Raw genomic sequence first — 115,343 nt, 5'->3', positions numbered from 1 at the left:
ATTGGAACTATTCCAACGCCTTCACCTGGCCGGACGTGGGAACCGGCTGGACCGAAGCCGACGCCTTCAGCTATATCGGCGCGTGGGATGCGGGGACCGGCCAGATTGTCCCCACCTTCAGCCCGACCATCACCTGTGCCAAGAAGGCGGAAGGTGTGTGGGCGTCCGTGGTGGACAGCAATGGCACCTTGTGGGCCGGGGGAGACATAGCCACCGCGGCAACGCGAACTTCGGTGTCGAGGTGGGCTGGAGGCTTCGCGCGATTCCCGCAGACGGACGCGACCGCCCCTACCACCCCAGCCAACGTGACGCCGTCGTCGGACGGATCGACGACGGTGAAGCTGACGTGGGGCGCCGCTACGGACAACAGCGGCAGCGTTTCCTACCAGATTCTCCGTAACGACCGTGTTGTCGCCACCACCACCGGAACGAGCATGACCGTCCCGAAGGGCGGGGAAAACCGCTTCTTCGTGCGGGCGGTGGACGCCGCCGGCAACCTTTCAGCCAGCTCGCCGGCGGTGGTCACCAGCGGTGGAAATCCCTCGCCCGTGGCCGCTTTCACCTCCGCCGCCGACGGCTGGACTGAAACCTTCGACGCCTCGGCTTCAACCGACAACGGGAGCATCGCCGACTACGCCTGGAACTTCGGCGACGGCACCACCGGATCCGGCGTCACCGTCAGCCACACCTACGCCGCAGCCGGGACCTACCAGGTCCGTCTGGTCGTCACCGACAACGGCGGCGAACGAGCGGGCGTGACGAAAACGCTGACGATTGTGCAACCGGCCCCGAAGGATGCCTACGGAGCTGCCGTTTACGGTGAGAATCCCACGTTGTACTACCGGTTGGGCGACGGCAGCGGCACCACCGCGGCGGATTCGGGCACCTCGGACAGCCCAGGAACCTATTCGGGCGGCGTGGCCCTCGGCTCCGCCGGGGAACTGCCGGGCCTGCCGGACACCGCTGCCACCTTTGACGGCACATCCGGCCTGGTGGCCAGCCAAAAGAGCTTCGACAACCCCAGCACGTACTCACTGGAACTGTGGTTCAACACGACCACCACCCAGGGCGGCAAGCTGATCGGTTTCGGGGACCAGGCAACCGGAACGTCCAACAACTATGACCGGCACGTGTACATGCAGGACGACGGCCGGCTGGTGTTCGGCACCTGGACCGGCCAGCCAAACACCATTACCAGCCCTGTCGCCTACAACGACGGCAAGTGGCACCTGATGGTGGCCACGCAGTCCACCGACGGCATGGTCCTTTACGTGGACGGCGCAAGAGTGGGGACGAATCCGCAAACCCAGGCCCAGCCCTACGCCGGGTACTGGCGGATCGGCGGGGACACGACCTGGGGTTCCAGCAGCCCGTTCTTCGCCGGAACCCTCGATGAGGCGGCCGTCTATCCGGCGGCACTGACGGCCGCAAAGGTGGCCCAGCACTACCACCTCGGCGGCGGCAACCTGGCTCCGGCAGCGTCCTTCAGCTCTGCGGTCAGCGCGGACTCGGCGGCTCTGGACGCCTCCGGTTCCACCGATGATGGCAGCATCGCCAGCTACGCGTGGGACTTCGGCGACGGCACGACGGGCACGGGCGTAACCACCACCCACGCCTTTCCCTCGGCCGGCACCTACCAGGTCACACTGACCCTGACCGACGACCTTGGACTGACATCCTCCGTCAGCCACCCGGTGGCGATCACGCGGCCAGCACCGGCGGATGCCTACGGGGCCGCCATCTACGGCGATAACCCCACGCTGTACTACCGGGTGGGTGAAAGCGACGGCACCACCGCGCAGGACTCCAGCCCGGCCGGCAGCGCCGGAGACTACTCGGGCGGCGTCACCCTGGGAGCTGCCGGGGCGCTGGCGGGAGGGGCCAGCACCGCGGCCACCTTTGACGGCAACTCCGGCCTGGTCGCCAGCCGCAACTCCTTCACGAATCCGTCAACCTACTCCCTGGAGGTTTGGTTCAACACCACCACCACCCGGGGCGGGAAGCTGATCGGGTTCGGAAATCGCGCGACGGGAACCTCGGACAATTACGACCGGCATGTGTACATGCAGGATGACGGCCATTTGGTGTTCGGAACGTGGACAGGTCAAATGAATACGATCACCACGCCTGCTGCCTACAACGACGGGCTGTGGCACTCGGTGGTGGCCACGCAGTCTTCCAACGGCATGGTCCTCTACGTGGACGGTGCCGAGGTGGGAACCAATCCGCAGACGGCGGCCCAGGACTACACGGGCTACTGGCGGATCGGCGGCGATACGACCTGGGGTTCCAGCAGTTCGTTCTTCGCCGGCATCCTCGACGAGGCTGCCGTCTACCCGTCGGCACTGACGGCGGCGCAGGCGGCCAAGCACCACGAACTCGGCACCACCGTGCCGCCGGTGAACAAGGTGCCGGTGGCATCGTTCACTTCGACGGTGAAGGATCTGGGCATCACGGTGGACGGGTCCGGCTCCTCGGATTCGGATGGCACGGTTGACTCCTACGCCTGGGACTTCGGAGACGGGTCCATTGGTCAGGGTGCGACGGCGACCCACACGTATGCGGCTGCCGGAACCTACACGGTGAAGCTCACCGTGACCGACAACCAGAGCGCGACAGGTGAGAAGACCGACCAGGTGACCGTGACGGCTCCGCCGGTGAACAAGGTGCCGGTGGCATCGTTCACTTCGACGGTGAAGGATCTGGGCATCACGGTGGACGGGTCCGGCTCCTCGGATTCGGATGGCACGGTTGACTCCTACGCCTGGGACTTCGGTGACGGGTCCATTGGTCAGGGTGCGACGGCGACCCACACGTATGCGGCTGCCGGAACCTACACGGTGAAGCTCACCGTGACCGACAACCAGAGCGCGACAGGTGAGAAGACGGACCAGGTGACTGTGACGGCTCCGCCGGTGAATAAGGTGCCGGTGGCATCGTTCACTTCGACGGTGAAGGATCTGGGCATCACGGTGGACGGGTCCGGTTCCTCGGATTCGGATGGCACGGTTGACTCCTACGCCTGGGACTTCGGTGACGGGTCCAATGGTCAGGGTGCGACGGCGACCCACACGTATGCGGCTGCCGGAACCTACACGGTGAAACTCACCGTGACCGACAACCAGAGCGCGACGGGTGAGAAGACGGACCAGGTGTCCGTGACGGCGCCGGCACCGGTGGACGTGGTGGCAGTTCCGGCCAAATCCGCATGGAGCTGGCGCTACGAAGCCACCGCGCCTCCCGCCGGCTGGAAGGGACAAGGCTTCGACGCCTCGTCCTGGAAGACCGGAAACGGCGTCCTGGGCTTCGGCTCCACGGGCCTGGGCACTAATGTCGACGTCAGCACCGGAACCAGCACACGACCGCTTGCTGCCTACTTCATCAAGACGTTCACGGTGGATAACGCAGCCAGCGTTTCCAAGCTGACGCTTAAGACGGTCGCCGACGACGGCGTGGTGGTGTACGTCAACGGAACCGAGGTGGGCAGGAGCAATATGCCTGCCGGCACCGTGACGTTCAATACCTACGCATCGAGCGCACCTCGCACCTCGGTGGCCGCGGCCAGCCCGGTGACGATGGATGTGCCGGTGGTCCTGCTTCGGAACGGTGCCAACACGATCGCCGTCGAGACGCACCTGAACTACCGCGCTACGGCCGACATCAGCTTCGACCTGAACGCCACTGCAACGGTCGGCGGGACGGTGCCGAACCAGGCCCCGGTCGCCAAATTCACCTCGACGGTTTCGGGACTGGGGGTTGCGCTGGACGGGTCCACGTCGGCCGATCCTGACGGGACGGTGGCATCGTATGCCTGGAATTATGGTGACAACACCACCGGGACAGGTATGACGGCCACGCACACCTATGCCGCCGCTGGGACGTACACGGTCACGCTCACGGCTACGGATAACAAGGGCGCAACCGGTGTGGCAACGGCTCCGGTGACAGTCACCTCGGTGACCGGGCCGGTGGATGTGGCCGTGGTGCCGGCGAAGTCTCCCTGGAGCTGGCGCTACGCCTCAACGGCGCCGGATGCCGCGTGGAAGAACAACGGGTTTGATGCCTCCTCGTGGAAGATCGGCAATGCGGTTCTCGGGTTCGGCTCAACAGGCCTGGGAACGAACATCGATGTGCCGCCACCGACCAGCAGCCGGCCGCTGGCAGCCTACTTCCTCAATCAGTTCAATGTGGACAACCTCACCAAGGTCTCGAAGCTGACGCTGAACACTGTGGCTGACGACGGGGTGGTGGTGTACGTCAACGGAACTGAGGTTGCCCGGCAGAATATGCCGGCCGGGCCGGTGACGTTCTCAACGTACGCGTCAACCGCGATCAGCACAGCCAAAGCCAACGCGGCGCCGCTGTCCATCGACGTGCCGCTGTCCGTGCTGGTGGCAGGCATCAACACCATCGCGGTGGAAACCCATCTGAACTACCGCTCGACACCCGATGTCAGCTTCGATCTCAAGGCTACGATGACCAAACAGCCCTGAGCCGCAGCGGGGGATCACGCCCCGCTATGAGCACCAGATGGACCCGTCGGCTGCTGTATCAGCGGCCGGCGGGTCCTTCTCTGCGCGGCTGGGGGAGTGTGTCGCCGTCCCGGACTGCCCGGCGGTTGAGCGTACGGTCGGTCAGCCTGGACCGCGGGGGCTGACGCAGGGCAGGGTGCTCCGCCGTCGGACGGCTCAGGGAATCAGCAAGCCGGGTTGTCCGGGAAGGTCACTTCACTGACGAGCCAGGTCCGCATCGGGGACTGCACCAGCGTCATGACGTTCAAGGACCGGTCCTTGGCGCTGCCTTTCTGGACCGTCACTCCGGCCTTCGTCAGCACGGAAACAGCCGAGGAATCGATACACACGTTGAGGGTGACGGTCGGCGGCTTTGCGCTCGGCTGGTAGCGGACCACCTTAGTTGACACTACTTTCGGTTTGCCCTCGAGGTGCCAGCCGTTGGCCTCGAACTCGGTGGTTCTTGCCATCAGGGAGTCGTAGGCGGAGCCGGTGGCCACCGCGGAAAGCTCGGCCTTGGACGGCGGGGTCACCTTGGCCAGCACCGCGGCCGTCCTGCCCACATACGCGGCAGCGTTCTTCGCCACCGACGCCGCCACCGGGGCCGGAACAGCAACGGCGGGTGTAGCGCTGGCCGACGGGTCTGCCGAAGGCTTGGCGGCCGCAGCGGCAGAACCGGACGCCGTCGGGAGCGCGCCAGCCTGCGAAGAACTGCCCTGAGCGTCGGGCCGGCCCGCACTGGGGCTGGCTTGCGTGACAATCAGCAGAACCACCAGGGACGCCAGCGCGACGGCGGCGACGACGATGCCGGTGGTGCGCCGTCTGGCTCTCGGAGCCTGACCGGGTTCGGACATGTTTGCTCTCCCTCGATAATCGCCACATTCGCCGAGACCTTCGGCGTCATCGGAGCTCTGCCACGGCTCAGGCAATGACCAGTATCGTACACAGCCAGTGGTGCTGACTATAGCCGGGACTGGTCGACGGCGGTCGGGAATCTATCCGGCGGCTTCGCCTCGACGGCGTTGGCAAACGCCTTCGTCGCCTGCCGGTGTCCGCGCCGGTTTCTGACGACAAATGCGCCCGAGCCAGCGGGCGTTTCCCTGGTCGGGTGGACGCCTCGCCATGCATCCTCGGGCCCCCTTGCCAGTGGACAGCTACTTAAGCACAAAAAAACCCCTGGAATCCGTGGATTCCAGGGGTTTTCCCATGTGCGCGGAGGGGGACTTGAACCCCCACCCCCTTTCGAGGACTAGCACCTCAAGCTAGCGCGTCTGCCATTCCGCCACCCGCGCAGGTGGTATTTCCGGGAACAATTTCGCCTTTCAGCGTTTTGCTTTTCTCGGAAGCAGCGAGAAAGACTCTAGCACGAAGATTCCGGAAACAAATAATCGGGGCCAGTGGGTAGGCTGAAGCCAATACACAGCCACTGCCACGAGGAGCGATATGACTGACGTTCGGCCCGAAGATGAGGTTGTCCGGATCTGCCAGGAACTGATCCGGATCGACACGTCCAACTACGGTGATGGTTCAGGGCCGGGGGAGCGGGCCGCAGCGGAGTACACCGCCGGCCTCATCACCGAGGTCGGGCTGGACGCCCAAATCTTCGAATCGGCGCCGGGCCGCGCCAGCGTAGTCACCCGGATGGCGGGCGAGGACCCCTCGGCCAGCGCCCTGGTGGTCCACGGCCACCTCGACGTCGTTCCGGCGCTGCGCGAGCAGTGGTCCGTTGACCCGTTCGGGGGCGAACTCAACGACGGCCTGATCTGGGGCCGCGGCGCCGTGGACATGAAGGACATGGACGCCATGATCCTCTCCGTCCTGCGGGATTTCGCCCGCACCGGCCGTAAGCCCAAGCGCGACCTGATCTTCGCTTTCTTCGCCGACGAGGAGGCCGGCGGCAAGTACGGCGCCGGCTACGCCGTTGAACACCGGCCCGAACTTTTCGAGGGCGCCACCGAGGCGATCTCCGAAGTCGGCGGATTCTCGGCCACGATCGGGGGCCAGCGCACCTACCTGCTGCAGACCGCGGAGAAGGGCCTCTCCTGGCTGCGGCTGGTGGCCCACGGCCGCGCCGGCCACGGCTCCCAGATCAACACCGACAACGCGGTGACCCGGCTCGCCAGCGCCGTTTCACGGATCGGCGAGTACCGGTGGCCGGTGGAGCTGACACCCACCACCCGGCAGTTCCTCGACGGTGTGACGGAACTCACCGGCGTCGAATTCGACCCCCACGACCCGGACAAGATCCTCAAGGAGCTCGGCACCGTTGCCCGCTTTGTCGGCGCCACCCTGCAGAACACCACCAACCCCACCCTGCTCAAGGGCGGCTACAAGCACAATGTCATCCCTGAATCGGCCGAAGCCCTGGTGGACTGCCGGACGCTGCCCGGCCAGCAGGAACAGGTCCTCGAGATCGTCCGCGAACTGGCGGGCACCGGCGTGGACGTCAGCTACGTCCACCAGGACGTCTCGCTCGAAGTCCCGTTCGCCGGCAACCTGGTGGACTCTATGATCGACGCGCTGCACTCCGAGGACCCCGGCGCGAAGGTCCTGCCGTACACGCTCTCCGGCGGCACTGACAACAAGGCCCTGAGCCGGCTCGGCATCACCGGGTACGGCTTCGCGCCGCTTATGCTCCCGGACGAGCTGGACTTTACCGGCATGTTCCACGGAGTGGACGAGCGGGTTCCGGCCGACTCGCTGAAGTTCGGCTCCCGCGTGCTGAACACCCTCCTGAGCAACTACTGAGAGGCACCTCAAAGGAATGGCCCACACAGACATGACGCCCGAAGACATCCTCCCCGACGCCCTGCTGGAGCGGATCCGCGCCCGCGCGGCCGGCTATGACCGGGACAACGCGTTCTTCACTGAGGACCTCCGCGAGCTTGCGGACGTCGGCTACCTGAAGATCTTCGTCCCCGTGTCCGACGGCGGCCTGGGCCTGGGGCTCGCCGGGGCAGCACAGCTGCAGCGGCGGCTGGCCACGGCAGCCCCGGCCACCGCGCTGGCGATTAATATGCACCTGGTGTGGACCGGCGTCGCGCACGTCCTGGCCGCACGGGGCGACTCCTCGCTGGACTTCGTCCTGCAGGAGGCGGCGGAGGGCGAGATCTTCGCGTTCGGCAATTCCGAAGCGGGCAACGATTCCGTGCTCTTCGACTCGAGGACCGAGGCGACGCCGCTGCCGGACGGAAGCTACGGCTTTACCGGGCGGAAAATCTTCACCAGCCTCTCTCCGGCCTGGACCCGGCTGGGAATTTTCGGCAAGGACGCTGCGGCGCGCGGTGGCGAGGGCGAACTGGTGCACGGCTTCATTGACCGTGAGACCCCGGGCTACCAAATCCTGCCCGACTGGGACACCCTGGGAATGCGGGCCAGCCAGTCCAACACCACGGTGCTGGAGGGCGCCGTGGTGCCGCCGGAGCGGGTCTTCCGCAAGCTCCCCGTAGGCCCGAACGCAGATCCGCTGATCTTCGCCATTTTCGCCTGCTTCGAGACCCTCCTGGCGGCGGTCTATACGGGGATCGGGGAGCGGGCGCTGCAACTCGGCGTCGAGGCGGTCAAGCGCCGCACCTCGTTCAAGAACGGGGGCCGCAGCTACGCCCAGGATCCCGACATCCGTTGGAAAGTCGCGGAAGCGGCGATGGCGATGGACGCGCTCTACCCGCAACTCGCCACCGTGGCGTCCGACGTCGATGCCCTCGCGGACCACGGCCACCAGTGGTTCCCGAAGCTCGTCGGGGTTAAGGTGCGCGCCACCGAGACCGCGCGCACCGTCGTGGATCTGGCGATCAGGGTTTCCGGCGGTTCGAGCTATTTCCGTGGTTCCGAGCTTGAACGGCTCTATCGGGACGTGCTGGCCGGAATGTTCCATCCGTCCGACGACGAGTCCGCGCACAATACCGTGGCCAACGCCTGGCTTGGCCCGCTGGAGTCCTAGACGATCGCCAGCGCTGCCTACACGGTCCGTTGGACCTGGATGACCTTCCGGCGGAGCCAGAAGCGGCGTCCGCCGCCGACATAGAGGACGCTGCGCTCGAGTTCCCATTTGCCGTACTCGGAGTGTGCGGCGAGGATACGGCGGGCCTCGGGCAGCGAATCCTCAGGGCTGACCGTCAGCACGAGGTACTCGTACTGACGTGCGTAGTCCCGCTCCCGACGGACCGAGCTGCTCAGAAAATGTTCCTTCATTGCTCTCCATTTTCGTCTTTTTCGGGCTAACGTGAAGTCATGAGCATCGATCCGCGTGTCGCGCTTCAGTCCCTAACCGCCGCCCTCGAAGAACACCTGGCCGCTGCCGCGGCGCGGCGGGGAGACGGGGATCCCGCGGTCGAAGCGGCCTTCTTCGCCGTCGCCGATGCTTTTGAAGTCTACGACGACTCCCTCTACGAAGCGTATGGCGAAGTGACGCCCCTTGAGGTCATCGACGAAGAAGATGACGAGGACGAAAGCGAAGACGTCGACGACGAGGAAGACCTCGAACTCCTGCAGGACAACTAGCAGCCAAGCCACGTTCGGAACGACGCCGGCGCTCCCTCCCGCTCCCTGGCGGCCGCGCGGAGCCATAGCATCCCTAGAGCTGCAATTCCCGGGATCTCCCCAGCTTGCGGGCGTACTCTGTGGACAGTCCTACGGGACGCTGTTCGAGTCCGCAAAGGCTCGGAACGCCCTAAGACGTTCTATGTCCCGGGTTGGCCCGATGTCGGAGGTTGTTGTTGCCTGCACCACGGCGCAGCGTCGGCCTGTCGGAGGCCGGCGTTGACGAAGTCCCCTCGGCCGACCGCGCTGCCGCAGACGCCCCGGCCCGTTCCCCTGCGCGCTGGTCGACCGTCCGGCGGAGCTTCCCGGGCCGGTTGCTAAGGCGGCTCGGCCGGAGCATCATCAGGATCCCCTTGGCGCTGGCCATGGCTGTGCTGTTGTGGACGGTCGGACTTGTCACAGGCTCGGTGTCGTCAGGGCCACCGGCGCCGCTGGGCGCGGCCGTCTCGGCAGGTCCGGATCAGCTGATGGGCGGCCAGTGGTTGTCCATGTTCACCTCCGTGTTCTTCCCCGGCCCTTTTGCTTCCTACGTATTGGCGACCGCCGTCGTCCTGGGGTGCGTCGGTCTGGCCGAAGTAACAATTGGCGTTGGCCGGACCGCCGTGGCGTTCGTCGTCGGGCACCTCGGCGCACTGCTGTTGTACTTTGCGGTGGTCGAACTCGGAACGGCCATGGGCAGCGAATGGCTGTCCACACTCCGCCATCCGGGCCCAATGGGGCCGTTTGCCGGGTCGCTGGCCGCCGTCCTGGCGGCGAGTCCGCGGATCAGCGCCCTCTGGCGCCGGAGGATCCGATCCGTCAGCATCGCCGTAACCGTAATGCTCCTGCTATATATCGGGCATCCGCAAAACCTGGACAGCGTGCTCGGTGTGGCATGCGGACTCGGGATCGGCGCCCTGATTGGCGGCCGGCACGGCTCCGCCCACTACATCCGCTCCACGAGCCGCGAAGTCAGGGCACTGCTGTCAATGGTCGTCGCGGTCTTCGCGGCGGGCCCGGTCCTTGCCAGCCTGGCGAAGGCACCCTCGGGGCCGCTCGCTGTGCTCAGGAACCTGATTGTCAACCCGATCCCCACCATCAACGATCTCCAGGCGAGCTGCTCGGCCGCCGTCGACCTTTCCTGCCTCCAGATCATCCACAGCCCCGGGTTGCGCGGCCCTGGCGGTGAGGCCCTGTCCCTGGTGCCCCTCGTGCTGCTGCTGGTGTGCGCGGAAGGGCTGCGCCGGGGAAACCGGGCTGCCCTCTGGGTGGCAATTTCCGTCCATCTGGTGATCGGCGTCCTTTCGGCCATCTACCTGCAGCTCTTCGCCCAGTTCGGGACATCCGTGCGGAGCGGGTCGCGGGTGCTCTCGGTGGACTCGGGGATCGCGGAGGTCCTCCCGGTTGTGCTGGTGCCTCTGCTCATAGCCGCCGCGCTGTTTGCGGCGCGGCGGCACTTCAACGTCGACGCCGATCCGGTTCTGGGGCGTCGGTCACTTATCCTGCTGGCCGGCGTCTTCGCGGTTTTCGTCACGGGCTATGTGGTGGCATGGTTTGCCGAGGATAACTACCACCACCGGGCCGGCCTGCTGGCCCTTCTGGCCACCCTGCCGAGGATGTTCCTTCCCTACCCTTTTTCCTTCCGGTATTCCGTGTCGGTGTACCCGCACGGCGTATGGTCGCCGCTGATCTTCAGCTACGGCGGCGCCGTGTTCTGGCTCGTCTGCCTGATGAGCATCCTCGCCATGTTCGTCAGCCGCAAGCTCCGGGACCTCCGCGCAGACAGCGGGATCTCGCTGGCCCGACGGCTGGTGCGCCAGGGCGGGGGATCACTGTCCTGGATGGCACTCTGGCCCAACAACCGGTACTGGTTCAACGAGGCGGAGACCGTCGGTGTCGCCTACCAGCTCCACTACAACGTGGCCTTGACGGTGGGCGGACCATTCGGCGCGTCCGCCGACTTCGAGAGGGCCGTTGAGGGGTTCACCGCCTTCTGCGCCGAGCAGTCGCTTTCACCGTGCTGGTATTCCGTCACTGATGAACACTGGAACCTGCTGCGCGGGCTCGGATTCAGCCGCGTGCGGGTGGCCGAGGAGACCCTGCTGCCGCTGGGCAACATTGAGTTCAAGGGCAAGGAATGGCAGGGGGTCCGCACCGCCCTCAACAAAGCCCGGAGGCTCTCCGTCGAGGCCCGGTGGAGTACCTACGGCGAGCTGTCCGGACCACTGCGGACTCAGGTCCACGAAATCTCGGAAGAGTGGGTTTCCGAGAAGACGTTGCCGGAAATGGGATTCACGCTGGGCGGCGTTGAGGAACTCAAGGACGAAAACGTGTTGCTGTGCCTGGCCGTGGATGACGCCGGCAAGGTCCACGGCGTCACCAGCTGGCTTCCGGTGTTCACAGCCGGCGTCGTCACCGGCCGGACGCTCGATTTCATGCGGCGGAGTCCGGACGGCTTCAAGGGCGTGATGGAATTCCTGATTGCCTCGGCCGTACTGCATTTTGACGGAACGATGGAGGAAATTTCCCTGTCCGGGTCGCCTCTGGCGCCGGTACCACGTGGTGATCCGGCGCGCGAGCCGTCCGACGGCGCCGCGGTCGGCCGCTTCCTGGACTGGCTGGGCGGGGCCTTGGAACCGGCGTACGGTTTCCGGTCGCTCGCTGCCTTCAAACAGCGCTTCCACCCGCGGCACCGCACGCTGTACATGATGTATCACGACCCTCTGGCGTTGCCGGTTATTGGACGCGCGCTGACCGAGGCCTACATGCCCACCATGTCCATCCGGCACACGGCCAGGCTGCTGCGGGGCGTCATCGGATGAGCGCCGCGGCCGAAGCAGCCGCCGGAGCGTAGCATCCACGTAGCACCTGAGTGGCGCCCTGTACATCCGCACCAAAAAGCGAGTATTGCCTACTCCCGAAGTGCCGCCCGAAGGGGAATATGCTTCAGGCGTGCCGTAGCCGTGCCGCTGAGCCGGGCTACGCTGCCGCACTGGAAGTGACGGGTGACATGAAGCCTACGAGCAGCACACCGGTCCGCCCCGACGGACGTGTGAAGCGGCAGGCAGGAGCACATCGGGCCCAGCCGCTGCCGCGGTACGGCTTGCGTCGAATACCGCTGACCTGGCTGCTGATCGTTCTCTTGTGGTCCGCCGGAGCCGCCACGGGATCCCTGGTTTCCGGCCCCCCGCAGGCGCTCGGTCCGTTCGTTGCGATCGGCCCCGACACCCTGACACGGGGTGAATGGGGACCCGCTCTTGCCAGCCTGCTGTTTCCCGGCGGCGTCGCGTCCTATGTCCTGGCCACTGTGGTGCTTCTCCTGTGTGTCGGCTTTGCCGAAACCACGCTGGGAAGCGGCCGGGCTTTGGCCGCCGTAATGGCCGGCCACCTTGCAGCCGTCTTCCTGTTCGTAGGGAGTGTGGCGGCCGGCGACGAGCTCGGCAGCAGCTGGCTGAGCTCCATGCAGCACCCGGCCCTGGCGGGTCCGTTCGCCGGCTCCCTGGCTGCCGTAATGGCTGCGAGTCCCGGAATCAGTCCCTTGTGGCGTCGCCGCCTGCGGTCACTCGGCCTTGCCGTGACCATCATGCTCCTGCTGTACGTAGGTCACCCCCAGAACGTGCTCGCATTTTTGGGGGTGCTCAGCGGCCTGGCAAGCGGCTGGGCCGCTGCCACAGCCAGGTCCAGGGCCGCCGCCAAGGCCACCACCCGACGTGCCGCGAACGGCGCCGCTTCGCGCGCGAACGTTGTATACCCGCCGGGCGCGGTGTGGACCGGCCGCGACGTTCGCTCGACGCTGGCCATGACCGTGGCAGTATTCGCCGCCGGCCCGGTGCTGGCCGGGCTGTCCCAGGCGCCTATCGGCCCCCTTGCCGCTCTCCGGAACCTGATTGTCAATCCGGTGCCCACCCTGGGCGAGCTCCAGAGCGACTGCGCCGCAGCCGTGAATGCGGGCTGCTCCCAGATCATGCACAGTCCCGGCTTGCACGGCCCCGGCGGCGCCGCCCTCTCCGTGGTTCCCTTGCTCCTGCTGCTGGCATGTGCGGAGGGGCTGCGCCGGGGGAGCCGGGTAGCGTTGTGGATAGCCACGGTTGCCCATCTCGCCGTCGGCGTGCTCTCTGCTATCTACCTACAGCTATTTGCCCACTTTGGCGTCTACGTCAGGAACGGGAGCCGCAGGATTCCTGTCGACTCGGGCATCGTGGAGATCCTGCCGGTGGTACTGGTGCCACTGCTGATCGCCGCCGCGCTGTTTTTCAACCGGCGCCATTTTCCCGTGGACACGGATCCCGCGCTCGGACGCCGCGCACTGGTCTTGGTGCCCGGCATCTTTGCCGCATTTGTCGCCCTCTACGTCCTCGCGTGGTTCGCAGAGGGAAACAACCGGCACCGCGCCGGCCTCCTGTCGTTGGGAACAACCCTGCCTCGGATGTTCCTGCCGTATCCTTTTTCCTTCAAGTATTCCGTCTCGGTGCACCCTCGCGGTTATTGGTCGTCGTTGATTTTCAGTTACGGCGGAGCAGCTTTTTGGCTGATCTGCCTGGTCGCCGTCCTGGTCATCTTTACCAAGCGGCGCCTCTGGGACCACCGGGTAGACGATCACCGCTCCCTGGCCCGGCGCCTGGTGTTCCAGGGCGGCGGCTCGCTGTCCTGGATGGCGTTGTGGCCCAACAACAGCTACTGGTTTAACCGTGCGGGAACGGTGGGAATCGCCTACCAACTGCATCACGGCATCGCCCTGACGGCAGGAGGTCCGTTCGGGAGGGAGTGCGACTTCGCCGACGCCGTCCGCGAATTCACGGGGTACTGTGCCGAGCAGTCCCTGACGCCGTGTTGGTACTCCGTCGCCGACGCCCACTGGGCAGAACTCAGGTCGCTGGGCTTCAGGGGCATGGAGGTAGCCCAGGAGACGGTGCTTCCCTTGACTGGAATCGATTTCCGCGGCAGGGAGTGGCAAAGCGTCCGCACCGCCATGAATAAAGCCCGAAGGCTCGGAATTACTGCCCACTGGGGCGTCTACAGCGGGCTCCCTGACGGACTGCGGAGCCAGGTCCACGATATTTCGGAGCGGTGGGCCTACTCCCGGGCACTCCCGGAAATGGGTTTCACCGTCGGGGGTGTGGAGCAACTCAAGGACGACCATGTGCTGCTCTGCCTCGCCGTAGATCCTGAGGGCGCGGTCCTCGGTGTCACCAGCTGGCTGCCGGTCTTCCGCAACGGGGAAGTGGTCAGCCGCACCCTGGATTTCATGAGGCGCCGCGAGGACTGTTTTAACGGTGTCATGGAGTTCCTGATCGCATCGGCGGTGCTCCACTTTAAGGACAGCATGGCCGAGATTTCGTTGTCCGGTTCACCTTTGGTTCCCGCGACGGCGCTGGTGCCCCGCCAGGCGGAAGTCTTTCCTTCTGCGGGGGCCGGGCTGCCCGGCAAAGGCGCCACAGTGGCGGACGACGGCGGGACGGCGGGCCGCGTCCTGCGCTGGCTCGGCGACGTGCTTGAGCCGGTCTACGGATTCCGGTCCTTGGCGGCCTTCAAGCAACGCTTCCAGCCCCAGCACCGGACCCTCTTCATCCTGTACCAGGATCCGTTGGCGCTGCCGCTGATCGGCCGCGCCCTTGCCGAGGCGTACCTGCCTAACTGGTCTGTGCGCCATACGGCGCGGCTGATCCGTGATATCACCGGCCCTCAGCCTGCGCGCAGGCCCGCGAGTTATGGCGAGATTGCCATGAAGAAGTGACCCGGCTTCTGATCTGTCCAGATGCCTGGCCGTTTTTCCGGCCTTGGCCCGGGATGCCGGGTGACCGATACGGGGACCTTAGCGTCCATGTGTCCTTCTGCAGTGGTGAACTCGGCGTGGCCCTTGGTGGTCTTGCCCCTCGCCGTGACCGGTGCGGTCACGCGGACGGTTACGGTCGCGGACTGTCCGGCAGGGAGGTCTGGAACGGTCGCCTCCGTCGCGGTCCAGCCGGCGCGAAGCGACAAGGAGAGAGTGCCGCGCGAGAAAGCTTGGTCACCGCGGTTCGTCACGGTCAAGGTGAGATCGGCCGAGCCGCCGGGCGGCACGGCAACGGCGTCGGCCGAGAGGGTCCCGCACAACGGCCCGAGCCACCGGGCGTCGAACGTGTTGAAGGTGATTGCGTCATTCGTACCCTCATAGAGGACACCGAACTGCCCGTTCCCGAGTGCTGTCACGGTTGAGTAGCTAGTTGGCAGGCCGGGCGCGAAAGCACGTGAAGTACTCCAGGTCGCCCCGTCGTCGCACGAATAGCGGATCGTGCCGTCCCTGCGGGCGAACGGAGGGTGGTCGGCGTTGGAGAAGAGGAGCTTCCGTGCATCGGCCGAGCCCTCGGGCGCGTCCGGGAACATACGCGTGATCGAACCGTTGTTGCGTGGGTCGGTGAGCGTGGTGTTATAGGTGACGGCGCCGTAGGTCTCGCCGCCGTCGTGCGAAACCGCGACCCGCCTACCGCCGCCGCCTGCATTGTCACGGGAGTTGAGCATCACGTCGCCGTTGGATAGCTCGACGACTTTGTTCTCGTTCATCTTGTTGCCCGCTGGTTTTCCCATATGCCAGCTCCTGCCATGGTCATCGGAGTAGACAGAGTAGGCCTGGATCCGCTTCGAGCCGTCCGCCTGGATGATCTTGCCGGCAAACTGCTGAATGAGCCGGCCCTTGTGGGGGCCCGTACTGGAGTTGTATTCCCTCACCTGAGGATGCGAACTGACCGACGATGCCGCCCACGTTGGCCACCCCGTTGACCGTGGTTCCCACCGGCTTCACAGCGCTCGTGATGAGGGGCCCTGCGAAGGCCGAGTACCTGGAGTCCGGGGCGTAGGAGGACGTCATCGGCAGCGCTGGCCGGTTCGCCGGCTCCGTTGACCAGGTCTGGCCGCCGTCGGTCGAGACGGAGACCTCGGAACTGATGACACGCCTGTCGGCGTCGTTGTTACCGAGTCTGCTGCTGCCGAAGCCCGCGTCCTTCGAGTAGACGTGGAAATTGAAGATCGTGCCGGTTTGCCGGTCCACGACGTAGCTGGGGTCGCTGAAGCCATAACGCGGGACGCCAGGCCCGGCGACCTGACCGCGCGCAATGAATGTTGGCGCACCCCAGGTCTTCCCGCCATCGGTGCTGCGCCTCTGGATGATTGAGTTGGGCGCGGGCGAGTCGCCACCATCCGGGCGGCCGTCGTATGCAGCGAGAACGACGCCGTTGCCTGGACTCGCTAGCCCGACGATGCGGTAGGACCTACCGAGGACGGGGTCGATGGCGCTGTCGCCGTTGGACGCGAGGACTTGAGCGCTGAAGTGGCCGGCGGTAGCGTTATCGCCTTCCTCGATCCCGCTGCCGGGAACGCAATGGTCGCAGGTGGCGAGCACGACGGCACTAAGGATGCAGGCGGTGAGTTTTGCGAATGTTGTCCCTGCGCGCCTTAGAGGGTGCAACTGTCCACGGCTGTTCATGGTCTTTCAGTTCCTCGTTTTCCATCAGCAGAGGAAGCTGGGGATCCCACAACGTACAGAGGACGGCCATCGCTGTCTAGAGGCCAACGGAAAAGGATCGCGTCTCCAGGAGATTGGGACGCTACGCCCGGACGGCATCACACATCTCCATCCCGAACTCGGCTCGACCGGCCGGGACGCGGGTGACTCCACAAGGTAAAAGCCACGCCGATTTCCGCCGACGATTTCCCGTGCTGATATCGTGGGCCCTTGGTCATGACCGCCTCACGTTTGCAGGACAGCTTCTTGAAACCAACCTCACGGCGAAAAGCCCTCATCCTCCTGGCGCTCGGATCAATCGGAGTCAGTGCCGCGGCTGCCGCGCCCGCGGCCTTCCCCGGGGCGGACCAGGCGTCCGGCTCCACGCTGCCCTCGGCATCGGAATCCGGCACAAAGCGTCCGTCGACAGCTCAGGTAGTGATCATCGGTGACTCGCTCAGCACTGGTCACGGAACGAGCCCGGACATGGCGTGGCCGAAGCTGCTGCAGGATGACACCAGGGGAGGACTGCATCCTCTCTCGATCGTCAACGCCGCAACGGACGGGAGCGGCTATGTGCGCAGCGGGGACGGGGGCAGCACCTTCCTGTCCCAAGTCGACGCAAGCGTTCAGAAGAAGACGCGGCTGGTCCTCGTTTTCGGGTCGGAGAACGACATGGGAACCAGCGGCGTCCAGTTGAAAGAGGCCGTCGCCGCCACTATTACTGAGATCCGGGCTAAGGCCCCGGACGCCAGAGTCGTGCTGGTAGGGCCACCCTCCTATACCGACGAGCCGGAATCTGCCCGGCTCCAGGTTCGTGATCAGGCCCGCGCCGCCGCAACGGCTGCAGACGCCGTCTTTGTCGACCCTATCCAGGAGCAGTGGATCATGGGGCGGGCAGGAGAGCTGATCGGACCGGACGGCGACCACCCCAGTGTGCGGGGCCAGCACTACCTCCAGAAAAATATGGAGAAGATCATTTTCGGCAATCTTCCGGGATAACTTATCGGAAGCGCATGCCTGTGCCTGCTCCTTGGGAAGGCCGTCGGCCGGAGTCTACGCCGCACCGCTGGATCGATCTTTCGACGCCGCGCCGGAAGCTTAGCCCGTAACCCCAAGGCGGCCCATCAGCCAGTCCATGTTATTTTCCAACCCGTACTTCCAGGCCGTCCAAGCGTGTCCGCCGGGCGCCTCCTGGAACTGGACATTGATGCCGGCTTTCTTCATCGCCTGGTAGACCTGGACTCCCTGGGCCCGGAAGAACGGATCGCCGGCGCCGACGGTGACGATGCCGGCGGTGTCCGGGTACTTGCGTGTCTTGATGACGTCGAGCGCGTTCTGCTTCTTGAACTCGGCTGCGCTGCCGCCGAAGTACTGCTGCAGGAGCACTTGGTGGCCCTGCCGAATCGTCGGCTGGTTCTCACCCGAGCTGTCGATGAACGTGGGATAGACCTCTGGGTAGTTCATGGCCAGCTGCATGGCGCAGGTCCCGCCGTAGGAGAACCCTCCGATGGCCCACTGGCGGCTGGAGTGCCTGCCGGCTCCGAAAGTGGCCTTGACCCAGTTAGGCACGTCCTCGCTCAGGTAACGTCCGGCCTGGCCCTGTTTGGTGTTCATACACAGCGGCGGGTAGTTGGCCCACTTTGCCCCGGCGTCGGGCATCACGATGATCGGCGCCAGCCCCTTGTGTTCGGATGCGTACTCGTCCATGAACTCGGCAATCCTGCCGTTCCGAAGCCAATCCACCGGTTCGCCCGGGACCCCGTGGATCAGAACCAGCACCGGGAGATCCGCCCGCGGTGCGGCGAGATACGCCGGGGGAAGGTATACAAAGGCCGTTGAGGACACCTCGTGGGAGATCGGAGCCGGGATGAAGGCCCGGACGACTGTTCCCTGATCCGGCATATTCTCCGGCGGCGTCCAGTCGGCCAGCGTGGTGGGCGGCTCGCTCGGCTTGACGTCCGGCACCGGGTCTCCTCGTTCCTGGCTCTTGAACTGATCCAAGGTTTCCATCTTGACGCCGGTGTCTCCGAAGACCGATCCCAGGGTGGGGTAGTACTCGAAGTTCTGGTTGATCAGCGATCCCGACGCCAGGACAACGACCAGCGCCGCCGGCAACACGGCGATGCGCGCCGGCAGCCGACGGAGGTCCCGGATCTTGGGCACCACAAGGAGCAAGGCGAGGATACCGAGGCCCGCGTAGGCATAGACACGCTTAGGCAGCGGGGACCCCCACAAGTTCCACACCGGCTCGCACAACACCCAAATAATGGCGCTCAGGAGGCCGGCGGCCAGTACTGCGGCCGGCACCCAGCGGGACAGATGGCGCCGCCGACCCCAAATAAGCCAGATGAGGGCCGCGGCGGCCAGAATGTAGAGAACCACGGGCACGACGCCAGTAGTAATAGCGAGGTTCTGCAGGTTCATGGCCTAAGACTAAGGCTCAAAACCGGGAATCCGCCCGGAAACAACCGAAAAGCTACCCCGGATCAGGCCGGGCTGGAGACATCCTCCAACGCTGCGGCAATCTCCGGCGGCAACGGCGTCAGCACCGCATCCATGATCTCCTTCAACTGGACCGGCGTCCGGGCACCCACCAACGCGGTGGCCACGCCGTGCTGTGAGAGCAACCAGCTCAGGGACACGTCCAGCGCGGTCCGGCCCAGACCCTTGGCCGCCATCGCCACGGCCTCTACGACGCTGGAGGCGATCCCTTCAAGGTAGGGCTCCACGTAGCCGGCCAGCTTGTGGTGTGCGGCCCGCGAATCGGAGGGAATATGACCGCGGTACTTGCCGGTCAGCACCCCGCGCCCCAGCGCGCCCCACGCCATCAGGCCAAGCCCGGCGTCTTCGATTGCCGGGATCAGCTCGGCTTCGGGCTTTCGCTGCAGCAGCGAGTACTCGGCCTGGCAGGCAACCAGCGGGAAGTCAGCCACCGCGGCGGCCTTGGCGGTCTGCCAGCCGTTGAAGTTGGAGACACCGGCGTAGCGTGCCCGGCCGGAGCGGACTGCGAATTCCAAGGCGGAAAGGGTCTCCTCCAGCGGAACGTTCGGATCCCAAACCTGGGCGAACCAGATATCCACATAGTCGGTGCCGAGTCGGGCCAGGCTCGCGTCAAGGCCGGACAGCATGCCGTTGCGCGAGGTGTCCACGCTGCGCCGGCCTCCCGAGGTCGTCAACCCGGCTTTAGTGGAGATCACCACTTCGGAGCGGGCCACGACGTCGCCCAGCATGCCGCCCAGCAGGACCTCGGCCCCGCCGCCGGCGTAGGACGCGGCCGTGTCGATCAGCGTGCCGCCGCCGTCGACGAAAGCACGAAGCAGTCCGGCGGCATCCTGTTCATCGGTCTCACCGGCCCACGACATGGTGCCAAGGGAAAGGGACGAGACACGCAACCCACTGTTGCCGACATAACGCTGCTGCATGCCTGCAAGCTTACGATGCTTCGGAACCTCCATAACGTAGGGTCTATAAACGTGAACTGGTTAGAAGCGGCCTTTCTGGGCCTTGTGCAGGGACTGACAGAATTCCTCCCGATTTCCTCGAGCGCCCATCTGCGGATCGTGGGGGCGTTCCTGCCCAACGCCGCGGACCCTGGCGCGGCTTTCACCGCCATCACCCAGCTGGGTACCGAGACGGCGGTGATCGTCTACTTCTGGCGGGACATTGTGCGGATCGTCAAGGCCTGGTTCGGCTCGCTGACTGGCAAGGTCTCACGGCAGGATCCGGACGCACGGATGGGCTGGCTCGTGATTCTGGGCAGCCTGCCGATCATCGTCCTTGGCTTGCTCTTCCAGGACCAGATCGAATCGGTGCTCCGCAGCCTCTGGATCGTCGCCACCACCCTGATCGTCTTCGGCATGATCCTCGCCGTGGCGGACGCCGTCGGCCGCCAGGAACGTGACCTCACCAAGCTCAGCTACAAGCACGGCATTTTCTATGGCCTCGCCCAGGCGATGGCGCTGATCCCCGGGGTGTCACGCTCCGGCGGCACGATCACGGCCGGCCTGCTCATGGGGTACACCCGTGAGGCCGCCGCCCGCTACTCCTTCCTGCTCGCAATCCCCGCCGTCTTCGGCAGCGGCCTGTACCAGCTCTACAAGGTGGTCTCGAAGGACGGCATCACCGGCCCTTACGGCCTGCCCGAAACCGCCCTCGCCACCGCGATCGCCTTCGTGGTGGGCTACGTGATCATCGGCTGGTTCCTCAGGTACGTCTCCACCCGCAGCTACCGGCTCTTCGTCTGGTACCGCATTTTGCTGGGCCTCGCGCTGTACCTGTTGCTCGGTTTCAATGTCATCAGCGCCTAGCACTAGGCTTGGGGTGTGAAATCCTGGATCTCCCGCCCTGTTCCCCAGCTGCCGGGCAGCATGCCCGCGCTGCGTCTTTTCGATACCGCCAAGGGCGGCCTCGCCACCCTTGAAGCGACGGGGGAGCAGTCCATGTACGTCTGCGGGATCACCCCGTATGACGCCACCCACATGGGCCACGCGGCGAGTTACGTGGCCTTTGACCTGCTCAACCGGGCGTGGCGTGACGGCCGCCAGCAGGTCGCCTATGTCCAGAACGTGACCGACGTCGACGACCCCCTGCTGGAGCGCGCGACTGCCACCGGGGTGGACTGGCGGGAACTCGCCGCCAGCCAGATTGAGCTGTTCCAGACCGACATGGAAGCCCTGAACGTGCTGGCGCCGGATAACTACGTGGGCGCCGTGGAGGCCATCCCGCTGATCGTCCCGGCTATCGAGTCGCTCGTGCAGCGCGGCCTGGCCTACCGGGTGTCCGGCACCCCCGGCGAGCCCGACGGAGATGTCTACTACGACGTCGAGGCGGCCGGAAAGCACTCGGCCGAAGCGCAGGACGCGTGGACGCTGGGATCCATCTCGGGCCTGTCCGATGCCGAGATGCTTGAACTCTTCGCCGAGCGCGGCGGCGACCCCGGCCGGGCCGGGAAACGCCAGGCGCTTGATCCGCTGCTCTGGCGCGTGGCCCGTGACGGCGAACCCAGCTGGCCCGGCGGCGAACTGGGGGAGGGGCGCCCCGGCTGGCACATCGAATGTACCGTCATTGCGCAGAAATACCTGCCCGCTCCGTTCACCGTGCAGGGCGGCGGGTCCGACCTGGTCTTCCCGCACCACGAAATGGGAGCCGGCCATGCCTACTCCCTGACCGGGGTGCCGCTGGCCAAGCACTTCGCGCACGCCGGCATGGTGGGACTCGACGGCGAAAAGATGAGCAAGTCCAAGGGCAACCTCGTGCTCGTCTCCAAGCTGCGCGCCGCCGGCGAAGACCCTGCCGCGATCCGGCTGGCAATCCTGGCCCACCACTACCGCAGCGACTGGTCCTGGACGGATGAGGGCTTCACCGAGGCCAAGGACCGGCTCCGGACCTGGCGTGCCGCCGTCGAACTCGCACCGGCGGGTTCTGCCGGGCCGCTCCTCGCAGAGATGCGGGCCGCGCTCTCTGACGACCTCAACGCCCCGCACGCCCTCGAGGCCGTGGACGCATGGGCGTCTGCAGCGCTGGCAGCCGGAGCGGGTACTGGTTCCGCGGCTGACGCTGCACTGGTGGGCGACGCCGTCGACGCACTGCTCGGCGTCGAACTCTAGACCTCACGAACCGCCAAAAGGCCGGCGACGCAAAAAAACGCTGGCGACACCCGGATTCCGGCGTCGCCAGCGCTTTTGCGTCGCGCCGGGAAGCAAGCGCGTCGGCCCCGAGGTCTAGGGCTTGTCCTTGCCGCGGCGCTTGAGGTAGCGCTCGAATTCCCGCGCGATGGACTCGCCGCTGGCCTCGGGTAGGTCTGCGGTGTCTTTCGCCTCCTCCAGCTGGCGGACGTAGGCGGCGATCTCCGGATCCTCTGTTGCGAGTTCGTCCACGCCGCGTTCCCACGCGTCCGAGTCCTCCACCAGCTCCTGCGTGTCGAGCGGGACCTGCAGCAGTTCCTCGATCCGGTGCAGCAGCGCCAGCTGGGCCTTCGGTGAGGGCGCCTGCGCCACGTAGTGTGGCACGGCCGCCCAGAGCGAGACGGTGGGAAGCCCGGCCAGCAGGGCCACCTCGGCGAGCACCCCGACGATCCCTACCGGACCCTCGTACTGGGATGCCTCCAGGTCCATCCGTTCCCGCAGTGCCGCGTCGTCGGTCGAGGCGCTAACCGGGATGGGGCGGCTGTGCGGCACGTCCGCGAGCAGCGCCCCGACCAGGATGACGTAGTCCACCTTCAGCGCCTCGGCGTGCACCAACAGCTCTGCCGTGTAAGCGCGCCATTTGTAAGACGGCTCGGTGCCCTGGACAAAGATGACGTCCACGTTGGAGTCCGGGACGCTGGCTTTAAAGATCCGGGTGGCAGGCCACTTGATCTTCCGTTCGCCGGACGCCGTGCGCCGGATGGTGGGGCGGGTGAACTGGAAGTCGTAATACTCGTCGGCATCAATCGAGCCCACCTTCTTGCCGCCCCAGAGCTTGTTGAGGTAGCGCAGCGCATCGCTCGCCGCTTCACCGGCATCGTTCCAGCCTTCGAAGGCTGCAAGCATCACGGTGACACGCTGGCCCTCGGGCACGGGCTGCAGCAGCCGCTCCGGCTCGGGCGTGACGCCCGTTTCCGTGGTGTCTGGCTCGAAGCTATTCATGTGTTCACCCTACGTCCAAGTCGCAGGCGCGCGCATGGAGGAAAACGCCCCGGGTGCCCTGAAATTCGCCATCGGCGTAGCCTTGGGCGCCCCACACGGCCTGCACCGTAGACTGGAGGGCATGCGATCCCCAGCCTCCCAGCCCCTGCTCAAAGCCGCTTTATGGGACATGGACGGCACGATCGTGGACACCGAACGGTACTGGATTGAAGCCGAACACGCCCTGGTAGCCGCCCACGGCGGACAGTGGTCGCACGAGAAGGCCATGCAGCTCGTAGGCCAGTCGCTGGTCTATTCGGCCGGCATCCTGCAGGAAGCCGGCGTGGCGCTGGAAGTGCGCGAAATCATCGACACCCTCACCGGGCATGTCGTCAGCCTGGTCCGGGAGTCCGTGCCGTGGCGCCCCGGCGCACGCGAACTGCTGGAGGAACTGCACACGGCGGGCGTCCGCTGCGCCCTCGTGACCATGTCCGAGGCGCCCCTGGCCCGCGAAATCGTGGCCAGCCTGCCCAAACCCTATTTCGAGTTCCTGGTCACCGGGGACACCGTCACGCAGGGCAAGCCGCATCCCGAGGCGTACCTGAAAGCCGTGGAACTCCTGCAGCAGCGCGACCCCGAGCTGGACCACCGTCACTGCGTGGCCCTTGAAGACTCGGGGCCGGGGGTCGCGGCGGCCGTGGCTTCCGGCGTCGTCACGGTGGCGATTCCGCACATCGTCCCGCTCCCGCACGATCCGCGGCGCGCGACCTGGGACACCCTGGCCGGACGCACGGTCGCCGACCTGGAGGAGCTGCTCGGCCTCCGGCACGAATTTACCGGAGCCGGTCTGCGGCTGTCCGCCGGCGAACTGGAGAACTCCGGGCTGGAAAGCGCGGCAAGCGGAGGCCGTCGCCTTGACTGAGCCGTCGCCGCAGAAGCCGCCGGAGACCGGGGACCGCCCCTTTTCGCTCCGTGGCGGAATCCCGCTGGGCCGGATCGCCGGCATTCCCTTGGTGCTTGCCTACTCTTGGTTCGCCATCGCCGCTTTCACCGTGATCGCCTACGGACCCGTGCTCGAGCACAACGACCCCCGCCTCGGCATCACCGCCTATCTCGTGGCGTTCGCCTACTCAGTGCTGCTGCTGATCTCGGTGCTCGTCCACGAACTGGCCCACGCGCTCACCGCCCGGCTCTACCACTGGCCCACCCGCAAGATCGTCCTCAACCTCTGGGGCGGCCACACCCAGTTCGAAGAGTTCACCGCCTCGCCGGGCAGATCCGTGCTGGTCGCCCTGGCCGGACCAGCCGCGAACCTGGTGCTCGCCGCCGGCGGCTGGCTGTTGCTCTCCGGCGGGCAGCTGGACGGCGTCGCGGACACCCTGGCGAACATCTTTGTCTGGGCCAACCTGCTGATCGGCATCTTCAATGTGCTGCCCGGCCTGCCGCTGGACGGGGGCCGGCTGGTGGAATCGGCGGTCTGGAAGGTCACCGGCAGCCACGAGAAGGGGACCATTGCGGCCGGCTGGGCCGGCCGCATCATCGTGATCGCACTGGCAGTCTGGTTTGTTGCACTCCCGCTCCTAAGCGGCAACCGCCCGGATACCTCCCTCATGCTCATCACCCTGCTGGTTGGCAGCTTCCTCTGGATGGGTGCCACCGCCTCCATCCAGCAAGCCCGGTACCGGAGCCGGCTGCACCTGGTGGACGCCGCGGCCCTCGCCGAGCCGGCGCTCGGGCTGCCCGACACCGCCACCGTCCTGGACGTGCTGCGGCACTCGCCGCAGGGTGTCCCCGCCGTCGTGCTCTTCGGCCAGGACGCGCGGCCATCGGCCGTCGTCGACGAAACCGCCGCCGCGGCCGTTCCGCCCGCGCTGGCCGCCACGACCCCGGCAACCGCCGTCGCCTACCCGCTCGCCGCGGGTGCCTACGTCAAGGAAACCGACCGGGGCGCCGAACTGCTGGCATACCTTGCCCAGATCGAAGGTTCGGACTATGCGGTGGTCAACGACGCCGGCACCGTCACCGGACTGTTGCGCCAGCTGACCGTGCTCAACGCCCTGACCGGGAAGCAGCCGAGCGGCACCCCCGGCTCACAGACCGGGGGCGAAGGCCGGAATCAGGACCAGACCCGGTAGAGTTACCTGCCGGTCGTGAATTCTCCGGCCCACGAACACGGGCCGGTGCCCGCCGCTCATCCGCGGCCACCGCAGCTTTACAGGAGCGAGGAACATCTCATGAGCAGCGACACTGCCGCCAACGCCACCCCCAGCGGGGACAGCACAGCCGCCGACAGCATTTCGGCGCCAGCCGCCGAAACTGCCAATGTAACAGCCACCGAAACAGCACCCGGCACTGCGCCCGGCACTGCGCCCGGCACTGCGCCGGTCGGCGCCAACCGGCGCCGCGGTCCGTTCCGCGAGGGCGAGCGGGTGCAGCTCACGGACGAACGCGGCCGGATGAACACCATCAGCCTCGAGGCCGGCGGGGCCTTCCACACGCACCGCGGCTTCCTCAACCACGACGAGATCATCGGCAAGCCGGACGGCTCGGTCGTGGTGAACAACGTCGGCCAGCAGTACCAGACCTTACGCCCGCTGCTCTCGGACTTCGTGCTCTCGATGCCGCGCGGCGCGGCCGTGGTGTATCCCAAGGACGCCGGCCAGATCGTCACCATGGCCGACATTTTCCCGGGCGCACGCGTGGTTGAGGCCGGCGTCGGCTCCGGCGCACTGTCCATCTCGCTGCTGCGCGCGGTGGGGGACAACGGCTACCTGCACTCCTTCGAACGCCGTGCGGAATTCGCCGACATCGCCCGCGGCAACGTCGAAACGATCTTCGGCGGGCCGCACCCGGCGTGGCAGATCACCCTGGGCGACTTCCAGGAGGAAGTTGTGCGGACCGAGGCGCCGGGATCCGTGGACCGGGTGGTCCTGGATATGCTGGCGCCCTGGGAATGCCTCGACGCCGTGGCCACCGTGCTGGCTCCCGGCGGCGTGTGGATCAACTATGTCGCGACTGTTACGCAGCTGTCACGGACCGCCGAGGCCATCCGCGCCGACGGCCGCTTCACCGAGCCGGATGCCTGGGAATCCATGGTCCGCGGCTGGCACCTCGAGGGCCTCGCCGTGCGCCCGGACCACCGGATGGTAGCCCACACCGGCTTCCTTCTGGTCACCCGCCGGCTGGCCGACGGCGTCACCGGCATCTCCGTGAAGCGCCGGCCGTCCAAGACCGAGTTCGACGCCGAGGACGTCAACGCCTGGACCCCCGGGGCAGTCGGGGAACGCGCGGTCTCGGACAAGAAGCTGCGCCGGGCCGCCCGCGACGCGATCGCCGGCACCAACGTCAAGGACACCCCCGAGGTTACGAACTAGTCCGTATTTCGGAAGTCTTCAGCAGCACCCGCCGAGTTGGGGCTATGGTCTTAATAGAAGTACGGAAGGGGCTGATGCATGATGGAGACTCCCAACAACGACCACGGCCGGACGCCGGCGGAGGACGAGGCCCAGGCGGCTGCCGCTGCCGGAGGGACTGAACCGGCGGGGGCATCCGACGTCGACCGGTATGCAGCCAATGAGCTATCGGTTGCCGAACGCCAGGTCAATATCCTGCGGGACAAGCTCCGCCACATCGACCGCCAGCTCGCGGCCGCCACGCAGAACAACTCCAAGCTCGTGGGCATGCTGGAAACGGCCAAGGCCGAGATCCTGCGGTTGAAGAACGCCCTGGACCAGGAGGGCCAGCCGCCCTACAGCTTCGGCACCGTCCTGCAGCTAAACCCGAAGCGACGCCCCGAACCCGGCAGCAGCGGGCAGGCCGACACGGAGGAGTCCGTGGACATCTTCAACGCCGGCCGCAAGATGCGGGTGGGCATCAGCCCGCTTGTGAACATCAACCAACTCGCCGTCGGGCAGGAAGTCCTGCTCAACGAGGCGCTGCTGGTGGTGGCCGGGCTTGGCTACGAGCGGGCCGGAGACCTGGTCACGCTCAAGGAACTGCTGGGATCGGACCGCGCCCTCGTTGTGGGCCGCGCGGACGAGGAACGGGTCATCCGGCTCTCCGGCGCCCTGCTTGCGCAGAAGCTCCGGGTCGGCGACGCCCTCTCGATCGACAGCCGCACCGGCTACGCCCTGGAGAAGATTCCCCGTTCCGAGGTGGAAAACCTCGTCCTCGAAGAAGTCCCGGACATCACCTACCAGGACATCGGCGGACTGGGCCCGCAGATCGAACAGATCCGCGACGCCGTCGAACTGCCGTTCCTGCACCCGGACCTGTACCGGGAGCACGGGCTCAAGGCACCCAAGGGCATCCTGCTCTACGGGCCGCCGGGCTGCGGCAAGACCCTCATCGCCAAGGCCGTGGCCAACTCGCTGGCCGCCCGGGCCGCCGAACGCGCCGGCAAGACGGACATGAAGAGCTACTTCCTGAACATCAAAGGACCGGAGCTGCTGGACAAGTACGTCGGTGAGACCGAACGGCACATCCGGCTGATCTTCGCCCGGGCCCGCGAGAAGGCCTCCGAGGGCAGCCCCGTGGTGGTGTTCTTCGACGAGATGGATTCGCTGTTCCGCACCCGTGGCACCGGCATCTCCTCGGACGTCGAGACGACCATCGTGCCGCAGCTGCTCAGCGAGATCGACGGCGTGGAGCGGCTGGACAACGTGATCGTGATCGGCGCCTCCAACCGCGAGGACATGATCGATCCGGCGATCCTGCGCCCGGGCAGGCTGGACGTGAAGGTCAAGATCCAGCGTCCCGATGCCGAGGCCGCCGCGGACATCTTCAACAAATACATCACCACGGACCTGCCCTTCCACGAGCAGGACCTCGCCGAGCACAACGGCGACGTGCAGGCGACGGTGGATGCCATGATCCAGCGCACGGTAGAGGCCATGTACTCCACCGAGAAGTCCAACGAGTACCTCGAGGTGACCTACGCCAACGGGGACACCGAAATGCTGTACTTCAAGGACTTCAACTCCGGCGCCGTGGTGCAGAACGTCGTGGACCGCGCCAAGAAGTCCGCGATCAAGGACCTGCTCACCTCCGGGCAGAAGGGCCTGCGCATCGACCACCTGCTCCGCGCCGTCATTGATGAGTTCCGCGAGCATGAGGACATGCCCAACACCACCAACCCGGACGACTGGGCCAGGATTTCCGGCAAGAAGGGCGAACGCATCACATACATCCGCACCATCGTCCAAGGCAAGGCCGGCCAGGAACCCGGCAAATCCATCGAGACGATGCCGAGCACGGGCCAGTACCTGTGACCGCCGGACCTTCAGCGGTTTCAGGGGGGCTGCCCGCCGGCGGCGCCATGCGGGTGATGGGCTCCGAGACCGAATACGGGATCCACGCGCCCTCCGCCCCGGGGGCCAACGCCACCATGATGTCCGCCCGGGTCATCCAGGCCTACGCCCAGGTGACCCGGCAACGCGCAGCCGGCGGCGCCGAAACCCGCTGGGACTACACCGACGAGGAGCCGCTGCACGACGCCCGGGGCTGGACCCTGGAGCGCAGCGAGGCGGAACCGGAACAACTCACCGACCGGCCACCGGCCCTGGACGCGGAGGCGATCGCGCTTGCCTACGGCCGCGCGGAGCTGGACCACGACGGCGAGGACGAGTCCGGTTCGCTGCTCATGAACATGGTGCTGGGCAACGGCGCGCGGCTCTACGTGGACCACGCCCACCCGGAATACTCGAGTCCGGAAGTCACCAACCCGCGCGATGCCGTCACCTGGGACGCCGCCGGGGACCTCGTGGCTCTGGCCGCGGTCCGCCGGCTGGCCGCGGACCCGGAACTGCCGCCGATCAACCTGTACAAGAACAACACGGACAACAAATCCGTATCGTACGGCTCGCACGAAAACTACCTGATGCCCCGCTCGGTCCCGTTCGGCGAAATAGCCCGGGGGCTGACACCGTTCTTTGTCACCCGGCAGATCATGTGCGGCGCCGGCCGCGTCGGCCTGGGCCAGGACAGCTCCCGGCCCGGCTACCAAATCAGCCAGCGGGCGGACTTTTTCGAGACCGAGGTCGGCCTCGAAACCACCATCCGGCGACCCATCATCAACACCCGGGATGAACCGCACGCGACCGCGGACAAATACCGCCGGCTGCACGTCATCATCGGCGATGCGAACCTCAGCCAGGGAGCCAACTTCCTGAAGTTCGGCAGCACCGCCATGGTCCTGAGCCTCATCGAGGCCGGCCTGGCGCCCCGCATCGAGGTCCACGAACCGGTGGCGGCCCTGCAGGCCGTCAGCCACGACACCTCCCTGACCGCGACCCTGCGCCTGCTCGACGGACGCCGCGTCACTGCCTTGGACCTGCAGTGGATGTACTTCGAGGCTGCCGCCAAGCTCGCCCAGGATACCGGTGTGGCGGACGCCGTCGACGGCGACGGCCACACCCACGCCGTGCTCGAGCGCTGGTCCGCGACCCTTACCGCGCTGGACAGCGACCGGGCCGCCGCCGCGTCGACAGTCGAATGGCTGGCCAAGCTCTCGCTGCTGGAGGGCTACCGCCAGCGCGACGGGCTGGAATGGTCGGACGCCCGGCTGGGGCTCGTGGACCTGCAGTGGGCGGACATCCGCCCCGAGAAGGGGCTCTACCACCGGCTGCTGGCCCGCGACCGGATGCAGCGGATCGTCGACGACGAAGCGATCGCCCGTGCGGTGACGGAGCCGCCGTCGGACACCCGGGCTTTCTTCCGCGGCCGCTGCGTCAGCCGCTTCGGCACCGACCTGGTTGGCGCCAGCTGGGACTCGGTGATCTTCGACCTGCCGGGGCGCGGCAAGCTGCAGCGGGTCCCCACCCGCGAACCGCTGCGCGGCACGGAGGCCCTGACCGGAGGACTCTTCGCCCGGCACCGCCAGGCCGCGCCGTTCCTTGCGGAGTTGCTCGGGTTGCCCCCGGGTTCGTAGGCCCAAAGACCCCCCGCAGGGGACCAGGGCGTGGCAAGATTGCTTACAGGATGTCCTGTGCAGGATGGGGCAGCCGGTGGGATTAAACAGTGGGATCAGAAGGAGAAAACGATGGCAGGCCAGGAGCAGCAGCAGCCGCAGTCCCGCGACACTGAGGTCGAGGAGGACATCCCCGCACCTCCCGCGGCACCCGAGGCCCAGGCCTCTGCCGCGACCCAGGGCGTGGACGATCTGCTCGATGAGATCGACGGCGTGCTGGAGTCAAACGCCGAGGAGTTCGTCAGGGCCTTCGTCCAGAAGGGCGGCCAGTAGCCCTCCGGCCGCCGGCTGGTCGCGGACACTACTGGAGGAGAACCGGAACTGAGGAGACACAGGGCTGAGGGCCGGAAGTCGTTGATCCACTACGTTGAGGGAGTGCACCAGTGCAGGAAACATCAGCCAACCAGGTAGCAGCGAACGCGACGTCCTCATTCACGGAGCACCTGCAGCGTTCACGGCCCGAACTGCTGCCCTACAACGCCCTCCAACACGGATTACCAGCTGGACCTGCAACCGCGCCGCTCCAGACCCCGCACGCAACCACGATCGTGGCCCTGACCTACGCCGGGGGAGTGCTGATGGCCGGTGACCGCCGCGCGACGATGGGCAACGTGATCGCCAGCCGGCACATCGAGAAGGTGTTCCCCGCGGACCAGTATTCTGTGCTCGGCATCGCCGGGACTGCCGGCATCGCGCTCGATATCACCCGGCTGTTCCAAGTGGAGCTGGAACATTACGAAAAAATCGAAGGAACGCAGCTGAGCCTGGACGGCAAGGCCAACCGGCTCGGTGCCATGATCCGCGGAAACCTTCCCATGGCGATGCAGGGCCTCGCCGTGGTCCCGCTGTTTGCCGGCTTCGACCGGCCCGCCGGCGTCGGCCGCCTGTTCTCCTACGACGTCACCGGCGGCCGCTACGAGGAGCAGGAGCACCACACCGTCGGTTCGGGCTCCATGTTCGCCCGCGGCGCGCTGAAGAAGCTCTGGCGGCCCAACCTCTCCGAAGCCGACGCCGTCCAGGTGGCCGTCGAAGCCCTGTACGACGCGGCCGACGACGACTCCGCCACGGGCGGTCCGGACCCCGTCCGGCAACTCTGGCCCGTGGTCTACACCGTCAGCCGCTCCGGTGCAGTGCGCGTCCCGGAGCGCGAACTTGCGGCGGTGGCCGGCGCCATCATCGAGTCACGGGCCGTAGCCCAGCGGGAGGCCTGAGATGACCCAGCAGTTCTATGTCTCGCCCGAGCAGCTGATGAAGGACCGGGCGGACTTCGCCCGGAAAGGCATCGCGCGGGGACGTTCTGTGGTGGTCATCAGTTGCCGGGACGGGATCGCCCTGGTCGCGGAAAACCCCTCGCCGTCGCTGCACAAGATCGGCGAAATCTACGACAAGATCGCCTTCGCCGCCGTCGGCAAGTACAACGAGTTCGAAAGCCTGCGCCAGGCCGGGGTGCGCTACGCGGACGTCCGCGGCTACTCCTACGACCGCGAGGACGTCACGGCCCGGGGCCTGGCGAGCGTCTATGCGCAAAGCCTCGGCGCCGTCTTCACCGCCGAGCAGAAGCCCTTTGAAGTGGAACTGGCCGTGACGGAGGTCGGGGACAGCCAGGACCTGGACCACCTCTACCGGCTGACCTTCGACGGGTCCATCGCCGACGAACAGGGATTCATCGTGATGGGCGGCCAGGCCGACAAGGTGTCCGAAGCCGTTGCGGCCGGCTGGCGCAGCGAACTCGACTTCGCCGGCGCCATCCGGCTGGCCCTGGCCGGACTGGTAGCGGACAAGGAAACCGACGCACTGCCGGCGTCGGCCGTGGAGGTGGCCGTGCTGGACCGCGGCTCCGAGAGCAGCCGCGGCACCCGCCGCGCCTTCCGCCGCCTCGACGACGCCGACGTCGTGGCACTGCTGGCTGAGGAGAACTGAAATGGACAAGCGCATCTTCGGTATCGAAACCGAATTCGGAATTTCCTATTCGAGCCCGGAGTCCCGCCCGCTCGCGCCGGAGGAAGTGGCCCGGTACCTCTTCCGAAAGGTGGTCAGCTGGGGGAGGTCCTCCAATGTGTTCCTCACCAACGGCTCACGGCTCTACCTCGACGTCGGTTCGCACCCTGAGTACGCGACCGCCGAGTGCGACGACCTGGCCCAGCTCATCGCCCATGACCGGGCGGGCGAGCTGATCCTGGACGACCTCGTGGACGAGGCGCAGGAGCGCCTTGCGGCCGAAGGGTTCAACGGCACCGTGTACCTGTTCAAGAACAACACCGACTCGGCGGGCAACTCCTACGGCAGCCACGAGAATTACCTGATTCCCCGCCGCGGGGAGTTTTCCCGGCTGGCGGAAATCCTGATCCCGTTCCTCGTGACCCGCCAGTTGATCGCCGGCGCGGGAAAGATCCTGAAGACCCCGCACGGCGCCACCTACGCCTTCTCCCAGCGCGCGGACCACATCTGGGAGGGGGTCTCCTCCGCCACGACCCGGTCCCGGCCGATCATCAACACCCGCGACGAGCCGCACGCCGACGCCGAGTTCTACCGGCGGCTACATGTGATCGTCGGGGACTCGAACATGTCCGAGACCACGGCCCTGCTCAAAGTCGGCACCGTGGACCTGATCCTGCGGATGATCGAGGCCGGCGTGATCATGCGCGACATGCGGATGGAAAACCCGATCCGCAGCATCCGGGAGATCTCCCACGACCTCAGCGGCCGCGCGGTGGTACGCCTCGCTAACGGCCGGCAGCTCACGGCCCTTGAGATCCAGCGCGAGTACCTGAACAAAGTGACCGAATTCGTGGCGGACCGCGGCGCCCACAACCCGCACGTCCCGCTCATCCTGGACCTGTGGGAACGGACCCTTGACGCGATCGAAAGCGGAAACACGAGCACGATCGACACCGAAGTTGACTGGGCCATCAAGAAGAAGCTGATGGACAACTACCGCGAGCGGCACGGCCTGGAACTCGACGCGCCGCGGATCGCCCAACTGGACCTCACCTACCACGACATTTCACGCAGCCGCGGTCTCTTCTACCTGCTCCAGGCCCGCGGCGCGGCACGGCGGGTCGTCGACGACACCGCAGTGAAGGATGCCGTCGACGCGCCGCCGCAGACCACCCGGGCCAAACTGCGCGGCGACTTCGTCCGCCGGGCGCAGGAACTGGGCCGTGACTACACGGTGGACTGGGTCCATTTGAAGCTGAACGACCGCGCCCACCAGACCATTTTGTGCAAGGATCCCTTCCGCAGCGTGGACGACCGGGTGGACGCCCTGCTGGACTCTATGGGCTGATACCCAGCTTTCCGCGTTATTCTGGGGAAGGTGCCGTTTCACGGCCACCGCATGCTTTGCCGCTGGCAACCGTCCGGCGAAGCGTCCATCCTGCCCCGACGAAAGTTCTTACGTGCGCCGACTATTAGCAATTCTCCTCCCCGGACTGCTGCTGCTCACCGCTTGTGGTGGCGGCCAGCCTGCCGCTCCGGAGCCCACCAGCCAGTCCGCCGGCGAGACCGCGAAGCTGGACTCCCTGAAACTGACCGAGAACGGCGACAAGAAGGCACCCGGCGTCGAGTTCACCAAGCCGCTTGAGGTCAAGGAATTGACCACAAAAGTCGTCACCGAAGGTTCCGGCGACCGGCTGAAGGCCAACCAGCTCGCCGAACTCTCCGTAGCCGGGTTCAATGGCGCGGATGGGAAGTCGCTGGGGGACAACTTCAGCAAGGATCCCGAAGAGCTTGAGTTGAATGATGCGCTCAAGTCCGGCAACGCCCCCTTGTACAACGTTCTGGTCGGCGCCAAAGTCGGCTCGCACGTGGCCCTCGCCGTCCCCGGACAGCCCGCCGCGCAGGGAAGCGAAGCTCAGCCCTCTCAGTTGCTGATTATCAAGGTGCTGTCCGCGAAGGACGCCCCCAAGGTGCTGGACAAGCCAGAGGGCGACGCCGTGACCCCGCCTGCAGGTCTGCCGACAGTCAAGGAAAATGACAAGGGCGTCCCGGAGATCACGGTCGAGGGTGTGGCCGCTCCCAAGGCCCTCGTTTCCCAGGACCTGATCAAGGGCAAGGGCCAGGCGGTCAAGGAATCCGACACCATCACGGCCAACTACGTCCTGTACTCGCTAAAGGATAAAAAGAAGCTCGAAGCCAGCTTCGATAGCGGCAAGCCTCTAGTGAAGAAACTGAGCCAACTCATACCCGGCTGGCAGCAGGGTCTCGCTGGTAAGACTGTAGGTTCACGAGTTCTCCTCGTGGTACCTGCCAAGCTCGCATACGGCGCTGCTCAGGGCGACCTCGTCTTCGTCGTCGACATTCTAGGCGCCCGTTAGCCTCGCAGCTTCATCGCGTTCACCCCAGGAAACCACCCAAGAAGGAGCAACCATGTCATTTGGACAGCGCAACATCGACCGCCAGAAGCCGGAAATTGACTTCCCGGAGGGCGACGTACCCACCGAGCTCGTCATCACCGACCTGATCGAGGGTGACGGTGCCGAAGCCAAGGCCGGCGACACCGTCTCCACCCACTACGTCGGCGTGGCCTGGTCCACCGGCGAAGAGTTCGACGCCTCCTGGGGCCGGGGCGCACCCCTGGACTTCCGGGTCGGCGTCGGCCAGGTCATCCAGGGCTGGGACCAGGGCCTGCTGGGCATGAAGGTCGGCGGCCGCCGCCGGCTCGAAATCCCCTCCGAAATGGCTTACGGCGCCCGCGGCGCCGGCGGAGCGATCGGCCCCAACGAGGCCCTGATCTTCGTCGTCGACCTCGTCGCCGTCCGCTAATCCCCACCGGCTCCCTGCCCTCGCAAGCTCGGGCCGGGGCCCTCGCCGGCGTGGGCCCACCCACCGGCCACCGCGAAAGCGCGGTAACAATCGGAAAGTTCTTCCGGTTGTTGCCGCGCTTTCGCGGTTTTCGGGGCGGACACTTTAGTACCCTTGCGGAGTGTCCGCCTCACGTACTGAACGCCTCCTGAACCTGCTCATCGCCCTGCTCAACACCCAATACGGGCTGCGCCGCAGCGAGCTGCGCGAGAAGGTCTATCACGACACCACCAGCTCCGAGGCCGCCTTCGGCCGGATGTTCGAACGGGACAAAGGCGAGCTGCGCCAGTTCGGCTTCGACGTCGAGACCGTGACGGACAAGGGCTGGGGCTCCGATGACCCGGCGACCACGCGGTACCGGATCGGCAAGGAATCCAACCGGCTGCCGGACGTCAGCCTGACCCCCGCAGAGTGCACCGTGCTGATCCTCGCCGCGCAGCTCTGGGAACAGGCTGCCCTGGGCTCCGCCGCGCGCGACGCCGTGCGCAAACTGCAGGCCGCCGGCGGCCTGCCGGACGCCGAACTTCCCCCGGGGGTCCAGCCCCGCATCCGCCCTGCCGGGCAGGCGTTCGAGGACCTCGTCGCCGCCGTCCACACCCAGCACCCCGTGAGCTTCAAGTATCTGGCCGGCAGCACCGGACACGAGGAGACCCGCACCGTCGAGCCCTGGGGCCTCGGCAGCCGCTTCGGGCAGTGGTACCTCGTTGGCCACGACCGCGCCCGCGGGGACAAACGGTTCTACCGGCTGTCGCGGTTCACCTCCGCCGTCACCGTGCTGGACCAGGAGTCCTTCACCCCGCCGTCGTCCTTCAACGTCCGCCAACAACTTGCCGCGCTGCCCGAACTGCCCGTGCGGCACGCCCTCGTCGACGTCGCCGACGGCGCGCTGCTGGGGCTTCGCAAGCATGCCGGACCCGCCGCCGGCACCGAGGGTGACATCACCGATGCCGTCGCGGCAGCGCCTCGCTCCGGTTTCGACCGCCTCAAGGTGCCATACCGGGACATTGAGACGCTCGCCGAGGAGCTCGCTTCCTACGGCCCGAAGGCCGTCGTCGTCGCGCCGCCCGAGCTGCAGACCGCCGTGCGCCGGCGACTGGCGGCGGCCGCAGCCTTCGCTGCGGCGCCGGTCCCGCCCATCGAATTCCCGCGATTGGCTCCGGCCAAACGGAGCCGAAAGCGCACGTCCGAGGACCAGCTCAAGCGGATGCTCCAGCTGGTCCCTTTCCTGGTACACAACCAGGGCCTGCACATCAGCGAAGTGGCCGACCGGTTCGGCATCACCCGCAAGGAACTCGAGGACGACCTGCGGATCCTGATCTGCTCCGGCCTGCCCGAGGGCTACCCGGACGATCTGTTGGACATCCAGTGGGACGACGACCACGTCTACATCATCGAGGACCTCGACCTTAAGCGGCCGGTGCGTTTCACCGTGGACGAGGCCTGCGCGCTGCTCACCGGCCTCGAAGCGCTCAACGGCCTGCCCGGACTCGCCGAGGGCGGCACCCTGGAGTCCGTGACGCTCAAGCTCATGGCCGCGGCCGGCGAGGAGGGGCTGAAGGCGGCGGCCGTGTCCGGTCCCGAGGTGGCGCCGGAGGATTCCGGCACCCTCGAAACGGCACGCAACGCCATCCGCACCGGCGCGCAGTTGCGGCTGAGCTATCTCTCCCCGCAACGCGATGCCGTCACCGAACGCGACATCGACCCGCAGCGGCTCTACTCAATGGACAGCACCTGGTACCTCGAGGCGTACTGTCATTCCGCGCAGGGCCTGCGGAACTTCCGGCTGGACCGGATCCAAAGCCTGGAACCCAACGGACGCCCGGTGTCCTCGGCCGCCAACCCGGCAGGCGGGTTCCCGGTCAAGCTGTTCACGCCCAACGACGATGACGCCGTGGTGGTGGTCGAGCTGACCAGGCAGGGCGCCGGGCTCGCGGATGACTACTACGCCGAACGGACCGCCGCGCTTCCGGACGGCCACGTCCTGGCCGAAATCCGCTTCGGCAGTGCCGGTTGGCTGCCGATGTTCGTGGCCCAGCACGGCGGCGCCGTCCGCATCCTGCAGCCTCCTGCGCTGGCCGCGGCCGCCCGGGAATGGCTCGACGCCGCCCTCGCCCGATACGAAGACCACCCCGCACGCCAGCTAGACTGATCAGCATGCCTTGGTGGTCCTGGATCGTAATTTGGATAGCGCTCGTCGCGCTGTCGCTGCTGTTCTTTGGCGTGCTCGGCGTCCGGCTCTTCCGGCAGTTCATGGCCACGGTCAAGGAACTCGGTGAGGCGGGGGAGCGCTTCTCGACGTTCGCTTCCTCCCCGATTACCTCCGGTTCAGCCGCTGTTCATGTGGGTGCCGTAGGCTCGGACGGCGACGACGCGGGGGACGGAGCCGGCCCGTACGCGGAGCCCGGGGCAGCCGTTTTTGCCCCGCCCGCGTTGATGCGACATGATTACCATGCATCCAAAATCGCGCGTCAGGAAGCCCGGCGGTTGCGCCGGATCCGGCGCAAAGCGGAGCGAGGCCAGCCCCAGGCGCTGCGCGACATCGATCTGCGTTAGACATAGGATGTACTCAAACGAAAGGACCACCCAGCATGAGGCTTGAAGGCTGGCATCTCATCATCATCATCGTCCTGGCCTTGGTGCTTTTCGCTGCACCGAAGCTGCCCGGAATGGCCCGCAGCCTGGGCCAGTCGATGCGGATTTTCAAATCCGAGGTCCGCGAAATGAAAAAGGACGGCACGCCGGAGGCCAAGGCTGACTCCGACGCCGTCGAGGGCAAAGTCGTGAACCACCCCCGGTCCGCCGGCACCGAGAGCCGCCCGGGCGAGGGAACCGACGTTCCGCCGCCGAACCGCGCCTAGAACCACATGGCAGTAACCATGAGCCGCCGATCGAACCCCGAGGGCCGGATGGCCCTCCTCGATCACCTCAAAGAGCTGCGGAACCGGCTCTTTAAGTCGGCGATCGCTGTCGTCCTCGGGACCGTCGTCGGATTCCTCGTCTACCAGCCGATGCTGGCGGCGCTGATCAAGCCGATCCGCGACCTGAACGAACATGAGGGCCGGCAGGCGTCGCTGAACTTCGACGGCGTGGCGAGCTCCTTTGACCTGATGATCCAGGTGTCCGTGTTCCTGGGCCTGATCGTCGCCAGCCCGGTCTGGCTCTACCAGCTCTGGGCGTTCATTGTCCCCGGGCTGCACAAGAAGGAACGGCGCCTGGCGCTCTCCTTCGTCGCCGCCGCCGTGCCGCTCTTCGTCGGCGGCGTCCTGCTCGCCTGGCTGGTGCTCCCCAACGCGGTGCGGGTGCTGACCGACTTCACCCCCTCCGGCGGCTCCAACTTCATCAGCGCCCAGGTCTACCTGTCCTTCGTGCTGCGCCTGTTGCTCGCCTTCGGCATTGCCTTCCTGCTGCCGGTGGTGCTGTTCGGGCTCAACCTGGCCGGGCTGATCAAGGGCCAGCAGCTGCTCAAGAGCTGGCGGATCACCGTGTTCCTGGTCTGCCTCTTCGCTGCCATGGCCGCCCCCGGCGCCGACGCGATGAGCATGTTCTACCTTGCCGTGCCCATGCTGGTGCTGTTCTTCACCGCCATCGGGCTGTGCCTGCTCAACGACCGCCGGCGGGAGAAGCGGGCGGCCAAGGTGGCCGCCGAGACCGAAGCCACCGCGGACCAGGCGACTCCCAGCTCCGAGCTGGAGAATCTCTAGCCGTCCGCCCACTAGGCTGGAAGCATGTCCTCACTACCCGGGCCGGAGTCGCCGTCCGAGCGTTACCGTGCCAGCGCCGAGCGGGCCGCAGAAGCCAAGACCTATCTGGGCGGTTTCACCCGTTCGCTCGCGTTCGACCTCGATCCCTTCCAGCGCGAGGCGTGCCTGTCCCTGCAAGCGGGCCGGGGCGTGCTGGTGGCCGCCCCGACCGGGGCCGGAAAGACGATTGTCGGGGAGTTCGCCATTTACCTGGCGCTCCAGCGCGGCCTGAAAGCCTTCTACACGACGCCGATCAAGGCGCTAAGCAACCAGAAGTACACCGAGCTGGCCGAGAAGTACGGCGCGGCGCAGGTGGGCCTGCTGACCGGTGACACCAGCATCAACGGCGAAGCCCCGGTAGTGGTGATGACCACCGAGGTGCTCCGCAACATGCTCTATGCCGGCTCGGAGACCCTGGATGACCTCGGCTTCGTCGTGATGGACGAGGTGCACTACCTCGCCGACCGGTTCCGCGGCGCCGTCTGGGAGGAAGTCATCATCCACCTGCCCAGCGAGGTGCAGGTGGCCTCGCTCAGCGCCACGGTCTCCAACGCCGAGGAGTTCGGCGCCTGGCTGGACACCGTCCGCGGCCAGACTGACGTGATCGTCTCCGAGCACCGTCCCGTACCGCTGTGGCAGCACGTCATGGTGGGACGCAAGATCGTGGACCTGTTCGCCGGCGACACCAGCTTCGACGAAATTGCGCCCGCCGGTGAGGACAATGTGGCCGCTACCGCGGATACCGCAGGCTCCAGCGCCGCGATCACCGCACGCGCCGGCTACGAGGTCAACCCGGAACTGCTGTCGATGGCCCGGGCCGAGAGCCAGATGAACTTCCGCGGCCGCTTCGGGCACGGCGGCCGCAACCAGCGCCGCCAGCAGCGCGGCCAGCGGGAGGCGGCACCGCAGGGCGCCCCGCGCAGCCCGGTCCGGAAGGCCAGCCGCCCGCAGGTCATCGCCAGCCTGGACCGGATGGACCTGCTGCCGGCCATCACCTTCATCTTCTCGCGCGCCGGCTGCGATGCCGCCGTGGCGCAGTGCGTCTCCGCCGGGCTCTGGCTGACCACCGAGAAGGAACAGCTCATCATCGCCCAGCGGGTCGACGAAGCGGCCCAGGACATCCCCTCCGACGATCTGGACGTCCTGGGCTTCTGGAGCTGGCGGGACGGGCTGCTGCGTGGCCTGGCCGCGCACCATGCCGGCATGTTGCCGACCTTCAAGGAGGTCGTCGAGAAGCTCTTCGTGGACGGACTGGTCAAGGCGGTGTTCGCCACCGAGACCCTCGCGCTGGGGGTCAATATGCCCGCGCGCTGCGTGGTGCTGGAGAAGCTGGATAAGTTCAACGGCGAAGCGCACGTGAACATCACGGCGGGGGAGTACACCCAGCTGACCGGCCGGGCGGGCCGCCGCGGGATCGACATCGAGGGGCACGCCGTCGTGCTCTGGCAGCCGGGCACCGATCCGGCAGCCGTCGCGGGTCTCGCCTCCCGCCGGACCTACCCGCTGAACTCCAGCTTCCGGCCCACCTACAACATGTCCATTAACCTCGTGGCCCAGTTCGGCCGGCCGCGCGCCCGCGAAATCCTTGAGTCCTCCTTCGCCCAGTTCCAAGCGGACCGCTCCGTGGTCGGACTGGCCAAGCAGGTCCGCAGCCGGGAGGAATCCCTGGCCGGGTTCAGCAAGGCAATGAGCTGCCATCTGGGCGACTTCACCGAGTACTCCAGACTGCGCCGGGCCCTGTCGGACGCCGAAAACGCAGCTTCCAAAGGCACGTCGCGGGCCCGGAAGTCGCTCACCGAAGACTCCCTGAGCCGGCTGCTGCCCGGCGACGTCGTCGATGTGCCGTCCGGCCGGGCCCCCGGCCTCGCCGTCGTGCTCAGCTCGGACCATCACTCCCGCGAGCCGCGGCCGGCGGTAATGACCCTGGACAACCAGCTTCGCCGGATCGGCCTTCACGATGTGGAGGGACCGCTGGCCCCGATCACGCGGGTCAGGATCCCCAAGTCCTTCAACGCCAAAGTGCCGAAGTCGCGGCGCGACCTGGCCTCATCGGTCCGCAACGCCATCCGGGAGAGCCGGCCGCCGGCACCGCCGAACCGGAACGAGGACTTCGGCCGTGCCGCCGCCCTGCCGAACATGGAGAAGAAGATCGCGGAACTGCGCCGCGAGCTCCGGGCCCACCCCTGCCACGGCTGCAGCGAACGCGAGGACCACGCCCGCTGGTCCGAGCGCTGGTGGAAGCTCCGGCAGGAAACCGACGGCCTGATCCGCCAAATCCAGGGACGCACCAACACCATCGCCAAGACCTTCGACCGGGTCTGCGGAGTCCTCTCCGGCTACGGCTACCTGGAAACCTCCGACTCGGGCACGCTTTCCATCAGCCCGGACGGGCAGCGGCTGCGCCGGATCTACGGGGAAAAGGACCTGCTGATCTCCCAGGCGCTGCGGATGGGCGCCTTCAGCGACCTCGACGCCGCGGAAATCGCGGCACTGGCCAGCGTTCTGGTCTACCAGGCCAAGCGCGAGGACCGCGGTCTGCGGCCCAAGATGCCCAGCGTCTCGCTGGAGTCCGCCGTCGACACCGTGGTGCGGGAGTGGTCCGCCCTGGAGGACGTGGAGGAGGCCAACAAGCTGCCACTGACGGGGGAGCCCGAGCTCGGCCTGGTCTGGCCGATCTTCAAGTGGGCCAAGGGCCGACACCTCCAGGAGGTGCTCAGCGGCACGGACCTCGCCGCCGGCGACTTCGTCCGCTGGGTGAAACAGGTCATCGACCTGCTGGACCAGCTCGCCAAGATTCCCGGACTGGACCCGCGCGTCGCACGGCTGTGCGGCGACGCGATCACCCTGGTCAAACGCGGCGTCGTCGCTTACTCGGCCGTCGTGTGACCGGCCCCTAGCGGCCCTCCGCCCCTGCCTTTCCTCCACCATGCCCCGATGCCGCAGGCCCGGCACACCGGCCCCCAGCTACAAGGAGTTCCACACCATGACCGCTTCACCGTCCGAGGCTTCCAAGGAACAGCGCAAGGTGACGCTGTACCGCAACGGTTCCGTCTACACCGCGGCGGATCCCTTCGCTACGGCCATGCTGGTCGACGGTGACACCGTGGCCTGGGTCGGCTCTGAACAGGCCGCCACGTCCATCGCGGACTCCTCCATGGAGGTCATCGACCTGCAGGGCGCGCTCCTTGCCCCCGGCTTCGTGGACTCCCACGTGCACCTGACAGAGACCGGCATCGCCCTGGACTCGCTCCAGCTCGGCGGGGTCCGCTCCGCAGCCGAACTGCTTGACGCCGTCGCCGGCGCCGCCGTCTCCGCTTCCGGCGCGGGCGGCACGGTGCTGGGGCACGGCTGGGACGAAACGCTCTGGGCCGACCCGGTCCTGCCCAGCCGCGAAGAACTGGACCGCGCCGCCGGCGGCCGGCCGGTATACCTGTCGCGGGTGGACGTGCACTCGGCCCTTGTCTCCGCTTCCCTGGCCGCCGCGTCCGGCCTTGAGAGCCTCGACGGCTACGCCGCCGACGGGCAGGTCAAACGGGCCGCCCACACCGCCGCGCGGCGCGCCGCCCGGAACCTGCCCGCCGGTGCCCTGCGCCGCTACCAGGAGGCCGCGCTGGCGGAGGCGGCCGCCAACGGCTATGTCGCTCTCGCCGAAATGGCGGCACCGCACATCGGCAGCATCGAGGACCTGCAGCTCGCGGCCGGCTGGAACGCCGCCGACCGGCCAGGACACGCCGTTCCGGAGATCCTGCCCTATTGGGGCCAGCTTGCCGTTTCCGCCGAACAGGCCCGGTCCATCCTGGACAGCCTTGGCGTTTCTGTCCTGGGCCTGGCCGGCGACCTGAACATGGACGGTTCCATCGGTTCACGGACCGCCGCGCTCCGCGGCGACTACAGCGACGCGCCGGGGGAGCGGGGCACCCGCTACCTCTCGGTCGATGAGGCCGCAGCGCACCTCGCGGCCTGCTCAGTGCTCGGGATCCAGGCAGGCTTCCATGTGATCGGCGACGCCGGGCTCGACGCCGCGCTGGACGCCCTGGACCAGGCCGCCGCCGAAGTCGGGGAACAGCGCGTCCGTGCCGCCGGCCACCGCCTGGAGCACGTCGAAATCGCCGACGTGGACGCCATCCAACGGCTGGCCAAGTACTCGGTGACCGTCAGCGCGCAGCCCGTCTTCGACGCCCTCTGGGGCGGCGGGGAGAGCCTCTACGCCCAGCGGCTTGGCGCCCGCCACGCCGCCATGAACCCCTTTGGCTCGTTCTACTCCGCCGGCGTGCCGGTGTGCTTCGGCAGCGACAGCCCGGTCACGCCGCTGCGGCCCTGGTCCAGCGTCCGCGCCTGCCTCGAACACCACAACGCCGATGAGCGGATTTCTGCCCGCGCAGCCTTCCTGGGCCACACCCGGGCCGGCTGGCGGGCGGCCCGGTACCGGAACCCAATGGCGGGCCAGCTTGTCCCCGGCGCTCCGGCGAGTTTCGCGGTCTGGGAAGTCGAAGAACTCATGGTGCAGGTGGCCGACGGCCGGGTCCAGTCCTGGAGCACGGACCCGCGCGCCCGGACACCGTTGCTCCCGGCACTGGACACCGGCACCTCCCCGGTCTGCCTGCAGACCGTGCGGGACGGCGTCGAACTCTTCTCCAACGGCTCACTCGGACGATAAGCGCCCTGCCGGGCCGGACCACGCCGGCACGCCCGGGCGGTCCACACCGGCCGGTCCGCGCCGGACCACGCCGGCACGCCCGGGCGGTCCAGACCGGCCGGTCCGCGCCGGACCACGCCTGCCGGGCCGGCCGCCCGGCCTCGGCGTGCTGACTGACTATAATGGGGAGCTGTGCCTGTCGTCGGCTAACTGCCGACAGCCCCGGCCCTCCGACCGCTCCCTCCAAGGAAAGGCCCCGCTGTGCGTGTCCTCACGATCATCCCGACCTACAACGAGCTGGAATCGTTGCCCAAGACCCTCGGGCGTCTCCGCACCGCTGTGCCGGCCTCCGACGTCCTGGTGGTTGACGACAACAGCCCCGACGGCACGGGCCAGCTGGCGGATCGAATCGCGGCTGAGGATGGCCAGGTCCACGTCCTGCACCGGGAGGGCAAGGCCGGACTCGGCGCGGCATACATCGCCGGCTTCAAGTGGGGCCTCGACGCCGGCTACGACATCCTTGTCGAGATGGACGCCGACGGTTCGCACAAGCCGGAGCAGCTGCCCCAGCTGATAGAAGCAGTCGAGCAGGGTGCAGACCTGGCCATGGGTTCCCGCTGGGTACCGGGCGGCAGCGTCGTGAACTGGCCGCTGTACCGGCAGGCCATCTCCCGCGTTGGCAGCACCTACGCCCGCATCATGCTGGGCGTCAAGATCAAGGACGTCACCGGCGGCTTCCGTGCCTTCCGCCGGAGCACGCTGGAGAAGCTCAACCTCGACTCCGTGGACTCGGTGGGCTACGGCTTCCAGGTGGACCTCGCCTGGCGTGTGGCCAAGCTGGGCCTGAACATCGTGGAGCGTCCCATCACCTTCGTCGAGCGCGAACTGGGCGCGTCGAAGATGAGCGGCAACATCGTGGTCGAAGCCATGATCAACGTCACCAAGTGGGGCCTCACCGCCCGCTGGAACACCCTAAGCCGCAAGCTCGGCCGCAAATAGACTCAGACGCGCAAAAGGCCGGGCCGGCACCTCAACGAGGTGCCGGCCCGGCCTTTTGTGCGTGGGCGCGGTTGCTAGGCCGAGCGGCGTTCGCCGCGGCGTTCGCGCAGGATGGTGAGCCGGTCTTCCAGGATCTGCTCCAGCTCGGGCAGGGAGCGGCGTTCCAGCAGCATGTCCCAGTGCGTGCGGACGGCCTTCTCGTTGCTGTTCACGGGGCGTTCGCCGTCGACCAGCAGGGCCTCCTTGCCGGTCTTAGAAACCCAAACCGGGGGGATCTCCGCTTCGGAGGAGAAGGTCACGAACACCTGCTCGCCGTCCTCGCAGCGGTACTCGACCCGCTGGCGCGGAGCCGGTTCGACGCCGGATTCGGTCTCCATGCTCTGTGCGCCAAGGCGCATACCCCGCAGGCTGCGATCGCTCATCTTTTCTCCCTTATGATCGGTTCGCAGGGCCGGGCCCTGCGCTAGCCGGGGGCCACTGGGACCTCGCCGGACTACTTGTTGCGTGGCGTTCCCCACTGCAGGAATCGTCAGTAGATATAACGCCGCGCGAAGCGTAATTGTTCCGGCAAGCTGAACCGTCCGGACAAATACTCAAGTATACGCGGGAGCGGCACCTCAGGTAAAGCCGCTCCCGCGTCGGGTGAAGCGACCGAAAGCAGCTGCGGGAAAAGCGGCAGGGACAAGCGGCAGAAAAAAGGGAGACACCCGCCCGAGCGGGTGCCTCCCTGTAACTACGGTTGTAGCGTCCCGACTAGGCCTCCGGTGCGGAACCCGCGGCCGTCGCGGGCTCCGTCGACGTTGCGGCAGAGGCAGCCGCGGTCCCGAACGGCCCGTCCGAGCGCGGGTCGGGGTTGGTGCCGCCAAGGGCGCTGCCGATCCCCTTGAGCGCCTCGCCCACCTCGCTGGGGATGATCCACAGCTTGTTGGAACTTCCCTCGGCGAGCTTCGGCAGCGTCTGCAGGTACTGGTAGGCCAGGAGCTTCTGGTCCGGGTTGCCCTTGTGGATGGCGTCGAAGACCTTCTGGATGGCCTGCGCCTCGCCGTCGGCCCGCAGAATGGCTGCCTGGGCATCGCCTTCCGCCTTCAGGATCGAGGACTGGCGCTGGCCCTCGGCGGTAAGAATGGCGGACTGCTTGGTGCCTTCGGCCGTCAGGATGGCGGCACGGCGGTCCCGCTCGGCGCGCATCTGCTTCTCCATCGAGTCCTGGATGGAGTGGGGCGGATCAATCGCCTTGAGCTCCACCCGGGAGACCCGGATGCCCCAGCGTCCGGTCGCTTCGTCCAGGACGCCGCGCAACTGGCCATTGATCTGGTCGCGCGAGGTCAGCGCCTCTTCAAGGTTCAGCCCGCCGACCACGTTGCGCAGTGTGGTGGTGGTGAGCTGCTCGACGGCCTGGATGTAGTTGGCAATCTCGTAGGTAGCGGCCCGCGCGTCGGTCACTTGGAAGTAGACGACGGTGTCGATGGACACCACGAGGTTGTCCTCGGTGATCACCGGCTGCGGCGGGAAGGACACCACCTGTTCGCGCAGGTCGAGGAGGGGCAGGAGCCGGTCAACGAAGGGAATCAGGATGGTGAGGCCCGGGTTCAACGTCCGCTGGTACTTTCCCAGGCGTTCCACGACGCCGGCGCGCGCTTGCGGGACAATCCGCACCGAGCGCACCAGCACGATTATTACGAACGCAACGAGTACCAGCAGCACTATTGCGACTGCGATATCCATACATCACCTTTTCCCCAGTTATGTGGTTTTGCTGTGCGCGGCAGTCCGGCTGCCGCTGATCCTGCGGCCGGTGGCGGCAACAGGAAGATTGTGCCCCGAGAGGCGGCTCGGAACGGTCGCAGCCTTACAGCGCCTCCGGTTCCGGCGACGGGTTCGGTTGCGGCTCAGGCTGCGGGTCGACGACGGCGGTGGCACCGTCAATGGACCTGACGACGGCGTGCTGCCCGGGAGTCAGCACGCCGGACTCCGAGCGGGCGCTCCAGATGTCGCCGCCGATCTTGACCAGGCCGCCGTTGGCGCTCACGGGTTCCATGACGAGCGCGGATTCGCCGATCAGGCGTTCGACGTTGCTCCGCTGGTCGGCCGGGCTGCTGCGAAGGTGCTTGAGCGCCACCGGCCGCACGAAGCCGATCATGAGCAGCGAGACGACGCTGAAGACAACGATCTGGAGCCAGAAGTCCGCGCCGGCGAAGGCGGCGACCAGCCCGGCCAGGGCACCGCCGCCGAGCATGATGAAGAACAGATCGAGGGTGAGCATCTCCACCACGGCAAACACCAGGAAGACCGTGAGCCACAACGCCCACCAGTTTTCGGCCAGCCAGTCGAACATCATTCCCCCTTAGCCACGCAGCCGGGCCTGCAGGCACAGGCCCTCCCTAACGTGGTTCCATCCTAAGCCGGACGGCAAGGACGCGGGCAGGGTGCCAGGATCAGCCCGGGAACGTGGCCAAGTCGTTATCGTTCAGCGGCCTGTTGCGGAGACTGCAACGGTGCGAAAACACCGATCCGGAAGCGGGCGGACACTGCTGTGCGGGCCGGCAGTCCTGCCACCCTGGCGGCCAGGGAGGCAGGGTCAAGGTGGTGCCCGGCGGGCCCCATCAGGGCGAGATTGGCGACGTCGGCGGGCGCCAGGCGCAGGTCCAGGTCCAGGTCCCGTCCTTCGTGCGCGTGGAAGTGCCCGGCGAGTGTCGCCGCGAGGCGCTCCTCCTTGGCCGGCTCGATTCCCAGCATGCCGGTCTGTCCGGCGATCTCGGCCAGGTGCCCGGGCCGGGGGGTCACCACGATCAGTCGGCCGCCGGGCCGGAGCACCCGGGCAAACTCAGCCGCGTTGCGCGGCGCGAAGACCACGGTGACGACGTCTACGGCGTCGTCCGCCACAGGGAGCGGCTGCCACACGTCGCCGACGAGGTTGACCGCCTCCGGGTTCAGCCGGGCCGCCCGGCGAAGCGCGAATTTTGAGATGTCGATGCCGATGGCCGCAGCCGCCACACGGTCCAGCAGGGCGCGAAGGTAGTGCCCGGTGCCGGTGCCGGAGTCCAGCACCGCGGACCCGGCTTCGGCGAGGAACGGGGCGGCAAGTCCGGCGACCGCCTCGGCCAGGGGACGGTAGTGGCCGGCGGACAGGAAGTCGAAGCGGGCCGCGACCATCGCCGCGGAGTCCGCTTCGAAGACGGTGCCCTTGCCCGTCAGGAAGTTGAAGTATCCCTGCTTGGCGGCGTCGAAGCTGTGCCCGGCGGCGCATATCAGGGAGCGCCCACCGCTGCCTGCCGTGAACGGCCCCCGGCACACGGGGCACACGAGGGCGGCGAGGGAAGCGGCGGGCATAAAGTCAATCGTAGGGCCGGCACGCTCCGGCGGCCGCCCTGAACTCCCGGCGGCGCCGCGCGGATGTGAGGTATTTCACCTCACGGACGCCAGCGGTTAGGCTCGCACTCGTGAAATCCGAACATCTTCCCCTGCTCAAGTCCGTTTCGGCTCCCGCGGTGCACCCTGACGGCTCCCGTGCCGTCGTGGCCGTGGTCCGCCCCGATTTCGACGCCGACGCCTACGTGGGCCAGTTGTGGAACGTGCCGGTGGATCCGGCACTGCGACCGCGCCGGCTGACCCGCGGCTTCCGTGACACGGCACCGGATTTTTCCCCGGACGGGCAGGTGCTGGGGTTCCTCCGCGCCGAAGCCGGCGGCAAACCGCAGCTGCACGTGGTCGAGGCCTCGGGCGGCGAGCCCGTGGTGCTGACGGATGCGCCGCTGGGTGTCAGCGCCTTCACCTGGTCCCCGGATTCGCGCAGCATCGTTTTTAGCGCCAGGACGCCCGAGGACGGCCGCTACGGCACGGTCGACGGAGTCTCGGCCGGCGGCGAGGATGCCCGGCTGATCACGGACTACCAGTACCGGATGAATGGCGTCGGCTACACGGCGGATAAACCCCTGCAGCTCTTCGTCATCCCGGTCCCGGACCTGGACGAGGAACCGAGGGTGGCCCCGTCCGGCCGGGCACTCAAGGCCGCCAAGGCCGCAGAAGAAGGCACGGCTGCCGCGGGCCTGCCGGAGGCGCGTCAGCTCACCACAGCCGCGACGGACCACAACGGTGCCACCTTCAGCACCGACGGCGAAGCCGTGTACTTCACCGCCGCCCTGCACGATGGCAGCGACGAGGACCTGGTGAGCGGAATTTACCGGGTTCCGGCTGATCCCCAAGCCGGGGGAGAGGGCCCCGAGTCCGTGCCCCTCGGCGACACCGGACGGCTGTCCGTCACCGCCGTCCGGCAAAGCCGGGACGGCCGGTGGCTGTACTTCTCGGCGCAGGACCTCGGCGCCGAGGGCAAGGACTTCGTGGCCCGCAACACGGCGCTCTACGTCCTGCCAGCCGGCGGCGGGGACGCTGTCCTGCTCAGCGATCCGGAGACCACGGATCTGAGCGGCGGCGGGATTGAGCTGCGCGGCGCAGACGGCGCCCTGGTCCTGAATAACGCACGGGGCACCGTACAACTATTGGAGTTCGGCCCCACCGGGCAACGCGGCGTTCTGCTCGATGGCGAGCGCGTGGTTAGCGGCGCGGCCGACGGCGGGGGAACACTGGTCCTAAGCTTCGCCGATGCGGAAACTGCCGGAGACGCGGCGGTCCTTGAGGGAAGCGGCCGGCTCCGCGTCGTGAGCGACTTCTCGGCGCCGCTGCGTGACGAAGCCGGGATCATCGCCCCACAGGAACTCACCTTCGCGTCAGGGGACGGCTACCCGGTGCACGGCTGGCTGGTCCGGCCGGCGGGCGACGGTCCGCACCCGGTGCTGCTCAACATCCACGGCGGCCCGTTCGCGCAGTTCACCGGGGCGCTGTTCGATGAGGCCCAGGTCTACGCGGCGGCCGGGTATGCCGTCCTGATGTGCAATCCGCGCGGCTCGGCCGGCTACGGCCAGGCCCACGGACGCTCGATCAAAGAGCGCATGGGCACCGTCGACATGCAGGACGTCCTGGCCTTCCTGGACGGGGCGCTGCAGAAGTTCGAGGAACTCGACGGCGCGGCCCTCGGCATCATGGGCGGATCCTACGGCGGCTACCTGACGGCCTGGACCATCAGCCACGACCACCGCTTCAAGGCCTCCATTGTGGAGCGCGGCTTCCTCGATCCCGTGAGCTTCACCGGATCCTCGGACATCGGCTGGTTCTTCGGCGGCGAGTACACCGGCCGCACCGCGGAGCAGATGGCGGCGCAAAGCCCGATGGCCCGGGTGGAGCAGGTGCGCACTCCCACCCTGGTCATCCACAGCGAGGAGGACCTGCGCTGCCCGGTGGAACAGGGCCAGCGCTACTTCACTGCCCTCAAGCAGCAGGGCGTGGAGGCTGCCTTCCTGGTCTTCCCGGGCGAGAACCACGAGCTGTCCCGGTCCGGAACGCCGCATCACCGCCGGCAGCGCTTCGAGCAGATCCTGCAGTGGTGGTCACGGCACCTTCCGACGGCGGCCAATCCGGCGCCGGCGCGCGGCGCAGCGAACAACGCGGCAGGAAGCTCGGGAAACTAACCGGCCGGCTCGTCCGGCAGGAACCCCAGTTCCTGCCGGGCGTGTTCGATGTCCGGCTGGGCCCAGCGGGCGGCGTATTCGGCGTTGCTGCTCAGGGAGCGCAGCTCGGCCCGGTCCAGGTAGATGATCCCGTGCAGGTGGTCGGTCTCGTGCTGGACAATGCGGGCCTGCCACCCGGTGAAGTCCCGCTGTTGCGCTGTGCCGTCCACCGCGGTGAAGTCCAACCGCACCGATTCAGGCCGCAGCACCGCCGCCTGCAGGCCGTTGAGGGACAGGCAGCCCTCGTAGAAGGCCTTCTTGGCCGAGCCCAGCGGCACGTAGCTCGGGTTGAGCATGGCAAAGAACGGCAGGGGCTCCCGCCCCCGGGCCGCGGCTACCTCCGGGTCGACGTCGAACCGGTCCTCCAGGACGGCTATCTGCAGGGGGATTCCCAGCTGCGGTGCGGCGAGCCCGACGCCCGGTGCTTTGTGCATGACCCTGCGCATCAGATCGATCAGCCGGCTGAGTTCGGCGTCGTCCAGCTGGCCGGTGAAGGGCACCGCCTGCTGCCGGAGCACCGGGTGGCCCACCTGGACGATGGGCGGAAGCACGCCTGCGTTCAGGATCTCCTCAACAGCCTCCTGGATGCTCTCGGTGCTGATCTCGGCGGTGGGGGCGATGGTGTTTGCGTCGTTCGTCGTGTCTGAAGACATGGGAACAGACTACTGGCGACCGCACGCTGAGGTGACGAAATCGTAAATGCGTCCCCGCAGTTGTGACCCGGCGTCGATCTTCAGGGTTCCCCGACGGCCGCCGACGGTGACCTGCACCGGAATCAGCGTCCCCACCTTGTCCTCCGCCACGGCGTGCGGGTCGCACCGGGCCGGGCGGATGCCGAGCCGCACTTCGTGCACCGGCCCGGCCGCATCCACCCGGAGGCCGCTGGGCCAGGGCGCACTCGTGTCTTCTTCCAGCAAGGTGGTCCCGCCGATGCTGTCGATCGTAAGGGTCCCGCCGCCACCGGCTGCCGCCGAGGTTCGCGGGGTGATGACCAGGTGCAGGACGGCAGCTCGGGCATCTGCGGACACCTCGAGGCTGGGGCTGAGCCGGAAGCCGGCCACCGAGGCGGCGGCCTGGGCAACGCACATTTCGGCGTTGTTCCGAGGCAGGACTCCGAAAGGATCGGCCGCTGTTGCGGTGAGCGTCTTTTCCGGTGTTCCGGCGGCGGCCGCCACCCGGACCTCGACGACTGCGCCCGGCTCTGCAGGTTTTGAACCGGACGGCGCGGCCTGGCCGGATCGCGGCGCCGGATCGGGGCAGGCGGCGGCCGGCAACCGGGCCGGCAGGCTCTTTGTCTGGCCGGGCGGCAGCTCCGTCCCCGCTGCCGCCGAGGTCCAGTGGATTCCGTCAGCAAAAAGCGGACTCCGCAGACCGGCTGCGAGCACGGTGACCGCCTCGCCGGTGGTGTTGGTCAGCTGGATCTCTACGATCCGCTTGCTGTAGTTGTCGCGGAACTGGCTGATCTCCGCGGTCAGCGGTCCGCTTCCGGAAGCCGCCGGCGTCGCTCCGCTTCCGGTTGCTGCCGGGCCCGTGCCCGGACTGCACGATGCCGCCGCCAGGACGACCAGCACTGCGGCGGACCACCGGAGCGTCGGGGGAAGGCTACCCATGCGGTCAGTCTAGGCCGCGGCACCGCAGCCGGCACGCCTGGGGCGCAGTTCGGCTAGTCTCGGTCCATGACACCGACACCCCTGGACTGCGTGCTCGGCCTGCTCCGGGCCATTGAAGCCGGCGGCGGCGCGGAGGCGCTCGGCCCCTTCCTGGCCGAAGACTACGTCCTGACCGAGGCACCCCACCTGCTCGCTCCGGGGGGGTCCACCCGCAACCGGGACCAGGTCCTCGACGGTGCCGAGCACAGCGGCGAAATCGTTTCCGGGCAGCGCTTCGAAGTCCAGCGCAGCACGTGCGAGGGAGGCCGGGTGGTCCTGGAGGCCGAGTGGTCCGCGACGGTGCTGATGGATCTACCGCATTGGGACAAGGGCGACGAAATCCGGGCCCGGACCGCCTCGGTGTTCGAGGTGCGCGACGGCCGGATCATCAGCCAGCACAGCTACGACTGCTACTACACGCCGCACTGAGGGCTCCCGCCCCGGCTACTGCATGGTGAACCGGCGGGCCACGAAGCTGTTGACGGCCGGGACGGCCGCCGCGGCGGCCAAGACACTGTTGCGTGCGGTCAGCGGGCCTTCGCGGAGCGGCCGGCCCAGCGCCATGTTGATCTCCGACTGCCGCGCCGCTCTGGCGGCCTGGCGCATCCGCTGCCGTTCGAACGCCGGCAGGCCGTTGCGGTTGCCAGCCATGAGCTCCGGCACGAGGGGTGCCAGCGCCAGGGCGTCGAGCCAGCCCAGGCTCATGCCCTGACCTCCAATCGGGCTGATCTCGTGTGCCGCGTCCCCGATCAGAATGCAGCGGTCAACCACCAGTCGGCGGGCCAGCCGGGCACGCACGCCGAAGCCGCTGAGCATGCTGTTGCTGCCGGGGTCGACGTCGACGCCGGTCCGTCGCCGGACCTCCCGTGCCAGCCAAACGGCGTCGGCCGAGCTCCCCGCCGGAGCCCCGGCCGGACCGAGGCGAACCACCCAGCGGCGCAGCTTCCCCGGCAGCGGGAACGACTCGACGATCCCGCCGCTGGCCAGGAACAGCGCCGCATCCGGACCAAGTCCGGTGCCGTCGGCGAAGTCGCCCATGAGGTAGCGGTCCGGGTAGTCCCGGCGCCGCAGGGGCACGCCGAGCGCAGCCCGGGCCGCGGAGCGGACCCCGTCCGCGGCGATCACGAGGGGAGCCGCGAAGCTCACCGACCGTCCGCCCAGGCAGGCCTGTACCGTGACCTGCCGGCCGTCGTCGTGCAGCCCCTCCACCCGCACGCCCCGGCGCAGCGCGTCCGGGTCGAGCTCCTGCAGCCGCCCCTCCAGCACCGCCTCGGTGCGACCCTGCGGCAGGGAGAGCACAAACGGGAACAGCTCGGACACCCGGGCGAAGGACATTTCGGCCAGCATGGTGCCGCGGTTGAGGGCAATGCCGCGCCGGATCTGGACGCCCCGGCGGATGAGCTCCTGATCCACGCCGACGTGCCGCAGGGCATCGAGTGCCGGCGGATGGATGCCAATGGCCCGCGAGTGCGGTTCCGGCCCGGTCCGCTGTTCGAGCACCGCGACCCGCAGCCCCCGCTGCAGCAGCAAAGCAGCCATGAACAGCCCCACCGGACCGCCGCCGATGATCACGACGTCCGTCGCGGCGTCGGTCATGGTCCCGCCCCGGCACTCCGCCCCCGCGCCCTGTCCAGGATCAGCAGGTTGCGGAACGGGGCGCGGGCCACCACGGCCCAGCCCGGGGGAGCCGCAGCGCGCAGTTCCGCCGAGGTGTAGCTGCGCCGGATCGACGTCAGGCCGTCCTGCCGGATGTAGGAGCCCCGGAACGGCAAGGCGCCCGCATAGAACAGCGAATAGGCGGCCGGGCTGCGGCGGAGGTCGTTGTGGATCACCGTCCCGGCACTCAGTGCGGCCGATTCGGCAAGGAAGCCGGCCAGCGCGCCGGCGTCCAGGTGGTGCAGCACATGGTTGGAGACGACGACGTCGTAGCGCTCACCTTCGCCGAGCAGTTCCGCCGCTGTCTGCCGCCGGAACGTCACGCCGCCCCGGGTGCGCCGGGCGGCCGCAAACGCAGCGGCCCGTGGGTCCGGATCGATCGCAGTGATCTCCAGTCGCAGCCCGTCCCGGGCCGCCCAGCGGGACAACAGCACCGGGACGTCGCCGCCGCCGCAACCGATGTCCAGCAACGTGGTGGCCGACTCCGCGGAGAGCAGCGGCTTGATCTGCTGCCGGTAGATGCCCCTCCAGCCGGACACAGCGCGGTTCACCAGGGCGAACTGGGCGTAGGTCCGTTCCAGCCTGGCAGGATCGCAGTCGGGCCGGTCCATCTCCTCAACGGCATCCAGGGCACGCGTGCGCAGCAGCACCATGGCGCCGGTGCTCAGGCCAGAGCCGATGCCGGCCGGGGCACGCCGGGGCGCTGCAGGTCGGCCTCACCGCTGGCCGCCCGTGGTGCCGTGATCTTGGTGAAGAGCGCGGTCTCCACCGTCAGGCCCGGGCCGAATGCCATCGAGCAGATGCGTTCCCCGCCATCGTCGTCGGCTGCCAGCGCACCGCCGGTGTCGGCGCCGTCGGTGCCAGCGCCGGGCGCGGGAAGGTCGAGGATGTGCCGGATCACGAAGAGCACGGTGGCGCTGCTCATGTTGCCGTAGTTCCGCAGCGTTTCGCGCGCCGGGATCAGCTGTTCGTCGCTGAGCTCCAGCCTGGACTGCACCTTGTCCAGGATGCTGCGGCCGCCGGGATGGATGGCCCAGTGCCGGATGTCGCGGTAGGGGAGTCCGAGGAGCGAGGCATCCCGGGACAGGAGCGGTTCGAGGGCGTCGATGATGTGGTCGTCGATGATGTGCGGGACGTAGGTGCCGAGGACCATTTCGAATCCTTCGTCGCCGATGTTCCACGCCATCGCTTCCTCGCCCACCGGGGTCAGGACCGTTTCGAAGTGGTCAAGGGTCAGCAGGGCCGGCTGGTCCGGGATGTCGCGGGCACTGATGATGGCGGCCGCCGCGCCGTCGGCAAACAGCGCGGATCCCATAATCGTGTCCGGGTCGTTGGAGGTCCGGACGTGGAGGGAACAAAGTTCGGCGCAGACCACCAGCACCACGGCCTCCGGGTCCGCGTCGCAAAACGATTTGGCCGCGCGCAGTGCCGGGAAGGCGGCGTAGCAGCCCATGAAGCCGAGGTGGTAGCGCTGGACCGAGGGGTTCAGCCCGAGCGCACGGACAATCTTGTAGTCGGGGCCGGGGTTGAAGAAGCCGGTGCAGGACACTGTGACGAGGTGGGTGATCTCGCGGGCTTCGATGCCCTGGCAGGCCGCCAGCGCCTTGTCCGCCGCCTCGATGAAGAGCTTGCTGGCTTCGGCCGCGAAGATGTCGTTCCTGACTTTGGTGCTGGGGCTCAGCAGCAGGCCGGTGGCGGGGTCGAAGAACTGCGGATTCTCCGACCGGCTGCCGGTGGTGAGCTCCCCGACGGCGGTGTAGCGGGTGTCGATGGCGGCGGAGTCGAAGCAGGTGCTCACCAGCCGGGAGCCGAGCCGGCTGAGCCCCGGCTGGGCGGCAAACACGTCGCGGGCCTCGGACTGAATCAATACGGTGGGCGGGACAGCAGTTTCCAGGGACCTCAGGTAGACCGTCATGGTTCATTCTCAGTGAGGGCGGCGGATAAGACAATGCATGCCGGGGGCGTGCGGCCAGCGCGGCGGAGGATAACCCCATCGTCTGTTCTAAGCTGTTCACATCGAGCGAGGCGGCGCCGTCGGATGCGCGGGGGCGGCCAGGCCGAACAGAGGGAGACACGATGAGCATGGCGACCAACACGAACGCGGACACGGAGACGGACCCGCGGCTGGCGCCGCACGTCGCCGACACCCACGACCTCATCCGTGTGCAGGGCGCCCGGGAGAACAACCTCAAGGACATCAGCGTTGAAATTCCGAAGCGCCGGTTGACCGTGTTCACCGGTGTTTCCGGCTCGGGTAAGAGCTCGCTGGTGTTCGCCACGATCGCCGCCGAGTCGCAACGGATGATCAACGAAACTTACAGCGCCTTTGTGCAGGGCTTCATGCCCAACCTGGCGCGGCCCGACGTCGACCTGATGGAGGGGCTGACGACGGCGATTATCGTCGACCAGGAACGGATGGGCGCGAACCCGCGGTCCACCGTCGGCACCGCCACCGACGCCAACGCCATGCTCCGCATCCTCTTCAGCCGGCTCGGGACACCGCACGTGGGGCCGCCCACGGCGTTCTCCTTCAACGTCCCGACGAGGAAGGCCAGCGGGGTGATGAGCACCGAAAAAGCCGGGGGGAGGGTTGAGAAGAGTGTGGTGCACGGCGCCGTCTACCTGGGCGGCATGTGCCCGCGGTGCGAGGGGATGGGCTCGGTCTCCGACTTCGACCTCACGGCGCTCTATGACGAGACCAAGTCGCTGGCCGAGGGCGCGCTGACGATCCCCGGGTACAGCATGGACGGCTGGTACGGCCGCATCTTCAGCGGCGCCGGTTTCGACATGGACAAGCCGATCGCGAAATACACCAAGAAGGAAATGAACGACCTGCTCTACACGGAGCCGACCAAGATCAAGGTCGAGGGCATCAACCTCACCTATGAGGGCCTGATCCCGAAGATCCAAAAATCGATGCTTTCCAAGGATGTCGAGGCGATGCAGCCGCACGTCCGGGCCTTCGTGGAGCGTGCCATTACCTTCCAGGCCTGCCCGGAGTGCAACGGCACCCGTCTCAGCAAGGAGGCGCGGTCCTCGAAGATCCGGGGGAAGAACATCGCCGAATTGTGCGAGATGCAGATCAGTGACCTGGCCGTGTGGGTCCGCGAGCTCGACGAGCCCTCGGTCGAGCCGCTCCTTAAGGGCCTGCGGCACCTGCTCGATTCGTTTGCGGAAATCGGGCTGGGCTACCTTTCGCTGGATCGGCCGGCGGGGACTTTGTCCGGGGGAGAGGCCCAGCGGACCAAGATGATCCGGCACCTGGGGTCCTCGCTGACCGACATCACGTACGTCTTCGACGAGCCGACGATCGGCCTGCACCCGCATGACATCGAGCGGATGAACCAGCTACTGCTGCAGCTCCGTGACAAGGGCAACACCGTGCTCGTCGTCGAGCACAAGCCGGAGACGATCGCGATCGCCGACCACGTCGTTGACCTCGGTCCCGGGGCGGGCACCGGGGGCGGCAGTGTCTGCTTCGAAGGAAGTGTGGAGGGCCTGCGGCGCAGTGACACCATCACCGGCCACCACCTCGACGACCGGGCGACGGTCAAGGATGCGGCGCGTACTCCGTCAGGCTCGCTTGAGGTGCGCGGCGCGTCGACGAACAACCTCCGGGACGTCGACGTCGACCTCCCGCTCGGGGTGCTTTGCGTGCTCACGGGGGTCGCCGGATCCGGCAAAAGCTCGCTGATCCAGGGCTCGGTGGCCGGCCGGGACGGCGTGGTGCTGATCGACCAGAGCGCCATCAAGGGTTCACGGCGCAGCAACCCTGCGACGTACACGGGCCTGCTTGAACCGATCCGCAAGGCGTTCGCAAAGGCCAACGGCGTGAAGCCGGCGCTGTTCAGCTCCAACTCCGAAGGCGCCTGCCCCACCTGCAACGGCGCGGGCGTGATCTTCACGGAGCTTGGCGTTATGGCCACTGTCGAGTCCACCTGCGAGGACTGCGAGGGCCGCAGGTTCCTGGCATCAGTGCTGGAATACAAGCTGGCCGGCCGCAACATCGCTGAAGTCCTGGCGATGTCGATGACCGAGGCGGAGCTGTTCTTTGGCGACGGCGAGGCCCGCACGCCGGCGGCGCACAAGATCCTCGACCGGCTCGTGGACGTCGGACTCGGCTACCTCAGCCTCGGCCAGCCGCTCACCACCCTGTCCGGCGGCGAACGGCAGCGGCTCAAGCTGGCCACCCAGATGGCGGAGAAGGGGGACGTCTACGTCCTCGACGAACCGACAACGGGCCTGCACCTGGCCGACGTCGCGAACCTGCTCGGGCTGCTGGACCGGCTGGTCGATTCCGGCAAGTCGGTGATCGTCATCGAGCACCACCAGGCGGTCATGGCACACGCCGACTGGATCATCGACCTGGGCCCCGGCGCCGGACACGACGGCGGCCGGATCGTCTTCGAGGGCACGCCCGCCGAGCTGGTTGCCGCGAAGTCCACGTTGACCGGGGAACATCTGGCGGCCTACGTCGGAGAGTGAGCGCGGGCTCTGCCTGGGTCATTTAAGCGCGGCATGGATACTCGATGAGATCCGGATCTTACCTATATGTGAAAATCAAACATTGCAGAGGGTTTTCGATTTCTTTATGTCGGGTTTATGCTAATGCATTAGCAATTGATAATTTATCAAATAGTCCGGGGGAGTAGCCCCCTGAAGTCACTCCAGCCTGTTTGCCGGCACGTTCTTCTGACATGGATGTCTCCGCGGCCGGCACCCTGCTTTCACCTGGCTTCCCGGCGCTCCCTGGCTTTCAACTAGTCCGGTGTCCGGCTGAGGGCTGTGGCGAACTGCCGCCCAAGCCGCGTGGTCGGACAGCGCAATTTCCGCGTTAGGACGACATTGTTGTTTTGATATCCGCTAATTGCCCGGGATCTTCCTGGCACGTCAGGTGGCGACGTTGTCCGCTGAATTGACACGAGGTCGGCTAATGAAGTGACCATGGACAAGAAATGCAAATTTGCAACCAACCAGCGCAGAGGCAGCAAATTCGCAGCCTGTGGCACTGGCTTCGCGCATCGGCGCTGGAATGTCTCCGGCGGCTCCAAGGTCGCACCGTGCAGCAGCATCCCGACTGCTTCCTCCCCGGCGGAAATGTCCCGGCTGCTTCATCCCGGCGCAGCCGGTGCACCAGGCGACGGACAGCAACCGCGGCCGGCACTATGGAAGCCCTCTTCCGGCCCTTAACGTAACGCCGATAATCAACATTATGTCAAGTAAACAGAAAGTTGCCAGGAGGGGCTTCGCCTGGTTACGGCGTGAGACGCCATGGATCCCAAGGCCGCTCAGGCGGATTTCGCACGACAACCCATAGCGGCCACGCCATAACGGCCAGAACGCCGAATGCCTCCCAGCCGAAGCCGGCCCGGGAGATCACGTTGATGAGCACGCCGAGTAGAAGTATCAATACCGACCAGGCTGTGTAGAAGGCGCCGCGCGCCCTCCGTCTCCACCAGGAACAACTGTCGCTGACATCGGACGGCGCCCGTTCATCTTTGGATACGAATTGGCCCACCAGGAGGCCCACGGCCATGGAGGTCACAACGAAGTCGGGAACGAGACTAAGGGCATACGCTCCAGCGGCGACCACCACGGCCACCCAGACAAAACCCCGCAGGCCGCGGCGAACGAACGGGCTGGAGCTTCCCTCCTCCTGGTTCGTCATGAATGAATAGTACGATGACGGCCGAATGGCAGCTCTCACGAACCTGACTCATTGGGAACCACCGTTGATGTTTTCGGCGCCGCGCGCAGAACCAAGCCTTCGTGAATGTGGGCAATGCCGCTAAGGGGTTCGGTCCTGCGGCCCTCTCCCCTGCCGGATAGCCGGCAGGCCAACAACCAACCTGATTACTGTGGCGGGCACCGCAATGACTCCAGCAAGATGAGGCAGCAGGCCGTCCGGTGCCGCGAGATCGGTCCAGCCAACCAGCAGTGCCGTGGCGCCGACGGCGAGCGTCCCTGGCCAGCCAAGACCCCGAAACCGTGCCCAGCCCGCCGCCGCAGCGGACGCAACAGCGCCCAGGAAGATCAGCGTATGGCCGGACCTTTCGCGTTCAAAACCATCGCAATATCCGAAGAGGAAAGCGGTCAGCCAGAGTCCCCATGCTGTCAGGCCAACGGAGACCTGGACTCCAGTCGCCCACATGCCAGTGTCCAAGCGGCGCCGGCGGAGGGAAATCATGGGCACAGCCTACGCCGGGTCCCAGTAGCCCTCTCCCCCGGCGCCTGGTTCGCGCCGACAGCTACGGCGTGCCCGGCTGGGTGCGTCTCGCCGTCGTCATGTGCGGGATCCAGCAGCGGACCGTGTCGCAATACTGCTGAAATTCATCACCGTACCGTTCCAGCAGGTCTGCTTCCTCCAGCGGCCTGACGGCGTAATTCCACACAAGCGAGCCGGCGACTGCGTAGGCAATAACCAGCCACGACTGCATCATCACGCCTACCGCGGCGCCCTGGACAATCCCTGCGACCGCCATCGGATTGCGGATCCAGCGATACGGGCCCACGATGACCAGCCGGTTGGGCATCGCCGACGGCAGCGGCGTGCCGTGCCCCAACGTGGACATGACGATGGCCGACCAGATGCCAAGAGCGCTGGCAAGTAGCAGGACCATGGCGCCGACTGGATATGCAACCGGCGGAAATGGAAGGGCCACCGCCCACCGTTGTTCGAGGAACGCGAGGGCAAAAGGAACGATGGCCAGGAAGAAGCCCCAAAATATGACGATCTGCCCGAATGTTGCGGCGACATGGCTTACTGCTGCCGGGCGGCGGGCGGCCGGGCGCAATGCGAAGGGCCCGCGGATGATCCATGCGGTCGGTATGCGCCCCAGAAGCACCGCGCAAAGCGCGAGCACTGAACCAGCGAAGGCCGCACCCATGGTCACCACACCCCAGCCGGCCTCGGCCGTTATGGTGGCATATGCCGCCAGCACGAAGGCGACCAGTCCGGTCCAGCAGACCCTCACCACTGCGGCGGCCCGGATACCAAAAGCGGCGAGGGCTGAAGCCACGACAAATAGGGGAATGTCGAAGACCGCGACGGCGGCGGCATCAAGATTGCCGAGGGTCGCCAGGCGGATGGCCGGGGACACCAGAACCGCAATCCACCAGGACGCACCGGCGAAAGCCTGGAAGGCGAAATACGTCCGCCCCCACCAAACGAGACGCGTCACAGCACTAACCCCAGCACTGGTCCCCTTGTCCTCATGCGGTTCGAATTCATTCAACGTCTGACCGTCGACCCGGCGCGCCGGGGTTTCGTCGAGAACGATGGTGGGAAAAGCCTACCCATGGACGCTGCAGCGTCCGGGATGCGGACTGCCCGCCGGTCCCCCAACCGGCGGGCCGCCCCAGCTCGGGAGCTAGTGGTAGTTCAGGCTGACCAGCAGCGCTTTGAGTTGTGCATATTGTTCCGTGGCCATCCACGCCTTAGCCGCTCCCCGGTTCTTGAATGCGGGGTCGTCGAAGAGCACACGGGTGACCAAGCCGCCGTTGTCAGTCGACACAACGTTGCACCAGGAGGGCACCCCGTCGCCCTGCTTCAGCGACCGAGGATCGACCAGGCCCATGAAGTAGGCGTCGCCGGCACCGGCACCATAGGATTCAACGGAGAACCCGAAGACCGGGGCGGAACCATTCGGTGCCGCCATGCCCGCGACCTCCGCCTGATCCAACACCCGCCGCGACACCGGGCCCCCGGCACAGCCCACGGGAACGCCGTTGGCCATGAGAAGCAGATCGTTGCCGGCGCCGTCCGAAACAACAGCTTCGACACCGGGAGGCCCCGCCGGAGGAAGCGCTGTCCGCACCGTCCACGACACCGGGTAGTCGAAGGAGATATGCCCGTCAGGGAAGGTGAACGTCTTGAGGCTGCTGGGCGCGGGCTTTGCCGCCGGCGCGTGAGTCGGTGCGGCCCCGCCCGCTCTGGTGGGCGAAGCGGCAGGCGAGGTCGCAGAGTTTGCGGTCCCCGGAGTGGACAGCGGCGAAGCGGCCAGCACCGTAGAGGAAGTGGTGGCGTCTGTCACTGCCACGTTCGGCGCGGCTGCGGGAGCAGCCCCTGGCTGTGGCCCACAGCCGGCCAGGACGAGGCTGGCGGCAAGACCGGCCATTGTTACTGCGGTGATGTACCCGGCACGATTGGATTTCATTTTGTTACCCCCAATATCTGTGAAGGCGGGCTAAACGTCCCGCTAGATATAAGGTTTCCCGGGCGTGGCCAGAAATTACGGAGCCGCCAAAAATCTCTAAAGCCAGGCCTCAGGGCAGTGCCGGCGCGCCCTGATCGTCTGTCTCGACCCAGTAGCGCCGCTTGCCGTTGCGGGTGTCTTCGTAGACGCCGCCGTTGCGTTCGATGGTCGCCCTGGATCCGGCGTTGTCCTCGTCGCAAGTGATCAGGACCCGGGAAATTCCGAGCTCCTTCGCCACCGGCAGGGCGTCGGCCAGTGCCTTGGCTGCGTGGCCGCGGCGCCGTGCGGACGGCCTGACGCTGTAGCCGATGTGGCCGCCCTCGTTGAGGAGGAAACTGTTCAGCTCATGCCTAATGGCCAGCGAGCCCAGGAAGGTGTCGCCGTCCACAATCCACAGGTAGGTGCACGGGACGTATCCGGGCTTCCGGGGGGTCTCCGGTAACGCATCGTTGACGAGCGCACCGACGAAGCGGCGGAAGGTGGCGGTGTCCTTGAGATCATCCAGCGGCCAGTCCTCGGCGCCGCCGCCGTCCCTGTGGGCACCGTCGAACTCTGCTGATCCCTCCAGCCAGGAGGAGTGGTAACGGATGTCTGGAACAATGAGGCGGGCCATCAGACGATCCTATGCCCCGGGATCAGTCGAACATCACTGTATTGGTCGCCACGACGCCCGCCGCACGCCCCGGCGCCGACTGGTTTTGCCAGTAGAGGTTTGTGTGGGCGATCACCAGCTCCGGCGGCGGTGCGCCCCAAGCCGAAAGATCCTCTGTGGTGTGCGCGTCACCCACCAGGGTCACGTCGTAGCCACGCACAAACGCCCCGTGGATGGTGGATCGGATGCACTCGTCCGTTTGCGCTCCCGCAACGAGGATTCGCCCGACGCCGGCAGCGGCGAGCACATCTTCAAGGTCCGTAGCCTCGAAGGAATCACCGTAGGACTTGTGCACCAGCGGTTCGTGCTCCGCCCGGGACAGCTCAGGAACATACTGCCAGGCCTCGCTCCCCCGCTCCAGCTGCGCATCCGAATGCTGGACCCAGATGATCGGGACGGCGGCTGCACGAGCCTTGTCGACGAGTTCGGCGATGTTCGCAACGACGGAATCGCGCTCGTGGGCGCCTTCCACCACCCCGTTCTGCACATCGATCACCATCAAGGCCGTGTTGGGCCGATCCGACAGCGTTGTCATGATCATCTCCTTGCTCGCAGCTGTGGTTCCTCAGGTCATCATGCTAGGCCGCGACGGCGTCCCGCAATGGCCGCAGCTAGGCTGGAGGTATGCCAGCCAACACTCCCCCAGTCGCCCAACCGCCATCGAATGCACGAGTGGCCCTGCTGGCCGCCGCCGGCGACGCCGTCCTGATCCTGCTCTTCGCCGCGATCGGACGCGACGCCCATCAGCGTGGCGAGATCATCACCGGGGTCCTGGCGACGGCCTGGCCGTTCCTCGCCGGCGCCGCCGTGGCATGGCTCGCCCTGCGCCCGTGGCGGGGTCCCCTGGCGCTCTGGCCGGCCGGCGTCGCGGTCTGGCTCGGCACGGTGGCGGTCGGCATGCTGCTCCGGGCCCTCACCGGGCAAGTTGTGGTGCTGCCGTTCGTGATCGTGGCGCTGCTCAGCCTGGCCGTTTTCCTGCTCGGCTACCGCCTTTTGTTCGCGGCCACACGGCGGCTCCGGGCAGGGCGCCGGCGGAGCTGATGCACTAGGCTTGCAAGCAGATGGCACGGCCTCAATGGGGCCAATCAACAAGCCAGCAACGGCGCACCAGATCCGAAAGGCCCCCACGTGATCACCGCTTTCGTCCTGATCAAGACAGACGCTTCCGCCATCCCGGAGACGGCTGAAAAAATCTCCGCGATTCCCGGCATTAGCGAGGTCTATTCCGTGACCGGCGAATGGGACCTGATCGCAATCGCACGCGTCGCCAAGCACGAGGAGCTCGCCGACGTCATCGCGGACAAGCTCTCCAAGGTCCCGGCCGTGGTGCACACCACCACGCACATCGCCTTCCGCGCCTACTCGCAGCACGACCTCGACGCGGCGTTCGCCTTGGGCTTCGAACAGTAGCCGGCCCAGCGGGCACGGAGCGCCGCCAGCCGGAGGGAAATTAGTCGCGGGAGAGTGCGACCCAGCGGTCCAGCACCGCGGCTGCCGCGCCCGAATCGACGGACTCCTCGGCCCGCTTCATCGCAGCTGCCATCCGTTCGGTCAGCGGACCCGAGGCGTCCAGGTCGAACGACACCAGACCGGCAGCGGCGTTCAGCAGCGTGGCATCCCGTGCCGGGCCAGGCTTTCCGGCAAGCACCGAGCGGACGACGGCGGCGTTGGCGGCAGCGTCGCCGCCGCGCAGTTCCTCGACAGTCGCCTGGCGGATACCAAGATCGCGGGGGTCGAATTCCTGCTCAATAACCTTGCCGTCGCGGATTTCCCAGATCCGCGACGGACCCGTGGTGGTCAGCTCGTCCAGCCCGTCGTTGCCGCGGAACACCAGGCCTCGGCTGCCGCGCTTGGCAAGCACGCCGGCCACCAGCGGCGCCATCCGTTCATTAGCGACGCCGACGGCGGACGCCTGGACGTGCGCCGGGTTGGTCATCGGTCCCAGGAAGTTGAAGGCCGTGGGGACACCCAGCTCGCGGCGCGCGACGGCGGCATACCGCATTGAGGGGTGGAAGACCTGCGCAAAGCAAAAGGTGATTCCAGCCTCTTCGGCGTTCCGGGCTACCCGCGGGATGGGAAGGTCCAGCCGGACACCCAGCGCCTCCAGCACGTCGGCGGAGCCCGAGCTCGACGACGCCGCCCGGCCACCGTGCTTGACCACCTTGGCGCCCGCTCCGGCCGAGACGAGAGCGGCCATGGTGGAGATGTTGACAGTATTCAGCTGGTCTCCGCCGGTGCCGACGATGTCCAGCTTTTGACCCGCGATCTCGATCGGGTTGGCGGAGTCGATCATCGCCTCGACGAGGCCCGTGAGTTCTTCCACCGTCTCACCCTTGGCGCGCAGCGCCACCAGGAAGCCGGCCACCTGGGCCGGCGTAGCTTCGCCGGACATGATGGAGTTCATCGCCCACTCAGTATCGCCGGCGCTGAGGTTCGTGCCGAGGATGAGGGCGCCGATGAGGCGCGGCCAAGTCTTGCCTACAGCCTGTGCAGATGCCTGAGAAGTCACGTTCTGATGCTATCGAGCCGGGGGCTGCAATGCCCAATGCGAAGGGGTCCCGGAACTTTTCCCCGCGATTTCGCGTCTTTGTAGAAAAAGTCCCCCCAAAACGCGGGTTGCGTTGGGCAGGACGGACTTTTACAGACATAATGTCTATGTGACATCTGCGACCCATGCCCCCAGTACCCCGGCGCACCCGACGCTGAATCGCCCGAACATGGTTTCCGTTGGAACCGTCGTCTGGCTGTCCAGTGAGTTGATGTTCTTCGCCGGTCTCTTTGCCATGTACTTCACACTCCGTTCGACTTCCGGACAGATGTGGGCCGAAGAGACAGCCAAGCTCAACTTCCCCTTTGCGCTCGTAAACACGATCGTCCTCGTGGCCAGTTCCTTTACTTGCCAGATGGGCGTCTTCGCCGCCGAACGGCTCCAGCCGCGCAGGCTCGGCGGGCCCCTGAGCTTCACCCGCTGGGGAATGAACGAGTGGTTCACACTCACATTCATCATGGGTGCGTTCTTCGTGGCCGGCCAGGCGACCGAGTACGCCATGCTCGTCTCCGAGCACGTCTCGCTCTCTTCCAACGCCTACGGTTCCGCGTTCTACATGACCACCGGCTTCCACGGCCTGCACGTCATCGGCGGCCTGATTGCCTTCCTGCTCATCATCGGACGCTCCTTCGCAGCGAAAAAGTTCGGACACTTTGAGGCAACCTCCGCGATCGTCACCTCGTACTACTGGCACTTCGTCGACGTCGTATGGATTGGCCTCTTCCTGGTCATCTACGTCCTCAAGTAGCCCCACTTGTCTCTCTTTCTACAAGAGATAGAATTTCAAGAAGCGGCTCCCGGAGCCAACGCAGGATCGAATAAAGGAACCACCACGTGAAGGCACTCTCGCAGAAGCGACGTCACCCACTGGCAGCAGTTGCACTGTTGCTGATGGGCCTCCTCATCACTGGTGGGCTGTACGCCGTCGCCACCACCGTCAACCAGGCCAAGGCCGACACCACGAGCTTCAGTGCAAGCGACGCAGAAGAGGGCGGCAAGCTGTTCGCCGCCAACTGCGCCACCTGCCACGGCATGGGTGCCAGTGGCTCGCAGGCCGGACCGTCGCTCGTTGGCGTCGGCGCCGCCGCCGTTGACTTCCAGGTTGGCACCGGCCGTATGCCCATGCAGATGAACGGCCCGCAGGCTTACAAGAAGCCCGCCCAGTTCAACGAGGAGCAGACCCACCAGCTCGCGGCTTACGTCGCTTCGCTCGGCCCCGGCCCGTCCATCCCCGAGGCAGGTGTTCTCGATGAGAAGGGCGACGCCGCCAAGGGTGGCGAGCTGTTCCGCACCAACTGCGCCATGTGCCACAACGCTGCTGCAGCCGGCGGCGCGCTGACCCGGGGCAAGTTCGCCCCGGCTCTCGCTGACGTCTCCGGCAAGCACATCTACGAAGCCATGGTCACCGGCCCGCAGAACATGCCGGTCTTCTCCGACGCCAACGTCTCCCCCGAAGGCAAGCGTGACATCATCACCTTCCTGAAGCAGATCGAAGCCAACGGCTCCCCCGGCGGCAACGACCTGGGCGCCCTGGGTCCCGTCTCCGAAGGCCTGTTTGTTTGGATTGCCGGCCTGGGCGTCATCATCGCCTTCACCATCTGGCTGACTTCGCGGACGTCCTAGACGGACCGCGGCACCTGTAAGAATTTTCTGCTGATCCGTCAGCAGTTTGAATTGAAAACTAACTCGACACTGGTCGAGACGAGAGAAGGATGAGGCGAATTATGGGCAACCATAGTGACGGCAGTCCGAACCACTCGGGCACCGTAGCTACGGCTGGTCAGAATGAGGTGGAGAAGTTCCAGGATCCTGGAATTCCTCCGCATCGTTTGCGCCTGGCTGACACGGACCCGAGGGCCGCCAAGCGAGCGGAACGGCAGGTGGCCATTCTGTTCGGCGCCTCGGTCGTTGGCACCCTGATATTCCTGGTGGCGTACTTCGCCATCGATCTTGGAAATGACTCCTCGATCGCCACTATCCGGCTGCAGAACATGCTGCTGGGTATCGGCACCGCCTTTGCCATGCTGGGCATCGGCACCGGCATCGTGCACTGGGCCAAGGCCCTTATGCCGGACCACGAAGTGTCGGAAGAGCGCCACGCCATCCGCACCGAAGAGGACCGCCTGGCCGCTGTCCGGATTGTCGACGACATCGTCGAGGAAACCGGCATCAAGCGCCGCCCGCTGATCCGCAACACCCTGCTTGGGGCCGTCGCCCTGGCGCCGTTGCCGGCCCTGGCCGTCTTCGGCGACCTCGGTCCCCGCCCGGACAACAAGCTGGCGCACACCATGTGGGCCCCGGTTGGCGGCAAGACCAAGCGTCTCACCCGCGACCCCGATGGCACCCCCATCAAGGCCTCGGACGTCACCATCGGCTCGGCTTTCCACGTCATCCCGGAAGGGCTCAACGAGCTCGAAGAAGGCAAGTTGAACGAGAAGGCGAAGTCCGTCGTCCTGCTCATGCGCCTTAACCCGGAGTCCCTCAAGCCCTCCCCGGGCCGCGAGGACTGGAGCTACAACGGAATCGTTGCCTACTCCAAGATCTGCACCCACGTTGGTTGCCCTGTTGCCCTGTACGAGCAGCAGACCCACCACCTGCTGTGCCCGTGCCACCAGTCAACCTTCGACCTGACCCAGGAATGCAAGGTTATCTTCGGCCCGGCCAGCCGGCCGCTCCCGCAGCTGCCCATCGCCGTAGACGACGAGGGCTACCTTTACGCTACGAGCGACTTCCATGAACCCGTTGGACCTAGCTATTGGGAGCGTGCTGAGCATGAGCGCAACATCAACCCCTAACGCCTCCCCCTTCGTCGCCAAGACCAAGGGCGGCCGCATTACCGATTTTGTTGACCAGCGCGTGGGCGGTTCCGGAATGCTCCGGGAATTCGGCCGCAAGGTCTTCCCGGACCACTGGTCCTTCATGTTCGGCGAAGTGGCCCTGTACTCTTTCGTCATCCTGCTGCTCTCCGGCACCTTCCTGACCTTCTTCTTCGACCCGTCGATGGCGGAAACCCACTACCAGGGTTCCTATCTGCCGTTGAAGAACGTCGAAATGTCGGTGGCCTACAGCTCGTCCCTGAACATCTCCTTCGATGTCCGCGGCGGCCTGTTCATGCGCCAGGTCCACCACTGGTCCGCGCTGCTCTTCGTAGCCTCGGTTTCGGTGCACATGCTTCGGGTCTTCTTCACCGGCGCCTTCCGCAAGCCGCGCGAAATGAACTGGGTGGTGGGCAGCGTGCTGCTCATCCTCGCCATGGCCGCCGGCTTCACCGGCTACTCCCTCCCCGATGACCTGCTCTCCGGCAATGGCCTGCGCATCATCGACGGCGTGATCAAGTCCATCCCGGTGATCGGCACCTACATCTCGTTCTTCCTCTTCGGCGGCGAATTCCCGGGCACGGCTATTATCGGGCGCCTGTACATGCTCCACATCCTGCTGGTTCCCGCGCTCATCCTGCTGATGATCGTCGTGCACCTCTTTATGGTGGTCGTGCACAAGCACACCCAGTACCCCGGCCCGGGCCGCAACGACGGCAACGTCGTCGGCTACCCCCTCGGCCCGGTTTATGCGGCGAAGGCCGGCGGCTTCTTCTTCATCGTGTTCGGCGTCATCGCGCTGATGGCCGGTTTCTTCACCATCAACCCGATCTGGAACTACGGCCCGTACGACCCCTCCCCCGTCTCGGCCGGCACCCAGCCTGACTGGTACATCGGCTTCGTTGACGGCGCCCTGCGCCTGATGCCGGGCACCTTCGGGAACTGGCACGTCGAGCAGGTCTGGTTCGGCCACGTCTTCACGTTCAACGTGCTGCTGCCGGCGCTGGTCCCTGCGGGCATCCTGTTCACCGTGATGTTCACCTACCCGTGGATCGAACGCTGGATCACCAAGGACGACCGCGAGCACCACGTCCTGGACCGTCCCCGGAACGCGCCGACCCGCACCGCCATCGGCATGGCCGGCTTCGTCTGGTACTGCGTGATGTGGGCTGCTGCTGGTTCCGACCTCATCGCCACCCACTTCCACGTGGCCTTGAACGACGTCACCTACTGGCTGCGCGCCCTGTTCTTCATTGGCCCGGTACTCGCCTTCATCATCACGAAGCGCGTCGCCCTGGCCCTGCAGCGCAAGGACCGCGAAATCGCCCTCCACGGCCGCGAGACAGGCCGCATCGTGCGGCTGCCGCACGGTGAGTTCATCGAGGTCCACGCCCCGCTGAACGAATACAAGCGCTACAAGCTGGTCGGCTTCGAATCCCCGTCGCCGCTCCCGGCCGAGCCGAACAGCCACGGCGTCGTGGACCGCAAGGAAAAGCGTCGCGCGATGCTTTCCAAGTGGTTCTTCGAGGACCGGGTCGCTCCGGCAACCCCGGCCGAACTCGCGGCGGCCCACGGCCACCACGGCGAGCACGAGTCGATCGAACCGGCTGCGGAGCAGAAGAGCCTCAGCCACTAAGACACGGCATTAGTCCACAGAAAGGCCCGGTCCACCAGGACCGGGCCTTTCTGCGTTTCCAAGGACTCCGCGCTGGTTGTCAGGGGCGGTAGCCGGAGGCGTAGTTCCGTGTGGGACGGACCCCGGGGCGCTGCAGCGGCACCCAGAGCTTGTAGCGGTCCGCCCGGTAGTAGGAGACCGAGTAGTCGACCATGGCCCGGGCCACGAAGGCGTGGCGCTGGATCTTCAGCAGCGGTGAGCCGACCTCCACGTTGAGCAGGCGCGCCGTGGACGGAGACGCAGCCGTCGCCTCGATCATGTCCTCGCCCCACTCCATCACCAAGCCGTACCGCTCGCTCAGGACGTTGTAGAGCGACGTCGGCGGCTCGCCGTCGAGCAGTCCGGGCACGCGGTGCGCGGGGATGAAGTTCTCGTCCACGCTCATTGGCTCACTGTCCGCCAGCAGGAGTCGCCGGAACCGCACCAGGGGTGTTCCCTCCTCGAGCTGCAGTTCGCGGGCCAGAAAGGCGCTGGCGTTGATCTGTTCAAAGCTGAGCACCTTGGCGGCCGGGACCATGCCGCGTCGCTGCATCTCCTCGCTATACGAGGTCAGTTTGACCTGGAGGTCCAGCTTGGGCTTGCGGACGAAGGTGCCGAGGCCCACCACGCGCTCGATCACTTCTTCGCCCACGAGCGCATCGATGGCCTGGCGCACGGTCATCCTGGCCAATCCGAAGCGTTCGGAGAGGTCCCGTTCGGAGGGAAGCGCCGAACCCGGCGGGCAGGAGCTGGCAATGTGGGCGCGGAGGATTTCGCGGAGCTGGACGTAGATGGGGGTGCCGCTGGTCCGGTCAATGTCACCGGCCATCCGGACCGCGTTAGAGCCCACGGAGGCGCCTGCTGCAATCATTCATCCCTTAAGCCTAAGGCACTTTCCCAGCAGGTCTAGACCACTCAGGTCTGCCCGGTTCGCCCGGGACTTCTCCCCCGGCTACGCTGGATATGCGCCCCGCCGGCCTGTCGTATCGGGACCAGTTGGCCGGGGGCCCCCAGCGCCGGGCCGGCACCGCCCGGCGCGTCACGATTGAAGGAGTTCCATTGCCAGCACGCAAGGCGGTCGTCCAGGCCTCGATCGGACTGCACGCCCGCCCCGCGGCCGCGTTTGTCCGGGCCGTGACGCAGACCGGATTCGCCGTCACGATCAGCAAGGACGGCAGGCCGGGCGTGGATGCACGGTCCCTGCTGGAGGTCATGACCGAGGACTTCGCCTGCGGTTGCGAAGTGGAGCTGGCGGTACGGCCGGAGACGGTCCCAGACGATGCAAGTCTCGCCGACGCTGAGCGCGCCCTCACCGAGCTCTGCGCCCTGCTCGAGTCCCAGTCCGGCTGACCGGCCGCCACGCCCGCTGGGCACAGGCAAACGACGGCGGGCCCCCACCAAAAGGTGGGGGCCCGCCGTCGTTGCTGTCAGTGTCCGGCGCTAGTGCGCGTGGTCACCGCGGCTGTACTCATAGACCCAGCCCACGAGCGCCACCACGGCGAGGCCGCCGGCGATGAACGTGATCCAGAAGCCCACGGCCAGGCCGAGGAAACCGCCCGCGCATGCCAGGCCGAGAACCAGAGGCCACCAGCTCCAGGGGCTGAAGTGGCCCTGCTCGCCCGCGCCTTCGTGGATCTCAGCGTCGCTGCGGTCCTCGGGGCGCATGCCGACCCGACGGCCGGTGAAGCCCAGGTAGGCGCCGATCATACCGGCCAGGCCTGCAACCAGCAGGACACCCAGGATGCCGACCCATTCGGACCAATGCGTCATGAAGCCGTAGACGATGGCAACTGGGACGAAGAAGAAGACTCCCAGTCCAAAAATCCTTGATTCGATTTTCACTGGGCCTGATCCTTCTGGTCGGCGTTACCGAGCGTCGCTGCTGCCGGAGCGGGCGAGTCGACGGTGTAGTACTGGGAGAGCTCGGGGTGGTGCAGGTCCAGGGCAGGACGCTCCGAGCGGATCCGCGGCAGCGAGGTGAAGTTGTGACGCGGCGGCGGGCAAGACGTCGCCCATTCGAGCGAGGCGCCGAAGCCCCAGGGGTCATCGACCGTGACCTTCTCGTTGCTGCGCCAGGTGATGTACACGTTCCAGAAGAACGGAATCAGCGAGGCGCCGAGGAGGAAGGACGAGTAGGTGGAGAACTGGTTCATCCAGGTGAAGTTGTCCTGCGGCATGTAGTCCGCGTAGCGGCGGGGCATGCCCTCGACGCCGAGCCAGTGCTGGATGAGGAAGGTGCCGTGGAAGCCCAGGAAGAGCATCCAGAAGTGGATCTTGCCGAGACGCTCGTTGAGCATCTTGCCGGTCCACTTCGGCCACCAGAAGTAGAAGCCTGCGAACATCGCGAACACCACGGTGCCGAAGACCACGTAGTGGAAGTGCGCCACGACGAAGTAGGAGTCGGAGACGTGGAAGTCCAGCGGCGGTGAGGCCAGGATGATTCCGGTCAGGCCGCCGAAGAGGAAGGTGGCCAGGAAGCCGATGCTCCACAGCATGGGGGTTTCGAAGGTGATGGAACCCCGCCACATGGTGCCGATCCAGTTGAAGAACTTCACGCCGGTGGGAACCGCGATCAGCATCGTCATGAAGGAGAAGAACGGCAGCAGGACCGAGCCGGTGACGTACATGTGGTGCGCCCACACGGTCACGGACAGTGCGGCAATCGAGATCGTCGCATAGACGAGGCCCTTGTAGCCGAAGATCGGCTTGCGGCTAAACACCGGGAAGATCTCGGAGACGATGCCGAAGAACGGCAGCGCGATGATGTACACCTCGGGGTGGCCGAAGAACCAGAACAGGTGCTGCCAGAGGACGGCGCCGCCGTTCTCCGGGTCGAAGATGTGGGCGCCGAAGCGGCGGTCCGCGCCGAGGGCGAAGAGGGCGGCGGCCAGCGGCGGGAACGCCATGAGCACCAGAATCGCCGTGACCAGAACGTTCCAGGTGAAGATCGGCATCCGCCACATCGTCATGCCCGGGGCGCGCATGCAGATGATGGTGGTGATGAAGTTGACCGCGCCGAGAATGGTGCCGAAGCCGGAGAGCGCCAGGCCGAAGACCCAGAGGTCACCGCCCACGCCGGGGCTGAAGGTCGTGTTGGACAGCGGCGCGTAGGCGAACCAGCCGAACGACGCCGCACCCTGCGGGGTGATGAAGCCGGACACGGCGATCGTGGAGCCGAACAGGAAGAACCAGAAGGCCAGCGCGTTCAGCCGCGGGAAAGCGACGTCGGGGGCACCGATCTGCAGCGGCATGATCACGTTGGCGAAGCCGGCGAACAGCGGCGTCGCGAACATCAGCAGCATGACGGTGCCGTGCATGGTGAAGAGCTGGTTGTACTGCTCTTTGGTCTGCAGGATCTGCATGCCGGGCTCGAAAAGCTCCGCACGGATCAGCAGCGCCATAACGCCGCCGAAGCAGAAGAACACGAAGGACGAGATCAGGTACATGTACCCGATGGTCTTGTGGTCGGTGGAGGTGATCCAGTTGACGACGATGCGCCCCTTGGATTTGGGTACTACGGGAGCCTCAAGGATCCCTGAGGGCTGAGAGTAGGTCGTTGCCACTTCGCGCTCCCCTTACTTGTTCTCGGTCGGGGCCGGGTTGCGGTCGTACTCTTCGCCGAGCAGTCCGGTGTTGCCGTCCTGGCGGAGCTGGTCCAGGTGGGCCTTGAACTCCGAATCGGAGACAACCTTCACGCGGAACAGCATTTCGGAGTGGTACTCACCACAGAGTTCGGCACATTTGCCGTCGTAGGTTCCCTCTTTGGTGGGGGTGAACCGGATGTAGTTGGTCTTGCCCGGGATCATGTCGCGCTTCTGCAGGAAGGCGGGAACCCAGAAGGAGTGGATGACGTCGCGGGCGTTCAGCTCGAGGTCAACCGACTTGTTGACCGGCAAGTAAAGCGTAGGCAGCTTTTCCTTGTCCACGTTGTTGCCGGTGAGGTGCGCCTGGACGCCGGCCTCGTGGACGTCGTCGGTAACGACGTCGCCCTTCTTGTAGTTGAAGTCCCAGGCCCACTGCTTGGCGCGGACGTCGACGACGACGTCGGCCGGCTGGTCACGGTTGTCGATCGCTTGCTGGTCGCGGTCGGTGAAGTAGAAGAACACCAGGACCATAAACAGCGGAATCGTCAGGTAGAAGACCTCGAGGGGCAGGTTGAAGCTGTTCTGGCGCGGGAAACCGACCGTGCCCTTCCGCCGCCGGTACGCGACGATGACCCAAATCATCAAGCCCCAGGTGATGATGCCGACGACCAGCGCGGCAATCCATGAGTTGACCCAGAGGTCCATGATGCGGTCAGTGTGGTTGGTGGTGCCACGCTCAGTGGGCAGCCACCCTTTCTGTACCTCTGGTGAACATCCAGTCAAAGCCAACGCGCCGGCTAGTGCCAAGCCAGTGATCGTAGTGATCTGTTTGCGTCGGCTGCCGGTTCGGTTCTGCGAACTCACAGACGGCCCTTCCTACTTGTTGCTGTCGCCCGGCCGCCGTCGGCGTTCCGGGCACACTAAAAGTTTTACTACTCGGTGTAGAGCTTACCGCTCCCCGCGAGTTTTCGCCCACATGTCCGCGCCGTGCCTCGATGGAGTTTTCGGCGGTTCCGGCGGCCATCCCCTGGACGGCACTAAGGCCGGGCGGATTGCCCGGCCTTAGGCCTTAGTGGAAGGAGTCCCCGCAAGCGCAGGATCCGCCCGCATTCGGGTTGTCAATGGTGAAGCCCTGCTTCGAGATGGTGTCCTCGAAGTCGATGCTCGCGCCGCTGAGGTAAGGGACGCTCATCTTGTCCACAACGACCTCGACGCCGTCGTAGTCGCGGACGGCGTCACCCTCGAGGAGCCGCTCATCGAAGTACAGCTGGTAGATCAGCCCGGAACAACCGCCCGGCTGCACGGCAACGCGGAGCCGAAGATCAGTGCGGCCTTCCTGTTCCAGCAGGCTGCGGACCTTCCCGGCGGCCACATCGGTCAGCTGGACCTCGTGGCTGGCCAGTTCCTGGTCCGCCTGGACGGTGGTGTCGGCGCTGTTTTCATTGGTTGTAGTGCTCATGGCCTACCTTCTTACGACGGTCGTGGCGGCTCCGCCTGCGCGGTGCCCGCCCCTACTTAAACGGTATGGGCTATAGCTACATGCTACGTCGATCAGACGTGTAGCTCTAACTCCTGACGTAACCGTCAACGCCGGCTGGATGTTCCCCGGAAATGCCCACCCGGCAGAGCCGGAGATCCAGCCGGCGACCCAGCCGCAGGCGTTCCGCTTAGGCCAGGCCTTCCGCGTTCAACCGGGCCAGCAGGAACGCCTCGGCCACGATTGCGTTGCGGAAGTCGTCGAGGTGGAGCGACTCGTTGGCGCTGTGCGCCCGCGAATCGGGATCCTCAACGCCGGTGACCAGGATCTGCACGTCCGGGTACAGCTCGGTCAGGTCGGCGATGAACGGGATTGAACCGCCGATCCCGGTCTCGACAGCCGGCACGCCCCACGCCTCACCCAGCGCCCACATCGCCATGGTGGCGGCGGTGGAGGACGTGTCCGTGAGGAAGGCGTTGCCGCTCTCCCCCGGGGTGAACACCACCTCGGCGCCGAACGGCGCGTGGGATTCAACGTGCCGGCGGACCGCTTCCATGGCCTCGGCCGGGTCCTGGCCGGGGGCCAGCCGCAGGCTGAACTTGGCGCGGGCCCGCGGCAGCAGGGTGTTGGAGGCAACGTCCACGGCTGGGGCGTCGAAACCGATGATGGACAGCGCGGGCTTGGTCCACATGCGCGAGGCGATGCTCCCGGTGCCGGCGAGCTTGACGCCGTCGAGCACGGAAGCGTCCTTGCGGTACTCCTCCTCGGTGAGGTCCACTTCGGCGTCGTCGCGGCTGACAAGGCCCTCGATCGCCACGCTGCCTTCGTCGTCGTGCAGGGTGGCAATCAGCCGCGCCAGCAGCGTCGGGGCGTCAAGGACCGGGCCGCCGAACATCCCGGAGTGGACCGCGTGGTCCAGTACCTTGACCTCAATGGTGCCGTCCACCAGGCCGCGCAGGCTGGTGGTGAGGGCCGGGATGCCGACCTTCCAGTTGGACGAGTCGGCGACGACGATCACGTCGGAGCGCAGCAGTTCCTGGTGGGTTTCGAGGAACGAACGGAAGGTGGGTGAGCCTGCTTCTTCCTCACCTTCGAAGAAGAAGGTCACGCCCAGGCCCAGCTCCTCCCCCAGCACCCGGGTCACCGCGGAGTAGGCGGCGACGTGGGCCAGGATCCCTGCCTTGTCATCCGCGGCACCGCGGCCGTAGAGGCGGCCGTCGCGTTCGACGGCGGTGAACGGCTCGGTCTCCCAGAGCGCGAGGTCGCCGGTCGGCTGAACGTCGTGGTGGGCGTAGAGCAGGATGGTGGGCTTGCCGGCTGCGGCGGGGCGGCGTGCGACGACGGCCGGCCCGCCCGGGGTGCCATCCTCCTTGTCGCAGCGCAGGATCCGGACGTCCTCGAAGCCGCTGCCGCGGACCAGTTCGGCGACGGCGTCGGCGCTGGCATTCAGCGGAGCAGGATCGAAGCTGGGCCAGGCGATGCCCGGGATCGCTACGAGCGCCTTCAACTGCTCGACGGTGGCGTCAAAGGACTCGGTAACGGCCTGACGGAGGGCGGCGGCATCGATGGAGCCGCCGGCTGAGGGCTGCGGGGTCCCCGCGGGTGATGAAGTCATGGCCAAAACACTACCCGTGTCCGGCATCACGACAAATGCGCCACGGCGCTCCCGCGGCGGCTCTGCGGCGGCCCGGGAGACGTTTACCCCGGCGCTGAAACCGGCGCGATTTACGGCTGGGATCACCGCCGCCCCGGTCCGGTGTGGGCTGGGTCTCGGGCGAGCCGCCGCAGGGTATTCTGTAGGGGTGTTTGGACGTAAAAAGGAAGCGCCCCTGGCGCAGGACGTAGTTGACCAGCAGGTGGCCGAGGCAGCAGCCCGGGACGCCGCCATCGGCAAGGGCGCACCCACGCCCAAGCGGAGCGCCCAGGTGGCTGCCCGCAAGCGCCCCTTGGTTCCGGAGGACCGCAAGGCCTCCCGGGCGGCCGAGCGCACGGCGATCGCGGACCAGCGCCTCAAGATGCGCCAGGCCATGGATACCGGTGACGAGAAGTTCCTGCCGCTGCGTGACAAGGGCCCGCAGAAGCGCTTCGCCCGCGACTACGTGGACGCCCGTTTCAGCCTTGGCGAATACCTGATGTTCGGCGCCCTGGTCTTCGTGATCATCTCCCTGCTGGTCCCGGCGAGCAGCGATCAGATGATCTACGTCCTCGGCGGTTTCTGGGTCATGTTCCTTGCCGTCTTCGTGGACGTCTTCATCCTGTCCCGGAAGCTCAAGAAGCGTCTGGCCGAGAAGTTCGGCGAGGTGGAGCGGGGCACCGTCTGGTACGGCTCCATGCGATCCCTGCAGTTCCGCCGCCTCCGCCTTCCCAAGCCCCAGGTCAAGCGCGGCGACTTCCCCGCCTGAATCCGGCCATCGAAAAGCCCCCGGCAGTTGGACTGCCGGGGGCTTTCGCGTTTCCGGAATCCGCGCGGGCGTGCTGGGTGGGAGCCCGCCCTGGCGGGAGGAGACCGCCGGTTAGCGGCGGGCCGGCCGCTTCGCCAGCTCGCGGTTGATCTTCGCCGCCCAGAAGGGACCCTCGTACAGGAACGCAGTGTAGCCCTGCACCAGGGTGGCGCCGGCCTCAAGCCGGTCCCGGACGTCCTGTGCGGTCTCGACCCCGCCGACCGAAACCAGCGTGATGGCCCCGCCGGTCGCGGCCTGGAGCCGGGCCAGGACTTCCAGTGATCGCTTCCGGAGCGGGGCACCGGAGAGGCCCCCGGCGCCGCACGCCTCAATCTGTTCCGGGCTGGAGACCAGTCCGGCGCGGGCGATGGTGGTGTTGGTGGCGATGATGCCGTCCAGCTTCAGGTCCAGCGCCAGCCTGGCGACGTCGTCGATGTCCTCGTCGCTGAGATCCGGGGCGATCTTCACCAGCAGAGGCACGTGCCGGCCGGCGGCGTTGTCCGCGGCCTCCCCCACCGCGGCCAGCAGCGGGCGCAGGGTGCTGACATCCTGCAGCAACCGCAGGCCCGGGGTGTTCGGGGAACTGACGTTGACCACCAGGTAGTCGGCGGCCGGGGCCAGGCTGCGGGCACTGATCAGGTAGTCCTCCACGGCATCCTCAAGCTCCACCACCTTGCTCTTGCCGATATTCACACCGATCACCGGGCGGACCCCGGGATAGCGGCGCTGCAGGGCAGCCCGGGCGGAACGGAGCCTGGGCGCCACGGCCGCGGCACCGTCGTTGTTGAAGCCCATCCGGTTGATCACGGCGCGGTCCTCGATCAGGCGGAACAGCCGCGGCGCCGGGTTGCCCGGCTGGGCCTGCCCGGTGATGGTGCCCACTTCGATGTGCCCGAAGCCAAGGTCGGTCAGCGCTTCGATCCCGTGGCCCTCCTTGTCGAAACCCGCGGCCAGCCCGAAGGGCGAGGGGAAGGTCAAGCCGAATGCCTCGGTCCGCAGCGCTGCGGACGGCGCCGTGAACCGTTGCAGCACGCGGCCGGCGCCGCAGCGGTTGGCCAGCCGGATGCCTAGAAAACCGATCTTGTGGGCGCGCTCGGCGTCCATCCAGGAGAAGGCGAGCCGGAAGAAGGTGGGATATACGCGCATACCCCTAGTTTTCCGGTTCCGGCCGCGCAAACCAAAATGCCGGGCAAACCGTACCCCCGCGGGCGCTAGCATGAAGCCATGACCAGCGAGGGTGCAGTCCACAGCAGCGTGCCGGCGACGCCCGGCACCCGGATCGAGGCCGACGTCGTCGTTGTCGGGGCAGGCCTCGCCGGCCTGGTGGCCGCGGCGGAAGCGTACGCCGCTGGCCGCCGGGTGGCTGTCCTGGACCAGGAGCCGGAGGCTTCGGCCGGCGGGCAGGCGCACTGGTCCTTTGGCGGCCTGTTCCTGGTCAACACCCCGGAGCAGCGCCGGCTGGGCGTCCGGGACAGTGCCGAGCTGGCCCTCGCCGACTGGCTGTCTTCCGCCGCCTTCGACCGCCCCGAAGACGCCCTCGCCCGGGAGTGGGCCGAGGCCTACGTGAACTTCGCGGCGGGTGAGAAGCGCGCCTGGCTCGCCTCGCTCGGCGTCCGGCTCTTTCCGCTCGTGCAGTGGGCCGAGCGCGGCGGCTACGGCCCGGACGGCCACGGCAACACGGTGCCGCGCTTCCACGTCGCCTGGGGCACCGGCCCGGCACTGGTCGCGCCCTTCCTCGCCAAACTCCGCGAGGGCGTGGCTGCAGGGCGCGTCTCCTTCCACTTCCGGCACCGCGCCACCGAGTTGACGACGACGGCGGGCCGGCTCAGCGGCGTGCACGGCGAGATCCTGGAGGCCAGCAGCGCTGCGCGGGGCGAGCAGTCCTCCCGCATCGCCGCCGGCGCGTTCGAGGCCTCCGCCGGAACCGTCATCGTCACCAGCGGCGGCATCGGCGGCAACCACGGCGCGGTCCGGCGGCAGTGGCCCGGCGGCGGCGCCCCGGCGTCCATGCTGAGCGGCGTGCCGGCCTCGGTGGACGGCGACTTCCTGGTCGCTGTGGACCGTGCCGGCGGCCGGCTGATCAACGGCGACCGGATGTGGCACTACCCGGAAGGCATCCAGAACCACAGCCCGGTCTGGCCGCAGCACGGCATCCGGATCCTGCCCGGGCCCTCGGCGCTCTGGCTCGACGCCACCGGCAAGATGCTCCCGGCACCGCTGTTCCCCGGCTTCGACTCGCTCGGCGCGCTGCGGCACATCCTCGGAACCGGGCACACCCACTCGTGGTTCGTGTTGAACAAGACCATCGCGCTGAAGGAGTTCGCGCTCTCCGGCTCGGAGCAGAACCCGGACCTGACCGGGAAGGACGTGTGCCTGCTCGCCGCCCGGCTGAAACCTTCCGCGGACAGTCCGCTGCAGCGGTTCCTGGACCGGGGCGTGGATTTCCTGCAGGCAGGCACTCCGACGGAGCTTGCCGCGAAAATGAACGGGCTCACCGGGACCCCGCTCATCGACGCCGCCGGGCTGGACCGGCTGGTCCGGTCCCGGGACCGGCAGTTCGCGAGCGGGCTGGGCAAGGACCCGCAGCTTGCCGCGATCCGCGCCGCCCGCCGCTTCACCACCGACAGGATCATGCGGGTGGCCCCGCCACACCGGATGCTGGACCCCCGGCACGGGCCCCTGCTGGCGGTCCGCCTCTCCGTCCTGACCCGCAAAAGCCTCGGCGGGATCCACACCGACCTGCATTCCCGGGTCCTGGACGCCGCCGGCCGGCCGGTCGCCGGACTCTACGCGGCCGGCGAGGCGGCCGGCTTCGGCGGTGGCGGCATCCACGGGTACCGCTCCCTGGAGGGCACCTTCCTGGGCGGGTGCCTGTTCTCTGGCCGCGCGGCAGGCCGCGCCGCGGCCTCGGCCCTGTAGCCGGCAGAGCGGGAGGATCCGATGGACTGGCAGACCGACATCCTGGGTGAGGACTTCGCGGCGTGCGCTTTCAAGGCGGCCGGCCCGGACGGGGTCGAACGCACGGCCACCCTGGTCCGGCACATCCCTTCGACCGGAGCCGGCAAGGCTCCCCGGCGGGCCGTCCTCTTCCTGCACGGCTGGAGCGACTACTTCTTCAACGAGGAGCTCGCCGAGTTCTGGACCGGCCACGGCTTCGGGTTCTTCGCACTGGACATGCACAACCACGGCCGAAGCCTGCAGTACGGTGCGCACGGCGGCTACGTCGCCGACCTTGCCGACTACGACGCCGAGATCACGGCGGCGATCGGCATCATCGAATCCCTGGCCCCCATGGGGTCCCCTCCCCCGCGGGTCACCTTGATGGGACACTCCACCGGCGGGCTCATCGCGGCGCTCTGGGTGAGCCGGCATCCGGGCCGCGCCGCCCAACTGGTCCTCGACAGCCCGTGGCTGGAAATGCATGGCAGCCCGGCGGTCCGCCGCGCCGCGCGGACCATGCTGGAGCCGCTGGCCCGGTTCCGGCCCGAATCCGTGATCCGGCTTCCCGAGCGCGCCTTCTACTGGCGCAGCATCAGCAGCGCCGCCGAGGGCGAATGGGTGCTGGATGACAACTACCGCCCGCCCCGGGCCTTCCCGGTGCGGGCGGGCTGGCTCAGCGCCGTGCTGGCCGGCCAGTCCCAGGTGGCCCGGGGGCTGAACATCGACGTTCCCATCCTCGTGATGATCTCCGGGGCCAGCGCCAACGGAATGTTCTGGAAGGAGTCCATGCGGCGCACCGACGCCGTCCTGGATGTCAACACCATTGCCCTGCGCGCCCTGAGCCTGGGCCGCACCGTGACCCTGGAACGGATCGACGGTGCCCTGCACGACGTCTTCCTCTCGGCGCCGCGGGTCCGCGCGGACGCGTATGCGCGGCTCGCCCGCTGGATCCGCGCCTACGTTCTGGACGACGGCGGCCCCGCGTGAGGGGTCCAGCGGCGCCACCGCGGTGGCGCCGGGATGTACTGGGACACCGTTTCGAGTCCCTGGAGCTGGAACTGCCGCCGGACGATGAAGGACCCGTCGTTGCCACCCTCGTTCGCCATGCCAGCAACGGCGGTGCAGCTGATGGCCCGCCGGACGCCCCCGGGACCCGGGCGCCGGAGAAAGTGGTCCTCTACCTGCACGGCTGGGCCGACTACTTCCTGCAGGCGGAACTCGCTGAGCAAATCGTGGCTGCTGGGTTCCACTTCTACGCCCTGGACCTGCGGAAGTTCGGGCGCAGCCTGCGCAGCTGGCAGACCCCCGGCTACACCACCGACCTGACGGTCTATGACGAGGACCTCGCCGCTGCGCTTGCCGCCGTCACCGCCGATGTGGCCACCCGGACCGGCAGCGCCGGGCGGCCGACGGTCCACCTGCTCGCGCATTCCCTCGGCGGCCTCGTCGCGGCACTGTGGGCTGACCGGAATCCGGGAGTACTGGGCACCCTGGTCCTGAACGCGCCATGGCTGGAACTGCAGGGCAGCAGCCTGATCCGAAACATCGCCATGCAGTTGGTGGAACCACTGGCGCGCACCGACCCGCGGCGGCCGTTGCTGCTGCCCAGCATGCCCGGCTACTGGGACAGCGTCAGCGGCTCAGCGCACGGCGAATGGGACGTGGATCCCGAGTGGCGGCCACGGGCGTCCTTCCCGATCCGTCCGGGTTGGACGAAGGCTGTCCTCGCCGGCCATGCGGCCGTGCAGCGGCGGCTGGACATCACCTCGCCGGTACTGGTGATGCTTTCCGGGCGCACCCACATCCAGGCCGAATGGAGCGACGTGCTGATGGACGTCGACGCCGTGATCGACGTCGAGGAAACTGCCCGCCGGGCGCTGGGGCTGGGCCGCAGGGCTGCCGTCTTCCGTTACCCGGGCGCCATCCACGACGTCTTTCTCTCCCGCCGCACGGTGCGGCAGGAGGCCTACGACGACCTCCTGCTCTGGCTGAGCCTCTACCCAGGCTGACTGCGCTGGAACGGGCCAGCGTGGCAGGCGGCGTGGCCGGCGACGTGGCTGGCCGCCGCGCCGGCTACCGGGGTCAGGCTGGGGTGACGGGGGCGGCGGCGTCCACCGCGCCGCCGTAGCGGCGGTCCCGCTGCGCGTAAATCTCCACGGCGTCCCAGAGGGTGCGGCGGTCCACATCCGGCCACAGCGTGTCCAGGAAGACGAATTCGGCGTAGGCCGACTGCCAGAGCATGAAGTTGGAGAGCCGCTGCTCACCCGAGCTGCGCAGGAACAGGTCGACGTCCGGCAGGTCCGGTTCGTCCAGGTACTTTTGGATGGTCCGTTCGGTGATAGCGCCTGGCCTGAGCCGGCCTGCGGCCACCTCCTCGGCGATGGCTGAGACTGCGTCGGTGATCTCCGCCCGGCCGCCGTAGTTAACACACATGTTCAAAGTGCAGGTGCTGTTGCCGCGGGTGAACTCCTCGGCCTCTTCTAGCTCCCGGATCACCGACCCCCAGAGTTTGGGCCGCCGGCCGGACCAGCGGATCCTCACGCCCCACTCATCCAGCTGGTTGCGCTGCCGTCGCAGCACATCCTTGTTAAATCCCATCAGGAAGCGGACTTCCTCGGGTGAACGGCGCCAGTTTTCGGTGGAGAATGCATAGACGCTGACGTGCTCAATGCCCAGTTCGATTGCCCCGGCCATGACGTCCAGCAGGGCCGGTTCCCCCGCCTTGTGGCCTTCGATCCGGGGCAGTCCACGCTGGTTCGCCCAGCGGCCGTTTCCGTCCATCACGATCGCGACGTGCCGGGGAATGAACTCGGCAGGGATGGCGGGCGGCACGGCACCGGAGGGATGCGGGTAGGGCGCCACCACTTCGGAGCTGCGCTGTCGGACGGGGTTCTTCTTGCTGCCTGGAGTTTTCTTGCCTAGGGCCACGGTTAGGTTCGCTCCACATGTTTGAGGGATTTCAGGACACGTTCCAAATGCCACTGCAGGTAGCTCGCCACCAGGCCGGCGGCCTCCCGGCGGTGGATGGTTGCGGACGCATCCGCGGCCGTCCAGTTCCCGGTCAGCAGCGCACCCAGCAGCAGCACAGTCTCCGTAGCCGGCGCGGGTGAACCCGGTGGCCGGCACTCCCCGCAGACCATGCCGCCCAGCGGGGCGGAGAACGCGGTGTGCGGGCCCGGAGCGCCGCAGCGGGCGCATTCGGTGAAGCTGGGTGCCCAACCGCCGGTGGAGAGGGCGCGGAGCAGGTAGGAGTCCAGGATGAGTTCCGGGGCATGGTCGCCGCGGCTCAAGGAAGCCAGCGCCCCGACCAGCAGGTTGTACTGGGCGGTTCCCGCTTCGCCGTCGACGTCGGTGAGCTTTTCCGCGGTTTCGGTCATCGCGGCGGCGACGGTGTAGCGGCCGTAGTCGGCCGCGATACTGGAGCCGTAGGCGCCCTTGGCGACGGCCTGCGTGACCACGTCCAGGGTGCGGCCGGAGATGAGCTGGAGGTCCGCGACCATGAACGGCTCCAGCCTGGCGCCGAATCGGCTGCTGGTGCGGCGCACGCCCTTGGCGACCGCACGGACCTGCCCGTGGTGCTTGGTCAGCAGGGTGATGATGCGGTCCGCCTCGCCGAGCTTATGGGTGCGCAGGACCACGGCGTCGTCGCGGTACGCGCGGGCAGCAAAGGAGGAAGGTTGGGCCACAGTTAATCTTCGCACTGACTTTCGGGAATCTCCGCCATTGGGAAAACAGCACTGCGCCGCCGGAGACTCCGACGGCGCAGTGCTGTTCCCGAATGGCCTAGGCGCGGGCGTCCCGGATGGCGCGGTTGACGGCGGAGATGACGGCCTTGAGCGAGGCCATCGACGTGTTGGCGTCGATGCCGACGCCCCACAGCACCCGCTCCCCCACGGCGCATTCAACGTAGGCCGCGGCCTGGGCGCTGCCGCCCTCGGACAGGGCGTGCTCGCTGTAGTCCAGCACGCGGACGTCAACGCCGTCCTCGCGCAGGATGCTCAGCAGGGCCGCGATCGGGCCGTTGCCCACCCCGGTGCGGCGGAGCTGCTTGCCGTCCACCTTGAGAGCGGCGGTCAGCGTCATGGTGCCGTCCTCGTCGGACTCGGTGCTGACCGCGCCGAGCGCATAGCGGCCCCACTGGGCTTCGGCCGCGGCGGAAGGCAGGTATTCGTCCTGGAACAGCTGCCACAGCTGGGCGCCGCTGACTTCGCCGCCCACCGTGTCGGTACGGCGCTGGATGACGCCGGAGAACTCGATCTGCGCGCGGCGCGGCAGGTCCAGGTTGTGCTCGTTCTTGAGCAGGTAGGCCACGCCGCCCTTGCCGGACTGCGAGTTGACCCGGATCACGGCCTCGTAGCTGCGGCCGAGGTCCTTCGGATCGACCGGCAGGTAGGGCACCTGCCAGGCGTAGTCCGCCACGTCCTTGCCGGCGGCGGCGGCGTCCTTCTCCAGGGCTTCCAGGCCCTTCTTGATGGCGTCCTGGTGCGAGCCGGAGAAGGCTGTGAAAACCAGGTCACCGCCGTAGGGTGAACGCTCCGCGACGGGCAGCTGGTTGCAGTACTCCACCGTGCGGCGGACGTCGTCGATGTCGGAGAAGTCGATCATCGGGTCGATGCCCTGGACGAACATGTTCAGGCCCAGCGTGACCAGGTCGACGTTGCCGGTACGTTCGCCGTTGCCGAACAGGCAGCCCTCGATCCGGTCGGCACCGGCCAGGTAGCCCAGCTCGGCCGCCGCGACGCCGGTACCGCGGTCGTTGTGCGGGTGCAGGGAGAGGATGATTCCTTCGCGCGGGTGCAGGTGCCGGCTCATCCATTCGATCGAATCGGCGTACACATTGGGGGTGGCCATCTCCACCGTGGCCGGCAGGTTGATGATCACCTGGCGGTCGGCGGATGCTTCGAAGACGTCGGCGACGGCGTTGCAGACGCGCACGGCGTAGGCGAGCTCGGTGCCCGTGAAGGACTCCGGGGAGTACTCGTAGGTGATGTGGGTGTCTTCGAGGGTTTCCTCGTACTTCTTGCACAGCCGGGCACCCTGCAGGGCGATGTCGAGGATTCCGTCCTCGTCCTGGTTGAACACGACGCGGCGCTGCAGGACCGACGTCGAATTGTAGAGGTGCACGATGGCCTGCTTGGCGCCGACCAGGGACTCGTAGGTCCGCTCGATCAGATGCTCGCGGGCCTGGGTCAGGACCTGGATCGTAACGTCGTCCGGGATGTGGTTGCCCTCGATCAGCTGGCGAACGAAGTCGAAGTCCGTCTGCGAGGCCGAAGGGAAGCCGACTTCGATCTCCTTGTAGCCCATCCGGACCAGCAGATCGAACATCTTCATCTTGCGGGCCGGGCTCATCGGGTCGATCAGGGCCTGGTTGCCATCACGCAGGTCGACCGCGCACCAGCGCGGGGCCTTGGTGATGACCTTGTCGGGCCAGGTGCGGTCCGGCAGTTCGACCGTGATCAGGTCCTGGAACGGGACGTAGCGGTGGACCGGCATTCCTGAGGGCTGCTGTGCGTTTCGCATTACTATCGGGGCCTTTTCTGTGGTTCTTGGTGAAAGGGTGGCCGGGCAACACAAACTCCGCAGCGAGGTTTGGCCTTGCGCTAGATCGCGTCTGAGGCCCCGCCGCGGCAGCTAAGAAGGAGCAGTTCTGCGCGCACGTTTTCACAGTAACACGGGTGCGTAAGATGAAGGAGCCATACCTCCGTAACGTCCACCATGCAGACGCTGTGCCGGTCCCAGGCCCGGTTCAGCCTCCCACTCGAAGGAGCATCAGTGCCGCTTTCCGGGATCGACAAGTCCACCATCGACGACGGCGTCCGCCCCCAGGACGACCTGTACCGGCATTTCAATGGCGGCTGGCTGAAGAAAACCGCCATCCCGGACGACCGGCCCCTGGAGGGAACGTTCACGGCGCTGCGCGACGGCTCGGAGCTGGCGGTCAAGGAGATCATCCTGGAGGCGGCCGGCCGCGGCGAGGCAGCCACCGGTATCGAACGCAAGATCGGCGACCTGTACAACAGCTTCATGGACGAGGCCGCCGCGGAGGCCAAAGGCGCGGAGCCGATCCGGGAGCGGCTGGCCGAGGTTTTCGCCACCGACTCGGTGGCCGAACTGGTCCAGCTGGCCGGACGGCTCTTCCGCGCGGACGTCTCCGGACTCTTCTACATTTACCCGGCACCGGACGCGGGCAACCCGGACCGGATCCTGCTCTACACCGGCCAGGGCGGCCTGGGCCTGCCGGATGAGTCCTACTACCGCGAAGAGAAGTTCGCGCCGATGGTCCAGGCCTACCGTGAACATGTCCGCACCATGTTCGGGCTGGCCGGCGTAGCGGACGCGGAGGCAGCCGCGGCCCGGGTGGTGGACCTGGAGACGTCCCTCGCGTCCCATCACTGGGACAAGGTCACGCTGCGCAATCCGCAGAAGACGTACAACTTGAAATCAGCCGAGGAGGTCTCGCAGCTGTTCCCGCTGCTGTCCGCCTGGTTCGATGCCGCCGCCATCGTGCCGGAGAAGCGCTCCGAACTCGTCGTCAGCACGCCGGACTTCTTCGCGGGCGCCGCGGAACTGCTCCAGGCGGTGCCACTGGCCACCTGGCAGGAATGGCTGGCCATGCGGGTGGTCAGCGCGGCGGCGCCGTATCTGTCCGCCGCGTTCGTGGACGCGAACTTCGCCTTTTACGGCACCACGCTCAGCGGCACGCCCCGCAACCGGGACCGCTGGAAGCGAGGCGTCGCCGTCGTCGAGGCCGCCCTGGGTGAGGCCGTCGGGCAGATCTACGTCGCCCGGCACTTCCCGGAAAGCCACAAGGCGCACATGCGTTCGCTGGTCGGCAACCTGATCGAGGCGTACCGCGAATCCATCACCGGCCTGGCGTGGATGGGCGAAGAGACCAAGCTGGAGGCGCTGAAGAAGCTGGATTCCTTCCGGGCCAAGATCGGCTACCCGGACAAATGGATCGACTACTCCGCCGTCGTGATCGACGAGGCGGACCTGCTGGGGAACGTGGAGCGCGCCCACAGCGCCGACGTCGACCGGCACCTGGACGAGGTGGGCAAGCCCGTGGACCGGGAGAAGTGGCTCATGACGCCGCAGACCGTGAACGCCTACTACCATCCGTTGCTGAACGAGATCGTGTTCCCGGCAGCCATCCTGCAGCCGCCGTTCTTCACCGCCGACGCCGACGACGCCGTGAATTACGGCGGCATCGGGGCCGTGATCGGCCACGAGATCGGCCACGGCTTCGATGACCAGGGCTCCCAGTACGACGGCAGCGGCCTGCTCCGGAACTGGTGGACCGAGGCCGACCGGACGGCCTTCGAGGCGCTGACCTCCAGGCTGGTGGCCCAGTTCGATGCCCTCTCCCCCGCGGAAGCCGAAGGCCACCACGTCAACGGCAGGCTGACGCTGGGCGAAAACATCGGCGATCTTGGCGGCCTGACCATCGCCTACAAGGCGTACCTGATCAGCCTCGGCGGCCAGGAGGCGCCGGTCCTGGACGGGCTGACCGGAGCCCAGCGCTTCTTCGCTTCCTGGGCGGCCAGCTGGCGGCAGGTGATCCGGAGCGAGGAAGCCATCCGGCGGCTCGCCACGGATCCGCACTCCCCCAACGAATTCCGCACCAACAACATCGCCCAGAACCTTGACGCCTTCCATGCGGCCTTCGAAACCGGCGAGCAGGACGGCATGTGGCTGGCGCCGGAGGAACGCGTCAGCATCTGGTAGCCAGCCTTCGGCGGCAACTGAGCCAACAGGGGCGGGCCGGGTGAAATCATCACCCGGCCCGCCCCTGTTAACTTCGTTCGGCCGGCCCCCAGTTCGTGCCCCGTCCTCGTCCTAGGGGACAATCAGCTCCGGGTTCGCCTGCTGGCAGACGGTGTCACCGGCCGTCTGGTTGACGATGTCCGGCGGCAGCGATACCGGTGCATCCGCCTGCTTGGTGCCGCTCTTGTAATCGCTGCCCACATAGACCTGGACGCCGGTGACACCGGCCGCCGGGAGCACCTGCTTCGCCCGGATGCCCAGCAGTTTGGCGACGTCGGCTGCAACGTCGGCGAAATCTGCTCCGTAGTAGACGGCGGTGGCCGCCACTGACTGGGCGTCGAACTGGCTCGTCTGGGTGAAGCCGCCGGCCTTGAGGGCGGCCGCGAGTTCCTGGCCCCGAGCCGGGTTACCGGAACCGTTGGCCACGGCAATGGGCTGCAGCGTCTTGTCGTAGGCCGGGGCGGCCGGGGCCTTGCTGGCCGTCGGCGTGGCACTTGCCGACGCGCTGGCGGAGGCATCGGGGGTGGCCGCAGGCTTGGCTGTCGGGTCGGTCAGGTCGATGTCCTTGCGCATCGCCGCAAACAGCTCGGAGGCTGCGGGTTCCGCCAGTTGGAGGCGGTTCGAGTCGGACACCGCCGGCTCGGTCGGGGCGGCAACGAACGCCACCTTGCCGACGTCGATGTTCTTCAGCCGGTTCCCCACCGTCAACAGCGTCGGTACGGAGGCCAGGCCGTCGTCGATGGTCAGGTTCTTGGTAATGGCGTCCGCAATGCCGAGCATCCGGGCCGGGTTGGTCAGGGTCCCGTCGTCCTTGATCTTGCGGACCAGCGAGGACAGGAAGCCCTGCTGCGCCTTGATCCGGCCGAGGTCACTGCCGTCGCCGAAGGCATGGCGGGTACGAACGAACGAGAGAGCCTGCTCGCCCTTGACCTTGGACGTGCCCTTGGGAAGCCGGAGCCCGGAGTCCGGGTCGAAGACCGCGTCGCTGATGCAGACATCCACACCGCCGACGGCGTTGGAGAGTTCCTTGACGGCATTGAAGTCCGCCATCATGAAGTGGTCGATCTCCAGGCCGGTGAGCTTGTTGACGGTGTCCACGGCACAGCCGATGCCCGCTTCGGACATCGCCGAATTGATCATGACGCCTGTCTGGGCGGGATACTGCTTGTTGGACTTCGGGTCCTTGCACTTAGGGGTGTCCACCAGCAGGTCGCGCGGGAAACTAACGACGCTGACGCGCTTGTTGTCCGCCGAGATGTCCATCAGCATCATGACATCCGAGTGGCCGTAGCCGGAGGAATCGTCCTTGGAGCCGTACTGCGAGTTCTTGCCGTCGCGGGTGTCCGTGCCCAGGATCAGGATCTGCATTCGCCCGGTGGCATCGTCGGGCGCGCCCTCCGTCCGGCTGTTGCCGGCGCCGAGGGCCTGCGTGCTGATGTTGCCCTGCAACCGGATGAGCCAGTAAGCCCCGAACGCAATGACCCCCACGAGCAGCACGGAGACAACGATCGTGGTGGCCTTCAGCCAGCCGGGGATATGCCGGGCGGCGCCAAGATGGCGCGCCGGGCCGACGGAAGGATCTTCCGCGTGCCGAGCAGCCGCATGGGACCGAACCGGGGGGCCGGTTCCGTCTGCACGGTTATCACGGGGTAGAACCACGGGTGGAGCCTTCCTTTGCGAACGGGAGTTTCCCTATTTTAGTGGCCGAAACTGGGAAAATCCCGATGGGCATGCCCGAGCGTGGCCGCTGCGTTGTTGCGCGGTCCGTCCCGGCGGGTAACCGCCGCCGGTTCAGTCCAGGCCTAGAAGCCCAGCTTCACCAGCTGCTTTGGATCCCGCTGCCAGTCCTTCGCGACCTTGACGTGCAGGTCCAGGTAGATGCGGGCGCCGAGGAGCGCCTCGATGGCCTTGCGGGCCGTGGTGCCGACGTCGCGGAGCCGCGCTCCGCCCTTGCCGATGATGATTGCCTTCTGCGACGGCCGTTCGACATAGAGATTAACCCGGACATCCAGGAACGGGCGGTCCTCGGGCCGGCCCTCGCGAGGAACAATCTCATCGACCACAACCGCCAGGGAGTGCGGAAGTTCGTCGCGGACGCCTTCCAGGGCTGCCTCGCGGATGAGTTCGGCGATCATCACCGCTTCCGGCTCGTCCGTCAGGTGTCCGTCCGGGTACAGCGGCGGCGACGGCGGCATGTGGCCGATTAGCACGTCGGCGACGGTGCCGACCTGGAAGCCGTCCGTCGCGGAGACGGGAACGATATCCTTCCAGCCGTCCTCCCCCAGCACCTCGCGGCCCAGGGCGGCGACGGCGAGCAGCTGCTCGGTCAGTGCCTGGCGGTCCACCGTGTCGGCTTTCGTCACGATCGCAATGACCGGCTTGTTGCCGATGGCGGCGAGCTGTGCGGCGATGAACTTGTCGCCGGGGCCGATCTTCTCGTTGGCGGGCAGGCAGAAGCCGATCGCGTCGACCTCGGCGAGGGTGTCCGCGACCAGTTCGTTGAGCCGCTTGCCCAGCAGGGTCCGCGGGCGGTGCAGGCCCGGGGTGTCGACCATGATCAGCTGCGCGTCGTCGCGGTGCACAATGCCGCGGATGGTGTGCCGGGTGGTCTGCGGCTTCGCCGAGGTGATGGCGACCTTCTGGCCCACCAGGGCGTTGGTGAGGGTGGATTTCCCCGCGTTCGGCCGTCCCACCAGCACCGCGAACCCGGCCCGGTAGCCGCCGAAAGGCGCTTCGCCGTCGGACTTATTCTGCTTGCTCACGTGGAACTCCCTGTTGCGTTGGTTCAGCCTCGTCGAGAAGATCTTCAAGGTCAGTTTCTTCCTTTGGCACCGCGGCCGCAATGATGTGGCTGACGCGGTTCCGGCGGCCTTCCAGCCTGTCGGCGCGGAGGGTGACGCCGTCGACGCTGACGGTGCTTCCGACGATCGGCACCCGGCCGAGCGCCTTGGCGAGCAGGCCGCCGACGGTGTCCACCTCATCGTCGTCGAGCTCCAGGTCGAAGAGCTCGCCGAGGTCGTCGATGCTCATCCGGGCGCTGACCCGGTAGCTGCCGTCGCCCAATTCGACCGCTTCCGCGGCCTCGGTGTCGTATTCGTCCACGATCTCGCCGACGATTTCCTCGATCAGGTCCTCGAGTGTGACCAGCCCGGCGGTGCCGCCGTACTCATCGATCACGATCGCCACGTGCGTGGATTCCTTCTGCAGCTCGCGGAGCAGCTCGCTGACCGGTTTGGAGTCCGGCACGTAGCGGACCTCGCGGGCCAGTTCGTCGACGACCGGGGGTTCCTCGCCGGGGGCCAGGTTGTGGACGACGGCGGCGACGTCCTTGAGGTAAACGATGCCGAGGATCTGGTCCGTGTTCTCGCCGATGACGGGGATCCGCGAGTACCCGGAGCGGAGGAACAGCGACATGGCCCGGTGCAGGCTGGAGCCGGAGTCGATGCAGAGAATGTCGGTCCGGGGCACCATCACGGAGCGGACCAGGGTGTCGCCGAAATCGAAGACGGACTGGATCAGCTCGGCCTCGTTGTCCTCGATCACGTCGGATTCGCTGGCGCGATCAACGAGTTCGCGGAACTCCTCTTCGCTGAAAAAGGCCTCGTTGTCCGCAGGCGCCCCCGGTGCCACGGCGCTGCCCAGGGTGACCAGCCAGCCCGGGATCGGACCAAGCACCCAGCAGAGCCAGCGGATCAGCGGGGCGGAGAAACGGACCATGCCGGCGGAGTGCACCCGGCCCAGCTGGCGCGGCGACACCCCGACGATCACGAAGCCCACGAGGGCCATGATGCCGGTCGCGGCGAGCCCGGCGAGCCAGACATTGCCGAGCAGGCTGTTCAACAGCACGGTCACGGCCACCGCGGAGGCCATCTCGAACCAGACCCGCCAGAACCGCAGCGCGCGCATGTGCGCCACCGGCTGGGCCATGATCCGTTTCAGCGCCGTGCCGCGGCTCTGCAGGATCGCCTGTTCGGCGTCGTGGCGGGGAAGGTAGTTGAAGGCGGCCTCTGCCGCGGTCAACACAGCCGCAAAGCTGAGGAAGACCAGCGCCATGCCGGCCAGGATCAGTGGGGTCACTGAATCGTCTCTGCCGGGGCGTCCTTGCCGGTGAAGCCGGAGAGCAGCTCGCGCTGCAGCCCGAACATCTCTTCCTTCTCCTCCGGCTCCGCGTGGTCGAAGCCCAGCAGGTGCAGGATGCCGTGGGTGGTCAGCAGCAGCATCTCGTCCTGGGTGGAGTGGCCGGCGTTCTTAGCCTGTACCTCCGCCACCTGGGGGCAGATCGCGATGTCGCCGAGCATGCCCTGCGGTGTGGGCTTGTCCGGCGTGCCGGGAGTGAGTTCATCCATCGGCACGGACAGCACATCGGTGGACCCGGGCTCGTCCATCAGTTCGATGTGCAGCTTCTCCATGGCGGGCTCGTCGACCAGCAGGATGGACAGCTCCGCCTGCGGGTGGATGAAGAGCCGCTCAAAGACGAACCGGGCCAGCGCCACCAGCTCGGCTTCGTCCACCGTGACGCCGGATTCGTTGTTGACCTCGATGCTCATGCGTGTTCTCCCCGGTTCTCCCGGGCGACGGAATGCTTGACCCGGTTCCTTTGTGTCTCGTCCCAGACGCTGTACGCGTTGACGATGTCGCCCACCAGCCGGTGCCGGACAACGTCGGATGCGTCCAGGACCGAGAAATTGACGTCCTCGATCCCCTGCAGGATGTCTTCGACGATCCGCAGCCCGGAACGGGTGCCGAACGGCAGGTCCACCTGGGTGACGTCGCCGGTGACGACCATCTTGGAGCCGAAGCCCAGCCGGGTGAGGAACATCTTCATCTGCTCGGGGGTGGTGTTCTGGGCCTCGTCCAGGATGATGAACGCGTCGTTGAGCGTGCGTCCGCGCATGTAGGCCAGCGGCGCCACCTCGATGGTGCCGGCGGCCATCAGCCGCGGGATCGACTCGGGGTCCATCATGTCGTGCAGGGCGTCGTAGAGCGGACGCAGGTAGGGATCGATCTTGTCACTGAGCGTGCCGGGCAGGAAGCCGAGCCGCTCCCCCGCTTCGACGGCCGGGCGGGTCAGGATGATCCGGCTGACTTCCTTCTGCTGCAGCGCCTGGACCGCCTTGGCCATGGCCAGGTAGGTCTTGCCGGTGCCGGCCGGGCCGATCCCGAAGATCACCGTGTTTGCGTCAATCGCATCCACATAGTTCTTCTGGTTCAAGGTCTTGGGCCGGATGGTCTTGCCGCGGCTGGAGAGGATGTTGTGGGTGAGCACGTCCACCGGGTTCTGCAGCGACTGGGTGCGCAACAGCGACACGAGCTGCTGCAGGACAACCGGCGTAATCACCGTGCCGCGCGCCACCAGGCCGCGCACCTCGTTGAGCAGCCGCATAATCCTGGGCACGTCGGCGGCAGGGCCGCTGATGGAGAGCTCGTTCCCGCGGACATGGAAGTCGACGCTGGGGAACTGGGTTTCGATAAAGCGCAGGGCTTCGTCATGGCTCCCCAGGGACTGCACCATCTGGTCGGAATTGTCGAACAGGACCACCTCCGTCCGCAGACCTGGGAGGGAGTGGGGAAATTCCCCTGCGGTGCGCTCGTTCGCGCTGATCCGGGCCTTGCCGTTGGCTGCTTCAGTCATGGTGTTGGCCCGTGGGCCTCTGGTCCCCTCCAGTTCGGAAATGGTCTCGCCGCCTCGGCGCCGGCCGACGGCGTTCCGGGCCGTCCGCGCCGGGTTTCAGCGGGTCCTTCCATCTTACGCCAGCGCGGCCCGGTGCCGGAGCGGAGGGCATTAGGTATCAACTTCATATCGTCCTCATATCGTTCCCGTTGCAGTTCGCCGGACAGCGCGGAATCCCCACTGGAGCGCAGGCACCTTGTGCAATGCTGGATTCGGCCCTGCCGGGCCCGCGGAGCGAGAAACACAGCGAAGGGACAGGGCAATCAGCCAGCGTGGAGTGAACAAGACAGCAGCAGGGCGGAATACGCGCCGCGGCTTGCTGCACCTTGTGCTGCCCGCTGCCCTGGCGCTGTCCGGCTGCGTGGCCACGCCCCAGCCGGGCATCACGAACTCCGACACGCCCTCCCACACGGTCCCCGGCCCGGCCGCCGGCGTCGCCACCACCAGCGCACCGCTGGAATCCACCCAGGCCTCCAACAAGGCTCCGGTCTACTGGATCGGGCGCAGCAACAACAACGTCTTCCTGTACCGCGAGTTCCGGGACGTGTCGGAAGAGGACAACCCGATCACCCGGGCGCTGCGGGTGATGATGTCGCAGAAGCCGCTGGACCCTGATTTCTTCACCCCGTGGCAGAACCCCAGGCTCCTGGCCACCTCGATTTCCGGCAAGAACGTGATCACGGTGGACGTGTCCGCCGATGCGTTCAACAGCAACGTCGACGCCGACATGGCCGAACGCGCGATCCAGCAGCTCGTCTACACGGCCACGGCCGCCGGTGCCAGCGCCGGGCTGACCGATACCGGGCAGCAGATCCAGGTCGTCATCCTCGTCGACGGGCACACCGACTACGTCGCCTTCAACCGGGTCCGGCTCGGTTCACCGACCTCGCGCAGCGCCGGAATGGTGGCGCCCGTGTGGATCATCGATCCGCAGGAGGGCACCGAGGTGGCGGACGGCGCGGTCAAGATTTCCGGCCGGAGCACGGTCCCGGGCGGAAAGCTGCGCTGGGAGATCCTGCGGGTCGACGGCGCCAGCAAGACGCCCTATCTGGACGGCAACATCACGGCCTCCGCCGATGCCTCGAAGCCCGGCCTGTTCAACCTCTCGTTGAACCTCGGTCCCGGTGAGTATGAGGTCCGCGTGTCGCAGGTCGATCCCAGCAGCAAGGTCCAGGACCTGAACGTAGATACCCGCGGGTTCACTGTCCGCTAAGGCATTCCGCTAAGGCAGGCACCCGGCGGACCCGCACGGGCGCGGCGCCTGGCCTGTCCTACTACTGCTTGCCCCTACCAACGTCCCAGGACGTCGCTGGCCAGCACCGTGGCGGCGGGGCCGGCGGTGGAAGAACGCAGCACGTGGTGGCCCAGCAGGGCGGTGACGGCTCCCGCATCGCACAGCCGGGTGACCTCGCGGGGGCTGATGCCGCCCTCGGGGCCCACGATCAGGAGCACCTCGCGGGCCACACCGCCGTCGCCGGCCTGCTGGTGCCAGGCCTCCAGCACCTGCCGCAGGGGCCGAACCGCGTCCTCGTGCAGGATCACGGCCAGGTCCGCGGCGGCTACGGCCGCCTGCAGGCCGTTGCCGTCCACCGCGGCGCGGACCTCCGGAATCCAGGCGCGGCGTGCCTGCTTCGCGGCTGCCGTCACCACGGACTGCCATTTGGCGTGCGCCTTCGCCGCGCGTTCGGGTTTCCAGCGGACGATCGAGCGTTCGGCCTGCCAGGGCACGACGGCGTCAATCCCCAATTCGGTCGCGGTCTCAGCCGCCAGCTCGTCGCGGTCGCCCTTGGCCAGGGCCTGCACCAGCACCAGCCGAACGTCAGGCCTTGGCTCGGTCACGACCTCGCCGCACTCCACCGTCAGCTCCTGCGGCGCGGCGGCCGTCACGGTGCCGGTGATCCGCTTGCCGGCGCCGTCGGCGATGTCCACCGGCTCCCCCACGGCCAGGCGCTTGACCGTCACCGCGTGGCGCGCCTCGGCGCCTTCGAGGACGAACGTCGCGCCGGGGACCAGCTGGTCCAGGGTGCCTGCGGGGGTGAAGAAGACCGGGTTGCTCACCGCTACAGGTTACCGAGCCGGTCCCGCAGCTTCGCGAAGACACCGCCGCTGGCGGCAAGCTTCCCTTCGGTGAACTGCTCGCCGCGGAGTTTGGCGAGCTGGCGCAGCAGGTCTTCCTGGGCGGCGTCGAGCTTCGCGGGGGTATCCACCTGCAGGTGGACCTTGAGGTCTCCGCGGCCGTAGCCGCGCAGGTGCGTGACGCCCAGGCCACGCAGCGTGATGACCTCGCCGGACTGGGTGCCGGCCTTGACGTCGATTTCCTGTTGACCGTCAAAGGTCTCAAGGGTCAGCTCTGTGCCGAGCGCGGCCGCCGTCATCGGGATGTTCAGGCTAGCGTGCAGGTCGTCGCCTTCGCGCACGTAGGTGGGGTCGTTGTTGACCCGGATCTCGACGTACAGGTCACCGGACGGGCCGCCGGCAGGACCGGCCTCACCCTGGCCGGAGAGCTGGATGCGGGTGCCGGTAGCGACGCCGGCGGGAACCTTGACGGTAAGCGAGCGGCGGCTGCGGATGCGGCCCTGGCCGGCGCATTCGTTGCAGGGATCCTTGATGACCGTGCCGAAGCCCTCGCAGCTGCCGCAGGGGGCAGTGGTCATGACCTGGCCGAGGATGGAACGCACGGCGCGCTGGACCTGGCCGCTGCCGCCGCAAATGTCGCAGCGCTCGGGGTGGCTGCCTTCGCGGCAGCAGGAACCCTCACAGGTGGGACAGGTGACGGCGGTGTCCACTTCGAGCTTCTTGTTGACCCCGAAGACGGCGTCGCGCAGGTCGATCCGGACGCTGATCAGGGCGTCCTGGCCGCGCCGCACCCGGGATGCGGGGCCACCCTGGCCGCCGGCGCCGCCGAAGAAGGTTTCGAAGATGTCCTGGAAGGCGAAGCCCTGGCCGGCGTAGCCGCCGCCGAAGCCGTTGTCGTTCCCGTTCTCGTTGCCCGTCGTGTCGTAGACCCGGCGCTTTTGCGGGTCGGAAAGCACCTCGTAGGCATGGGTGACCGCCTTGAAGCGCTCGGAAGCGTCATCACCGGGGTTCACATCCGGGTGCAGGGTCCGCGCAAGCTTGCGGTAGGCCTTCTTGATCTCTTCCCCCGTGGCTTCACGGGAGACTCCAAGAACGTCATAGTGGCTGCTCAAAGTCTGTATCTCTTCCTTTTTGTACTGCCAGTGGGGCACTGCCTGTAGTTGGCAAGAAGTCCGGTTCCGGATCCGGCCCGTCAGGGCCCGAGGATCCGCGAAAGGTAGCGGGCCACCGCACGGACGGCGGCCATGGTGGTGGGGTAGTCCATCCGGGTGGGGCCAAGGACTCCGACCTTGGCCGTGGCGTCCGGGCCGTAGCCGGTGGCCACCACGGACGCTTCGGACAGGCCGTCGTAAGGGTTCTCCCGGCCGATGCTTACCGTGACGCCGCGCGGGTCCTCCGCCATGTCGCTGAGCAGGCGCAGCATCACCACCTGCTCTTCAAGCGCTTCGAGCACGGGTCCGATGCTCAGCGGGAAATCCACATTGGACCTGGCCAGGTTGGCGGTCCCGGCCATGACCATCCGTTCCTCGCGGCTGCTCGCGGCAAGCGATTCAAGCCCGCGGGCCAGGGCCTGGGCGGGTCCCCGCCGCACCGGCGGACAGCTGTCCACCACGGCCTGCAGCGACTGGGGCAGCAAGCTCAACGGGGTGCCGGAGAGCCTGGCCAGGAACAGGGTGCGGAGTTCGGCGAGGGCGTCGTCGCCGAAGTCCTGGCCGACGTCGATCACCCGCTGTTCCACCTTGCCCGTATCCGCGATCAGGACCGTGAGTACCTTGCGCGGCGCCAGGAGCACGAATTCGATGTGCCGGACGCGGGCCCGGCTCAACAGCGGGTACTGCACGACGGCGACCTGGTTCGTCAGCTGCGATAGCAGCCGCACCGTCCGGTCCAGCACGTCGTCGAGGTCATCGGACCCCTCGAGCAGCGCCTGGATGGCGCGGCGCTCCGCCGGAGAGAGGGGTTTGACGGCCGAAATCTGGTCCACGAACAGGCGGTAGCCCTTGTCCGTGGGAATCCGGCCGGCGCTGGTATGCGGCGCCGTGATCAGGCCCTCGTCTTCCAGGGCGGCCATGTCATTGCGGATCGTGGCGCTGGACACGCCCAGATGGTGCCGTTCCACCAGGGCCTTGGATCCAACCGGCTCGCGGGAATGGACGTAGTCCTCCACGATGGCGCGCAGCACTTCGAGTTTGCGTGGCTCGCTCACTCTCCACCTCCAATCGACCCGTATCGGTTCGCCGGTGCCGCCGCGCGTGCAGGAACACCCGGCGTTAGCACTCGACATGCCTAAGTGCTAACCAGTCTAATATGAGTCGCGCCGTTGTTAGCATTGGATTCGCTGCGGGCGTGAGCCCCGGGACTGGTGTTTCCGGGCACACCACAGGCCGCGCCGCCGTTCTGTCCCCCGTAATTCCCGAGTGCAAAGCAGTGTGTAGCAGATGTCGTACCAGAATTGGGGCCCGCAGGATCTCTCCGCGCCCGCCAAGGCCCAGCTGCCCGAGATCCCGGTGGAGCGCGGCATGGTGCTGGAGGACGTGCAGTCCGGCTGGGTGGGCGCCGTCACCCGGGTGGAGAAGTCCGGCGGCATGCACGTCGTGGCCCTCGAGGACCGGCGCGGCAAGTCCCGATCCTTCCGCCTCGGCTTCGGCTTCCTGCTCGAGGGCCAGCCCATCCGGCTGATGCCGCCCGCCCCGCGGGTTCCCGCGGCGGGTGCCGGAGTCGGCGCGCGCACCGCCTCCGGTTCGGTCCGGGTGGAGGGACAGCGTGCCCAGGTCGCGAAGGCCAGCCGGATCTGGGTGGAAGGCAAGCACGACGCCGAACTCGTCGAGAAAGTCTGGGGTGACGACCTCCGCGTCGAGGGCATCGTGGTCGAGCCGCTGCACGGCATCGACGACCTAGCTGCCGCCGTGAAGGAGTTCCGGCCCGGCCCCGGCCGTCGCCTCGGCGTCCTGGTGGACCACCTTGTTCCAGACTCGAAGGAGTCGCGAATCGCCGACGCGGTGATGGCCTCCCCGGGCGCGGCCGGCAACGTGCTGATCGTCGGGCACCCGTACGTCGACGTCTGGCAGGCCATCCGCCCTGCCGTCCTGGGCATTGAGCGGTGGCCGGTGATTCCGCGCGGGGTGGACTGGAAGACCGGCATCCTGACGGCCTTCGGCTGGCCGCACAGCACCAAGGAGGACATCGGCCTGGGCTGGCAGAAACTCCTCGGCGCGGTCCGCAGCTACGCGGACCTGGAGCCCTCCCTGCTGGGCCGGGTCGAAGAGGTCATCGACTTCCTCACGGTGCCGTAGCCGCCTCCCCGTGCTTTAGTTCGCGGTCCGAGCAAGTATTCTTGGTAGGGCGGCCGCTGCATTTTGTTGCGGCCGCGGCTCGTACAGGTACCTACGCTCCACCGCAATCCAAAGGACGAAACGTGGCAGAAGACGCACGCGAACACACGGATCACCAGGCCGGCCATGGCCAGTCGCAGTACCATGGCGTTCCCGCAAATGCTCTGCCGTTGACGGCAAGCGAGGACCGGCAATGGGCCACCCTGGCGCACTTTGGCGGCATTCTGGGTTGCATTCCCGCGCTGCTGATCTACCTGATCTTCAAGGACCGCGGCCCGTTCACGGCGCAGGAGTCGAAGGAGGCGCTGAACTTTACGCTTCCGCCCACCATCGCTGCGGTGGTAGCCAATCTGCTGGTCTTCGTCCCGGTGGTGGGCAACCTGTTCGCAGTCCTGGCGACCGCCATCTGGATTGCCCTCGCCTGCTTCTCGGTGGCCGCCGGCATCCACGTCAACCGCGGCCAGCCGCACCGCTACGAGTACAACCTCCGCTGGATCAAGTAGCGCGAACGGACATTTCCGGCCCGCGCGCCCAACGCGATCGGACACTTCGGCCCGCATGGGCGGACTACCTAGTCCGGCAGGATCCGGCGGACCACGGCGTCGGCCAGGAGCCGGCCCTTGAGCGTGAGCACCAGCCGGCCCTTGAACGCTTCCGCAGGCTCAACGAGCCCGTCGGCGATCAGTCCGGCGACCGCGTGCCGTCCGGTATCCCCCAGCCCGCCAAGACTCGGGATTTCCAGGCCGGTGACCAGTCTGGCTTCGAGCATGACGCGCTCCACGTTGCGGGTCTCGGCGTCGAGGGTCTCCCGCCCGGCCGCGGGCGAGACGCCTGCCGCCAGCCGACCGGCGTAGGCCGTGGGGTGCTTGACGTTCCACCAGCGGACCCCGCCGACGTGCGAATGCGCTCCGGGGCCGATGCCCCACCAGTCATCCCCACGCCAGTAGGCCAGGTTATGGCGACAGGCCTGGTCCGGCGTGCGCGCCCAGTTGCTTACTTCATACCAGCCCAGCCCGGCCGCGGAGATCAGTTCATCGGCCAGTTCGTATTTGGCGGCATGGTCGTCGTCGTCGATCCCCGGAACTTCGCCGCGCCGGATCTGGGCGGCGAGTTTCGTGCCCTCCTCGACGATCAGCGCGTAGGCGCTGATGTGGTCCGGGGCGTAGGACAGTGCCGTCTCCAGCGAGTAGCGCCAGTCCTCCAGCGACTCCCCGGGGGTGCCGTAGATCAAGTCCAGGCTGACCGCGAGGCCGGCCTCGCGCGCCCACTGGACCACCTGCGGCACACGGCTGGGCGTGTGGGTGCGGTCGAGGACCTTGAGGACGTGCGGCACGGCTGACTGCATGCCGAAGGAGACCCGGGTGAAGCCGGCGTCGGCGAGCAATTGCAGGGATTCGGGCGTGACAGAGTCGGGGTTGGCTTCCGTTGTGACCTCGGCGCCGGGTTCCAGTCCCCAGGTATCGATGGCGGCGGCCAGGATGCGGGCCAGGTCACCGGCCGGGAGAAGCGTGGGGGTGCCGCCGCCGAAGAACACCGTGCTGAGCCGGCGCTCCGGCAGGCCGGAGGCTTTCAACGCCCGCCCGGCGAAGTCCACTTCCGCGACGGCGGTGTCCGCGTAGGCGTCCTGCGAGGCGCCGCCGCCGAGTTCCGTGGCGGTGTACGTGTTGAAGTCGCAGTAGCCGCAGCGCACGGCGCAGAACGGAATGTGGACGTAGAGCCCGAAGGCCCGGTCCGCGGCGCCCTCCAGCGCCTGGCCGGGCAGCAGCCCGTCCGACGGCGCGGGGTCACCGAGGGGAAGCGCACTTGGCATGGCTACTTCTTGGCCTTGTCCTTGGACTCTTCCGTGGTGAGTGCGGCGATGAAGGCCTCCTGCGGGACCTCGACGCGGCCCACCATCTTCATGCGCTTCTTGCCTTCCTTCTGCTTCTCCAGCAGCTTGCGCTTTCGGGTGATGTCGCCGCCGTAGCACTTGGCCAGGACGTCCTTGCGGATGGCCCGGATGCTTTCGCGGGCGATGATCCGGGAGCCGATGGCAGCCTGGATCGGCACCTCGAACTGCTGCCGCGGGATGAGTTCGCGCAGCTTGCCGGTCATCATTACACCGTAGGCATAGGCCTTGTCGCGGTGGGTGATGGCGCTGAAGGCGTCGACCTGTTCGCCCTGGAGCATGATGTCCACCTTGACCAGATCGGCGACCTGGTCGCCGTCGGCCTTCCAGTCCAGCGAGCCGTAGCCGCGGGTCTTGGACTTCAGGATGTCGAAGAAGTCGAAGACGATTTCGGCCAGCGGCAGGCGGTAACGGATCTCCACCCGGTCCTCGGAGAGGTAGTCCATGCCGCCCATGACGCCGCGGCGGCTCTGGCACAGCTCCATAATGGCGCCGACGAACTCGTTGGGCGCCAGAATCGTGGCGGAGACCATCGGCTCGCGGACCTCGGAGACCTTACCGGTGGGGTATTCGCTGGGGTTGGTCACGTGGACGACCTTCTTGTCCTCCAGCGTCACCTCGTACTCCACGTTCGGGGCGGTGGAGATCAGGTCCAGCTTGTACTCCCGTTCGAGCCGCTCGCGGGTGATTTCCAGGTGCAGCAGGCCCAGGAAGCCGACGCGGAAGCCGAAGCCCAGCGCGGCGGACGTCTCCGGCTCGTAGACCAGGGCGGCGTCGTTGAGCATCAGCTTCTCCAGCGCGTCACGGAGCACCGGGTAGTCGGTGCCGTCCAGCGGATAGAGGCCGGAGAACACCATCGGCTTGGCGTCGGCGTAGCCGGGCAGGGAGTCGGTGGCGGGCTTAGCCAGGTTGGTCACGGTGTCGCCGACCTTGGACTGGCGGACGTCCTTCACGCCGGTGATCAGGTAGCCGACCTCGCCGACGCCCAGGCCCTTGGACGGGGTGGGCTCCGGGGAGCTCACGCCGATTTCGAGCAGTTCGTGGGTGGCGCGGGTGGACATCATCTGAATGCGCTCACGCGGGTGCAGCATGCCGTCCACCACGCGGACGTACGTTACGACGCCGCGGTAGGTGTCGTAGACGGAGTCGAAGATCATTGCCCGGGCGGGGGCGTTCGGGTCGCCCACCGGGGCGGGGAGATCGCGGACGATCTTGTCCAGCAGGACTTCGACGCCGGCGCCGGTCTTGCCGGAGACGCGCAGCACCTCGTCCGGGTCGCCGCCGATCAGGTTGGCCAGCTCCTCGGCGTACTTCTCCGGCTGCGCCGCGGGCAGGTCGATCTTGTTCAGGACCGGGATGATCGTGAGGTTGTTCTCCATCGCCAGGTAGAGGTTGGCGAGGGTCTGCGCCTCAATGCCCTGGGCGGCGTCCACGAGCAGCACGGCGCCCTCGCAGGCGGCGAGTGACCGGGAGACTTCATAGGTGAAGTCGACGTGGCCGGGAGTGTCGATCATGTTCAGCGCGTAGCTGGTGCCGTCCAGCTCCCAGGGCATCCGGACGGCCTGGGACTTAATGGTGATGCCGCGTTCGCGCTCGATGTCCATCCGGTCCAGGTACTGGGCCTTCATGTCGCGGGACTGGACGACTCCGGTGTACTGGAGCATCCGGTCGGCCAGCGTGGACTTGCCGTGGTCAATATGCGCAATGATGCAGAAGTTCCGGATGAGGGCCGGATCTGTTGCGGCAGGCACCGGGGCGGTGCGGGCCATGGGAGACACGCAGGGTCCTTACTGTTGGCAATACTTGGGGGCTGTACTGGCGGGCTGCACAGCTGGGCTGTTCTACGGGCGGGCGCAGCCGGTGTTCTAGGTTGCTTGTTCCACCTGCTGCGGCACGCCGCATTTCTCGTTCCTATAGTCTCCCACGTCCCGGACCGTGGCACTGCATTAGCGCCGGCGCTCACTGCCCGTCGTCGCCGCTCCGTCAACGTACGCCGGTGCACGGCGGCCGGTAGGGTTTCCCCATGGCCTTGAATCTTCGCTCCCTCGGCAACGCCGTCCGCGGCGCCCTGCGCTTCCTCGACCGGCTCGGCGGCGGCGCTCCTCCCGCGACACGCCGTCCTGCCGGCAAGGCTCCCGCCCGGCAGCCGCCCCGCGCATCCGGCGGACTGACCGGGACCTACCCGGGCGACTTCCAGGGCAAAGCCAAAGTGCAGTACAGCCCCGCCGCGAACGGCCGGGCCGAGCCCGGTGAGATCGTCTGGACCTGGGTCCCGTTCGAAGAGGACCACTCCCGGGGCAAGGACCGGCCGGTGCTGCTCGTGGGAAGCAAGGGCCGGTTCCTGCTTGGCCTGATGCTCACCAGCAAGGACCACGACGGCGACGCGCGCCGCTCGGACGACTACGTCGACATCGGCACCGGGCCCTGGGACCGGCAGTGGCGCCCGAGCGAAGCCAGGCTGGACCGCATCCTGCAAATCAACCCCCAGGACGTGCGCCGCGAGGGCGCCATCCTGGACGCCGGACGGTTCCGGGACATTTCCTCTGCGCTGCGCAGGCGGCACGGCTGGTCCTGAAGTCCGGGTTCTTCGGCGACGCCGTGCGGGGGAACTCCGACCCGCGGGTCGCACCGGGAATCGCCACCGGGTTCGCGTCTCTGCTATTATTGACAGCTGTGTGTCCGTGCAGGTCGACGGCCACAGATGGTTGGTCGCCATAGGTATCCCCACGCCGCTCAGTCAATGGCCAATCTGAAAGCCCTCTAGACCATTTTCCGCATTGAAAAAGAGAGTTCACACGTGGCTAATATCAAGTCCCAGAAGAAGCGCATCCTGACCAACGAAAAGGCTCGCCTGCGCAACAACGCAGTCAAGTCCGAGCTGAAGACGGCCATCCGCGCCGTCAACACCGCCGTTGAGTCCACCGACAAGGATGCCGCTGCTGCTGCACTGGTTTCTGCCAGCCGGAAGCTCGACAAGGCTGTCAGCAAGGGTGTTCTTCACAAGAACAACGCTGCAAACCGCAAGTCCGCGATCTCCAAGAAGGTCAACGCACTCTAAGGTTTTCCAGTTCAACTGAACTGATGATTGTGGCCGGCACCCCCAGGGTGCCGGCCACAGCCAGTTAAAGCGCCGGACCGGACGCGGCAACGTAACCCGGGCAAGCCGCCAACGCGACCCGGCGACCCGGGCAACGTGACCCGGCGACCCGGGCAAGCCGCGGCGCGGGACGTGCGGTCGGGCACCGGCCGTGCGCGGGCCGTGGTCGTCAGCGGCGGACCGCGCCCGCAATCACCGTGACGGCATGTTCCACGGCGTAGACCGGGTCGCGGGAGAGTCCCTTGACCTGCGCGTCGGCTTCGGCCGTGACCTGGATGGACCTAACCAGGCCCTCCGGAGTCCAGCGCCGCACATCGCGCTGCGCCTGCTCCACGAGCCACGGCTGCATGCCCAGCTGCTTGGCGATCTGGGCGGAAGACCCCTGTGCCCCGGCCACCTTGGCCAGGGACCGCAGCTTGGAGGCCAGCGCAGCGACGATCGGCACCGGGTCGGCACCGGTATCCAGTGCGTGGCGGAGCGTGGAGAGGGCCAGCGGCGCATTCCCGGCCATGGCGGCATCCGCGACCTTGAATGCCGTGGCCTCCACCCTGCCGCCGTAGTAGCGGTCAACCATTTCCGAATCCACGCCGGTGGTGGCGTCGGCGATCAGCTGGCTGCAGGCGGCCGCGAGTTCGGCCAGGTTGGCCCCGACCGCGTTGACCAGGGCGTGCACGGCGTCCGGCTCGATCCGCCGGGAGGCGGCCTTGAACTCTGTGGTGACAAAAGCCACCTTGTCCGCGTCCTTCTTCAACGGTTGGCAGTCGACCACGGGCCAACCGCCCGCCTTGATCGCGTCCAGGAGCTTCTTGCCGCGCACTCCTCCGCCGTGACGGAGCACCAGGACGGCGTCGGGTTCGGGCTGGACCAGGTACTTCAGAGCGTCGGCGAGGAAGGCGTCATTCATCGCTTCCAGGCCCTCCACCTCGATCAGCTTCTGCTCGCCGAAAAGGGACGGGCTGACGTTCATGGCCAGCGTGCCCGGTTCGTAGCTGCCGGCGTTGAGGCGGGTGAGCTCGACGTCGGGGGCCGCGGCACGGACCTGGGAGCGGATCCGGTCCATGGCCCGGGAACCCAGGTAGTCCTCCGGTCCGCCGACCAGCACCACCGCCGCGGGCGTCACATCGCGCCAGGTGGCGGTCTTCGTCGCCGTGGTCCTGGTGCGTTGGGTCTGGGCAGCAGCCACTCGTGGTTCCTCCGGGAAGTTGGTTTGCAGACTCTAAGCCTGCCACGGCGTGGGCGGTCCACCAAGCCGCGGCCGACGGACCCCGGCAGGGCGCGGACGGTGCCCGGCGGCCGCTCATGACGGCGCAGAGTCCGGGTGAGGCACAGCGTGGTCCGGTCATGTATTTTCAGGATCAGGCGTACCGCAGCGGCAGGGTGGGTGGCGAGCCAGAAGCCCGTCAGTGTCAGCCCCGAGAGCGCCGCCATCGTGGACGAGCCGAGGGCCCCCTCCGGCCAGGGCAACGCGGCCCCCGGAAGCGCCGCGAAGCAGCGGGCGATGCCGGCCACACCCGCTGCGAAGGTGCCGGCAACGGCGATGAGCATAGCCGACAACGCGGGGGCGAGGGGTACGATTGGCACTGCTGCCGTGCCGAAGACCGTAACCGGCGGCACCAGCACGGCAGCTGCCAGATTCGCGGGCAGCGCGTAGCTGGAGAACTGCGGCTGGAGCAGCACGATCACCGGGCTGCAGAACAACTGGGCGGACAACGGAACAGCGAGTCCGGCAGCCAACCAGTGGGGCACGAAGGCGGCCAGCCAGCCCATGAGGGGCCTGCCCACCACGACGATGCCAAGCGTGGCCAAAACGGAGAGCACAAAGCCGAAGTCGGTAGCCAGGGCCGGATTCGCCAGCAGCAAGCCGGCCGCGGCCACGCACAGCAGGCTGAGGCCGCGGCCGGCACGGCCAAACCCTAGCGCCCACAGCCCGATCGACCCCATCAGGGCGGCCCGGAGCACGCTGGCATCGGGCCCGACCATCAGCACAAACAGCCCCAGCCCGGCCACGGCAATTCCGGAAGCCGCCGGGCGCGGAAGCCGCAGGCTACGGGCCGCCAGCAGCAGGACCCCGAGGACCAGGCTGCAGTTGGCTCCGCTCACCGCGGTCAGGTGGGTCATTCCGACGGTTTTCATGGCCGAAGCGAGTTCGGGGTCCAGCTCACCGGTGTCGCCGGTCACCATCCCTGGCAGGAGTCCGCGCGCGTCGCCAGGCAGCCCCGCGGCGGCGACGCTGAAACCGCGCCGCAGGCCTGCCGGGAGGTGCACCCAGCTGGAGGCGGTCCGCACACGGTGCGGCGCAGAGGAGGCAGAGAGGATGCCGGCTTCGGCCTCACCTGCTCCGGCCTGCCTGAGCTTGCCTGTGGCCCGGAAACGCTGCCCCGGAGATGAGTGTCCCCACTCCTCCCCGCCGAGGGCAAGCAGCTTCACGGAGGCTTCCACGCGTCGGCCGTCGAAGACCAGGACGAGCAGGGTCACCGGCACGGCCCACCGGTCTGACAAACCGGACCGGCCCGGGGCGGAAAGCCGCCGTGGCATGCCGGCAACTTCGATCTCGGCCACCACCGACGCGCCGGCGGCGACGGCCTCTGCGACAGCACCGTCGTTCCGCTGCGCCGATGCCACCGCCGAATGCGCCCCGGCGGCGCACGAGAGAAGCAAAGCTACCGCCAAGGTGGCCCGGAAGCTTCGGGGTCCAGGTCTCCGGCGATGCGCACCGGGACCCAGCAACAGGGCAGCCGCGGCGGCCGCCAATCCGGCACAGAGCCCGGCAAGCGGGGCTGGTTCCAGCCATCCGCCAGCCAGAGCAATGCCCCAAACCAGCAGCGCGGCGGGCACCAGGCGGAGGTCGGTCCGGCGTCGTCGTCCCGGCACGCCGTGCGGCACGGGCATGACCCCGGCCCGGCGCCTGCGCAGCGCCTCAAGGACACGGTGCCCCAGGCCGGCCAAGGCGGTACGCGCGGCTCCCCCTGCGCGGAACGAGCTGTCCGGCGCCGCGGGCACGCCCGGTGCCTCGGACGCGCCCGGCGCCGCGGGCACGCCCGGTGCCTGTCTGTTTTGCGTCGTTGCAGGATCCAGCGGATCCCGGCTGCGGGCCATGGCATCGGCGGCGGCGGCGCGGAAAGCCTGCCAACGGGGCCGCTGTTCCCCGGCCACGTCAGACCCGCACCAGCGGCAACAGGGCTTCGAGCAGCTTGGGACCAACACCCTCCACAGCGTCGAGTTCTTCGACGCTGCCGAAACTGCCGTGCTGCTTGCGCCAGTCGACGATGCGCTGGGCCAAGACCGGACCGACGCGCGGCAGCGTCGCCAACTCTTCGACGCCGGCGGTGTTCAGGTTGATTTTCCCCGCTGGCGCTCCGGCGCCGCCGGAGGTCCCGGTGCCGTCGGGACCGGGAGAGGGGCCGGGAAGTTCAACCGGGTCCGGGCTGCCGCGCTCCGGGACGAGGACTTTCTGACCGTCTTCGAGAACGGCGGCCAGGTTGAGCCGGTCAAGGTCGGCTGCGCGGGTGTTTCCGCCCGCGGCTTTGATCGCCTCGTGGATCCGGCTTCCGCGCGGCAGCACCACCACCCCGGCCTTCGCCACGGCACCGGCAACGTGGACGACAATGGTGCCGGCCGCCGTCGCGCCGGGCATCTCCGCGGCAGCCGGGTCCGCCCTCGACGGCGCCCCGCCGGGACCGCCGTCATCGGCTACGGCCGGTCCGGACCCGTCCGCCGCTTCCGAACCGGGTGGCTCGCCCAGCGACTGGACCCGTGGCGCTCCGTCGGCTGCCTGCCACCAGAACCAGCCGGCCAGCAGCACAGAGATCACGGCGAGCATGGCTGCGGCACTCCGACCGCTGCGCCACCTGAACACCGCGGGCACTGGGGACTCCGCAGCATCGGCCCCGTCAGGAGAGGCCCGGTCCGCCGCCGCCGGGTCCGGGGCTCCGTCAGCCGGGGCTCCCGGGGCCGGCACATCGCCGAGCAGCCCCTCCTCCGGCGCAGGGCCGAGGCTGGCGGCCCAGCGGTGCCGTGCCACGCCGGTTCCTGAGTGGGGTCCGCTGCGGGCTCCGGCCCCCGGGTATCGGCGCGACATGAAGCCAGCCTAGGGATGGGACCGGACCTGCCGACAGGCGCGGCAACGGCTATGTGGAAAGCGCCCCGGCAGCCCCCGGTGTGGAGCCAGACCCCGGTGTGGGGCCGCTCCCGGGAAGCGGGGTGCTGCTCTCCCCCACAATGACGGCCAGCACGCCCAGTCCGGCATGGGCCGCCAGCACGGCCGGCAGCGAACTGATCTGGGCGGGCGGGCAGTCAGGCAACCGCTGTGCCAGCCGCGATGCCAGCTGCTCGGCCTCGGCGCGGTTGCCGAAGTGGTGCACGGCGATCCTGGCCTCACCGCTGGGGCGGGACAGCGCATCAGCGGCGGCGATTTCCTCCAGCCGGCCGATGGCGCGGGGCGCAGAACGGACCTTTTCCAGCGGGACGACCTTGCCGCCGTCGACCGCCAGGATCGGTTTGATCGAAAACATGGTGCCCCAGAGGGAGGCGGCTGCGCCGATCCGGCCACCGCGGCGCAGCTGCTCCAGGCTCGGCACATAGAAGTAGACCTTGGTCCGGGCCAGCCGCTCTTCGGCGAAGGCCCTGACCTCGTCCGCGCCCCGGCCGTCAGCAGCCGCGACGACGGCGCTTTGCACGCCCATGCCCTGCGCCATCCCGACCGTGCGCGAATCCACGACCACCACCGGGATTCCCACTTTCGCGGCTGCGAGCCTGGCGGAGTCGGCGGTGCCGGAGAGCTCCCCCGAAATGTGCAGCGAGACTACGGATTCGAAGCCGCGTGCCGCCGCCGCGAGGTAGGCCTGTTCGAACTGGCCGGGTGAGGGCCTGGAGGTCCGGACCGGCAAGCCGCTGGCCAGTGCCACCGCGATGGTCTCGGCGATGTCGTCCTCGCCCTCGCCGTAGATCTCGGCGCCCACCATGACCGGCATCGGTACCACGGTCAGGCGGCCGTCGGCGGTGAAGTCCCGCACCCATTCTGCCGGCAGCGCGGCGGCGGAGTCAGTGACCACCGCAGTCCGCGCCGCCATGGCGCGCACTGGTTCGGGCACCGCCCCGGGGCGGGCAGCCTGGCGGAGCCTGACGAGGCGCTCGCGCAGCCACGGCCAGCCCGGGGGCTCACGGTCCGGCACGAAGCACCTCCTGAAAAGAGTTCCGGCCGCCGGCTTCTGCCGGCGGCCGGTTCACGAACGGCCTTGCCCGGCTAGGCCGGGACGATGTTGACCAGTTTAGGCGCCCGCACAATGACCGTGCGGATCCCCCTGCCGTCCAGCGCGCGCTGGACGTTTTCCGAGGCCAGCGCCAGTTCGCGCAGTTCGTCCTCGGAGATGCCCGGGGAAACCTCGAGCCGGTCCCGCACCTTGCCCTGGACCTGGACGACGGCGGTCACCGTATCCTGCACCAGCAGCGTCTCGTCGTGCGTGGGCCAGCCGGCGTTGGCTACCGACGCCGGGTGTCCCAGTACGTTCCACAGGTCCTCGGCGGTGTAGGGCGCGAAGAGGCTCAGGATCACCGCTACAGCCTCCACGGCCTCGCGGACGGCCGGGTCCGCGCCGCCGGCGCCGGCATCAATGGTCTTACGGGTCGCGTTGACCAGTTCCATCAGCTTTGCCACCACCACGTTGAACTTGTTGTGGTCCAGCAGTGCCTGCGCGTCGGCGATGGTGCGGTGGGTGACGGTGCGCAGGGCGCGGTCCCCGGCGGCGAAGTCGACGCCGGGCTCGCTGCTGACGTCCTGGCCGAGCCGCCAGGCGCGGGCCAGGAACTTAGCGGAGCCCGACGGCGAGACATCCGCCCAGTCGACGTCGTCCTCCGGCGGGGAGGCGAAGATCATGGTGAGCCGCACGGCGTCGACGCCGAACTTGTCCAGCTGCTCGCCCAGGTCCACGCCGTTGCCGAGGGACTTGCTCATGGCCTTGCCGCCGTTGAGCACCTGGCCCTGGTTCAGCAGCGCCTTGAACGGTTCGTCGGCCTCGATCAGGCCCAGGTCGTGGATGACCTTGGTGAAGAAGCGGGCGTACAGCAGGTGCAGGATGGCGTGCTCCACCCCGCCGACGTACTGGCCCACGGGCATCCAGTCGTTGATCTTGGCGGGATCGAACGGGCCCTCGGTGTAGTCGGGCGAGACGAAGCGCAGGAAGTACCAGGAGGAGTCCACGAAGGTGTCCATGGTGTCCGTGTCGCGCTTGGCCGGGCCGTGGCAGCTGGGGCACTCGACGTTGACCCAGGCTTCGGCGGCGGCCAGCGGGGAGGTGCCCTTTGGCGACAGATCCTCGCCGCGCAGGTCCTCCGGCAGGGTCACCGGCAGCTGGTCGTCCGGGACCGGAACCTCGCCGCAGGCCGGGCAGTGGATGATCGGAATCGGGGTGCCCCAGAACCGCTGGCGGCTCAGCAGCCAGTCGCGCAGGCGGAAGTTCACGAACTTCTCGCCGGTGCCCAGCTGCTCCAGGATCGCGATGGCGGCAGGGATGGCCTCGGCCTTGGGCAGCCCGTCCAGGGCGCCGGAGTTGATCAAGGTGCCCTCGCCGGTCGTCGCCGTGCCGGACACGGCGGGGTCTTCCTCGCCGGTGTCCAGGACCGCCCGGACGGGCAGGTCGAAGGTCTTGGCGAAGTCCAGGTCGCGCTGGTCGTGGGCCGGGACGGCCATGATGGCGCCGGTGCCGTAGTCGGCCAGCACGTAGTCGGCCGCCCAGACGGGCAGCTTCTCCCCGTTCAGCGGGTTAATGGCGTAGCGGCCGGTGAAGACGCCGGTCTTTTCCCGTTCGGTGGACTGGCGCTCAATCTCCGACAGCGCCTTGACCTGTTCCCGGTAGGCGTCCAGGGCCCCGGCGTGTTCCTCGGTGACCAGTTCGGCGGCCAGCGGGGCGTCGGCGGCGACCACGAAGAAGGTCGCGCCGTACAGGGTGTCCGGGCGGGTGGTGAAGACCGTGACGTCCTTGGCGGGCTTGCCGCCGTCGGCCTCGACCACGAAGTTGACGTGCGCGCCCTCGGAACGGCCAATCCAGTTCTTCTGCATGGCCAGGACCCGCTCGGGCCAGTGCCCGCGCAGTTCGTCCATGTCATCGAGCAGCCGGTCGGCGTAGTCGGTGATCTTGAAGTACCACTGGTTCAGGGACTTCTTCGTCACAGCGGTGCCGCACCGTTCGCAGGCGCCGTTGACGACCTGCTCGTTGGCCAGCACGGTCTGGTCCTTGGGGCACCAGTTGACCGGAGAGTTCTTGCGGTAGGCCAGCCCGCGCTCGTAAAAGCGCTTGAACAGCCACTGGGTCCAGCGGTAGTACCCCGGATCCGAGGTGTGCAGCCGGCGGGACCAGTCAGCGGAGATGGCGTAACGCTTGAATGACGCCGCCTGGGTGTCGATGTTGGCGTACGTCCACTCGCTGGGGTGCGCGTTCCGCTTGATGGCGGCGTTCTCCGCCGGCAGTCCGAAGGAGTCCCAGCCGATCGGGTGCAGCACGTCGTAGCCCTGCTGGCGCAGGTAGCGGGCGACGACGTCGCCCATCGCGAACGCTTCGGCGTGGCCCATGTGCAGGTCACCGGACGGGTACGGGAACATGTCCAGCACGTAGCGGCGTTCCTTCGAGCCGTCATCCAGGGGCGTGAAGACCTTGAGGTCCTCCCAGACCTGCGGCCACTTGGCCTCCATGGCGGCGAAGCTGTAGGCGCCCTCTTCGGGGCCTTCATTCGCGACGGCTGCTGCTGTTCCGGTCTCTGTCTCCGGCTGAACGCTCACTGCTGGCCTCTTCTGTTCTTTCGATCTTGTCGGATCAGGACTGTCCCGCCTGATCCCTTGGTCCCCTGCTGCGGGCCGGTACATATCCCGGACACACAAAAGCCCCTCGACACGGAGGGGCTGCCGCTCGGCAATCCGGGTTTTCGCCGGGATGCCGGGCGGCTAACTAAGCAGGAGGATCGCACGCATACGACTACTTTAGCGCACGGCTTGCCAGCGCTACGTAAGTCGCCACGAGCGGCTGAATCGGCCAGCCCGGAAATGCCGAACTGTTGAGGGGGCCCGGGAGCGGCTTCGGGCGTCCGCGAAGCGGGCGGGGCCCCCTCAACAGTGAAGGCATCGGCTCGTCGGCCTACTTCACGTCCTCGTCGACCCAGTCCATGGACTTGGTGACGGCCTTCTTCCAGAGACGCATCTGGCGCTCGCGCTCCGCCTGGTCCATCTTCGGTTCCCAGCGCTTGTCCTCGGACCAGTTGGCCGAGCACTCGCCCAGATCCTTCCAGAAGCCGACGGCGAGGCCGGCCGCGTAGGCGGCGCCGAGCGAGGTGGTCTCGACGACCTTCGGCCGGATCACCGGCACGCCCAGGATGTCGGCCTGGAACTGCATCAGCGCGTCGTTGGCGACCATGCCGCCGTCGACCTTGAGTTCCGTGAGCGGAACCCCCGAGTCGGCGTTGACGGCGTCGAGCACCTCACGGGTCTGGAACGCGGTGGCCTCCAGCGCTGCGCGGGCGATGTGGTTCTTGTTCACGAACCGGGTCAGGCCGACGATCGCGCCGCGGGCGTCGGAGCGCCAGTACGGTGCGAACAGGCCGGAGAAGGCCGGAACGATGTACACGCCGCCGTTGTCCTCCACCGAAGCGGCCAGGGTCTCGACTTCCGGGGCGCTGCTGATCATGCCCAGGTTGTCGCGCAGCCACTGGATCAGCGAACCGGTGACAGCGATCGAACCCTCCAGGGCGTAGTGCGGCTTGGCGTCGCCAAGCTTGTAGCCGACCGTGGTCAGCAGCCCGTTCTTGGAGTGGACGATTTCCTCGCCGGTGTTGAAGATGAGGAAGCAGCCCGTGCCGTAGGTGTTCTTTGCCTCGCCGGTGTCGAACGCGGCCTGGCCGAAGGTTGCCGCCTGCTGGTCGCCGAGGATGCCGGCGACCGGAACTTCGCGCAGCAGCTGGGAGGTGTGGACGGTGCCGTACACCTCTGAGGACGACTTGATGGCGGGCATCATGGAGGCCGGGACCCCGAAGGCGTCCAGGATTTCCTGGTCCCACGACAGCGTGTCGAGGTCCATGAACATGGTCCGGGACGCGTTGGTCACGTCGGTGACGTGTACGCCGCCGTCGGTTCCGCCGGTGAGGTTCCACAGCACCCAGCTGTCGGTGTTGCCGAAGACGAGGTCGCCGGCTTCTGCCTTGGCCCGGGCGCCCTCGACGTTGTCCAGGATCCACTTGATCTTCGTGCCGGAGAAGTAGGTCGCCAGCGGCAGGCCCACCTTCTGCTTAAAGCGTTCCGGGCCGCCGTCCTTGGCCAGCTCGTCGACGATCGACTGGGTGCGGGTATCCTGCCAGACGATCGCGTTGTACACGGCTTTGCCGGTGGTCTTGTCCCAGACCACCGCGGTTTCGCGCTGGTTGGTGATGCCGACGGCGGCAATGTCGTGGCGGGTCAGGTTGGCCTTGGACAGTGCGGAGGCGATGACCTCGCGGGTGTTGTTCCAGATCTCGGCGGGGTCGTGCTCCACCCACCCTGCCTGCGGGAAGATCTGCTCGTGTTCCATCTGGCCGGAGGAAACGATGTTGCCGCTGTGATCGAACACGATGGCGCGGGTGCTCGTGGTTCCCTGGTCAATGGCGATTACATACTGGTTCATGCTGACGTCCTTGTCTTTTGGGCCTGGCGGTTGAATTGATGCGATTCGAGCGGGTTTGGTTCAGGGTCCTGTGCGGCAGAATCAGGCGGCGGCGGTGGCGATGATCGGCACCACGGCTGCTACGACGCCAGCGAGTCCGCCGCCGATCAGCGGTCCGACGACCGGGATCCACGAGTAGCTCCAGTCCGAAGAACCCTTGCCCTTGATGGGCAGCAGGGCGTGGGCGATGCGCGGGCCGAGGTCACGGGCGGGGTTGATGGCGTAACCGGTGGGGCCGCCGAGGGAAACACCGATGCCGACAACCAGCAGCGCCACGGCCAGCGGGCCAAGTCCCGACGGGGTCCCGCCGAAGGTCAGGATGACGAAGACGAGGACGAAGGTGCCGATGATCTCCGTGATCAGGTTCCACGGGGTGGAGCGGATGGCGGGTCCGGTGGAGAAAACACCCAGCTTGCTGGCGGGCTCGGGTTCGACATCAAAGTGCTGCTTGTGGGCCAGCCACATCACGACGGCACCCAGGAAGGCGCCCAGCAGTTCCCCGCCGAAGTAGGTCAGGGTGGAGCCGAAATCGACCGCGACACCCGGGGCGTACTCCTTCTTGCCGTTAAGCAACAGGCCGAAGGTGACGGCCGGGTTCAGGTGCGCCCCGGACTTGGCCGCAACGAAGACACCGGCGAAGACGGCAATGCCCCATCCCCAGGTGACCATCAGGAACCCGCCGTTGTTGCCCTTCGTGCCTTTGAGCGCGACGTTGGCCACAACGCCGCAACCCAGCAGGGTCAGCATTGCGGTGCCGAATACTTCGGACAGGAAAACTATTCCAAGAGACATCTTTGACTCCTCTATTTTCTGTTGTCAGCCCTTCGCGAGTTTGAAGGGCCGTTGGGCCGGCAGCGGTTTCGCGCTGCCGGCCGGCCACTGCGGGTTCCCCTGGGAGAAACCCCGCAGCCCTTGTGTCCGGAGGCTCCAGCCTCCGGACACTCAAGTTGTCAGGCGACCAGGCTGTGTACCTGGACGCCGTGGAACCGCTGGAGCACCTCCTGGGCGTGGTCGATCTCGGCGGTCCGCGTCGCCGCGTCCCAGCCCAGCGGTCCGGAAAGGATCTCGGCGAGCTCGTTCAGCAGCTCCCCCGTCACGAGCCCGCGGAACGCGAGGGAGGTGCGGCGGATCAGCACGTCCACCAGGTGTCCGATCTGCTCGTTGGCCGCCATGAACTCCAGTTCCCGGACGCTCAGTTCCCGGGTGGAGTGCAGCAGCCGGTCGGTCCCGGCGTCGAGGTAGGCCATGACGTCCACCGCGCGGGTGCCGTAGCGGGTGAGCAGGCCAGCGGTCCGGTCCGCGTCGCGGCCGGCCCCCATGTGGGCCTTGATCCAGCGCTGGACGCCGTCCTCGGTGTCGGGGAAACCTGCCCCGCCGCCGATGGCAAGTTTGGCGGTCGAGACTTTCCGTTCCATGCCGAGTTCGGCGAGGACGTCGTTGCTGAGGTGTTCGGCGAGGGCCCGGAACGTGGTCCACTTGCCGCCCACCAGGCTGAGCACGACGGCGCCGCCGTCGGCCAGCTGCCCGGCGCCCCTGGCGGGGCCGCGGCGCTCGATCCGGTAGTCGCGGCTGACGAAGCCCGGCTGCGTGGCGTCGTGCCGGGGCAGCGGACGGACGCCGGAGAAGGTGTAGACGATCTGTTCCCGGTCCACGGCCACGTCCGGGAAGACGTGCCCGATGAGGTCGAAGAAGTAGTCGATCTCGGCCTCGGTGCAGACGGCGTCCTCGGCCATGTCGGCGTCGATGTCGGTGGTGCCGACCAGCACGCGGTCGCCCATCGGGTAGATCAACACGATCCGGCCGTCGGTGTGTTCGAAGAAGATCTCCCGGCCCTGGCAGGCCTCAAGCAGCCCGGGGTGGTCCAGCACTATGTGGGAACCCTTGGTGCCGCCCATAAACGCGGACGCCGCGCCCATGGCCTGGTTGGTCAGGTCCACCCAGGCGCCGGTGGTGTTGACAATGACGTCGGCGCTGAAGTCGAAGACGTCGCCGGTCAGTTCGTCCCGGAGCTGGACGGTTCCGCCCTTCGCTCCGGGGGTTGCCGTGCCATTGCCGGAACCGGCTGCGCCGTCCATGGAGACCAGGGAGAGGTAGTTGCTGGCCCGGGCCCCGTTGCCGGCCGCCTCGCCGGCCTTCTCGCCGTCCTGGAGCACGTCCAGGGTGAGGCGCTCCGGGTTGTGCACGGAGGCGTCGAAGTAGGTCGCGGCGTACTTGATGCCGGGGTGCAGCCGGGGCAGCTCGGCCAGGGCGCGCTTGCGGCCGCGGAACTGGTGGCGCGGCACGGTGCCGCCGTCGCGGGAGAAGGAGTCGTACATGCTCAGGCCCAGCTTGATCAGGAAGGCACCGCGCTCGGTGTTCTTCCCCTGCTTGTGGGTCAGGAACCGCAACGGCGCGGCCAGGATG

The 115,343-nt window shown here is 67.3% G+C and carries 97 protein-coding genes, 2 tRNA genes and 1 pseudogene (2 of these 100 running past the window's edge); 49 read left to right on the top strand and 51 right to left on the bottom strand.

The annotated features are described in order from the left end of the window. Positions 1-4,493, top strand: the 3' portion of a protein-coding gene (locus AC1DB8_RS06600) for a PKD domain-containing protein (RefSeq protein WP_476892531.1). 1,747 nt of this gene lie to the left of the window's left edge; the window shows 4,493 of its 6,240 coding nt (coding positions 1,748-6,240); the start codon falls outside the window, past its left edge; its stop codon occupies positions 4,491-4,493. A 203-nt stretch (positions 4,494-4,696) separates the two neighbouring features. Here the strand turns inward: AC1DB8_RS06600 and AC1DB8_RS06595 are convergent, their stop codons facing one another. Together AC1DB8_RS06595 and AC1DB8_RS06590 are read right to left on the bottom strand one after the other, a co-directional pair. Then, positions 4,697-5,365, bottom strand: a complete 669-nt coding sequence (locus AC1DB8_RS06595; protein WP_441417804.1) for a hypothetical protein — start codon at positions 5,363-5,365, stop codon at positions 4,697-4,699. A 355-nt stretch (positions 5,366-5,720) separates the two neighbouring features. After that, positions 5,721-5,803 (bottom strand) — tRNA-Leu (locus tag AC1DB8_RS06590). A gap of 151 nt (positions 5,804-5,954) precedes the next feature. Between AC1DB8_RS06590 and AC1DB8_RS06585 the strand changes: the two genes are divergently transcribed. After that, positions 5,955-7,259, top strand: a complete 1,305-nt coding sequence (locus AC1DB8_RS06585; protein ID WP_476892530.1) for a M20/M25/M40 family metallo-hydrolase — start codon at positions 5,955-5,957, stop codon at positions 7,257-7,259. 31 nt (positions 7,260-7,290) lie between these two features. Further along, positions 7,291-8,451, top strand: a complete 1,161-nt coding sequence (locus AC1DB8_RS06580) for an acyl-CoA dehydrogenase family protein (RefSeq protein WP_476892529.1) — start codon at positions 7,291-7,293, stop codon at positions 8,449-8,451. 17 nt (positions 8,452-8,468) lie between these two features. On the opposite strand, the gene AC1DB8_RS06575 is transcribed toward AC1DB8_RS06580, so the two are convergent. Beyond that, on the bottom strand, positions 8,469-8,702 hold the full coding sequence (locus AC1DB8_RS06575) for a DUF5703 family protein (RefSeq protein ID WP_175323664.1): 234 nt from the start codon (positions 8,700-8,702) through the stop codon (positions 8,469-8,471). A 39-nt stretch (positions 8,703-8,741) separates the two neighbouring features. Here AC1DB8_RS06575 and AC1DB8_RS06570 point away from each other — a divergent pair, with 39 nt between their 5' ends. The 3 genes from AC1DB8_RS06570 to AC1DB8_RS06560 all read left to right on the top strand — a co-directional run bounded on the left by AC1DB8_RS06570 (position 8,742) and on the right by AC1DB8_RS06560 (position 14,763). After that, complete coding sequence (locus AC1DB8_RS06570) at positions 8,742-9,011, top strand: hypothetical protein (RefSeq protein WP_175323663.1); 270 nt, start codon at positions 8,742-8,744, stop codon at positions 9,009-9,011. A gap of 215 nt (positions 9,012-9,226) precedes the next feature. Further along, positions 9,227-11,851 (top strand): bifunctional lysylphosphatidylglycerol flippase/synthetase MprF, encoded by a 2,625-nt coding sequence (locus AC1DB8_RS06565; protein ID WP_476892528.1) that lies wholly within the window; start codon positions 9,227-9,229, stop codon positions 11,849-11,851. Between the two features lie 188 nt (positions 11,852-12,039). Then, positions 12,040-14,763, top strand: a complete 2,724-nt coding sequence (locus tag AC1DB8_RS06560) for a bifunctional lysylphosphatidylglycerol flippase/synthetase MprF (protein WP_476892527.1) — start codon at positions 12,040-12,042, stop codon at positions 14,761-14,763. Here the strand turns inward: AC1DB8_RS06560 and AC1DB8_RS06555 are convergent. Continuing rightward, the gene (locus tag AC1DB8_RS06555; RefSeq protein ID WP_476892526.1) at positions 14,736-15,734 is read right to left on the bottom strand and encodes an exo-alpha-sialidase; all 999 of its coding nucleotides are present in this window, start codon (positions 15,732-15,734) and stop codon (positions 14,736-14,738) included. The genes AC1DB8_RS06560 and AC1DB8_RS06555 overlap by 28 nt on opposite strands. A 1,009-nt stretch (positions 15,735-16,743) precedes the next feature. On the opposite strand from AC1DB8_RS06555, the gene AC1DB8_RS06550 reads away from it, so the two are divergent. Continuing rightward, positions 16,744-17,508 (top strand): SGNH/GDSL hydrolase family protein, encoded by a 765-nt coding sequence (locus AC1DB8_RS06550; RefSeq protein WP_441417887.1) that lies wholly within the window; start codon positions 16,744-16,746, stop codon positions 17,506-17,508. A gap of 99 nt (positions 17,509-17,607) precedes the next feature. Here the strand turns inward: AC1DB8_RS06550 and AC1DB8_RS06545 are convergent, their stop codons facing one another. Both AC1DB8_RS06545 and AC1DB8_RS06540 read right to left on the bottom strand, forming a co-directional pair. Continuing rightward, complete coding sequence (locus tag AC1DB8_RS06545; protein ID WP_441417799.1) at positions 17,608-18,933, bottom strand: alpha/beta hydrolase; 1,326 nt, start codon at positions 18,931-18,933, stop codon at positions 17,608-17,610. 62 nt (positions 18,934-18,995) lie between these two features. Next, positions 18,996-19,931 carry an aldo/keto reductase gene (locus AC1DB8_RS06540; RefSeq protein WP_476892525.1) on the bottom strand — a complete coding sequence of 312 codons (936 nt, stop codon included), beginning with the start codon at positions 19,929-19,931 and terminating at the stop codon, positions 18,996-18,998. 51 nt (positions 19,932-19,982) lie between these two features. On the opposite strand from AC1DB8_RS06540, the gene AC1DB8_RS06535 reads away from it, so the two are divergent. Together AC1DB8_RS06535 and mshC are read left to right on the top strand one after the other, a co-directional pair. Then, on the top strand, positions 19,983-20,816 hold the full coding sequence (locus AC1DB8_RS06535; protein WP_441417797.1) for an undecaprenyl-diphosphate phosphatase: 834 nt from the start codon (positions 19,983-19,985) through the stop codon (positions 20,814-20,816). A 15-nt stretch (positions 20,817-20,831) separates the two neighbouring features. Further along, the gene (gene mshC / locus AC1DB8_RS06530) at positions 20,832-22,115 is read left to right on the top strand and encodes a cysteine--1-D-myo-inosityl 2-amino-2-deoxy-alpha-D-glucopyranoside ligase (protein ID WP_476892524.1); all 1,284 of its coding nucleotides are present in this window, start codon (positions 20,832-20,834) and stop codon (positions 22,113-22,115) included. A gap of 114 nt (positions 22,116-22,229) precedes the next feature. On the opposite strand, the gene AC1DB8_RS06525 is transcribed toward mshC, so the two are convergent. Beyond that, positions 22,230-23,135, bottom strand: a complete 906-nt coding sequence (locus AC1DB8_RS06525) for a PAC2 family protein (protein ID WP_175323659.1) — start codon at positions 23,133-23,135, stop codon at positions 22,230-22,232. A 121-nt stretch (positions 23,136-23,256) separates the two neighbouring features. On the opposite strand from AC1DB8_RS06525, the gene AC1DB8_RS06520 reads away from it, so the two are divergent. The 18 genes from AC1DB8_RS06520 to AC1DB8_RS06435 all read left to right on the top strand — a co-directional run bounded on the left by AC1DB8_RS06520 (position 23,257) and on the right by AC1DB8_RS06435 (position 44,259). Further along, positions 23,257-24,036: an HAD family hydrolase gene (locus AC1DB8_RS06520; protein ID WP_476892523.1), complete on the top strand. Its 780-nt coding sequence runs from the start codon at positions 23,257-23,259 to the stop codon at positions 24,034-24,036. Then, positions 24,029-25,249, top strand: coding sequence for a site-2 protease family protein (locus tag AC1DB8_RS06515; protein ID WP_476892522.1), 1,221 nt, complete (start codon positions 24,029-24,031; stop codon positions 25,247-25,249). The genes AC1DB8_RS06520 and AC1DB8_RS06515 overlap by 8 nt, the downstream gene beginning before the upstream one ends. Positions 25,250-25,348: 99 nt before the next feature. Beyond that, on the top strand, positions 25,349-26,488 hold the full coding sequence (locus AC1DB8_RS06510; RefSeq protein WP_441417793.1) for a tRNA (adenine-N1)-methyltransferase: 1,140 nt from the start codon (positions 25,349-25,351) through the stop codon (positions 26,486-26,488). Positions 26,489-26,569: 81 nt separating this feature from the next. Continuing rightward, entirely contained in the window at positions 26,570-28,384 is a 1,815-nt protein-coding gene (gene arc, locus AC1DB8_RS06505) for a proteasome ATPase (protein WP_441417886.1), read from the top strand. Positions 28,385-28,431: 47 nt separating this feature from the next. Continuing rightward, a complete protein-coding gene (dop, locus tag AC1DB8_RS06500) occupies positions 28,432-30,042 on the top strand; it encodes a depupylase/deamidase Dop (RefSeq protein ID WP_476892677.1) in 1,611 nt (536 codons plus the stop codon). Between the two features lie 111 nt (positions 30,043-30,153). Beyond that, positions 30,154-30,354, top strand: coding sequence for a ubiquitin-like protein Pup (locus tag AC1DB8_RS06495; protein ID WP_146337557.1), 201 nt, complete (start codon positions 30,154-30,156; stop codon positions 30,352-30,354). Positions 30,355-30,464: 110 nt separating this feature from the next. Then, complete coding sequence (gene prcB, locus AC1DB8_RS06490; protein ID WP_441417792.1) at positions 30,465-31,292, top strand: proteasome subunit beta; 828 nt, start codon at positions 30,465-30,467, stop codon at positions 31,290-31,292. A 1-nt stretch (position 31,293) separates the two neighbouring features. Beyond that, positions 31,294-32,001, top strand: a complete 708-nt coding sequence (gene prcA, locus AC1DB8_RS06485) for a proteasome subunit alpha (protein ID WP_175323655.1) — start codon at positions 31,294-31,296, stop codon at positions 31,999-32,001. 1 nt (position 32,002) lies between these two features. After that, positions 32,003-33,367, top strand: coding sequence for a Pup--protein ligase (gene pafA / locus AC1DB8_RS06480; protein ID WP_441417791.1), 1,365 nt, complete (start codon positions 32,003-32,005; stop codon positions 33,365-33,367). A gap of 112 nt (positions 33,368-33,479) precedes the next feature. Next, a complete protein-coding gene (locus tag AC1DB8_RS06475) occupies positions 33,480-34,397 on the top strand; it encodes an FKBP-type peptidyl-prolyl cis-trans isomerase (RefSeq protein WP_476892521.1) in 918 nt (305 codons plus the stop codon). Between the two features lie 52 nt (positions 34,398-34,449). After that, positions 34,450-34,845 carry an FKBP-type peptidyl-prolyl cis-trans isomerase gene (locus tag AC1DB8_RS06470; RefSeq protein ID WP_441417789.1) on the top strand — a complete coding sequence of 132 codons (396 nt, stop codon included), beginning with the start codon at positions 34,450-34,452 and terminating at the stop codon, positions 34,843-34,845. Positions 34,846-35,005: 160 nt separating this feature from the next. Next, complete coding sequence (locus tag AC1DB8_RS06465; protein ID WP_476892520.1) at positions 35,006-37,033, top strand: helix-turn-helix transcriptional regulator; 2,028 nt, start codon at positions 35,006-35,008, stop codon at positions 37,031-37,033. 5 nt (positions 37,034-37,038) lie between these two features. Next, entirely contained in the window at positions 37,039-37,437 is a 399-nt protein-coding gene (locus AC1DB8_RS06460) for a hypothetical protein (RefSeq protein ID WP_476892519.1), read from the top strand. 35 nt (positions 37,438-37,472) lie between these two features. Further along, positions 37,473-37,742: a Sec-independent protein translocase subunit TatA gene (gene tatA, locus AC1DB8_RS06455; RefSeq protein WP_441417786.1), complete on the top strand. Its 270-nt coding sequence runs from the start codon at positions 37,473-37,475 to the stop codon at positions 37,740-37,742. Positions 37,743-37,790: 48 nt separating this feature from the next. Then, the gene (gene tatC / locus AC1DB8_RS06450) at positions 37,791-38,585 is read left to right on the top strand and encodes a twin-arginine translocase subunit TatC (RefSeq protein WP_441417884.1); all 795 of its coding nucleotides are present in this window, start codon (positions 37,791-37,793) and stop codon (positions 38,583-38,585) included. A gap of 24 nt (positions 38,586-38,609) precedes the next feature. After that, positions 38,610-41,510: a DEAD/DEAH box helicase gene (locus AC1DB8_RS06445; RefSeq protein WP_476892518.1), complete on the top strand. Its 2,901-nt coding sequence runs from the start codon at positions 38,610-38,612 to the stop codon at positions 41,508-41,510. A gap of 97 nt (positions 41,511-41,607) precedes the next feature. Further along, positions 41,608-43,281: an amidohydrolase gene (locus AC1DB8_RS06440; RefSeq protein WP_476892517.1), complete on the top strand. Its 1,674-nt coding sequence runs from the start codon at positions 41,608-41,610 to the stop codon at positions 43,279-43,281. A gap of 240 nt (positions 43,282-43,521) precedes the next feature. Then, positions 43,522-44,259 (top strand): polyprenol monophosphomannose synthase, encoded by a 738-nt coding sequence (locus AC1DB8_RS06435; protein ID WP_441417783.1) that lies wholly within the window; start codon positions 43,522-43,524, stop codon positions 44,257-44,259. Between the two features lie 74 nt (positions 44,260-44,333). On the opposite strand, the gene AC1DB8_RS06430 is transcribed toward AC1DB8_RS06435, so the two are convergent. The 4 genes from AC1DB8_RS06430 to AC1DB8_RS06415 form a co-directional block, all read right to left on the bottom strand. After that, positions 44,334-44,681, bottom strand: a complete 348-nt coding sequence (locus AC1DB8_RS06430) for an RNA polymerase-binding protein RbpA (protein WP_026266329.1) — start codon at positions 44,679-44,681, stop codon at positions 44,334-44,336. Between the two features lie 331 nt (positions 44,682-45,012). Beyond that, positions 45,013-45,984: an SPFH domain-containing protein gene (locus AC1DB8_RS06425; RefSeq protein WP_476892516.1), complete on the bottom strand. Its 972-nt coding sequence runs from the start codon at positions 45,982-45,984 to the stop codon at positions 45,013-45,015. A gap of 124 nt (positions 45,985-46,108) precedes the next feature. Then, a complete protein-coding gene (locus AC1DB8_RS06420) occupies positions 46,109-46,594 on the bottom strand; it encodes an NfeD family protein (RefSeq protein ID WP_441417883.1) in 486 nt (161 codons plus the stop codon). 125 nt (positions 46,595-46,719) lie between these two features. Further along, the gene (locus AC1DB8_RS06415) at positions 46,720-47,589 is read right to left on the bottom strand and encodes a methyltransferase domain-containing protein (RefSeq protein ID WP_476892515.1); all 870 of its coding nucleotides are present in this window, start codon (positions 47,587-47,589) and stop codon (positions 46,720-46,722) included. Positions 47,590-47,699: 110 nt separating this feature from the next. On the opposite strand from AC1DB8_RS06415, the gene AC1DB8_RS06410 reads away from it, so the two are divergent. Beyond that, entirely contained in the window at positions 47,700-49,781 is a 2,082-nt protein-coding gene (locus tag AC1DB8_RS06410) for a S9 family peptidase (RefSeq protein ID WP_476892514.1), read from the top strand. On the opposite strand, the gene AC1DB8_RS06405 is transcribed toward AC1DB8_RS06410, so the two are convergent. After that, a complete protein-coding gene (locus tag AC1DB8_RS06405; RefSeq protein WP_476892513.1) occupies positions 49,778-50,473 on the bottom strand; it encodes a peptide deformylase in 696 nt (231 codons plus the stop codon). The genes AC1DB8_RS06410 and AC1DB8_RS06405 overlap by 4 nt on opposite strands. Before the next feature lie 9 nt (positions 50,474-50,482). Next, positions 50,483-51,430: a hypothetical protein gene (locus AC1DB8_RS06400; RefSeq protein ID WP_476892512.1), complete on the bottom strand. Its 948-nt coding sequence runs from the start codon at positions 51,428-51,430 to the stop codon at positions 50,483-50,485. Between the two features lie 66 nt (positions 51,431-51,496). On the opposite strand from AC1DB8_RS06400, the gene AC1DB8_RS06395 reads away from it, so the two are divergent. Further along, positions 51,497-51,898, top strand: coding sequence for a nuclear transport factor 2 family protein (locus AC1DB8_RS06395; RefSeq protein WP_476892511.1), 402 nt, complete (start codon positions 51,497-51,499; stop codon positions 51,896-51,898). Positions 51,899-51,913: 15 nt separating this feature from the next. Here the strand turns inward: AC1DB8_RS06395 and AC1DB8_RS06390 are convergent, their stop codons facing one another. Genes AC1DB8_RS06390 through AC1DB8_RS06380 form a run of 3 tightly spaced genes read right to left on the bottom strand, consistent with a single transcriptional unit; the run spans position 51,914 to position 55,040 of the window. Beyond that, positions 51,914-53,065 (bottom strand): FAD-dependent oxidoreductase, encoded by a 1,152-nt coding sequence (locus tag AC1DB8_RS06390; RefSeq protein ID WP_476892510.1) that lies wholly within the window; start codon positions 53,063-53,065, stop codon positions 51,914-51,916. After that, entirely contained in the window at positions 53,062-53,778 is a 717-nt protein-coding gene (locus AC1DB8_RS06385; protein WP_441417775.1) for a class I SAM-dependent methyltransferase, read from the bottom strand. The genes AC1DB8_RS06390 and AC1DB8_RS06385 overlap by 4 nt, the downstream gene beginning before the upstream one ends. Positions 53,779-53,789: 11 nt before the next feature. Beyond that, positions 53,790-55,040 (bottom strand): type III polyketide synthase, encoded by a 1,251-nt coding sequence (locus AC1DB8_RS06380; protein WP_476892509.1) that lies wholly within the window; start codon positions 55,038-55,040, stop codon positions 53,790-53,792. Positions 55,041-55,201: 161 nt separating this feature from the next. Here AC1DB8_RS06380 and AC1DB8_RS06375 point away from each other — a divergent pair, with 161 nt between their 5' ends. After that, positions 55,202-57,610 carry an ATP-binding cassette domain-containing protein gene (locus tag AC1DB8_RS06375; RefSeq protein WP_476892508.1) on the top strand — a complete coding sequence of 803 codons (2,409 nt, stop codon included), beginning with the start codon at positions 55,202-55,204 and terminating at the stop codon, positions 57,608-57,610. A gap of 769 nt (positions 57,611-58,379) precedes the next feature. On the opposite strand, the gene AC1DB8_RS06370 is transcribed toward AC1DB8_RS06375, so the two are convergent. The 5 genes from AC1DB8_RS06370 to AC1DB8_RS06350 all read right to left on the bottom strand — a co-directional run bounded on the left by AC1DB8_RS06370 (position 58,380) and on the right by AC1DB8_RS06350 (position 62,507). After that, positions 58,380-58,793 carry a hypothetical protein gene (locus tag AC1DB8_RS06370; protein ID WP_476892507.1) on the bottom strand — a complete coding sequence of 138 codons (414 nt, stop codon included), beginning with the start codon at positions 58,791-58,793 and terminating at the stop codon, positions 58,380-58,382. A 580-nt stretch (positions 58,794-59,373) separates the two neighbouring features. Continuing rightward, entirely contained in the window at positions 59,374-60,360 is a 987-nt protein-coding gene (locus AC1DB8_RS06365) for a methyltransferase family protein (RefSeq protein WP_476892506.1), read from the bottom strand. A gap of 135 nt (positions 60,361-60,495) precedes the next feature. Continuing rightward, positions 60,496-60,783: a hypothetical protein gene (locus AC1DB8_RS06360; protein ID WP_476892505.1), complete on the bottom strand. Its 288-nt coding sequence runs from the start codon at positions 60,781-60,783 to the stop codon at positions 60,496-60,498. Positions 60,784-61,390: 607 nt separating this feature from the next. After that, the gene (locus AC1DB8_RS06355) at positions 61,391-61,933 is read right to left on the bottom strand and encodes a GNAT family N-acetyltransferase (RefSeq protein WP_476892504.1); all 543 of its coding nucleotides are present in this window, start codon (positions 61,931-61,933) and stop codon (positions 61,391-61,393) included. 22 nt (positions 61,934-61,955) lie between these two features. Next, positions 61,956-62,507 (bottom strand): cysteine hydrolase family protein, encoded by a 552-nt coding sequence (locus AC1DB8_RS06350; protein WP_476892503.1) that lies wholly within the window; start codon positions 62,505-62,507, stop codon positions 61,956-61,958. Between the two features lie 89 nt (positions 62,508-62,596). On the opposite strand from AC1DB8_RS06350, the gene AC1DB8_RS06345 reads away from it, so the two are divergent. Beyond that, positions 62,597-63,013, top strand: a complete 417-nt coding sequence (locus tag AC1DB8_RS06345) for a DUF3054 domain-containing protein (protein ID WP_476892502.1) — start codon at positions 62,597-62,599, stop codon at positions 63,011-63,013. 87 nt (positions 63,014-63,100) lie between these two features. Then, positions 63,101-63,382, top strand: coding sequence for an Lrp/AsnC family transcriptional regulator (locus AC1DB8_RS06340; RefSeq protein WP_146337532.1), 282 nt, complete (start codon positions 63,101-63,103; stop codon positions 63,380-63,382). A 40-nt stretch (positions 63,383-63,422) separates the two neighbouring features. Here AC1DB8_RS06340 and trpD read toward each other — a convergent pair whose 3' ends face one another. Continuing rightward, positions 63,423-64,481: an anthranilate phosphoribosyltransferase gene (gene trpD / locus AC1DB8_RS06335; protein WP_476892501.1), complete on the bottom strand. Its 1,059-nt coding sequence runs from the start codon at positions 64,479-64,481 to the stop codon at positions 63,423-63,425. A gap of 112 nt (positions 64,482-64,593) precedes the next feature. On the opposite strand from trpD, the gene ctaE reads away from it, so the two are divergent. The 4 genes from ctaE to qcrB all read left to right on the top strand — a co-directional run bounded on the left by ctaE (position 64,594) and on the right by qcrB (position 68,972). After that, entirely contained in the window at positions 64,594-65,268 is a 675-nt protein-coding gene (gene ctaE, locus AC1DB8_RS06330; protein WP_217500973.1) for an aa3-type cytochrome oxidase subunit III, read from the top strand. An 86-nt stretch (positions 65,269-65,354) separates the two neighbouring features. Then, complete coding sequence (gene qcrC, locus AC1DB8_RS06325; protein ID WP_138769290.1) at positions 65,355-66,143, top strand: cytochrome bc1 complex diheme cytochrome c subunit; 789 nt, start codon at positions 65,355-65,357, stop codon at positions 66,141-66,143. Between the two features lie 101 nt (positions 66,144-66,244). Next, positions 66,245-67,315 carry a cytochrome bc1 complex Rieske iron-sulfur subunit gene (qcrA, locus tag AC1DB8_RS06320; RefSeq protein ID WP_441417765.1) on the top strand — a complete coding sequence of 357 codons (1,071 nt, stop codon included), beginning with the start codon at positions 66,245-66,247 and terminating at the stop codon, positions 67,313-67,315. Beyond that, complete coding sequence (gene qcrB / locus AC1DB8_RS06315) at positions 67,293-68,972, top strand: cytochrome bc1 complex cytochrome b subunit (protein ID WP_441417764.1); 1,680 nt, start codon at positions 67,293-67,295, stop codon at positions 68,970-68,972. The genes qcrA and qcrB overlap by 23 nt, the downstream gene beginning before the upstream one ends. A gap of 79 nt (positions 68,973-69,051) precedes the next feature. On the opposite strand, the gene AC1DB8_RS06310 is transcribed toward qcrB, so the two are convergent. Next, the gene (locus tag AC1DB8_RS06310) at positions 69,052-69,861 is read right to left on the bottom strand and encodes a GntR family transcriptional regulator (protein WP_476892500.1); all 810 of its coding nucleotides are present in this window, start codon (positions 69,859-69,861) and stop codon (positions 69,052-69,054) included. A 188-nt stretch (positions 69,862-70,049) separates the two neighbouring features. Between AC1DB8_RS06310 and AC1DB8_RS06305 the strand changes: the two genes are divergently transcribed. Continuing rightward, positions 70,050-70,340, top strand: coding sequence for an HPr family phosphocarrier protein (locus tag AC1DB8_RS06305; RefSeq protein ID WP_476892499.1), 291 nt, complete (start codon positions 70,050-70,052; stop codon positions 70,338-70,340). 90 nt (positions 70,341-70,430) lie between these two features. Here AC1DB8_RS06305 and AC1DB8_RS06300 read toward each other — a convergent pair whose 3' ends face one another. The 4 genes from AC1DB8_RS06300 to AC1DB8_RS06285 form a co-directional block, all read right to left on the bottom strand. Continuing rightward, positions 70,431-70,832: a cytochrome c oxidase subunit 4 gene (locus AC1DB8_RS06300; RefSeq protein WP_441417762.1), complete on the bottom strand. Its 402-nt coding sequence runs from the start codon at positions 70,830-70,832 to the stop codon at positions 70,431-70,433. Further along, the gene (gene ctaD / locus AC1DB8_RS06295; RefSeq protein WP_441417761.1) at positions 70,829-72,553 is read right to left on the bottom strand and encodes an aa3-type cytochrome oxidase subunit I; all 1,725 of its coding nucleotides are present in this window, start codon (positions 72,551-72,553) and stop codon (positions 70,829-70,831) included. The genes AC1DB8_RS06300 and ctaD overlap by 4 nt, the downstream gene beginning before the upstream one ends. 12 nt (positions 72,554-72,565) lie before the next feature. Next, entirely contained in the window at positions 72,566-73,438 is an 873-nt protein-coding gene (gene ctaC, locus AC1DB8_RS06290) for an aa3-type cytochrome oxidase subunit II (protein WP_476892498.1), read from the bottom strand. A gap of 205 nt (positions 73,439-73,643) precedes the next feature. Next, positions 73,644-74,033: a HesB/IscA family protein gene (locus AC1DB8_RS06285; RefSeq protein WP_138769282.1), complete on the bottom strand. Its 390-nt coding sequence runs from the start codon at positions 74,031-74,033 to the stop codon at positions 73,644-73,646. Positions 74,034-74,172: 139 nt separating this feature from the next. Between AC1DB8_RS06285 and AC1DB8_RS06280 the strand changes: the two genes are divergently transcribed. Then, the gene (locus tag AC1DB8_RS06280) at positions 74,173-74,427 is read left to right on the top strand and encodes a hypothetical protein (protein ID WP_476892497.1); all 255 of its coding nucleotides are present in this window, start codon (positions 74,173-74,175) and stop codon (positions 74,425-74,427) included. Here AC1DB8_RS06280 and AC1DB8_RS06275 read toward each other — a convergent pair. Continuing rightward, positions 74,409-74,488 (bottom strand) — tRNA-OTHER (locus tag AC1DB8_RS06275). The genes AC1DB8_RS06280 and AC1DB8_RS06275 overlap by 19 nt on opposite strands. Before the next feature lie 140 nt (positions 74,489-74,628). Further along, positions 74,629-74,997 (bottom strand): annotated as a pseudogene (locus tag AC1DB8_RS06270) (peptidase dimerization domain-containing protein); the annotation flags it as partial. Between the two features lie 216 nt (positions 74,998-75,213). Here AC1DB8_RS06270 and AC1DB8_RS06265 point away from each other — a divergent pair. Next, entirely contained in the window at positions 75,214-75,633 is a 420-nt protein-coding gene (locus tag AC1DB8_RS06265; RefSeq protein ID WP_476892496.1) for a hypothetical protein, read from the top strand. 220 nt (positions 75,634-75,853) lie between these two features. Further along, on the top strand, positions 75,854-76,453 hold the full coding sequence (locus AC1DB8_RS06260; RefSeq protein WP_476892495.1) for a DUF3043 domain-containing protein: 600 nt from the start codon (positions 75,854-75,856) through the stop codon (positions 76,451-76,453). A 111-nt stretch (positions 76,454-76,564) separates the two neighbouring features. Here the strand turns inward: AC1DB8_RS06260 and AC1DB8_RS06255 are convergent, their stop codons facing one another. Continuing rightward, a complete protein-coding gene (locus tag AC1DB8_RS06255) occupies positions 76,565-77,638 on the bottom strand; it encodes a quinone-dependent dihydroorotate dehydrogenase (protein WP_476892494.1) in 1,074 nt (357 codons plus the stop codon). 78 nt (positions 77,639-77,716) lie between these two features. On the opposite strand from AC1DB8_RS06255, the gene AC1DB8_RS06250 reads away from it, so the two are divergent. From AC1DB8_RS06250 to AC1DB8_RS06240, 3 genes are read left to right on the top strand one after another with little or no spacing between them, the layout of a single operon-like run. Further along, the gene (locus AC1DB8_RS06250; RefSeq protein WP_476892493.1) at positions 77,717-79,411 is read left to right on the top strand and encodes an FAD-binding dehydrogenase; all 1,695 of its coding nucleotides are present in this window, start codon (positions 77,717-77,719) and stop codon (positions 79,409-79,411) included. Positions 79,412-79,432: 21 nt separating this feature from the next. After that, positions 79,433-80,419 (top strand): alpha/beta hydrolase, encoded by a 987-nt coding sequence (locus AC1DB8_RS06245; protein ID WP_476892492.1) that lies wholly within the window; start codon positions 79,433-79,435, stop codon positions 80,417-80,419. Continuing rightward, a complete protein-coding gene (locus tag AC1DB8_RS06240; protein WP_476892491.1) occupies positions 80,416-81,441 on the top strand; it encodes an alpha/beta hydrolase in 1,026 nt (341 codons plus the stop codon). The genes AC1DB8_RS06245 and AC1DB8_RS06240 overlap by 4 nt, the downstream gene beginning before the upstream one ends. 73 nt (positions 81,442-81,514) lie before the next feature. Here the strand turns inward: AC1DB8_RS06240 and AC1DB8_RS06235 are convergent, their stop codons facing one another. The 3 genes from AC1DB8_RS06235 to leuA form a co-directional block, all read right to left on the bottom strand. Beyond that, positions 81,515-82,360 carry an isoprenyl transferase gene (locus AC1DB8_RS06235; protein ID WP_441417753.1) on the bottom strand — a complete coding sequence of 282 codons (846 nt, stop codon included), beginning with the start codon at positions 82,358-82,360 and terminating at the stop codon, positions 81,515-81,517. A gap of 2 nt (positions 82,361-82,362) precedes the next feature. Beyond that, positions 82,363-83,118, bottom strand: a complete 756-nt coding sequence (gene recO / locus AC1DB8_RS06230) for a DNA repair protein RecO (RefSeq protein ID WP_441417752.1) — start codon at positions 83,116-83,118, stop codon at positions 82,363-82,365. Positions 83,119-83,215: 97 nt separating this feature from the next. Next, on the bottom strand, positions 83,216-84,955 hold the full coding sequence (gene leuA, locus AC1DB8_RS06225) for a 2-isopropylmalate synthase (RefSeq protein ID WP_476892490.1): 1,740 nt from the start codon (positions 84,953-84,955) through the stop codon (positions 83,216-83,218). 252 nt (positions 84,956-85,207) lie between these two features. Between leuA and AC1DB8_RS06220 the strand changes: the two genes are divergently transcribed. Further along, positions 85,208-87,160 (top strand): M13 family metallopeptidase, encoded by a 1,953-nt coding sequence (locus AC1DB8_RS06220; protein WP_476892489.1) that lies wholly within the window; start codon positions 85,208-85,210, stop codon positions 87,158-87,160. A gap of 111 nt (positions 87,161-87,271) precedes the next feature. Here AC1DB8_RS06220 and AC1DB8_RS06215 read toward each other — a convergent pair whose 3' ends face one another. The 5 genes from AC1DB8_RS06215 to AC1DB8_RS06195 all read right to left on the bottom strand — a co-directional run bounded on the left by AC1DB8_RS06215 (position 87,272) and on the right by AC1DB8_RS06195 (position 92,831). After that, the gene (locus tag AC1DB8_RS06215; protein WP_476892488.1) at positions 87,272-88,858 is read right to left on the bottom strand and encodes an LCP family protein; all 1,587 of its coding nucleotides are present in this window, start codon (positions 88,856-88,858) and stop codon (positions 87,272-87,274) included. Positions 88,859-89,001: 143 nt separating this feature from the next. Then, positions 89,002-89,961, bottom strand: coding sequence for a GTPase Era (era, locus tag AC1DB8_RS06210; protein WP_175321064.1), 960 nt, complete (start codon positions 89,959-89,961; stop codon positions 89,002-89,004). Further along, positions 89,945-91,276 carry a hemolysin family protein gene (locus AC1DB8_RS06205; protein WP_441417748.1) on the bottom strand — a complete coding sequence of 444 codons (1,332 nt, stop codon included), beginning with the start codon at positions 91,274-91,276 and terminating at the stop codon, positions 89,945-89,947. Before AC1DB8_RS06205 ends, era begins: the two co-directional genes overlap by 17 nt. After that, positions 91,273-91,746, bottom strand: a complete 474-nt coding sequence (ybeY, locus tag AC1DB8_RS06200) for an rRNA maturation RNase YbeY (RefSeq protein ID WP_175321062.1) — start codon at positions 91,744-91,746, stop codon at positions 91,273-91,275. The genes AC1DB8_RS06205 and ybeY overlap by 4 nt, the downstream gene beginning before the upstream one ends. Beyond that, a complete protein-coding gene (locus AC1DB8_RS06195) occupies positions 91,743-92,831 on the bottom strand; it encodes a PhoH family protein (RefSeq protein ID WP_476892487.1) in 1,089 nt (362 codons plus the stop codon). The genes ybeY and AC1DB8_RS06195 overlap by 4 nt, the downstream gene beginning before the upstream one ends. Positions 92,832-93,147: 316 nt before the next feature. Here AC1DB8_RS06195 and AC1DB8_RS06190 point away from each other — a divergent pair, with 316 nt between their 5' ends. After that, a complete protein-coding gene (locus AC1DB8_RS06190) occupies positions 93,148-94,083 on the top strand; it encodes a GerMN domain-containing protein (RefSeq protein WP_476892486.1) in 936 nt (311 codons plus the stop codon). 74 nt (positions 94,084-94,157) lie between these two features. Here AC1DB8_RS06190 and AC1DB8_RS06185 read toward each other — a convergent pair whose 3' ends face one another. From AC1DB8_RS06185 to hrcA, 3 genes are all read right to left on the bottom strand, one after another. Next, positions 94,158-94,928 (bottom strand): 16S rRNA (uracil(1498)-N(3))-methyltransferase, encoded by a 771-nt coding sequence (locus AC1DB8_RS06185; protein WP_476892485.1) that lies wholly within the window; start codon positions 94,926-94,928, stop codon positions 94,158-94,160. 2 nt (positions 94,929-94,930) lie between these two features. Next, positions 94,931-96,058: a molecular chaperone DnaJ gene (gene dnaJ, locus AC1DB8_RS06180; RefSeq protein WP_441417743.1), complete on the bottom strand. Its 1,128-nt coding sequence runs from the start codon at positions 96,056-96,058 to the stop codon at positions 94,931-94,933. An 80-nt stretch (positions 96,059-96,138) separates the two neighbouring features. Next, the gene (gene hrcA / locus AC1DB8_RS06175; protein ID WP_476892484.1) at positions 96,139-97,152 is read right to left on the bottom strand and encodes a heat-inducible transcriptional repressor HrcA; all 1,014 of its coding nucleotides are present in this window, start codon (positions 97,150-97,152) and stop codon (positions 96,139-96,141) included. A gap of 232 nt (positions 97,153-97,384) precedes the next feature. Here hrcA and AC1DB8_RS06170 point away from each other — a divergent pair, with 232 nt between their 5' ends. Next, positions 97,385-98,239: a DUF3097 domain-containing protein gene (locus AC1DB8_RS06170; RefSeq protein ID WP_441417741.1), complete on the top strand. Its 855-nt coding sequence runs from the start codon at positions 97,385-97,387 to the stop codon at positions 98,237-98,239. A gap of 122 nt (positions 98,240-98,361) precedes the next feature. Continuing rightward, entirely contained in the window at positions 98,362-98,781 is a 420-nt protein-coding gene (locus AC1DB8_RS06165) for a DUF4870 domain-containing protein (protein WP_441417740.1), read from the top strand. A gap of 68 nt (positions 98,782-98,849) precedes the next feature. On the opposite strand, the gene hemW is transcribed toward AC1DB8_RS06165, so the two are convergent. Both hemW and lepA read right to left on the bottom strand, forming a co-directional pair. Next, the gene (gene hemW / locus AC1DB8_RS06160) at positions 98,850-100,088 is read right to left on the bottom strand and encodes a radical SAM family heme chaperone HemW (protein ID WP_476892483.1); all 1,239 of its coding nucleotides are present in this window, start codon (positions 100,086-100,088) and stop codon (positions 98,850-98,852) included. Positions 100,089-100,090: 2 nt separating this feature from the next. Next, a complete protein-coding gene (lepA, locus tag AC1DB8_RS06155; RefSeq protein ID WP_175321053.1) occupies positions 100,091-101,944 on the bottom strand; it encodes a translation elongation factor 4 in 1,854 nt (617 codons plus the stop codon). Between the two features lie 245 nt (positions 101,945-102,189). Here lepA and AC1DB8_RS06150 point away from each other — a divergent pair, with 245 nt between their 5' ends. Beyond that, entirely contained in the window at positions 102,190-102,741 is a 552-nt protein-coding gene (locus tag AC1DB8_RS06150) for a type II toxin-antitoxin system PemK/MazF family toxin (protein ID WP_441417737.1), read from the top strand. A gap of 222 nt (positions 102,742-102,963) precedes the next feature. Further along, a complete protein-coding gene (gene rpsT / locus AC1DB8_RS06145; protein WP_476892482.1) occupies positions 102,964-103,224 on the top strand; it encodes a 30S ribosomal protein S20 in 261 nt (86 codons plus the stop codon). Positions 103,225-103,432: 208 nt separating this feature from the next. On the opposite strand, the gene holA is transcribed toward rpsT, so the two are convergent. The 8 genes from holA to AC1DB8_RS06105 form a co-directional block, all read right to left on the bottom strand. Further along, entirely contained in the window at positions 103,433-104,446 is a 1,014-nt protein-coding gene (holA, locus tag AC1DB8_RS06140; RefSeq protein ID WP_441417736.1) for a DNA polymerase III subunit delta, read from the bottom strand. Continuing rightward, positions 104,380-106,299, bottom strand: a complete 1,920-nt coding sequence (locus AC1DB8_RS06135) for a ComEC/Rec2 family competence protein (RefSeq protein ID WP_476892481.1) — start codon at positions 106,297-106,299, stop codon at positions 104,380-104,382. The genes holA and AC1DB8_RS06135 overlap by 67 nt, the downstream gene beginning before the upstream one ends. Positions 106,300-106,417: 118 nt before the next feature. Next, positions 106,418-107,284 (bottom strand): ComEA family DNA-binding protein, encoded by an 867-nt coding sequence (locus AC1DB8_RS06130; RefSeq protein ID WP_441417734.1) that lies wholly within the window; start codon positions 107,282-107,284, stop codon positions 106,418-106,420. Between the two features lie 106 nt (positions 107,285-107,390). Continuing rightward, entirely contained in the window at positions 107,391-108,434 is a 1,044-nt protein-coding gene (locus AC1DB8_RS06125) for a DegV family protein (RefSeq protein WP_441417733.1), read from the bottom strand. 71 nt (positions 108,435-108,505) lie between these two features. Next, positions 108,506-111,034, bottom strand: a complete 2,529-nt coding sequence (gene leuS / locus AC1DB8_RS06120) for a leucine--tRNA ligase (RefSeq protein ID WP_441417732.1) — start codon at positions 111,032-111,034, stop codon at positions 108,506-108,508. Between the two features lie 352 nt (positions 111,035-111,386). Further along, the gene (glpK, locus tag AC1DB8_RS06115; RefSeq protein ID WP_441417731.1) at positions 111,387-112,901 is read right to left on the bottom strand and encodes a glycerol kinase GlpK; all 1,515 of its coding nucleotides are present in this window, start codon (positions 112,899-112,901) and stop codon (positions 111,387-111,389) included. A gap of 81 nt (positions 112,902-112,982) precedes the next feature. Continuing rightward, positions 112,983-113,732, bottom strand: coding sequence for an MIP/aquaporin family protein (locus AC1DB8_RS06110; RefSeq protein ID WP_441417730.1), 750 nt, complete (start codon positions 113,730-113,732; stop codon positions 112,983-112,985). 158 nt (positions 113,733-113,890) lie between these two features. Then, positions 113,891-115,343, bottom strand: the 3' portion of a protein-coding gene (locus tag AC1DB8_RS06105; protein ID WP_441417729.1) for a glycerol-3-phosphate dehydrogenase/oxidase. The gene runs 362 nt beyond the window's last position; the window shows 1,453 of its 1,815 coding nt (coding positions 363-1,815); its start codon lies beyond the right edge, outside the window; the stop codon is at positions 113,891-113,893.

It is taken from the genome of Arthrobacter sp. 10N410, from assembly GCF_056394945.1.
Note: the sequence above shows the minus strand (reverse complement) of the source record. Positions and strands in the feature narration are given on the sequence as shown.

Bases quoted from the DNA above. Each gene is read 5' to 3' on its own strand.
- AC1DB8_RS06595 (WP_441417804.1), bottom strand. From the start codon at position 5,365: ATGTCCGAACCCGGTCAGGCTCCGAGAGCCAGACGGCGCACCACCGGC.
- AC1DB8_RS06585 (WP_476892530.1), top strand. From the start codon at position 5,955: ATGACTGACGTTCGGCCCGAAGATGAGGTTGTCCGGATCTGCCAGGAA.
- AC1DB8_RS06580 (WP_476892529.1), top strand. From the start codon at position 7,291: ATGACGCCCGAAGACATCCTCCCCGACGCCCTGCTGGAGCGGATCCGC.
- AC1DB8_RS06575 (WP_175323664.1), bottom strand. From the start codon at position 8,702: ATGAAGGAACATTTTCTGAGCAGCTCGGTCCGTCGGGAGCGGGACTAC.
- AC1DB8_RS06570 (WP_175323663.1), top strand. From the start codon at position 8,742: ATGAGCATCGATCCGCGTGTCGCGCTTCAGTCCCTAACCGCCGCCCTC.
- AC1DB8_RS06560 (WP_476892527.1), top strand. From the start codon at position 12,040: ATGAAGCCTACGAGCAGCACACCGGTCCGCCCCGACGGACGTGTGAAG.
- AC1DB8_RS06550 (WP_441417887.1), top strand. From the start codon at position 16,744: ATGACCGCCTCACGTTTGCAGGACAGCTTCTTGAAACCAACCTCACGG.
- AC1DB8_RS06545 (WP_441417799.1), bottom strand. From the start codon at position 18,933: ATGAACCTGCAGAACCTCGCTATTACTACTGGCGTCGTGCCCGTGGTT.
- AC1DB8_RS06540 (WP_476892525.1), bottom strand. From the start codon at position 19,931: ATGCAGCAGCGTTATGTCGGCAACAGTGGGTTGCGTGTCTCGTCCCTT.
- AC1DB8_RS06525 (WP_175323659.1), bottom strand. From the start codon at position 23,135: ATGAATAGCTTCGAGCCAGACACCACGGAAACGGGCGTCACGCCCGAG.
- AC1DB8_RS06520 (WP_476892523.1), top strand. From the start codon at position 23,257: ATGCGATCCCCAGCCTCCCAGCCCCTGCTCAAAGCCGCTTTATGGGAC.
- AC1DB8_RS06510 (WP_441417793.1), top strand. From the start codon at position 25,349: ATGAGCAGCGACACTGCCGCCAACGCCACCCCCAGCGGGGACAGCACA.
- arc (WP_441417886.1), top strand. From the start codon at position 26,570: ATGGAGACTCCCAACAACGACCACGGCCGGACGCCGGCGGAGGACGAG.
- dop (WP_476892677.1), top strand. From the start codon at position 28,432: ATGCGGGTGATGGGCTCCGAGACCGAATACGGGATCCACGCGCCCTCC.
- AC1DB8_RS06495 (WP_146337557.1), top strand. From the start codon at position 30,154: ATGGCAGGCCAGGAGCAGCAGCAGCCGCAGTCCCGCGACACTGAGGTC.
- prcA (WP_175323655.1), top strand. From the start codon at position 31,294: ATGACCCAGCAGTTCTATGTCTCGCCCGAGCAGCTGATGAAGGACCGG.
- pafA (WP_441417791.1), top strand. From the start codon at position 32,003: ATGGACAAGCGCATCTTCGGTATCGAAACCGAATTCGGAATTTCCTAT.
- AC1DB8_RS06470 (WP_441417789.1), top strand. From the start codon at position 34,450: ATGTCATTTGGACAGCGCAACATCGACCGCCAGAAGCCGGAAATTGAC.
- AC1DB8_RS06460 (WP_476892519.1), top strand. From the start codon at position 37,039: ATGCCTTGGTGGTCCTGGATCGTAATTTGGATAGCGCTCGTCGCGCTG.
- tatA (WP_441417786.1), top strand. From the start codon at position 37,473: ATGAGGCTTGAAGGCTGGCATCTCATCATCATCATCGTCCTGGCCTTG.
- tatC (WP_441417884.1), top strand. From the start codon at position 37,791: ATGGCCCTCCTCGATCACCTCAAAGAGCTGCGGAACCGGCTCTTTAAG.
- AC1DB8_RS06445 (WP_476892518.1), top strand. From the start codon at position 38,610: ATGTCCTCACTACCCGGGCCGGAGTCGCCGTCCGAGCGTTACCGTGCC.
- AC1DB8_RS06440 (WP_476892517.1), top strand. From the start codon at position 41,608: ATGACCGCTTCACCGTCCGAGGCTTCCAAGGAACAGCGCAAGGTGACG.
- AC1DB8_RS06430 (WP_026266329.1), bottom strand. From the start codon at position 44,681: ATGAGCGATCGCAGCCTGCGGGGTATGCGCCTTGGCGCACAGAGCATG.
- AC1DB8_RS06425 (WP_476892516.1), bottom strand. From the start codon at position 45,984: ATGGATATCGCAGTCGCAATAGTGCTGCTGGTACTCGTTGCGTTCGTA.
- AC1DB8_RS06420 (WP_441417883.1), bottom strand. From the start codon at position 46,594: ATGTTCGACTGGCTGGCCGAAAACTGGTGGGCGTTGTGGCTCACGGTC.
- AC1DB8_RS06415 (WP_476892515.1), bottom strand. From the start codon at position 47,589: ATGCCCGCCGCTTCCCTCGCCGCCCTCGTGTGCCCCGTGTGCCGGGGG.
- AC1DB8_RS06405 (WP_476892513.1), bottom strand. From the start codon at position 50,473: ATGTCTTCAGACACGACGAACGACGCAAACACCATCGCCCCCACCGCC.
- AC1DB8_RS06400 (WP_476892512.1), bottom strand. From the start codon at position 51,430: ATGGGTAGCCTTCCCCCGACGCTCCGGTGGTCCGCCGCAGTGCTGGTC.
- AC1DB8_RS06395 (WP_476892511.1), top strand. From the start codon at position 51,497: ATGACACCGACACCCCTGGACTGCGTGCTCGGCCTGCTCCGGGCCATT.
- AC1DB8_RS06390 (WP_476892510.1), bottom strand. From the start codon at position 53,065: ATGACCGACGCCGCGACGGACGTCGTGATCATCGGCGGCGGTCCGGTG.
- AC1DB8_RS06385 (WP_441417775.1), bottom strand. From the start codon at position 53,778: ATGGTGCTGCTGCGCACGCGTGCCCTGGATGCCGTTGAGGAGATGGAC.
- AC1DB8_RS06380 (WP_476892509.1), bottom strand. From the start codon at position 55,040: ATGACGGTCTACCTGAGGTCCCTGGAAACTGCTGTCCCGCCCACCGTA.
- AC1DB8_RS06375 (WP_476892508.1), top strand. From the start codon at position 55,202: ATGAGCATGGCGACCAACACGAACGCGGACACGGAGACGGACCCGCGG.
- AC1DB8_RS06370 (WP_476892507.1), bottom strand. From the start codon at position 58,793: ATGACGAACCAGGAGGAGGGAAGCTCCAGCCCGTTCGTTCGCCGCGGC.
- AC1DB8_RS06360 (WP_476892505.1), bottom strand. From the start codon at position 60,783: ATGGCGGCACCGAATGGTTCCGCCCCGGTCTTCGGGTTCTCCGTTGAA.
- AC1DB8_RS06355 (WP_476892504.1), bottom strand. From the start codon at position 61,933: ATGGCCCGCCTCATTGTTCCAGACATCCGTTACCACTCCTCCTGGCTG.
- AC1DB8_RS06350 (WP_476892503.1), bottom strand. From the start codon at position 62,507: ATGACAACGCTGTCGGATCGGCCCAACACGGCCTTGATGGTGATCGAT.
- AC1DB8_RS06345 (WP_476892502.1), top strand. From the start codon at position 62,597: ATGCCAGCCAACACTCCCCCAGTCGCCCAACCGCCATCGAATGCACGA.
- qcrA (WP_441417765.1), top strand. From the start codon at position 66,245: ATGGGCAACCATAGTGACGGCAGTCCGAACCACTCGGGCACCGTAGCT.
- qcrB (WP_441417764.1), top strand. From the start codon at position 67,293: ATGAGCGCAACATCAACCCCTAACGCCTCCCCCTTCGTCGCCAAGACC.
- AC1DB8_RS06310 (WP_476892500.1), bottom strand. From the start codon at position 69,861: ATGATTGCAGCAGGCGCCTCCGTGGGCTCTAACGCGGTCCGGATGGCC.
- AC1DB8_RS06285 (WP_138769282.1), bottom strand. From the start codon at position 74,033: ATGAGCACTACAACCAATGAAAACAGCGCCGACACCACCGTCCAGGCG.
- AC1DB8_RS06280 (WP_476892497.1), top strand. From the start codon at position 74,173: ATGTTCCCCGGAAATGCCCACCCGGCAGAGCCGGAGATCCAGCCGGCG.
- AC1DB8_RS06255 (WP_476892494.1), bottom strand. From the start codon at position 77,638: ATGCGCGTATATCCCACCTTCTTCCGGCTCGCCTTCTCCTGGATGGAC.
- AC1DB8_RS06250 (WP_476892493.1), top strand. From the start codon at position 77,717: ATGACCAGCGAGGGTGCAGTCCACAGCAGCGTGCCGGCGACGCCCGGC.
- AC1DB8_RS06245 (WP_476892492.1), top strand. From the start codon at position 79,433: ATGGACTGGCAGACCGACATCCTGGGTGAGGACTTCGCGGCGTGCGCT.
- leuA (WP_476892490.1), bottom strand. From the start codon at position 84,955: ATGCGAAACGCACAGCAGCCCTCAGGAATGCCGGTCCACCGCTACGTC.
- ybeY (WP_175321062.1), bottom strand. From the start codon at position 91,746: ATGAGCATCGAGGTCAACAACGAATCCGGCGTCACGGTGGACGAAGCC.
- AC1DB8_RS06195 (WP_476892487.1), bottom strand. From the start codon at position 92,831: ATGACTGAAGCAGCCAACGGCAAGGCCCGGATCAGCGCGAACGAGCGC.
- AC1DB8_RS06170 (WP_441417741.1), top strand. From the start codon at position 97,385: ATGTCGTACCAGAATTGGGGCCCGCAGGATCTCTCCGCGCCCGCCAAG.
- hemW (WP_476892483.1), bottom strand. From the start codon at position 100,088: ATGCCAAGTGCGCTTCCCCTCGGTGACCCCGCGCCGTCGGACGGGCTG.
- AC1DB8_RS06150 (WP_441417737.1), top strand. From the start codon at position 102,190: ATGGCCTTGAATCTTCGCTCCCTCGGCAACGCCGTCCGCGGCGCCCTG.
- glpK (WP_441417731.1), bottom strand. From the start codon at position 112,901: ATGAACCAGTATGTAATCGCCATTGACCAGGGAACCACGAGCACCCGC.
- AC1DB8_RS06110 (WP_441417730.1), bottom strand. From the start codon at position 113,732: ATGTCTCTTGGAATAGTTTTCCTGTCCGAAGTATTCGGCACCGCAATG.